Here is a 115343-nt window from a genome sequence, read left to right as displayed (position 1 = left end):
CGGGACCAGACCGGTGACAGGCCGGGATAGCCCGGCAGGTATTCGGCGTTATGGATGAACGGCAGGAGTGACGCGATAGCGTAAGCCGCCAGCAGTTGCCGAAATGCGAGGACGTTGCCGGGTCGGTCGGACGATGCCTCGGGACATCGTCCGAGCCAGCCTCCCGGGGATATCCCAGGGAGGCGTCAGGACTGGATTACAGCATGCCCTTGAGGGCCGGATGCACGATCTCGCCGCCATCGATGTTGATACCGCGCTTCAGCGCTTCGTTGTCGCGCCACTGCGGACCGGCTGCCATGCGCTGCACATACGGCAGGATCGCGGCGCAGATGGCCTGCGACGACGTCTGCGGCACGGCACCAGGCATGTTGGTCACGGCGAAATGGGTCACGCCGTCGACAACGTAGGTCGGCTCGGCCCAGGTGGTCGGACGCGCGGTCTCGAAGCAGCCGCCCTGGTCGATGGAGATGTCGACGAGCACGCTGCCGGCCTCCATCGACTTGACCATCTCATGCGTCACGACGTGCGGCGCCTTGGCGCTCGGGATCAGCACGGCACCGACGACGAGATCGGCCGTGGCGACCTCGCGCGCAACGTATTCCTGGTACGGATACAGCGCGGTCACGTTGGTGCCCAGCGCCATCATCTGCGCGAGGCGGTCCGGACGCTTGTCGAACACCACGACATTGGCGCCGCCCGCCGCGGCGAGCGCGGCAGAGTTGCCGCCGGCAGCGCCGGCGCCCAGTACCACGACCTTTCCGCGCTCGGTCGACGGCAGGCCGCCGAGCAGCTTGCCCTTGCCGCCCATGGGCTGGTGCAGCAGGTGGGTGCCGACCTGGATCGCGATGCGGCCGGCGATGATGGACATGGGAGCCAGCAGCGGCAGCGAGCCGTCGGCTTCTTCCACGGATTCGAAGGCGACGCCGGTCAGGCCGATGTCGAGCAGGCGGCGCGTCAGTTCGGGCTCCGGCGCCAGATGCAGGTAGCAGAACAGCTGATGGTGCTTGCGCAAGCGCTCCAGATCGCCCTTGATCGGCTCCTTGACCTTGACGATCAGTTCACCGCATTCGTACAGCGCGTCCGCGTCCGCGGCGATCTTCACGCCGACGCGGGTGAAGTCGGCGTCGGAGAAGCCGCTCTTGGTGCCGGCGCCGGACTGCACATAGACCTCGTGACCGCGCCTGACCAGTTCCGCACAGGCGGCCGGCACCAGCGCGACGCGCCCTTCCAGAGTCTTGGTTTCCGACGGAATACCGATACGCATTGCAATTCCTCGTGGTGTGAATAGCTCAGTTCTTGTGACGCTACGCGCGACGCCCTCCCGAGCTTCGCACCCGCTCTTGAATCGCCGACCTGTTCTCCCCATCCTTCCGGGCTCTTGCTGACCCGAACGTCGGCCGCTTCATAGCATTCACTGCGAAGCACCGGTGTGAAAGGATTGGGTCAGGGACGATCGGGATTTCGGTGAATTTCGCCGCCCCGTCGCATGAATCGACACGTTCAAGGCCGCTTTTTTGCGGCGAGGGATTATACATGAGCACCCCCAAGCACAGTCGCCTGCTGATCCTCGGTTCCGGCCCGGCCGGTTATACCGCGGCGGTATACGCGGCGCGTGCGAATCTCAAGCCGCTGCTGATCACCGGACTCCAGCAGGGTGGCCAGCTGATGACGACGACCGATGTCGACAATTGGCCGGGCGATGTGGAGGGCCTGCAGGGTCCGGCGCTGATGGAACGCATGCGCGAACACGCTGCGCGCTTCGACACCGAAATCGTATTCGACCACATCCACACGGTGGACCTGTTGCAGCGTCCGTTCCACCTCGTCGGCGACAACGGCAGCTATACCGCGGACGCCCTGATCATCACCACCGGTGCGACGGCGAAGTATCTTGGCCTGCCATCGGAAGACAAATTCAAGGGCCAGGGAGTGTCGGCCTGCGCGACCTGTGACGGCTTTTTCTTCCGCGAGCAGGAAGTCGCCGTGATCGGCGGCGGCAACACCGCCGTCGAGGAAGCATTGTACTTGGCGAACATTGCTAAAAAAGTCACAGTGGTACACCGTCGCGACAAGTTCCGCGCGGAGAAGATCCTGCAGGACAAGCTGTTCGCGAAAGAAAAGGCCGGCAAGGTCGAGATCGTGTGGAACCACGGCGTCGACGAAGTGCTTGGCGATGGCACCGGCGTGACTGGCGTGCGCCTGCGCAGCACGACCGACGATTCGACGCGGGACCTGTCGATCAGCGGCCTGTTCGTCGCGATCGGCCACACGCCAAATACGGCCCTGTTCGACGGCCAGCTCGATATGAACAATGGCTACATCCGCATCAGGAGCGGACTCGACGGCGGCGCCACCGCGACCAGCATTCCCGGCGTATTTGCCGCAGGCGACGTGGCAGACCAGGTGTACCGTCAGGCCGTGACATCGGCGGGCTTCGGCTGCATGGCCGCGCTCGACGCGGAGAAATACCTGGACAAGCTGGGACTGGCGTGAGGCCGGCAGCGGCCGCCGTCGCATGAGCGGCGACCGCCGCCGGATCGCGTTCCACGCGCAACTGGCCGAGATTCCGCCGGTCGCGTGGGACGCCCTGCGGCCCGACGACAACCCGTTCCTGTCCCATGCCTTCCTGGCCGGGCTGGAGCGGCACGGCTGCATCCGTGCCGACCTGGGCTGGCAACCACACCATCTCGCACTGTACGAGAACGAGCACCTTGCCGGCGCCGCGCCGGTCTATCTCAAGGCCAACTCGCACGGCGAGTTCGTGTTCGACTGGGCCTGGGCCGACGCGTTCGAGCGCCACGGCTTCGACTACTACCCCAAGCTGCTCTGCGCGGTGCCGTATTCGCCGGTCTGCGGACCGCGGCTGCTCGGCAGGGACTGCGCGCGCCTGCTCGGTGCGTTGCGCGGCGAATGCGAGCGGCATGGCCTTTCCTCGGTGCACCTGAACTTCACCGCACCGGGCCAGGCCATACCGGAAGACCCGGAGCACTGGCTCGAACGCAACGACTGGCAGTTCCACTGGCACAACGACGGCTATCGCGACTTCGACGATTTTCTCGCCGCGCTGCTGCCGAAGAAACGCAAGAACCTGCGGCAGGAACGCGCCCGCGTCGCGGCACAAGGCGTCGAGATTGACGCACTACGCGGCGACGAACTCGATGACGACGACTGGCGCTTCATTTACGCCTGCTACGCGGCGACGTTCGAGGAAAAGGGCAATTACCCCGCGCTGACCGAATCCTTCCTGCGTCATCTCGGCACCGCGATGCCGCATCAGGTGGTCGTGTTCCTCGCACGCCAGCACGGCGAGCGCGTCGCAATGGCGTTCTGCCTGCGCAGCGCGACCACGCTCTACGGCCGCTACTGGGGTTGCCTGCGCGAGATCCCGGGCCTGCATTTCGAGGCCTGCTACTACCAGGGCATCGCCTACTGCCTGCGCGAAGGCCTGCAGCGCTTCGAACCCGGCGCACAGGGCCAGCACAAGATCGCGCGCGGCTTCCTGCCGCAGCGCACGCGCTCGTTCCACTTTGTCGCCCATGCGGATTTCCGCGCGGCGATACGGCGCAGCCTTGCCGCCGAACACGTCCAGGTCAGCCACTGGGGCGAGTCGCTGTGGGCGCAGTCGCCGTTCACTACGCTGCCCTCGGCGGTGACGCCTACCGCATGATCCGCATTCCGATCCTGCGCGTTGGCGGCGACGAGGCATTCCCTGCCGTGGAAACCGCGCTGCGCGAACCCAACGGTCTGCTCGCTGCCGGTGGCGACCTGCGGCCGGAACGGCTGCTGCGCGCCTACGCACAGGGCATCTTCCCGTGGTTTTCGCCCGGAGAACCCGTGCTCTGGTGGTCGCCGGACCCGCGCATGGTGTTCGCGACGCAGGCCATGCACGTGCCGCGGCGCCTCGCGCGCTGGCTGCGCAGCTGCGACTGGCGGCTGGCCGCGGACCGCGATTTCGCCGCCGTCATGCGTGAGTGCGCCGCACCGCGGGACGGCCATTCCGGCACCTGGATCACACCCGCCATGCGGGGCGCCTACGAACAGCTGCATGCGCTGGGCCATGCCCATTCCGTCGAGGTCTATGCGGGAGAGACGCTGGTCGGCGGCATCTACGGCGTCGCGGTGGGTCGCATGTTCTACGGCGAATCCATGTTCAGTCGCGCGAGCAACGCCTCGAAGGTCGCCCTGCTCGCCCTGGCCTGGCGCCTGCGCGCATGGGGCTGGCCGCTGATCGACGCCCAGGTCAGCTCCGAGCATCTGCAGACGCTGGGCGCGCAGGAGCTGCCGCGGCGTGCGTTCTGCACGCGGATCGCCGGGCTCGTGGGCCAGCCGGGCCGCATCGGCCCCTGGCACGGCGAGCTCGACGCCCTGCGGCCAGCGCAGCTGGCGCAACCTGTCGCCGCCACGGGCACGCCTTAGCTTCCCGTAACCGCTCCAACATGGCATCATCCCGCGCCGCTCCGACCGGGAACTTGAAAAGGGCCAGATTCGCCCTTTCTCATACCTGTTGCGGCTGGCGCCTGCGCAGCCGGGCAGTCAGTTCGGGGATTTACCCAATGAGCGTGCCAGGAAACCCGTTTCTTTCGGGTTCTTGTCCGGTCACAGCCAAAAACGAAGGGCCAATGTCCAAAGACGATGTCATCGAGATGGAAGGCACGGTGCTTGAAACCCTGCCCAACACCATGTTCCGCGTGAAGCTGGAAAACGGCCACGTGGTCACCGCCCATATTTCGGGCCGCATGCGCAAGAACTACATCCGCATCCTGACCGGCGACAAGGTCAAGTGCGAGATGACGCCTTACGACCTGACCAAGGGTCGCATCACCTACCGCATGAAGTAAGCCGGGTCGGCGCGGCTTCGTCGCCGCACCCCTGAGGCAGGCTCCCTGTCCTGGCCCAGCCCGCGGCCGATCCCGGCAGCCCCAGCAGGTTGTTGAGAAAGTGGAACGACCGCCTTTCTCAACCGCTTGTGTGATCGATTCTCTGGCAATTCAACCTGGATCGCTCCAGCGGGTTGCTTTCGACAGCCTGCTGAATGCGCAAGGCCCGGAACCAGTCCGGGCCTTGCGCATTGTTGCCTGTCGCTCCACACCTCAGTCGACGACCACAGCCAGCTGCTCGGTGGCCTCGACACGCACGTCGAGCTCGCCGTCGTCGGTGGTCGACAGGAACACCCGGCCGCCGTCGACCAGCTTGCCGAACAGCAGTTCGTCGGCCAGTGCGCGCTTGACGTTGTCCTGGATGACGCGTGCCATCGGCCGCGCCCCCATCTGCGGATCGAAGCCATGCTCGGCCAGCCAGCGCCGCGCATCCTGGTCGACATGCAGCGACACATGCTTCTCGTGCAGTTGGGATTCCAGCTCGATCAGGAACTTGTCCACAACCCGCAGGATGTGATCGAGATCCAGCGCGCCGAACTGCACGATCGCGTCGAGGCGATTGCGGAATTCCGGCGTGAACTGGCGGCGGATCGCTTCCATCGCGTCGGTAGCATGGTTCTGCGCGACGAAACCGATCGTGCGTCGCGCGGCCTGGGTCGCGCCGGCGTTCGTCGTCATCACCACGATCACGTTCTTGAAGTTCGCCTCACGCCCGTTCGTGTCGGTCAGCGCGCCACGGTCCATGACCTGCAGCAGGATGTTGAACACGTCCGGATGCGCCTTCTCGATCTCGTCCAGCAACAACACGCAGTGCGGATGCTTGACGATCTGCTCGGTCAGCAGGCCACCCTGGTCGAAACCGACATAGCCCGGGGGCGCACCGATCAGGCGCGACACCGAATGCGCTTCCATGTATTCGGACATGTCGAAGCGGATCAGTTCGATGCCGAGGTGCATCGCGAGCTGACGCGTGACTTCGGTCTTGCCCACGCCGGTCGGACCGGCAAGCAGGAAGCAGCCGATCGGCTTGGACGAATTGCCCAGTCCCGAACGCGCCATCTTGATCGCGCCGGCCAGCGAGTCGATGGCCTGATCCTGGCCAAATACGACCATCTTGAGGTTGCGGTCGAGGTTGCGCAGCACGTCGCGGTCGGAAGCCGAAACCTGCTTGGGCGGGATCCGCGCCATGCGCGCGACGATGAATTCGATCTCGGGCACGTCGACGACGTTCTTGCGTTCGTCCTCGGGCACCAGCCGCTGCCGTGCGCCGGCCTCGTCGATCACGTCAATCGCCTTGTCCGGCAACAGGCGGTCGGCGATGTGCTTGACCGAGAGGTTGACGGCGGCCATCAGTGCGTCGTTGGTGTATTCGACGTTGTGATGTTCCTCGAAGCGCGAACGCAGACCCTTGAGGATCTCGAACGAATCCGCGATCGACGGCTCGACGATGTCGATCTTCTGGAAGCGTCGCGCGAGTGCGCGGTCCTTTTCGAAGATCGCGCGGTATTCCTGGAACGTGGTCGAACCGATGCAGCGGATCTCGCCCGAGGCAAGCATGGGCTTGATCAGGTTGGACGCGTCCATCGTGCCGCCCGATGCCGAACCCGCACCGATGATGGTGTGGATCTCGTCGATGAACAGTACCGCCTGCGGCTCCTTCTTGAGCTGGCCTATGACGGCCTTGAGGCGCTTTTCGAAATCGCCGCGGTACTTGGTGCCGGCAACCAGCGCGCCGAGATCGAGCGCGTAGATGGTCGCGTCCTTGAGGACTTCCGGCACGTCGTTCTCGACGATGCGCTTGGCCAGGCCCTCGGCGAGCGCGGTCTTGCCGACGCCGGCCTCGCCCACGTAGAGCGGATTGTTCTTGCGCCGGCGGCAGAGCACCTGGATCGTGCGCTCCACTTCCTCGGCCCGGCCGATCAGCGGATCGATCTTGCCTTGGCGCGCAAGCTCGTTGAGGTTGGACGCGAATTCGGTCAACGGGTTGCCCTTGGGCTCGCCGCCTTCCTCGGCCTCACGCTCGCCGCTGCCGACGCCGGGCTGCTGCTGCGGCTCGTGGCCGATCTTGGCGATGCCGTGGGAGATGTAGTTGACGACGTCCAGACGCGTGATTTCCTGCTGATTGAGGAAATACACGGCGTGGGAATCCTTTTCGCCGAAGATCGCGACCAGCACGTTGGCGCCGGTGACTTCCTTCCGGCCCGAGGACTGCACATGGTAGACGGCGCGCTGCAGAACGCGCTGGAAGCCCAGCGTCGGTTGCGTGTCGCGTTCGTCGCTGGGCGGAAGCACCGGCACGGTTTCCGCGATGATCGCCTTGAGTTCCTTGCCGAGCTTGGCGATATCGGCGCCGCAGGCGCGCAGTACGGCCGCGGCGGACGGGTTTTCGAGAAGAGCCAGCAGCAAGTGCTCCACGGTCATGAATTCGTGGCGCTGCTCGCGCGCATCCTTGTAGCACTGGCCAATGGTGAGTTCGAGGTCTTTGCTGAACATGCCTTACCCCTGTATCAGGATGCGCCGGAGATGGGGACCACTCAGGCTTTTTCCATGGTGCACAACAATGGATGGTGGTTGGAACGCGCAAACTCGTTGACCTGGGTGACCTTCGTCTCCGCTACCTCGCGCGTATACAGACCGCAAACCCCGCGTCCGCGCAAATGCACATTGAGCATCACTTCGTGGGCGTTCTCGTACGTGAGGCCGAAAAAGGACTGCAGGATATGGACCACAAAGTCCATCGGCGTGTAATCGTCGTTCAGCAACAGAACCTGGTACATCGGCGGTCGCGCCACTTCCGGGCGCGCTTCCTCCACCGCAATGCCATGTTCGTGATCCGGTCTGTGTTCGGTATTGCCTGACATTGGTCCGCCGCATTCCTGGCCTGGATCGAGTATAGCGCCGCTAATGGTGGTGGCTGCGCCGTTTGCAAGGTCCGCCGGAGCGTGGCAGCGGCTCGTGTAACATCCTGGGGATGACCACGGAAAAGCCAAAGCCGGAGGCCGAAGACGACCTCGTCTGGCGCCCCCGCGTGACCGTTGCGACCATCGTGCCCAAGGACGACCGCTATCTGCTCGTCGAAGAGGAGATCCGCGGCCGCCTGCTCCTGAACCAGCCGGCCGGACATCTGGAGCCGGGCGAATCCCTCACCGATGCCGCGCGCCGCGAAACGCGCGAGGAGACCCGCTGGGAGGTGGAGCTGGATTGCCTGGTCGGCATCCATCAGTGGGTGAATCCCGAGTTCGACCGGCATTTCCTGCGCTTCACCTTCGCCGCGCACCCGGTGCGCCACCACCGGCAGCAGGCTCTCGACAGCGGCATCAAGGCCGCCGTCTGGATGAGCCGCACCGAGATCGAAGCGGCGACGCCGCGTCTGCGCAGTCCGCTGATCCTGGCAAGCATCGACGCCTGGCTCGGCGGGCGGCGGCTGCCGCTGTCGCTACTGCAGCATCTCGTGCCGGGCCCCGACCGCGCATGAGCGGCTCCCTGGTCATGGTCGGCGTGTCCGGTGGCGTGGACTCGTCGGTCGCGGCCTTGCTGCTCAAGCGCCAGGGGCGCCGGGTTGCCGGGCTGTTCATGAAGAACTGGGAAGACGACGGCCGCCTCGGCGAATGCGATGCCGACCGCGATCGTCTGGACGCGCTGCGCGTCTGTGCCGCGCTCGACCTGCCGTTTCATACGCGCAATTTCTCCGGCGAATACTGGAACCAGGTGTTCACGCATTTCCTGGCCGAGTATCGCGCCGGCCGCACGCCGAATCCGGACGTGCTGTGCAATCGCGAGATCAAGTTCCGCACCTTTCTCGACCAGGCGCGCGAACTCGGTGCCGACAAGATCGCGACCGGGCATTACGCCCGCATCGACGAGGCCGATGGCCGCTACCGCCTGCTGCGCGGCCGCGACGAGAACAAGGACCAGAGCTATTTCCTCTACACGTTGGGCCAGACCCAGCTCTCAGCCACGGAGTTCCCGGTCGGCGAGCTGCACAAGCCGCGGGTCCGCGAGCTCGCGCGCGAGGCCGGCCTCATCACTCACGCCAAGAAAGACTCCACCGGCATCTGCTTCATTGGCGAACGCGATTTCCGCGAGTTCCTGGCGCAGTACATCCCGGCCCAGGCCGGCGAGATCGTCACGCCCGAAGGCGCTGTGATCGGCGAGCACCAGGGCGTCATGTACTACACGCTCGGCCAGCGTCAGGGTCTGGGCATCGGCGGACGCCGCGATGCGGACGGCCAGCCTTGGTACGTTGTCGGCAAGGACCTTGCGACGCGCCGGCTCATCGTCGCTCAGGGCAACGGCAATCGCTGGCTGGACTCGCGCCGGCTGTGCGCGGACGAAGCCAGCTGGACGGCCGGCGCAGCCCCGGCGGACGGGCTGCGCTGCACGGCCAGGACGCGCTACCGCCAAGCTGACCAAGCCTGCACCCTGGAATTTGCCGGCACCGGCCTCAACGTGCATTTCGACGAGGCACAGCGCGCGGTCACGCCGGGCCAGTCCATCGTGTTCTACAGAGGCGAGGAATGCCTCGGCGGCGCGGTGATCGCAGCCACCGACGCGCCCTACGGCGGGCTTTCAGCACAAGGATGAACGCATGAACGAAGCTCAAGTCATCGCGCTGGCCGGCGTGTTCCAGGCCGCCGCGCTCGTGCGTGCCACAGCGACCAGCGGCAGCCAGGATGCCGCGGCGCTGGAAGCGAGCATCGCGAGCATCCTGCGCGTCGACGTGGACGACGCCGCGAGCGCGTTCGGCGGCCTGGGCAATCTGCGGCTCGGCCTTGAAGCGATGGTGCAGCAGCTCGACCGCAGTCCAGGCGACGTGGCGATCAGCCAGATTGCCGTCACCGTGTTGCGCGTGGAACGCAAGCTGTCCGCGCGGCCGGAGATGTTGCAGGCCTTGCGCGACGGCATCGAGGCGATCCAGCGTCAGGTCGATCACCTCGGTGTGACCCATTCGAGCGTGCTCGCGCGCCTGTCCGAGTTGTACGCCAACACCCTGTCCAACCTGCGTCCGCGCGTCGTGGTGCAGGGCAACCCGCTGTATCTGCAGCAGCCGGCCCAGGTCGAACGCATCCGTTCGACGCTGCTAGCCGGTGTGCGCGCCGCAGTACTCTGGCGCCAGCTCGGTGGCAGCCAGTGGCAGCTACTGTTCAAACGCAGTCAGGTGGTCATGCTGGCGCGGGGTATGCTGAGTCGCGCGAAGCTCGACGGCGCCTGAGCGGCGTGGCGCCTTGCCGCGCCGGCGCGGGATCGCCGGCGATATGCCGTTACGTCACATCAGCGACCAAAGTCGCGCGCAAAAACTGCCGTCAAACACCCGTTTGAGGCATAATGTGCCGCTTTTTTTTTGAGTAGCCGCCGCGCCGGCCCGTCCGTCCCGCCGCCGCCAGCCGGCCTCTCGTCGCCTCACTCGGATCCAGCCGCTGCACGCCAGGAGAATGGAATGAAAGACTCTTTCTCGACCCGCACCTCACTCGAGGTCAACGGTCAGCGCTACACCATCGCCAGCCTCGCCAAGCTGGGCGAGCGCTATGACCTCAAGCGCCTGCCGTTCTCGATGAAGATCCTGCTCGAGAACCTCCTGCGCCACGAGGACGGCGTCAACGTGACGCAGAAAGAGATCGAAGCCGTCGCCAACTGGGAGGCGACCAAGGAACCGGATACCGAAATTTCGTTCATGCCTGCGCGCGTGGTGCTGCAGGATTTCACAGGCGTGCCCTGTGTCGTCGATCTGGCGGCGATGCGCGACGCGGTGGTCAAGCTCGGCGGCGACGCGAGCCAGATCAATCCGCAGATTCCGTCGGAACTCGTGATCGACCATTCGGTGCAGGTCGACGTGTTCGGCAAGCCCGAGGCGCTGGATCTCAACGGCAAGATCGAGTTCGGCCGCAACATCGAACGCTATTCCTTCCTGCGCTGGGGCCAGAACGCGTTCGACAACTTCAAGGTGGTGCCGCCGAACACCGGCATCGTGCATCAGGTGAACCTCGAGAATCTGGCCCGCGTCGTCATGACGCGCAGCAACGCCGGTGACACCTGGGCTTTCCCGGACACGGTGTTCGGTACCGACTCGCACACCACGATGATCAACGGCATCGGCGTGCTCGGCTGGGGCGTCGGCGGCATCGAGGCGGAAGCCGCGATGCTCGGCCAGCCCTCGTCGATGCTGATTCCACAGGTCGTCGGTTTCAGGCTCAGCGGCAAGCTGCCGGAAGGTGCGACCGCGACCGACCTGGTACTGACCGTCACCCAGACGCTGCGCAAGCATGGCGTGGTCGGCAAGTTCGTCGAGTTCTTCGGGCCGGGCCTGGACCACCTGCCGCTGGCCGACCGCGCGACGATCGCGAACATGGCGCCGGAATACGGCGCGACCTGCGGCATCTTCCCGATCGACAGTGAAGCGCTGAGCTATCTGCGCCTGTCCGGCCGTGACGAAGCGCTGATCAACCTTGTGGAAGCCTATGCCAAGGCCCAGGGTCTGTGGCGCGACCCCGGCCAGCCCGACGCGGAATACAGCTCGGTGCTGAGCCTGGACCTCGCCGACATCAAGCCGTCGATGGCCGGGCCCAAGCGCCCGCAGGACCGCGTGCTGCTTGAAAATGTCGAGGCCAACTACCGGGAAGCGCTGGCCCCGATGGCGGACGCACGCGCGACGAAGAGCAAGTCGGCGACGCCGGGCTCGGCCAAGGTCTGCAAGGACGGTAGCGAATACACCCTGAAGGACGGCGCCGTCGTGATCGCGGCGATCACTTCCTGCACCAACACCTCCAACCCGGCGGTCATGCTCGGCGCCGGCCTGCTCGCGCGCAACGCGGTCGCGAAGGGTCTCAAGGTGGCACCGTGGGTCAAGACCTCGCTCGGCCCGGGCTCGCTGGTCGTCACCGACTATCTGAAGAAGGCCGGCGTCCTCAAGCACCTGGAACAACTGGGCTTTTACGTCGTCGGCTACGGCTGCACGACCTGCATCGGCAACTCCGGCCCGTTGCCGGAAGAGGTCTCCGCCGGCGTCGCCGAAGGCGATCTGATCGTGACCTCCGTGCTCTCGGGCAACCGCAACTTCGAAGGCCGCGTGCATCCCGAAGTCAAGATGAACTACCTGGCCTCGCCGCCACTGGTCGTCGCCTACGCGATCGCCGGCACCGTCGATACGGATCTGTCCAAGGATCCGATCGGCCATGACGAAGCCGGCAAGGCGGTCTTCCTGCGCGACATCTGGCCGACGAACAAGGAAATCGGCGACGTCATCGCCGAGACAGTTGGCCCCGAGATGTTCAAGAAGAACTATGCCGATGTATTCAAGGGCGACAGCCGCTGGAACCAGATCGCCTCGGCCGAGGGCGAGATCTACGCCTGGGACAGCACCTCCACGTACATCAAGAATCCGCCCTACTTCGACGGCATGACGATGAACGTCGGCAAGATCGAGGACATTTTCGGCGCACGCGCGCTGGGCCTGTTCGGCGACTCGATCACGACCGACCACATCTCGCCCGCCGGCGACATCAAGGCCAGTTCCCCGGCCGGCGCCTTCCTTCAGGGACGCGGCGTGTCGAAGATCGATTTCAACTCGTACGGCTCGCGCCGCGGCAACGACGACGTGATGGTGCGCGGCACATTCGCCAACATCCGCATCAAGAACCTGATGCTGGGCGGCGAGGAAGGCGGCAACACCTACCACTACCCGGACGGCGCCAAGCTGTCGATCTACGACGCGGCGATGCGCTACAAGACCGAAGGCGTACCGCTCGTCGTCATCGCCGGCAAGGAATACGGCACGGGTTCCTCTCGTGACTGGGCGGCCAAGGGCACCATGCTGCTCGGCGTCAAGGCCGTGATCGCCGAGAGCTTCGAGCGCATCCATCGCTCCAACCTCGTCGGCATGGGTGTGCTGCCGCTGCAGTTCAAGGATGGCGAGAATGCGCAGACCATCGGCCTCAAGGGCGATGAAGTGTTCGAGATCGCCGGTCTCAACGACGGCGAGGCGCGTGAGATCGACGTGCTGGCCAAGGGCGCGACCGAAACCAAGCGCTTCACGGTCAAGGTGCTGCTGCTGACGCCAAAGGAAGTCGAATACTTCCGCCATGGCGGCATCCTGCCCTACGTGCTGCGCCAGCTCGCGGCGGCGCCAAAGGCGGCCTGAGGTCCATGCGATGGCGGCGCCGGTCTCCGGCGCCGCCCGCTTCGCGACCCGCCGGCAATTCGATTCGCGCGCGCTGGTGCCGCGCAGGGTTCAGCGTGTGCAGTGCTTTCCGCGTGACCCATACGCGATGGCGCAGGGACGCCCAGGGTCGCCCGCCTGTGCCAGGACTGGCCGCCTCACCGCGCTGAACGGCGCTATTTGCCGCGCTTGAGCGCCGCCCGCGTTTCGCCTTTCCACATGCGCTCGTCGTACAGGAATTCGTCGCTGCTGCGGATCTGCAGCTGACCGTACAGCGGCGAAGCGGCGCGCAGCAGCACGTTGCGTTCGCTCGACGACAGCACGCTCGGCACGCTCAGTCCCAGTGCGTCGGAATGACGCGCCCAGCGGTCACCGGCGGCGCGCGCGGCGGTCGGATCGTCGCTGCGCCAGTTGACCGGCTTGTCGCCGACCTCCTCGATGTTCTCCACCACAGCATCCGCCGGCAGTTCGATGCACAGCTTCACATGCGGGATGGTGCGGAATTCCAGCGCCAGGTGGACGAACTTCTCCAGCAGCGCGAGCGATTCGCTGGCGGCGGTATACAGGATCGCCGTACCGGCCGAATGCCAGCGGCCGGGCCATGCCTTGGCGCCTTCGACCGACAGCGGCGAGTGCATGAACTCCTTGCGGATGATGCGCCAGACGATCACGGTACGATGCCGTGGTAGACCTGTTCGAGCAGCAGGATCACGGCTTCGGTGCCGGCGGCGTTGTCGATGAGATCCAGCGGAATCCGACCGTCCAGGCCCGGTTGCGGTCGCCCCATCCAGGAGCGGACGTTGTCGTCGCTGACCAGTACGCGCTGGGCGACGCCTAGCACGCCGATGATGCGATACAGCGCGTCCGCCTCGGCGCCGGTCAGGTCGGCCTTGTCCTTGAAGCGCCGCTCCAGCGTCGACGGACTGACCCGCAGCAGCCGGGCCAGCCGTTCACGCGCGATGCCGAGATTCGACGCGGCTGCATCGGCGACCGACAGGGACAGGCCCTTGCGCAGAAGTGCATCGAACTGCAGCGCCGTTGCCGGCACGCGGAAGCGGGACGTGCCGCGGTTGGATTGCAGAAACCGCGAGACGTCCTCGGCGGTGGCACTCATTACCGTTCTCCAAATGACAGTTCAATCGCTGTCAGATGCGGAATATACGCGCGATTTCCAGCGCGCGTCACGTCGGCCCAGCGCCGCGTCAGCGGTCGAAGCGATGACTCAGCGCTGGCGCCAGCTCGCACTGATGCATTGCCAGTCACCGCCTACCTGCTTCCAGCCGGTTTCCACGTCATAGATCGCGCCGCGCTCCGGCAACAGGCCACCGGCACCGCCGCTCAGCGTAACCGTCATCGTCGCGGTCGCGCGCGGCGCCTGTATCGTGACCTCGATCGGGCCGATCAGCACGCCCACCGACTCGTTGCGCAGGAACTGCGCACGCAGCAGGTTGTGCAGGGAGGGGCGGTCGAAACCGGCCTCCTGGCCCGCGAAGTCCTCGGCCACATGCGCCATGAAGTCGCGCGGATTGCGCGTTTCGACCGCCGACTCCATCGCCGCGATCGTCTCGCGGATACGTGTTTCGTCCGGCGTGCGGCTGCACGCCGCGACTGTCAGCACAAGCAAAGCAGCGAGTATTGGCAAGGCCAATCGCATGAGCGGTTCCGGAAGCGGCGGGCATCCGATTGGCGCACAGCTCGCGTCTCGCTGCAATGCGGCTTGCTGCATTTTCCAGGCGTGTGCTCCAATCGGGCGTAATCCGCCGCCGTACAGCGGCAATGACGCCAATCCTGCCCGAGGCAATTCCCACGATGAGCACCCAACGACCCTGGCTCGCGAACTATCCTTCCGGCGTTCCGGCCGAGATCGATCTTCACGAGTATTCCTCGGTCGTCGCCGTGCTCGAATCATCTTGCGAGCGTTTCCGCGAACGTCCTGCCTTCTCCAACATGGGCAAGCAGCTTCGCTACGATGAGGTCGATCGCCTCAGCCGGCAGTTCGCCGCGTTCCTGACCGAAGACCTCGGGCTCAAGCGCGGCGACCGGGTCGCGCTGATGATGCCTAACGTGCTGCAGTATCCGATCGCGATCTTCGGCGTGTTGCGTGCCGGTCTGACCGTCGTCAACACCAATCCGATGTATACGCCGCGCGAGCTCAAGCACCAGCTCGTCGATTCGGGTGCGGCTGCGATCGTCGTGCTGGACAACTTCGCCGCGACCGTCGCCGAGGTGCTGCGCGACACGCCGGTAAAGCACGTCATCACGACAGGCCTGGGCGACCTGCTCGGCTTTCCGAAGGCGCTGCTCACCAATTTCGTCGTCAAGTACGTCAAGAAGCTCGTACCGCCATTCCAGATCGAAGGCCATATCCGATTCAATGAAGCGCTAGCGCGCGGCGGGCGCCAGACCTTCAAGCGCACCGAGCTGACTCACGACGACATCGCTTTCCTTCAGTACACCGGCGGGACGACCGGCGTGGCCAAGGGCGCCATGCTGACCCACGGCAATCTCGTCGCGAACATGCAGCAGGCGTCGACATGGATCGGCCGCAACGCCAAGCTCGGCCACGAAATCATCATCACGGCGCTGCCGCTGTATCACATCTTCGCGCTCACCGCGAATGGACTCGTCTTCATGAAGTTCGGCGGGTTGAACTACCTGATCACGAATCCGCGCGACATGGCCGGCTTCGTCAAGGAACTCGGCAACGTTCGTTTCACCGCGATCACCGGCGTGAACACCTTGTTCAACGGCCTGCTGAACACACCAGGCTTCGACCAGATCGATTTCTCCAGCCTGCACCTGACGCTAGGCGGCGGCATGGCCGTGCAGCGCGCCGTCGCCGAACGCTGGAAGAAAGTCACCGGCATCACGCTCGTGGAGGCCTACGGCCTGACCGAAACCTCGCCGGCGGCCTGCATGAATCCGCTGGACCTGCCCGAATACAACGCCTCGATCGGCCTGCCGATCTCCTCGACCGAAGTGTCCGTCCAGGACGACAACGGCAACGAACTGCCGATCGGCGAAACGGGCGAACTTTGCGTGCGCGGACCGCAGGTCATGAAGGGCTATTGGAACCGGCCCGAGGAAACCGCCAAGGTGCTCACCGACAGCGGCTGGCTGCACACCGGCGACATCGCGCGCATGGACGACAAGGGCTACGTCTACATCGTCGATCGCAAGAAGGACATGATTCTGGTGTCCGGTTTCAACGTATATCCGAACGAGGTCGAGGACGTGGTCGCGACCCATCCGGGCGTGCTCGAGGTTGCTGCGATCGGCGTGCCCGACGACAAGTCGGGCGAGGCAGTCAAGATCGTCGTCGTGCGCAAGGATCCCAAGCTCACGGCCGAGGATCTGCGCCAGCACTGCAAGCTCAACCTGACCGGCTACAAGCAGCCGCGTTTCATCGAGTTCCGTGATTCGCTGCCCAAGAGCAATGTCGGCAAGATCCTGCGCCGCGAACTGCGTGACGCGCCGAAGACGGCCGCGTAGACGCCGGGCGTCGCATAAGCAAAAAGCCCGCCTTCCGGCGGGCTTTTTGCTTGTGGAGGTGCGGCAGAGCGGTCAGTTTCGGTACGACTCGAGCGAATCCGCATAGCCGCCAAGCAGGTTCCACAGCGGCTCTTCCTTGTTTTCGGGAATGCGCGCGTAGGCGAAACCGATGCTTTCCGGCGTCACGCGGGCGACCGTCGCTTCCACGTGGATATTGAGTTCGTCGCCGATCATCATGTCGAGTACGAATCGGTCGCCGGCCTTGCCCGTGAATGCGTCGGGACGACGCACCAGCACGCCGGTTGCGGAGATGTCTTCGAGTTCGCTCGACCACGCATCGGCACCGTGCATCATCAGCACGGCCGAGCGTATTTTCATGCGAGCTGGGCGCACTCCCGCCCGCGTCTTACGATCATTCATGCTGAGCATCCTGCAACCCCCCGTGGGCCGGCCCTCTTTCTAGCGAAGCCGCGCATCGAAATCAAACTATTCAGAATCACGAACCATGCCAAAAGTCTCGCAGGGGGTAGTCTGATCGCGCAGAGATTTCCACTCACGGGTCTTTCTCCTCGCTGCGACGCGACTTGAGCACGACGCCGCGCACCAGGCTGCCCTGGCCGAAACGCCGATTGATCCGGTCGGCCAGAGTATCGCTACCCGCGGCTGGCACGAACAGCCCGCCTTGCACCTCCGCAGCGAACTGGCTCATACCGATGCCGAGCAGTCGAAGGCTCGGATTCTTCTCCGCTTCCCACCAACGCCGCAGCAACGTGCGGCCCGCGTCGATCAGTGCATCGGTCGAATCGGTAGGATGAGCAAGACTGAGCTGGCGCGTATGCGTCTCGAACGGCGGCTTTCGCAGCTTCACGGTCACTGTGCGACCGCGCAACTCGTGCGCGCGCAGGCGCTCGCCAACGCGTTCGGCCAGACGGGCCAGCCAGGACAGGGCCTGCTCCAAAGTGGTCAGGTCAGTGACAAAAGTGGTCTCCGCACTGACGGATTTTTCCGCCGCTTCCGCGTCGACGGCGCGATCGTCGAGCCCGCGCGCCAGACGTTGCCAGTGTTCGGCCTGGTTGCCACACGCCTGGCGCAGACGGCGCGGTTCGGCGAAGCGCAGTTCGCCCACGGTGCGTATGCCCAGGCGGTGCAGGCCGGCTTCAGCCACCTTGCCTACAGTCCAGAGCCGGCCGACGGGTAGCGGATCGAGCAGCGCATGGACCTGCTCAGGCCGCACGCGCAGGAACCCGTCGGGCTTGGACAGCTCGCTTGCCAGCTTCGCCAAAAGCTTGTTGTGCGCCATGCCGACCGACGCTACGAGGCCGGTACGGCTGAAGATCTCCTGCTTCAAATAGCGTCCGATGTTCTCGACCTCGCCGCCGAACAGGCGCAGGCTGCGCGTGACGTCCATGAAGGCCTCGTCGAGCGAGAGACCTTCGATCTCCGGCGTTACTTCCCCGAACACGGCGAAGACCTCGGCCGATATCTCCCTGTAGCGCGCCATCCGCACGGGCACGAACAGCGCCTGCGGGCAGAGCTTCTTCGCCGTCAGGGTCGGCATGGCCGAGTGCACCCCGAAGCGGCGTGCTTCATAGCTCGCGGTGGACACGACGCTGCGCGGACCCAGCTCTCCAACGACCAGCGGCAGGCCGCGCCACTGCGGGTGATCGAGCACTTCGATCGCCGCGTAGAACGCGTCCATGTCGACGTGGATGATGGATCGTCCGGTCTGCATGCGCACAGTCTGCCGCGCTTGACGAATTTCGTCTGCGTGCCCCAGGCTCGCCGGATGACCTTGCGCATCCAGATCCACCCAGACAACCCCCAGGCGCGCCTGATCGGCCAGGCCGTCGCCGTGCTCGACCGCGGCGGGCTGATCGCCTACCCCACCGATTCGGGATACGCATTGGGGTGGCGTCTGACCGCCCAGCCGGCGCAGGAACGCGTGGCTCGGCTGCGAAAGCTGGACAGCAGGCACAACTTCACTTTAATCTGTCGCCACTTGAGTGAGGTCGGCGCGTACGCCCGCATGCACGATGCGGCGTTCCGAATGGTCCGATCCCTGACTCCCGGCCCCTACACTTTCCTTCTCCCTGCGGCTGCCGATGTTCCACGGCACCTCAAGCAGGCCAAGAAACGTTCCGTAGGCGTCCGCATTCCGGACCATCGCGTGGCACTCGCGCTGGTCGAAGCATTGGGCGAGCCGCTCTCGAGCTCCAGCCTGATACTGCCGGACGAGGACATGGCGGGCTGGGAAGTCGACGACCTGTACGACCATGTAAGTTCCGCCGTCGACCTGTTTGTCGACAGCGGTTTCTGCGGCAACGAACCGACGACCGTGATCGACCTTCTGGACGACACGCCCCGGCTCGTACGCCAGGGCAAGGGCGAAGTGCCATTCGTCTGAACACGATGGAATAGGCCTTCAAGGCCCGCATGCCGCGGTGAGCGCGGCGAACAGCGTAGAGACCAGCATCCGCTAGATGAGCACCGAGTCTGCCGAGCAACTCGCGCCCAGCGAGGGCCAAGGCATTTTCACGTCCGTACCGCAGCAGCAGGAAATGCCGCTGGCGATCGTGAGAGGCCAGCCCGTGCTGCAGATGCCGCAGGATCTCTATATTCCGCCGGACGCGCTCGAAGTCATTCTCGAGGCTTTCGAGGGTCCGCTGGACCTGCTGCTCTACCTGATCCGCCGGCAAAATCTCGACATCCTGGACATACCGGTCGCCGAGATCACGCGCCAGTACGTCGCCTACATCGAGCTGATGCAGAACCTCAAGCTCGAGCTCGCCGCGGAATACCTGGTCATGGCCGCCATTCTGGCCGAGATCAAGTCGCGCCTGCTGCTGCCGCGGCCGCCGGAAGCGGAAGGCATCGAGGACGATCCGCGCGCGGAACTCATCCGCCGCCTGCAGGAATACGAGCGCTTCAAGAAGGCTTCGGTCGACATCGAGGCGATGCCGCGGCTCGAGCGCGACCTGTCGCTGGCCTCGGCCTTCGTGCCCGACCGCAGCGTCGTGCGTCTGCCAACGCCAGTGGACCTGAAAGAACTGCTTCTCGCGCTGAAGGACGTGCTGCGCCGCGCCGACCTGACCGGCAATCATGCGATCCAGCGCGAGGCGCTGTCCGTGCGCCAGCGCATGAGCGATGTACTGGGCCGCCTCGGCAACGGCGAATTCCACCGCTTCGAAAGCCTGTTCAATCCTGAAGAAGGACGCCGCGGCATCGTGGTGACCTTCCTCGCCATGCTCGAGCTGGCCAAGGAAACCCTGATCGAGATCGTGCAGAACGATGTACCCGGACCGATCTATATCAAGGCCATTGTCGTCGACGGCGGGCAGCCGGCCGTGACGGCCGACGGCGATGAAGCCGCCGACGTGATGGAAACCCCTTGATGGATCCGCAACTGCTCAAGCGTGCGATCGAGGCCATCCTGCTGGCGGCGGCTCAGCCGCTGTCGCTGACCCAGCTCGCCGCGCTGTTCACTGAAGAAGAAGCCGTCAGCAACGAAGATCTGATCAGCGCGCTGCAGGCTCTGGCGGAGGACTGCGCCGAGCGCGGTGTCGAGCTCAAGGAGGTAGCTTCAGGCTACCGCTACCAGATCCGCGAGGACGTGCATCACTGGGTGACTCGCCTGTGGACCGAACGCCCGACCAAGTATTCACGCGCGCTGCTCGAAACCCTGGCCCTGATCGCCTATCGTCAACCGATTACCCGCGCCGAGATCGAGCAGATCCGCGGAGTGGCGGTGTCGTCGTCCATCGTCAAGACGTTGGAAGAACGTGAGTGGATACGCGTCGTCGGTTACCGCGACGTGCCGGGACGCCCTGCCCTGTTCGGCACATCGCGCATCTTTCTCGACTATTTCAATCTGAAGTCGCTGGACGAGCTGCCTCCGCTGGCGGATATCCGCGACCTCGACGAATACGATCCGCAGATGGACCTGGCTCCCGTCATGCGTCCGTCGCTCGAGTTGCCGCCTGAGGAAGAGGATGCACAGCCGTCCGCGGCAGCAGCCGAACAGGGCGAAACGATGGCCAGCGACGGTGCAGCCACGATCACGACTGTCGCCGAACCCGACGCCAGCGCTGCAGCGACCGGTGGCCCGGTCGATGCCATCGCGATCGAGACCGCCGAGCCAGCCGTATCTGACGCCGGATCCGTCGTTCACGAATCGGCCGGAAACGCCTGGGCCGAAGGCGACGATGACGATACCGTCGTCGACGGCAGCGAATCAGCAGAACTCCCCGCCGATGATGACGTCGCGGATCGCGATCCACCCGATTCCGACTACCCCGACTCCAATCCACCCGATCCTGATTTTCCCTCGGACGACGGCAACGTCGATCCGACCGACACCACGACGTCCGACGACGTCCCGGAGCACACCGCATGACCGCTGCACCCCGCCGCACCCTCACCCTCAAGCGCAACCAGACCGATGACAACGCAACCGTTGTCGAGGAGCGCCTGCATAAGGTCCTGGCCAACGCCGGCCTCGGATCCCGCCGGTTGCTGGAGCAGCGCATCCAGAACGGCGAGATTTCGGTCAACGGCACGCCGGCGACGATCGGCCTGAGCGTCAAGAGCGGCGATCGCGTCGAACTCGACGGCAAGCTGTTCGTCGTGATCCGCGACGACGCGGAGCAGGCTCAGGTGCTGGTCTACCACAAGCCCGAGGGTGTGGTGACCACGCGCGAAGATCCCGAAGGCCGGCCCACCGTGTTCGAGCAGCTGCCGCGCCTCAAGGGCCAGCGCTGGATCGCAGTTGGCCGTCTCGACATCAACACTACTGGCCTTTTGCTGCTGACCACCGACGGCAACCTGGCCAATGCGCTGATGCATCCGTCGAGCGAAATCGAGCGCGAATACATCTGCCGCGTGCATGGCGAGGTGCCCGACGAGGCCCTGGAACGCCTCAAGGCAGGCATCGAGCTCGACGACGGTCCGGCCCATTTTGACGACATCGGCGTGATCAGCCGCAGTGGCAGCCATTCCTGGTTTCGCGTCGTCATAAAAGAAGGCCGCAATCGTGAAGTGCGCCGGCTCTGGGATGCCGCTGGTTTTCTGGTGAGCCGCCTCAAGCGCGTGCGCTACGGCACTGTCGAGCTACCGCGTCCGCTCAAGCGCGGCCATTCCCAGGAGCTCGACGCAGAAGACACCAAGGCGCTGCGCGAGGTTTGCGGCGCGACGCAGGGTGAGCCGACCCTGACCCTGCAGCCGGTTATCCATCAGCGCCGCGCCAGCCAGGCGGCGGTCACCGAATACCGTCCCTCGCCGCGGACCGGCCAGCAGGCCTGGGTCGGCGCAGACCGCGCCGAGGCACGCGAGCTGACACGCTTTGATCGCATCCGCGACGACGCGCCCGGCCGGCCGGGACGTGGCGGTCCGCGCGGTCCCAAGCGTTTCGGCGCGGGCGCGGGCGCTGGCGCACCGCGTGGCGCAGGTCCTGGCCGCGGCGGTCGCGTGGTCGACGGCAATACCGACAAGCCGCAGCGCCGTCCTCCGACGGGTCGCCGCGGCGCCGCGCCGGGCCAGGAAGTGGTCATGCAGCGCACCTGGTCGGCCGGCGACGAATTCAATCGTGGCGCCAACCGCGGCAGCGGCCGTCCCGGTGGCGGTCCTGGCGGTCCCGGCCGCGGTGCGCCGCCGCGGGGTCCGCGCGGTGATGGTGCGCCTCCGCGCGCCCCCCGCGGCGAAGGTGCCGCCCGCGACGGCGGCGGTAGCCGCAATGCGTGGGGCAATGACAACCGCGGCAACATAGGCACGCGCCCACCGGGCGGTGACGACACGCGCGGCAACCGCGGCGGCCTCCCCTACGGGCATCCGGGCAGCGCAGATCACGGCAATCGTGCGGAGCCCAACGGCAACCGTGTCGGTTACGGCGAACGCTCGGGCAATCGCGGACCCGGCGATCGTGGCTCCTCGCCGTACGGTGAACGCACGGCGCGCGGTCCGGGCGGTCCAGGCGGACGTCCCGGCGGCGGCGGCAGGCCAGGGGGTAACAACAACCGACCGGGCGGCAATCGACCCGCCGGCGGCGCCGGCGCCGGCGCACAGCCCGCGGGCGGCGCACGGCCGAGTGGCGGCGCACGGCCTGCTGGCGGTGGGCGTCCGCCGGGCGGTGGTCGTCCCGGCGGCAACCGCGGCGGCGGCCCGCGCAGCGGTAACCGCTGAGGCGCCGGCAGGTGTGCGCCCATGCTGGGCGCACCCCACAAAAAACCCCGCCAATGGCGGGGTTTTTTGTGGTCTGCCCTGTGCGTGGAATCAATCCAGCTTGAGCGACTTCTTGGTCCGCTCGCGACGGCCCGATTCCTTGGCCCGGTACTCGTCTTCGCAGCTGTTGCGCTCGACCATCACGCAATCCAGATACTCGCTGATCTCCACGAGCGCGGCGCGGATCGCCTTACCAGCAGGCGTGTTCTTTTCGGAAGCCAGATTGCCGCCGAAACCGCCGCGATAGACGCCGACCGCAACGCCGCCGCCAGACGCGCGGCCTTCGATCGTGCGCGAGAACTCGATGTCGCCGGTGCTGGTATTGACGACGCGCACGTCCACGGCCAGATAGGCGTCGCTCTTCTTGCCGCCGAGCGAGATGCCCTTGAAGCTGATGCCGCCACCCGTGGACTGGGTGTTCTCCTCATAAGCCGTCACGGTGCCCATGACCAGGTAGTCGGCGCCGGTAACTTTGCCCATCTTCGCGCCCGTACCGGATCGCACACGTCCCGAGGCGGCCAGGTTCTGCTCTTCGAGCACCTTGTCGAGCTTGGCGCGCTCGACGATCGTGAAGTTGCCGCTGGAACCGAGCTCGTTGGACAACATGCCCGACAGCTCCCAACCCACGCCGCCGCGCCACCAGCCGGCGCCGGATTCGTTCTTGAACTCGGCCACGCCAATAGCGATCTTGCCGCCAGCGGCCAGCACCGGGCTCGCCGCGAACGCGCCGGCGAAGGCCAGCGCAACACCCAGAACCCACTGTTTCATTTGCCCTGCTCCTCAGTATTGCGGATAAGTACGGCTGCCCCCTGCCGCCGTGCGGCGCCGGCCAAGCCCGGTGTCCGCCTAAGCAGGTGAATCCTGACGTTCGCTGTACGAACGGCGTCATTCTAGCGATGCCGCCATGGCCATCGCCAGCAACTCCCGTTCGTACCGCTTGCCTGAACGCGACCGGGCGGCGGATCCGAACAGGAACGCCGCCACGCCGTTTCTGGAATACGCAATACAACGGCAAAAGACGTCACGCGGGCCACGGCCGGCAGGGCCGCCGTTCAGCAAGGGGCGACGGGGCGGCCAGCGACCGCTCCGCAGCGAACGACATCATTTGCAACATATTCACAATGGAATGCGTGATCCCTGTGGATGGAACTTTGGCGGACGGCGAAGGTCGTCAGACGCATTAACCCCGGTGCAACCTCGGGTTAACGTAGCTTGCACACCGCCTGCGTATGCTATGCGCTCCGCGAACGAATCAGGGGCATTTCACATGCGCACATTGCGCACTTTGGAAACACGCGTACTTGGTTACGCGATCGAACGCATCGACGAACGCGATCACCTCGGCACCGTGCGCGCAACCTGGTATGAAGTGCTTTGTCCCGAACATGGCAACGTACTTGGCACTGGCGCCACCCGGGCCGACGCAGAACGCATCGTCATACGCCGTGAACTCGAGCAAGCGCGCCGCGCGTTGCCGCTGAACGCACCGGTCATGGCCGCCTGACAGCGCGCGGCCGCGGTCTCGCTGTCAATTCGCCGGGTTTGGTACCAGAAGGAGCGAAGAACGAGTAAGCGCTTTGGCTACTCGTTTCTCACTACCCCCCCGATTTTCCTGTTCCGGTCAGGCGCGCTCCGTTCGGTCGGCGTTCCATCCTGCTCGCTCGTCTTGCTGCGGGCGCGGCGGAACGGCACAGTGTCGCTCCCCTCCCTTCCGCGGCGCGCATGGTCGACTGCACCGTCTATTACAACCCGGCCTGCTCCAAGTGCCGTGCCCTGCTCGCGCTGCTGGACGCACGCGGCATCGCACCACGGCTGGTCGATTATCTGCAGACGCCGCCAACGGTTGAGGAACTGCGCCGCCTCGTCGATCTGTTCGGCGGCGACGCCGCGCAGTTGCTGCGCAGCGACATGCCCGCCTATACAGTGCTCGAGTTTGGCAGAAGCGAACCCGGCGCCGACGAAATAGTCGCCGCGCTGCACCGCTTCCCGGCCCTGCTGCAGCGGCCCGTGATCGTCCGCGGCAATCAGGCACTGATCGCGCGGCCGCCCGAAAGCGCCCTGGACCTGTTCCGGGACTCCCATGGATAAATTGCAGGCCATGCAGTTGTTCGTGCGCGTCGTCGACGCGGGGAGCTATACGGCTGCCGCCGACCAGATGGAGATCTCGCGCGCGCTGGCGAGCAAGCTGGTGCAATCGCTGGAAGAACTGCTCGGCGTACGCCTGCTGCACCGGACCACTCGCAAGCTCAGCCTGACTGAAGCCGGCGAACGCTACTACCAGCGGGTCAGCGAGATTCTCGGCAGTCTGAACGAAGCGGAGGCGCTCGCGTCGGAACTCCAGGCCGAACCGCGCGGCCGCCTGCGCGTGTCGGCACCGATGTCCTTCGCGATCCATCATCTCGGCAGCGCGGTCGCCGAATTCCAGCAGCGCCATCCGCGCATCGAACTGGAACTTACCCTCAACGATCGCCAGGTGGATCTGGTCGACGAGGGCTTCGACATGGCCGTGCGCATCGCGCGCCTGGCCGATTCCAGCCTCGTCGCACGGCGCATCGCCCCGTGCCGTCTGCTGTTACTCGCCAGTCCGGCTTATCTTGCCCGCGTCGGCGTACCGCAACATCCACAGGATCTGGCGCGGCACAACTACCTGAGCTACACCCTTGCCGCGCGGCGCGACGAGATCGTGCTCGTCAACGACGGCGAACGCCACACCGTCAATCTCAGCGGCAGCTTGCGCGTCAACAACGGTGATGTGATCGCCTCGGCGGCGGTGGCCGGCCTCGGCATCTGCCTGTCGCCGAGCTTTCTGATCTGGCACCGCGTGCAGCGCGGCGAGCTGGTACGCGTGCTGCCACAGTGGCAAATTCCCGACATCGGGGTGTACGCCGTATATCCAGCGGGACGCAGCCTGCCAGCCAAAACGCGCAGCTTCATCGACTTTCTCGTCGAACGGTTCGGTCCGGAGCCCTATTGGGACAAGCCGCAGAACTGACTTTCGCGCGACTCGACGGAACAATGATGCTGCAGGCGTGTTGTGGCGCTGCAGCAATCCACCGCCGTACCTACGCGCGGCTATTGCCGACGATGGGTCTTGTCCTATAGTCGGCGATGATCTTCCACCCGGGTCGCCGGGATCGCGTTGCTTCCGGAACGCCGACGGGGAAGATCGCCCGGTGCGTGCCCGGCAACCCTGCGCGCGCACCGGAATTCCCGCCGTGTCATGGACGCGGGCGCGGCGCTCACCTGCCGCACCGGGGGGGAAGTCAGTATCTATTGCTGCTATTTCTTGGGGAGTCACCATGCGCAAACCGTTGTATCTCGCCCTCGTCGCCCTGCTCGGCGGCGGCACGTCCGTGCAAGCTGCCGATACCGTCCGCGTCCGAGTTGATCATGCGGCCGGTTCCGTCATCGAGTCGCTCGACATCCGTCCGCTGAACCGAGTCACCTACGGCAGCTTCCAGGTGCTCGAAATGTCCGCCGCCGAAGCGCAGAAACTCATCGAGCGCGTGCCCAACGCCAGCATCATGAGCGACGCCGGACGTATCCGGTTCAACCAGGTCGACTTCGATCCGCTGCAGGATCCGGCGCGCATCGGCAACGGCGCATTTCCGACGACCGCCTCGGGCGAAGGCCTGCATCTGGTGCAGTTCGATGCGCCAATCAAGCAGGCCTGGCGCGACGAACTGGAAAAGCGAGGTTTGCGCGTACTGCAGTATTACCCGGGCGAGACCTATCTGGTCTGGGGCCGCATGGACACCGTCGCGGAAACCATCAGCGTGCCGCATGTGCGCTGGCAGGGCGGATTCCTCGCCGACTACAAGGTCAATCCCGACCTCCACGGCCGCAGCGGGCGCATCACCAACATCGATGTGCACTTCTACAACAATGGCGATGTCGCCGGCGTCATCGGCGCGCTCGAAAAGCTCGGTGCCACGGTGCTGACGCACGCGCCGGCGCAGCCCGACAAGGCCTTCTTCGACGCCTGGATCCAGGTCGACGCCGACAAGCTGGCCGAGATCGCGCGCCTGCCGCAGGTGCTGGCGCTGGCCTATGCCAGCCCGACCATCCGCTATGAAGACGAACTGGCCGCGCAGACCGTGGCCGGCAACTACAACGGCGCCGGCCAGCCGCAGCTCGGCTATGTGCCCTGGCTCACCGGGTTCGGGTTCAACGGTAACGGTGTGACCTGGGCAGTCGTGGATACAGGCGTAGATCTGGGCCATCCCGATCTGGCGCCGCGCATCGTCGGCGGCTTCAGCTACCCGGGCTGCGCCGGCGCCAACGGCGACGACGAAGCCAGTGGTGGCCACGGCACGCATGTGGCCGGCATCATCGCCGGCATGGCGATCGGCGATGGCAGCGGCGCCACCGTAGATGAAGACGACGCTAACGGCTTCCGCTACGGACAGGGCATCGCCTCCGGCGCTGGTATCTACGCTGTATGTACCGGTTCGGCGTGGCCACCGGCCGGCGGCTGGCAGAGCCTGTCGAAAACATCGCTGGCCGGCAATGCGATCGGCATGAACTCGAGCTGGACCACCGGTGAAGGCACTGCTCACGGCTACCAGGCGAGCGAGCGCACCTTTGACGCCATGATCCGCGATGGCGACTTCGACGCGGCCGGCAACCAGCCTTTCATCATCTCGTTCTCGGCCGGCAACAGCGGACCGGGTGCAAGCACGTTGACCGCGCCGAAGGAAGCGAAGAACCCGGTCACGACCGCATCGTCGCTCAATTTCCGCGCCGGCTCGATCGACAACCTGTCGAGCTTCTCGAGCCGCGGCCCCGGCGTCGATGGCCGCGTCCTGCCGACGATCGCCGCTCCCGGCGACACGGTCGCCTCGACCAAGCGCCGCGCCGGTGCGAGCCAGTGCGGCACCAGCATCGCCGGCACGGGCAACTACTACGCGAACTGCAGTGGCACCAGCATGGCCGCGCCACAGGTATCCGGCATGCTGTCGGTACTGGCGCAATGGTGGCGAACCAACAACAGCGGTGCGACCTTCAGCCCGGCCATGGCCAAGGCACTGCTGATCAACGGCGCCGTCGACATGGCCACGGCCGACGTGCCGAACAACAACGAAGGCTGGGGCCGCATCCACCTGCCGCGCACGACCGGCGGTGTCGTACCGCGCCACATGATCGACCAGACCATTGTGCTGGACAACGCCGGCGACACGCACATCATTTCGGCCGGCATCGCCGATCCGAGCAAGCCCACGCGCATCACACTGGCCTACACCGACGCGCCCGGCGCCGTGGGCTCCAACCCGGCGCTGGTCAACAACCTCGATATCGAAGTCGTCAACGGCGCCACTACGTACAAGGGCAACGTGCTCGCAGCCGGCGTCTCCACGACCGGCGGCACCGCCGACGCCAAGAACAACCTCGAGAACGTGTTCCTGCCGGCCGGTGCCAGCGGCTCCATCATCGTGACGGTGCGCGCGACCGCCCTTCCGGGCGACGGCATCCCGGGAGTCGGCGATGCGACCGACCAGGACTTCGCCCTGATCTGCGACAACTGCGCGCTGACGCCGAACTACTCGCTGGTCGCGACCACAGACTCGCGCGAGGTTTGCGCACCGGCCGCGGCGACCTACCCGATCAACGTCGGCTCGATCCTCGGCTATACCAACCCGGTGAACCTCGTCGCGAGCAGCGTGCCTGCAGGCGCGACCGCCAACGTGACCCCCTCCGCGGTGACGCCGCCCGGATCGGCCACGGCGACGCTGACGCCGGGATCGCTGGCGGCCGGAAGCTACACCTTCAATGTGGATGCCACCTCAGCCAGCGGCGCGCAGACGGTTCAGCTCGGGCTGGACCTGTCGACCGCCATCCCGGCGACGCCGGCGTTGACCACCCCGGCCGATAACGCGATCGGCGTCTCGGCCGCGCCGACGCTCACCTGGGCAGCCTCGGCCCAGACCAAGGACTATGTGGTCGAAGTGGCGACCGACGCGGCCTTCGGCAGCATCGTGTTCACCCAGACGGTGGCGGGCACCACCACCTCGGCCACCGTCGCGCCGGCACTGACTACGAACACGCGCTACTACTGGCGCGTGCGCAGCGGCAACATCTGCGGCACCAGCAGCAACTCGCCGGTGTTTACTTTCAAGACCGCCCCGGCACTGGGCGATTGCGACGATACGCAGAGCGCCAATGCGGTATTCAGCAGTGACGTGGAAGGCGACGTCAGTGGCTGGACGACCACCGGCAGCACCGGCGCGTCGACCTGGGCCGTTAGCACGGCTCGTCCGTTCTCGCCGACCAAGTCCTGGCTTGCGGTGGACTTGACCACAACCTCTGACCAGCGCCTGGTCTCCCCGGCCATCGTGCTTCCGGTCGGCGAGAATCCGTTGAGCCTGAGCTTCCAGAACGACATCAACATGGAAGAGCGCACGGCCGGCGGCTGCTGGGACGGCGGCCTGCTCGAGATTTCGACCAACGGCGGTTCGAGCTGGACCCAGATCACGAGCGCGCAGATGACCACGCCGTATACCGGCGCGCTCAACGACGGCCCCGGCATCGGTCTGCAGGCCTGGTGCAACACAGTGCCGTATCGCAAGACCGTGGTCGATCTCAACAGTTACGCCGGTCAGACGGTGAACTTCCGCTTCCGCGCCTCGACCGACGGCTCGGTCGGCGACACGCCGCTGGGCTGGTTCGTCGATGACATCAAGGTGCAGAGCTGCCGTGTGAGCCTGCCCGACGGAATCTTCGAAAACGACTTCGAACTCTGATCGGCCGGCATCATCGGTAAAGTCAAACAGAAAAGGCCGCCGAAAGGCGGCCTTTTTCACGTCACGCTACGCAGCGTCATCGTATCCGACACCCGAGTCGCGGCGGCTCGATGCTCAATCGCCGAGTTCGAACCGGTCCGCATCCATCCAGGCCGGAAAGCGCGTGCGATGCGCGGCCAACGCAGACGCATCCAGCGTTGCGGTCACCGTGAGTTCGCTCGCGCCGAGTTCGACCACGGGCTGGCCGAGGAAATCCAGCACCGCGCTGTCGCCGGCGTAGTTCAGACCGTTGCCGTCGGTACCGACGCGGTTCACACCGATGCAGTAGCTCAGGTTCTCGATCGCGCGCGCGCGCAGCAGCGTCTGCCAGGCGTAACGGCGCGCACTCGGCCAGTTGGCGACGAAGAGCACCAGGTCGTAGTCGAAGCGCCCGGCGACAGTCGTGTCATAGCGGTTGCGGATCCAGACCGGGAAGCGCAGGTCGTAGCAGACCAGCGGACAGATGCGCCAGCCCTTGAGTTCCACGATCAGGCGTTGCTCACCCGCCGCGTAGCGTTCGTGTTCGCGCGCCATGCGGAACAGGTGCCGCTTGTCATAGCACGCGAAGCTGCCGTCCGGTCGCATCCAGACCAGCCGGTTCACGCACTTCTCGCCGATGCGGGTGACGAGGCTGCCCGTAATGACGCAGTCGACCTCCGCGGCGAGTGCCGTGAGCCAGCGCAGGCTTTCGCCTTCCATCGGTTCGGCGTTACCCAGCGTTTCGTTGGTGAAGCCGCTGGTGAAGGTTTCCGGCAGCACGATCAGATCGCTCTGCCCGCGCAGCGCGCGCACCCGAGCGCCATAGTAGTCGCGGTTCGCCGCGGCGTCGTGCCAGCGCGTATCGCCCTGCACCAGCGAAACGCGCAGCGGCTGAGTCGGTTCGGACATGGAGGAGTTCCTTCCGGTCAGACGCGTGCGAGGCGCTCGGCCGCAGCGGCCAGCGTCGCATCGCTCTTGGCGAAACAGAAGCGCACGATGCGCGCATCCGGTGCGCTCTCGTAGAACGCCGACACCGGTATCGCGGCTACGCCCGCCTCGCGCACCAGCCATTCACTGAAGTTCAGGTCATCCTGGTCGCTGATGGCCGAATAGTCGACGAGCTGGAAATAGGCCCCACCGACCGGCAGCAGCGTGAAGCGCGTCGGGGCGAGCAATTCGCGAAAGCGATCGCGCTTGGCCTGATAGAACGCCGGCAGGTCCAGATAGTGCTGCGGATCCTTCGCCAGCGCCTCGGCGAACGCCCACTGCGCCGGACCGAACGTACAGAAGGTCAGGTACTGGTGCACCTTGCGGAACTCCGCGCTCAGCGCGCGCGGCGCGATGCAGTAGCCCACCTTCCAGCCAGTGCAGTGGTAGGTCTTGCCGAAGGAACTCACGACGAAGCTGCGCTCGGCGAGTTCCGCGTGGCGCAGCGCGCTCTGGTGCAGGGCGCCATCGAACACGATGTGCTCGTAGACCTCGTCGGAGATGACGAGGATCTCGCTGCCGCGCGTGAGTTCGGCGAGGGTATCGAGGTCAGCCGCGCTGAACACCGCACCCGAGGGATTGTGCGGACTGTTGACCATGATCACGCGGGTCTTTGCGGTGATGGCGTCCTTGACGCGCTGCCAGTCGACCGAGAAGTCCGGCAGGTTCAGCGGCACGTGCACCGCTCGCCCGCCGACCAGGTCGATCGCAGGCTCGTAGCAGTCATAGCACGGGTCCAGCACGATGACTTCGTCGCCCTGCCGGACCACCGCGGCGATCGCGGCGAAGATCGCCTCGGTTGCGCCGGACGTAACCGTGATCTCAGTGTCGGCATTCACCGTGCGGCCGTACAGGCGCTCCGTCTTCAGCGCGATCTGTTCGCGCAGCGCGGCGATGCCGGTCATCGGCGCGTATTGGTTCTTGCCGGTGTTCATTGCCTCGGTGAGCGCGTCGCGCAGCGACTGCGGGCCATCGAAGTCGGGAAAGCCCTGCCCCAGGTTCACCGCGTTGTGTTGCTGCGCGAGCTGGCTCATGACGGTGAAAATGGTCGTACCCACTTTCGGCAGCTTGGTCTGGATCTGCATCGCCTACCCGTTTGGACGTCCAAATGAACGCCGATGGTAGCACGCGGGCCGCGCCGCCTCGTGGCCTGCAACGGATGAATCGGTAGAGGGATCGCGAAGGACTGGTCGTGCAGGACGCCGCTGCGGAGCGCGGCCAATAGCACGCGCTATTGGCCAAGTAAGCAGCAAATACTGCGCGGCCAGGACGAGCGAGCTGCTATCGATTTGTCCGTTGCAGGCCACTAGCCCAGCAGGTGGGCGAACCAGTCCCAACCCTTGACGCGCTGGCAGACGATCTTCAGGGCGACCAGCAGCGGCACCGCGATGACGATGCCGACCGCGCCCCAGAGCCAGCCCAGCAGCATGAGCCAGAGCAGGATCATCAGCGGATTGATCTTCATCTGCCGCCCGAGCACCAGCGGCGTCAGGAACTGGCCTTCGATGATGACCATCGTCGCGAACAGGCCGGCCGGGGTCAGACCGGGGCCGAGCTTGCCGTAGGTCAGCATGCCGAGCAGCGCGAACAGCAGGGTCATGCACAGAGGACCAAAGTACGGGATGAAATTCAGCAGCAGCGCCATGACACCCCAGAGCAGCGGATCGGGGATGCCCGTGGCGAACGCGATCAGCGTGGCGCCAACGCCGACGAGGGTATTGATCGTCGTCGTGGTGAACAGGTAGCGCGACATCTCATGCTGCATCACGCGCACGATGTCGACCGCATTGCGGCGCGAGGCGAACGACGAGGTCAGGCTGACCGCGCGCCTCAGCAGCAACTCACCGTAGACGAGGAAGAAGTACACCAGCAGGAAAACGCTGAACACGGTAACGACGAGGCGTGGCGCCTCTGCGACCGTCTCCCAGACATCGAACAGCACCGGCGACGGCGGACCTTCCGCGCGCGTGCCCATCATGTTCCGGGTGGCGCGGCCGGCAGCCTCGATCTGCTGCGTCACCGCGCGCATGCGCGGCGTCAGCAGCCGCGCCGCCTCGGGTGCGCGCTCGACCCAGCGCTGCGCAGGTTCCGCCACGGCGATGCCGACGAACACGATGACGGCCGTGCCGGCAGTCATCACCAGCATCGCGATCAGCGCCCGCGGCAGCCAGCGCCGCGACAGGCTGGCCACGAGCGGATTGAGCGACAGCGCGAGGAACAATGCCAGCAGCACCGGCACCATCAGCGCCTTGGCGAAAAACATGATGCTGAGCGTGGCGAGCATCGACAGCCACACGAGGGTCAGGCGCAGAGAGGACAGCTGGCGCTGCTGGCGTACGCCGCCAATGCGATCTGCCTCGTCGACCGTGACGCTTTCTTCAGCGCTGGGTTCCACCCAGTGCCATTGCACCTGCCACCAGCGCGGCGAATTCATTCGTTGTCGTCCCGAGTCGCCAGCATCGGCAACAGCCGCGCCAGCACAAAATTGCCCAGGCCCAGCAAGGTGCTGCCGCGCAGGTGCCGGGGCAGGACCATGAGCAGGAAGCCGCCGGCCAGGCCGACACCGAGCAGCAGTTTGGGCGACAGCGCGCGCGCCATGCGGCGCACGTCGCGCGCTTCGCCGCTGACTTCGAGCAACGCCGCGTCGAGACGCCGCGCCGACGCGGTCACCTCACTTTGCAGTTTCCTTGTTCGCACTATCATGCTGCTCGCTCCTTTCCAGCCAGTACACGACGCGCCGGCGCGACTCGGCAAAACTGGCCGCGCGCACGGCCTGGCGCAACAGCACACCACCGCCGGCCAGCACCAGGGCGCTGATGGCGCCGAGCCACAGCAGCGCTTCGCCGATCGAGCCAGTCCAGCGATACACGAGCAGTACGGCCGCGCCCCAGATCGTGGCCAGGAAGAACACGCCGCCGAGCGACACGACGACGAGCCAGATCAGCGCCTGCGGCAGTGCGGCACGGGCCAGCCGTGCTTCGGCGCGCAGCAAGGCGACGCCCGCATCGCGCACTTCGCCGCCCAGGTCCAGCCAGCGGCCCAGCCGTGCGAACAGGCCGCGTCGCACGCGACGCCGGCGCCGATGCGCAGAGGCATCGGCGCTCGCGGCGGTCTCGTCCATGCCTCAGCGTCCGCGTCGGCGCAGCAGGCGCGCGGCGATGGCGCCGGTCACCGCGGCGATCGCGATCGAACGCATGGGGTGGCGGCGTACGAACTCCGACACGCTCAGTCCAATCGAGCGGCCCAGTTCCATCGCGTCCTCGGCAATCTCTTGGCCGAGTTCGCCCATGTCGTCGATCGCTTCCTGGAATCCTTCGCGCGTCTCACTCGCGGCTTCGCGCGTTTCGTCGCGCACGTTGCGCGCGCGCCGGCCGAGCTTGGCGCCGATATCGCTGACGCTGTCACGGGCCTCGCTCCAGGCGCGGCCCAGGGTGCCGCCGAGTTCATGGATGGCTTCAGCCGGGCTCGGCTGGGCCTGATCGTCGCCTGGAACATCGTCCACGCGGTCGGCAGCCTCGGCGGCGGCGCTGTTGGGGCGTGCGGAAGTCTTTTCAGTGGCCATGGTTTCAGCATCCGTGTGAGCGTGAAGGAGCGCAGCGGGTCAGGCCGCCGGGCCCACCCGGCCGCGACAGCAACGAGAGTATCAGGCCGGTCAGGTCGCGGCGGCGTCAAACCCCCGCGGCGTCCATGCGGCGTTTCAGTTCCCCGACTCCAACGACGGGGGTGCCAGCGGATGACGTCATCCCATGTATCGCTTAACCTGCCGCCCCATGAGGGCGGAGTGTACGGACGAAGAACTGATGCTGGCCTACGGCCGCGGCGATGCGCACGCGTTCGAAGCGCTGTACACGCGCCATCGCGGCACGCTGTACCGCTTCCTGCTGCGCCACTGCCGCGAGCGCGCCAGCGCCGACGAGCTGTTCCAGGAAACCTGGAGCCGCGTCACCGTCGCACGCGAGCGCTACCGACCCGAGGCAAAGTTCACCACCTGGCTGCTGCAGATCGCGCACAACCTTGCGATCGATCTCATGCGCCGCAATAGACCACAGGCAGGGTCCGAGGAAACCGAACTGGTCTTCCGCCAGCTCGACGCGCCGGAAACCGAACGGCCCGACCGGGTGCTCAGCGAATTCGAGCAACGGCGCCGTCTGCAGCGGGCGCTCGAAGATCTGCCGGACGAGCAGCGCAATGCCTTCGTGCTGCGCATGGAGAACGGACTCGGACTCGAAGAAATTGCCGAAGTGACGGGAGCTGGACAAGAAACGGTGAAATCGCGCCTGCGCTATGCGTTCGCGAAGATCCGCGCAAGGTTCGCCGAATGACCCACCCTAGAAACCACCACGAGCGCGAATTCGAAGCCTTCCTGGCCGGCGAGGAGTCCGAACTCGCACGCCTGTACCGGCGCCTGCCGCAGAGCGAGCCCGACGCCAGGCTCGACGCCGCCGTGCTGGCTCTCGCGCGTGCCGCGGTCGAGCCGCAGCGCGTCAACGCGCTGCGCCACGCCAACGTTCGCCACCGCCGTCCGCTGTGGCTGGTGGCTCTGAGCAGCGCCGCAGGCGTAGTGCTGGCCACCGGCATCGCCTGGCAGATGCGCAACGGGTTCAATGAAAGCGCCGCGCCGACGCTGCAGCAGTCGGCGTCCGCCCGCACCGAGCGCGACGTCATTCCGATCAGCGCGATCGTGCCGCCGGCGGAACCGGCGGCGCCGCCTGCGCCGCCGCCCGAAGCGCCGGCCATCGCATCGACGACCGCCGCGATGCCAGCTCCGCCACCGGCCAAGCCTGCCTCGCTGAAACCCAAGGCGCCCGCCCAACGGCGCGAGGTCGAACTGGCGGCCGCCATCGACGCCAAGAAGGACAACAGCCTGCGCTCCGACGATAGGGTACCCGCCGACACGTCGCCGCCGGAGCGCGTGGCAGCCGCGACGGCGCAGCCCTCGGCCGAACCACTGGCACGCGCAGGCCTGGCCGAGGCCGAAAGCACCAAGGGCAGCGGCGTCGACAAGCTCGCCGCAGACGCCGCACAGCCGCAGCCATTCCCGGGCACGGCCGGAGTTCCCGACTACAACTCGGTCGAGCGGAAGGCGGCGATAGCGAGCGGCTCGCGCCGGGACGACTACGGCGTCGATGTCGACGCAGCATCGGCCGATCCGCTGGCCAAGCAGGAACAGCGCGCCCGCGTCGCACGATCAGCGAGCAAGGAAAAGCGGACTGTCGAGGAAACCACGGCGCGCCCGCAGTCTGCGTCGGGAGCGGAAAGACAGGTCGCGCCTTCAATTGCCGCTGCGCCTCCCGTCGCGGCTTCAGCAGCAGCTCCGGCAGCCGAAGCGCCGCCGGCGAACGTATCGCAGGCCCCTGCACACTCCGACGCCGCGAGCGCCGTCGGGAACGCCGCTTCGGCGGAGCTGAAACGCAACGCTACTCTGGCACCGGACGAGTGGATCAAGCGGATCCGTGAACTGCTGCGCCAGGAGCGCCGGGCCGACGCGCTGGAAAACCTCGAACTGCTGCGGCGCAAGCACCCGACCTACGTGGTTCCGGCCGACCTGCGCGACCTGCGCGACCTGCGCTGAGCGGCGCGGGGCAGCCGCGTAGGCGGCCTGCTTCGGGTACTCATCGCTCCAACCCGACCGCCTGCGCGCACCTGCGCCGGTTTGTTTCAGCCGTGGTCGCGCGCAGGAAAGCCTGCGGACGCCGTTCCTGGCAGATAATGCGCGGATGAACACGCCGCTTTGCACGCTCGCGCAACCGGCCGCCGCGTCTCAGGAGATCAAGAAGAGCCGCTTCGTGTGCCAGGCCGCCCCGGTCGGCAATCCGGCCGCCGCGCTCGCCTTTCTCGAGGACGTCGCGGACAGCCAGGCCACGCACAATTGCTGGGCATACCGGATTGGCCAGAGTTACCGGTTTTCCGATGACGGCGAACCGGCAGGCACCGCCGGCAAGCCGATACTGCAAGCCATCGACGGCCAGGGCTGCGACCAGGTCATGCTGGTCGTCACGCGCTGGTACGGCGGCATCAAGCTTGGTGCCGGCGGCCTGATGCGCGCCTACGGCGGCGTCGCTGCGGAATGCCTGCGCATGGCCGCGCGCGTCACGCTGGTGCACAAGATCGAGGTTGCGCTGGAGCTGCCGTTCGCCAGCCTCGCGATCCTCAAGGCGCGCCTGGCCGACTTCGACGCCGACTGCGTGCACGAGCAATTCGGCGTGGCCGGCGCCACGCTGCGCCTGGCCCTGCCAGACGCGCGGGTAGACGCGCTGGGCCAACTGCTCGCCGATCTGACTCGCGGACGTAGCAAACTCGAGCGCCGCGATTGAATCGCGCCGCAGCGTCTCCATGACGAGCTGGCTGCCCGCAGCCCGCCCGCCGCGCCCCTGTCCCCCTCGACGACGACCCATGACCGAACCGACTCCGCCGCGCCGCAGCCTTGCCTCGCTTTCCCGGATCCTGCCATTGCTGCGCGGCCACGGCGGCCTGCTCGCCGGCTGGTTGGCGTTCCTCGTCGTGTCTTCGGCGGCGACCCTGTCGCTGCCCGTCGCCGTGCGCCACATGATCGACTCCGGGTTCGCCGACGCCAATCCGGCCAGTATCAATGCGAGCTTCCTCGCGCTGTTCGGCGTCGCCGTCGTACTCGCGCTGGCCACGGCGGCGCGCTACTACTGCGTGAGCCTGCTCGGCGAGCGCGTCGTCGCCGACCTGCGCCGGCGCCTCTACGATCACCTGCTGACGCTCGACCAGGCCTTCTTCGAGCGCACCCGCATCGGCGAGATCACCTCCCGCCTGTCCGCCGACAGCGAACTCGTGCAGACCGTCGTTGGCTCCAGCCTGTCGGTCGCGGTGCGCAGCGCGGCGACCTTCATTGGCGCCTCGGTTGCACTGGTCTGGACCAGCCCGCGGCTGGCCGCCTATGCCGCGCTCGTGATTCCGCTCGTGGTGCTGCCGATGGTTATCGGCGGCCGGCGCCTGCAGCGCCTGTCGCGCGACAACCAGGACCGCATCGCTGATGCCTCGGCGGTCGCCAACGAAAGCCTCAACGCGATGCACGCTGTGCAGGCGTATGCGCGCGAGGAGACCGAGAAGCGCCGCTACGCCGACGCCATCGCCCGCGCCATCGCGACAAGCCGCCGCCGCATCGGCGCGCGCGCGGCGATCACCGCGCTGGCCATCCTGCTGATCTTCGGCGCGATCGTGCTCGTGCTCTGGGTCGGCGCCAATGCCGTGCTCGCGGGCGAGCTCAAGGCCGGCATCCTGAGCCAGTTCGTGCTCTACGCGGTCATGGCCGGCGGTTCGGTCGGCGCGCTGACCGAGGTGTGGGGCGAGGTACAGCGTGCCTCGGGCGCGCTGGAGCGCATCAACGAATTGCTCGCGACCCGGCCGCAGATCCGCTCGCCCGACGCGCCGGTCGCGCTGCCGCGCCCGGCGCGCGGTGCGATCGAGTTCGACCATGTCGAGTTCCGCTACCCGTCGCGTCCGGACGCCGCCGCGCTGCGCGATTTCAGTCTGCGCGTTCAGCCCGGCGAGACGGTCGCGCTCGTCGGCCCCTCTGGCGCCGGAAAAAGTACCGTCTTCCAGTTGCTGCTGCGCTTCTACGATCCGCAGTCGGGCAGCGTGCGCATAGACGGCCAGGACCTGCGCGCGCTCGCGCTGCCCGAGCTGCGCGGCACGATCGCGCTGGTACCGCAGGACACCGTGATCTTCGGTGCGAGCGCACTGGAGAACATCCGCTTCGGGCGCGTCGACGCGCCCGAGGAAGACGCCATTGCAGCGGCGCGCGCGGCCGAGGCGCACGACTTCATCATCGCGCAGAGCGGCGGCTACGCGAGCCATCTGGGCGAGCGCGGCGTGCGCCTGTCCGGCGGCCAGCAGCAGCGCATCGCCATTGCGCGCGCGCTGCTCAAGGACGCGCCGATCCTGCTGCTGGATGAAGCCACCAGCAACCTCGACGCGCAATCCGAGGCGGCGATCCAGGATGCGCTCGAACGGCTCATGCGCGGCCGCACCACGCTGGTCATCGCGCATCGTCTCGCCACGGTGCAGCAGGCCGACCGCATCGTCGTGCTCGACGGCGGGCGCATCGTCGCCCAGGGCACGCACGAGGAGCTGCTGCAGCAGGAAGGACTTTATGCCGAACTCGCGCGCCTGCAGTTCGCTGCCTGACCGGCGCGTAGCTCACGCCACTTCGTTCCGCCCTGGCCGCGCCGCGCGCGCCGGGCATACCGTTTTCCACTATCGAGCATTGTCCATGACTATCCGATCGCGCTTTCGCGCCGTCCTGGGGCTGGGCCTGGCCGCCCTGCTGCTGGCCGGCTGCGGTTCCGACCCCCAGCCCGCCGCCGCGGCCGACACCGGGGCCAGCCTCTCGGTCAGCCTCGTCACGCCGCAGTCGCGCGCGCTGCAGCGCCGCCTGACCGCTTCCGGCGCGATTGCCGCACAGGAGGAAATGCTGCTCGGTGTCGAGCTGTCCGGTGTGCGCGTGGCTGAAGTCCTCGTCGACATCGGCGAACCGGTGCGCAAGGGCCAGGTGCTGCTGCGTCTGGACACGCGCACGCTCGCGAGCGAACAGCGCCAGTCCGACGCGGCCGTGGCCGAGGCCGATGCGGCGCTGGCCGTGGCCAGGCGCAACAACGAGCGCATGAGCGCGTTGCGCGACAAGGGCCTGATCAGTGCGCGCGACGCCGACGAGATGTGGGGGGCGGCGACGCAGGCCGGCGCGCGCCTGAACTCGGCGCGCGCACAGCGCGAAGCGGTCGCGCTGCGCCTGAGTTTCGCCGAGCTGCGCGCACCCGACGACGGCGTGATCTCGCGCCGCGACGTGCAGCCCGGCCAGGTCGTCTCCGCCGGCGGCGAACTGCTGCGCCTGATCCGCCAGGGCCGCCTGGAATGGCGCGGCAACCTGCCCGAAGCCGAACTTGCCCGCGTGCAGGAAGGCATGCAGGTGCTGGTCAGCGGTCCCGATGGAAGTCGCGCCGAGGCGAGCGTGCGCCGCATCGCCGCAAGTCTCGATGCCGCGAGCCGCACCGGCGTGGTCTACGCCAGCCTCGCCGATCCCGGACCGCTTCGCGCCGGCATGTTCGCCCAAGGCGACTTGCTGCTTGGCGAGAACCCCGCGCTGCTGCTGCCGCTGTCGGCCGTGGTGCAGCGCGACGGTCACAGCTATGTGTTCCGCGTCGGTGAGGGACAGCGCGTGACGCGCCAGCGCATCGAGATCGGCCGGGTCGACGGCGAACAGATCGAGGTCGTCTCCGGCCTCGCCGCGACCGACGCCGTCGTCGCACGCGGTGCCGGGTTCCTCAGCGAAGGCGACCGTGTGCGCGTAGTCACAGGGACCGCGGCGCCATGAATATTTCCGCCTGGGCGATACGCCGGCCTCTGCCGTCGATCCTGCTGTTCATCCTGCTCTGCGTCGCCGGTATCGCCGGTTTCCGCAGCCTGCCGGTGTCGCGCTTCCCCGACATCTCGCTACCGATGGTCATGATCACGGTGACCCTGCCCGGTGCCGCGCCGAGCCAGATGGAAACCGAGATCACCCGCAAGGTCGAGGACGCCGTCGCGAGCCTTGCCGACATCGACAAGCTCGTGTCCACGGTCAACGAAGGCGTCTCCAACACGCGCATCGAGTTCGAACTCGGCCGCGATCTGGACGAGGCGCTCGACGAAGTCCGCGACGCCATCACGCGGATCCGCATCGATCTGCCGCAGGACATCCAGGAACCGGTCGTCGCGAAGGTCAACATCGTCGGCGGCACCATGCTGAGCTTCACCGTCGCCTCCGACACGCTCGCGCCCGACGAACTGAGCTGGTTCGTCGACGACACCGTGACGAAGTCGCTGTTCAGCGTGCCCGGCGTGGGCCAGGTCAAGCGCACCGGCGGCGTCGAGCGCGAAGTGCGCATCGACCTCAAGCCTGGCGCGCTGGAAGCGCACGGCATCACCGCTGGCGCCGTGTCGCAGCAGCTCGCGCGAATCCAGGTGGAAATGCCCGGCGGCAAGGCGAACTGGGGCGGCAACGAACAGATCGTGCGCACGGTCGGCACGGTCGATGCGGTCGCGCAGCTGCGCGACATGCCGATCAGCCTGCCCGACGGGCGCCAGATCAAGCTCTCGGCCCTGGCCGAGATCCGCGACGCGGCGGCCGAAGCGCGCCAGGTCGCCCTGCTCGACGGGAAGCCGGCGGTCGGCTTCGCGATCACGCGCACACGCGGCTCCAGCGAAGTCGGCACCGGCCGCGCCGTACGCGCAAAAGTGGAAGAACTCGGCCGCGCCTATCCCAACCTGCGCTTCGCCGAAGTCAGTTCCACGGTGGAAGAGGCAGAAGGCTCCTACGAGTCTTCTATGACGATGCTCTGGGAAGGTTCCTTGCTGGCCGTGCTCGTGGTCTGGCTGTTCCTGCGCGACTGGCGCGCGACGTGGATCTCGGCGCTCGCGCTGCCACTGTCGATCATTCCCACCTTCGCCGTGATGCACTGGTTCGGCTTCAGTCTCAACATGATCACGCTGCTCGCGCTCGCGGTCGTCGTCGGCATCCTGGTTGACGACGCGATCGTCGAGGTCGAGAACATCGTGCGTCATCTGGGCATGGGCAAGTCGCCGCAGGAAGCTGCGACCGATGCAGCCGACGAGATCGGCCTGGCAGTGATCGCGACCTCGCTGACCCTCGCCGCCGTGTTCGTCCCAGTCGCGTTCATGCCCGGCATCCCGGGCAAGTTCTTCCGTGAATTCGGCTGGACCGCAGCCACGGCGGTGCTGTTCTCGCTGCTGGTCGCGCGCCTGCTGACGCCGATGATGGCGGCTTATCTGCTGAAACCCGGGCCGCACGAGGAGAAGGAAGGCCCGCTGATGCGCTGGTATCTGCGCCTCGTCGAAAGCGCGCTCGCGCATCGTACCCGCACCTTGTGGCTCGCGTTCGGGCTGTTCATCGCCTCGCTAGCGATCGTGCCGCTGATTCCGGCCACCTTCATTCCGCCGGCCGACCTCGGCCGCAGCAACCTGAGCCTGGAACTGCCGCCCGGCGCGAGCCTGCGGGAGACCACCGACGTCGCCGAGCAGGCACGCCGCGCGCTGGCCGACCTGCCGGAACTCAAGCGCGTCTACACCGCGATCGGCGGCGTGCTGGATCTGGGCGACCCGAACCAGTCCCTGGTCGGCGACGTGCGCAAGGCGACGCTGACGCTGGACTGGGGCAAGCCGGACACGCGCGAGCGCCACCAGAAAGTCCTCGAACGCGAAGTGCGCGCGCGCCTCAGGGATCTGGCCGGCGTGCGCGTCAGCTTCGTCAGCAGCGAACCCGGCGAACTGCTGCAGCTCGTGCTGGCCGGCGACAATCCTCGTTTGCTGCTCGAGGCGAGCCAGGCGCTGGAGCGCGACCTGCGCGGACTGACCGGGCTTGGCAGCGTGACCTCGACCGCGTCCCTGCTGCGTCCCGAAGTCGTGATCACGCCGGATCCGCTGCGCGCCGCCGATCTCGGCGTCGCGACCGCCGACATCGCCGAAGCCGCGCGCATCGCCACAGCCGGCGATTTCCGCCAGCGCCTGGCCAAGCTCAACCTGCCCGAGCGGCAGATACCGATCCGCGTGCGCATCGCCGAGCAGGACCTCGACCAGCCCTCGGCGATCGCGCTGCTGCGCGTGCCCGGCCGCGACGGTCCGGTACCGCTGACGTCAGTCGCGAGCATCCGGCTCGACAGCGGCCCGGCCCAGCTCGACCGCTACGGCCGGCAGCGCAATGTCACGTTCAACATGGAGCTCAACGGCCGGCCGCTCGGCGAGGTCATGACCGAGATCCAGAAACTGCCGTCGCTGCAAAAGCTGCCGCCCGGCGTAACGATGCTCAATACCGGCGACGCGGAGATCTTTGTCGAGCTGTTCGTCGGCTTCCTGGTCGCGATGGGCACCGGCATCTTCTGCGTCTACGCCGTATTGCTGCTGCTGTTCAACAACGCGCTGCAGCCGCTGACCATCCTGATCGCCGTGCCGCTGTGCGCTGGCGGCGCGTTCGGCATGCTGCTGCTGACCAACAATTACCTGTCATTGCCGGCGCTGATCGGACTGCTGATGCTGATCGGCATCGCGACCAAGAACTCGATCCTGCTGGTCGACTACGCCGTCATCGCCGAGCAGGACCACGGCCTTAGCCAGCACGACGCCCTCGTCGACGCCTGCCGCAAGCGCGCGCGCCCCGTCATCATGACCACGCTCGCAATGGGTGCGGGCATGCTGCCGATCGCGCTGGGCTTCGGCGCCGATGCGAGCTTCCGCGCACCCATGGCGATCGCCGTGATCGGCGGCCTGATCACCTCGACACTGCTGAGCCTCGTGGTGATCCCGGCGGCGTATACCGTGCTCGATGACCTGCGTGAACGCGTCCACCAGCGCGCAACACGCAAGAAAGCGCGGCTCGCCACGGCTTCACCGCCCCACTGATCGCGCACTGCGCGCCGTGGCGGGAACTGCTGCCGCAGCCCGCCACGGCAGCGCTTGAACACGGCAGCTGCGGCATGACGCGCGCCTCACGCCCAGACCGCGCACGGCGGATCGCCGCCGCCGCATCCGCCGACTGACAGAATCCGGCGATCTCTCAGACGACGTAGCGGATCCATTCGCGCAGCAGCGCCTGCAACGCCGACGCTTTTGCCCTCAGCTCGGCGGTATCGCGGAATTCGACGGTCGCGCGATCCTTGGCCAGCCACCGCAGCAAACCGGCCGGATCGGGAATATCCACGCCGGTCGCTGAAATCGCGTTCTTCTTCGCGCCGAAATGCAGGATCAGGCCCGTGCCCTGCTTCGCGCGCAGGTTCGTCGTCGCGAAGTACTCCGTCGTACGGAAACTCGGCGCGTTCCACTTGATGCCGTCGAGGATGCGGACATCAGCGTCGAGCACGACCCGGCGCAGCTCGACGACGAGTGCCTTGGCCGGATGGTCGAGCGTGGCAAGGAATGCGTCGACGCTCCTGTCTTCCTCAGTTTTCTTGCTGGTCGGTGTGGCCATCTGACGCTCCGCTCAACGTGGGCCGCGAGCATAGCAACGCGCGGCATCGACGCTCGATATGGCGGCATCGCGCAGCGGGGTGCGAAATCCGCCACGCGGCGCTGCCGGCACCGGCACTGCGGCACGAAGCTGGCACCATGGGCCACCGTTTCCGCCAGGACCCTGCCGTGCACGCATCCGAACGCATCGAGACTTTCTATCGCGCCTTCCAGCAACGCGACGGCGCCGCCATGGCCGCCTGCTATACGCCCGACGCGATCTTTCGCGATCCAGCCTTCGACCTGCAGGGCGAACGGGGCGGGGCGATGTGGCGCATGCTCTGCGAACGCGGCAAGGATCTGCGCGTGGAATTCGGTAATGTGCGCGCCGAGGGCGAACGCGGCAGCGCCGACTGGCAGGCCTGGTACACCTTCAGCAAGACCGGCCGCGCCGTGCACAACGTCATCCACGCGGAGTTCCGCTTCCGCGACGGACTTATCTGTGAACATGTGGACACGTTCAATTTCTGGCGCTGGTCACGCCAGGCGCTGGGACCTGCAGGACTACTGCTGGGCTGGACGCCGGCGCTGCGGAACAAGGTGCGCGCGGAAGCCGCGCGCGCGCTGGCCGCCTACCGCTGAACGGCACTACGCCGGCTGGCACGCCTGCAATTCCGCGCGCCGCCCGGACAGGAAATCGATCAGCGTGCGCAGCACAGGCGACAGACGCCGCTCGGTGTAGACCAGGCTTAGCGGCACCGCCTCGCCGATCCACTGCGGCAGCACGCGCTGCAGGCGTCCGGCAGCGACGTCCTCGGCCACGTCGGCCCAGATGCGATAGGCGATGCCGCGCCCGCGCAACGCCCAGCGGCGCACCATTTCCGCGTCGTTGAAGGTCCAGCGCGGCGTGACCGTCACCTCAGACGCGTCCTCGCCACGCTGGAAGGCCCAGCGGTCGGCGGCGCGGTGCTGGCGCATGTAGCACAACGTCTCATGCGCGATGAGTTCCCGCGGATGCTCCGGCGCGCCCCGGCGCGCGACATACGCCGGCGCGGCGCAGGTGACGCGAACGAGCCGCGCGAGCGGCAGCGCGATCAGGCTCGAATCGGTCAGCACCCCGTAGCGCAGGGCGAGATCCACCGGTGCGGCGAAGAAGTCCGCGACGGCGTCGTCGAGGGTGACCTGGAATTGCACCTGCGGATGCTGCTGCGCGAAGTCGTCGAGCCAGCCGGCCAGCCGGTTGCGGCCGAAGTCCGCCGGGGCGGTGATGCGCACCAGCCCCTGTAGCACGCCATCGTCGCGACTGAGCGCCAGCCGGCCGGCCGACAACGCGTCCAGCGCCGCGCGCGCATGTGGCAGATAGCGCTCGCCTTCGGCGCTCAGGCGCAGGCTGCGCGTGGTGCGCAGGATCAGTCGTGTGCCGAGCTGCGCCTCGAGCCGCTTCAGTGCCGCACTCGCGACGGCCAGCGTGATACCCAGCGAACGCGCGGCGTTGCTGAGTTGGCCGCTGTCGGCGCAGGCCACGAACACGGCAATGTCGGATACGGATTCGCTCATGGTTTTGCACCGCAGCATTCGTACGACGGTGCCGCCCTCGGGCCGCGCACCAGATCTCCACAACCCTGGCCAATGCTTCGCATTGGCCGTCCGGCCCGTTGGGCGTTCAGAGCGATGAGAACCTGCGGTTCTGAGCGATCACTCTTCGTCCCGGCCCGTTGGGCGTTCAGAGCGATCAGAACCTGCGGTTCTGAGCGATCACTCTTCACCCCCTTGCTCAAGGGGGCTCCAAAAGCACGGGAACTTTCGAAGTATTTGATGTATTCGGGGTTTCTATCGCGAACACGGTGATGCCCGATACGGGCTCGCTCATTCTCAATCGTCCGTTGATACTGAATCGGCCGGCGCGCCGCTGTTGCGACGATAGCGCCGTCGCTACGCTGCCGATAGCACTGCCCGACATCGAGATCATGAAGCCAGCCGCAGCGATACCCGCTTCCCAATGGACCCGCGCCGCGATCATCGCAATCGCCTGCGGCGCGCTGATCGTCACGCTGAGCATGGGCGTGCGCCAGAGCTTCGGCATGTTCATGCAGCCGATCGGCCGCGAGTTCGGCATCGGCCGCGAATATTTCGGATTTGCGATCGCGGTGCAGAATTTGCTGTTCGGCCTTGCCCAGCCGTTCGTCGGCGCGATCGCGGACCGGTACGGCGTGCGCCGCGTGCTCGTCGCCGGCACGCTGGTCTATGCGGGCGGCCTGCTGCTCGCGGCGTTCGTGCTCGCACCCAGCGGCATCATGGCGAGCCTCGGCGTGCTTGTCGGTCTGGGCCTGAGCGGCACGACGTTCGTCGTCGTGCTGACCGGCGTTGCCCGCCTCGTGCGACCGGAACAGCGCAGCATGGCTTTCGGTCTCGTCACGGCCGGCGGCTCCTTCGGCCAGTTCGCGGTCGTGCCGATCGCACAGGCGCTGATCGCCAGCTGGGGCTGGCGCGAAGCGCTGCTCGGCCTGACCGGCCTGATTCTGATCACGATCATCGCGGCGGCCGGCATACGCCGCCCGCCGATCACGGCCGCATCCATCGCGGCCGATGCCGACGACGGAGGCCTGCGTCGCGCGCTTGCCCAGGCCGCAGCGCATCCGCACTACTGGCTGCTCAATGCCGGCTTCTTTGTCTGCGGTTTCCACATTGCGTTCATAGCGACGCATTTCCCAGCCTATCTCGTCGACCAGGGCATTGCCGCGAGCGTCGGCGCGACTGCGCTGGCCCTGGTCGGCCTGTTCAACATCGCCGGTTCCTATCTGTTCGGCCTCTGGGGCGGGCGCTACTCGCGGCCGCGCCTGCTCGCGGCGCTCTACGCAGCGCGCGCGCTCGCGATCGCGATCTTCCTGCTCGTGCCGCTGAGCGCGTTCTCCGCGCTCGCCTTCGCCGCGGTGTTCGGTTTTCTGTGGCTCGGCACCGTGCCGCTGACCAACGGCGCCGTGGCCAGTCTGTTCGGCGTTCGCTACTTGTCCACCTTGTACGGCATCGTGTTCCTGAGCCATCAGATCGGCAGTTTCCTTGGCGCCTGGGTCGCGGGCCGACTCTACGACACCACGGGCAGCTATGGTCCGGTATGGATCGCCAGCATCGCGCTCGGTTTTCTCGCCGCCGGCGTGAGCTACTTCACGCGCGATGAACCCGCGGCATCGACACCATCGCTGCGGCCCGCGGCATCGACGCCGTGATGCACGCGCTGTCCTGGCGCCGCGTTGCGCTGTCGTCCGTCGCGCTGTTGGCGGCGCTGCTGCTCGCGACGCTCTGGCTGCGATGGGGCGAAACCATCTTTGCGCGACAACTTGGAGCGATGCTGTGCTGAAACCCGTCACGCCAGTCGATCCGCGCGCCCTTGCCGCGAGCCTGCAGGAACTGTGGTCGCCGCGCGTCATCGGCGAACTCGACGACAGCTACATCAAGGTCGCCAAGATCCACGGCGAGCTGGTCTGGCACAGCCATGATGCGCAGGACGAACTGTTCTTCGTGTTGCAGGGACGGCTGCGCCTGCGCCTGCCGGACCGGGACGTGGAACTCGGCCCCGGCGAACTGTTCGTCGTGCCCAGGGGCGTGCAGCACCTGCCCGTCGCGGAGCAGGAATGCCTGGTGCTGCTGATCGAGCACAAGGCGACCGCGCATACGGGCGACACGCAGACCGCGCAGACGCGCAGCCTCGCCGACCAGTTGCGCGCCATCGGGTAGCGCGCCACGCCTGCGCTATTCTGCCCATTCCCCCTATGCTCGGACCCGTTTGCCGTGGCCCTGATGATCCTGCTGCTGATCCTGTTCGCGGCGGTGGCCGTGTTCCTGATCCTCGTCATCGGCTTCATGCTGCTGCTCGCGGTCGGGACCGACATCGCCCTCGGCGTGGCCGTGCTGATGTTCATCGGGCTCAGCGCGCTGGGCGGGCTGGCCCTGAGCGCGATCTCACGCCAGATGACCACACCGCGCTGGAGCTGGCCCGTCGCTAGCGGTCTGTTCGCGCTGGTGACGGCGGTCGAATTCGGCATTTCGTTGCTGATCTCGAGCCGCTAGCCAGCGGCTCGAGATCAGCGCAGATCGCGGCCCGCGCGCGCCGCTGGTTTTGCCGCTGTCGTCCGGTCGGCCGGTGCTACAGGGTCATGCCGTGTCGTGCGGCGGCCGCAATGGCTATGCTTGGGCGCTCATCCGCTGCCGGTGCCGCCCATGCTCCGTAACGCCGTCCTGTTCGCTGCCCTGCTGTCCGCCGCGGGCGCGGCCTCCGCCGCCGTCGACAATCTGCGTACCGTCGCCGAACAATCCGGCTTCAAGCGCACGGGCCGCTACGACGAAGTCATCGATCTCTGCGCGCGCTTTGCCAAGGCCTGGCCCGACGCGGTGCGCTGTGACGAATTCGGCCGCACACCCGAAGGGCGTCCCCTGCTCGCGTTGGTCGCGACCACGAGCGGCGCACGCACGCCCGAGGCGGCGCGCGAGCAAGGCATTCCGGTCAGCCTGTTCCAGGGCGGCATCCACGCCGGCGAGATCGATGGCAAGGACGCAGGTTTCCTGCTCCTGCGCGAGATCCTCCAGGGCAAGGCCGGCAAGGGCCTGCTCGACAAGCAGGTCATGGTGTTCGTGCCGGTATTCAACGTCGACGGGCACGAGCGCTTCGGCGCCTGGAACCGGCCCAACCAGCGCGGCCCCGAGCAGATGGGCTGGCGCACGACGGCGCAGAACTACAATCTGAACCGCGACTACCTGAAAGCCGATGCGCCCGAGATGCAGGCCATGCTCGCGCTCATGGGGCGCTGGGATCCGACCATCTATGTCGACCTGCACGTCACCGACGGCGCCAAGTTCGAGCACGACGTCGCCATCCAGGTCGAGCCGCTGTATTCCGGCGACGAGGAACTGCGCAAGCTCGGCCGCGACCTGCGCGACCAGACGCTGGCGCGCCTGAGCAAGCAGGGTTCGCTGCCGCTGGGTTTCTATCCCTCATTCGTCAACACCGACGACCCGACCTCGGGCTTCGCCGACGGTGTCGCGCCGCCGCGCTTCTCGACCGGCTACGTGCCGCTGCGCAACCGCTTCGCCATGCTCGTCGAGACGCATTCGTGGAAGCCGTATCCAGTGCGCGTGAAAGTGACGCGCAACACCATGCTCGACGTGCTGCAGCTCGTCAGCGAACGCGGTAGGGACTGGCGCACCGAGCAGCTGACCGCCGACGAGCGCGCCGCGACGCTCGGCGGTACGCGCGTCGCGCTGGACTACAAGGCCAGCGACACCGCGCGCGAAATCGAATTTCGCGGCTATGCGTATACGCGTACGCCGTCGGAAATATCCGGTGCACTGATGACGCGCTATGACGAGCGCAAGCCGCAGATCTGGAAAGTGCCGCTGCGCGACGACGTGCAGCCGGGCACCCAGGTGGAAGTACCGAAGGCCGGCTACCTCGTACCGGCGGCGTGGGCGACGCTCGTCGCCGCCAAGCTCGACGCCCATGGCGTGGCCTATCGGCGAGTGACCGACCCGCTGTCACGAATGGCCCTGCAGACGTTCCGCGCCAGCGCCGCGCGCTTTGCGGCACAGTCGAGCGAGAATCATCAACGCGCGACGCTGCAAGGCGAATGGCAGGGCGAAACGCGGGACCTCGCCGCCGGCGCGCTCTATGTGCCGCTGGCCCAGGCGCGCTCGCGCATCGCCGTCGCCCTGCTCGAACCGCAGGCGCCCGACTCGCTGGCCGCCTGGGGCGCGTTCAACGGCGCGTTCGAGCAGAAGGAATACATGGAGGAATACGTCGCCGAGGACGTCGCGCGCGAACAGCTCAAGCGCGATCCGAAACTCGCCGAGGAATTCCAGCGCAAGCTCGCGAACGAGCCCGAGTTCGTCAAGGACAGCAACGCCCGCCTGCAGTTCTTCGCGCGCCGGCATGCATCCTGGGACGAGCAGTTCAATCTCTATCCGGTGTTTCGCGTCGATCGCGCGCCGGAGTGAGGACCTGTCGCATCGGCTCGAGACCGGCGAAAACGGGCACGGTGGGCGCCGACGCGCGGAGCGCGGGTTCCCAAGGCGTCTGCGCGACGCTCAGGCCAGCAGATCGCCGTGTTCGGGATGCCGTTCGAACCAGACCCGCGCGTACGAGCACAGCGGCGCGATCGTCCAGCCCTCCGAGCGCGCGGCCGCGACGGCCGCTTCGGTCAGCGATGCGGCGACGCCGCGTCCGCCGACTTCGCTGGGCACGCCGGTGTGGACGATGCTCATGCGATCGCCGCTGAGTTCGTAGTCGAGCACGCAGCGGTAGCCATCGACCTCAGCCCGGAAGCGCCGTGCGGCGCGGTCGTGGTGTACGGAAACATCCATGAGCAGCACTCTGGCGACGGTCCGCGCGAACGCTACACCGGCGACCTGGGCCAGGACAATGCTCAAGAGCCCGGTCTCGGGTTTCCGCGCGCCGCCACGCCCGCGCCGGCCTCGGCCGCGTCGAGCACATCCGCTGCACACCCGCGCCCGCTACACTGAAACGCATGTCCGAGCCCTCCTGCCTGCCACACGCCGGTCCCGCCTCACCCTGGCGCCGCATGGCTGAACAAGCCTTCAGCCGGGCCGCCGGTGCGCCGCTGATCGGAGGCAACCAGGTCGATCTGCTGATCGACGCCGCCGCGCATTTCGCGGCCTGGGAGCGCGATATCGCCGCCGCGCGGCGTTCAATATTTCTGGAAAACTACATCATTCGCAACGACGAGGTCGGGCGGCGCATACGTGACGCGCTCGCCGCCAGCGCCACCGCCGGCGTCGCGGTCTGCGTCGTGCGCGACTGGCTGGGTTGTCTGGGGCTGGACGGTAAACGCTTCTGGCAGCCGTTGCTGGATGCCGGCGGCGAAGTGCGTTCGTACAACCCGGCGCGTTTTTCCAGCCCGTTAGGCTGGATCAGCCGTGATCATCGCAAGCTGCTCGTCATCGACAACGAGCTGGCCTGCATCACCGGGGTCTGTGTGTCGCAGAAATGGCTGGGCGATCCGGCCCGGAAGATCCCGCCCTGGCGCGATACCGGCGTCAGTCTGCGCGGCCCCGCCGTTGCCGAGCTCGTGCACGTATTCGCCGAGCTCTGGGCGCAGTTGGGTGAGCCGCTGCCCGGCGAACTGCTGCAGACCTCGGCGGTGATCGTCGGCGACACCGACGTGCGCGTGATCGCGACCCAGCCCAGCACGGCCGGGCTGTTCCGCCTCGACCAGCTCATCGCGGCGATGGCGCGCGAACGGCTGTGGCTGTCGGATGCGTATTTCGTGGGCCTGGCGCCCTACGTGCAAGCCCTGGCCTCCGCCGCGCGCGACGGCGTCGATGTGCGCCTGCTCGTACCCGGCACCAGCGACATTCCCGCGGTCGCACGCATGTCGCAGGCTGGCTACCGGCCGCTGCTCGAAGCCGGCATCCGCGTATTCGAGTGGAAGGGCTCGATGATGCATGCGAAGACCGCCGTGGCCGATTCGCGCTGGGCGCGGGTCGGCTCGAGCAATCTCAATATTTCGAGCTGGCTCGGTAACTGCGAGATCGACCTCGCGGTCGAGGACCGCGACTTCGCCGCACAGATGGAACGCCAGTACCTCATCGATCTCGACAACGCGACCGAGATCGTGCTGAAGAAGCGCAAAGTCCACAAATCCGCAAAAAGCGGCATACGGCCGCAGGGCGGCAGCTCCAGCCGCGCCGCCGCGGGGGTCATGCGTCTGGCTCACAGCGTCGGCACGGCGCTTGGCAATCAGCGCGTGCTCGGTCGCGCCGAGGCGGGCTCGCTGCCATGGGTCGCGCTGAGCCTGCTCGCGCTGACCTTGGTCGGCCTGCGCTGGCCCTGGGTGCTGGCCTGGCCGATGAGTATAGTGATCGGGCTGCTGGGCCTGAGTCTGCTGACGCGCTACGTGCAGACGTGGCGGCGCGGCCGCGCCGCCGCGCGCAAGGAAGAACGCAGGAAAACCGGCAAGGTGCCTCGTGAGTCCGGGTCAGAGCACCGCGCCGGCGAAATCGAAGTCGAAGTCGCCCAGCCAGTCGCACACCACGACGCCGTTGGCGTAGTGGGCGCCGCCCCGCAGCAGCTCCCCGATGTCGTTCATGTCGTTGACGCCAGTCGCGATGACGATCTTGCCGAGGCCGCGCACGCTGGCGAAGCGCTGCGCCATCGTCGCCCAGGGTGAGCCGTTTGCGACCGGCACCACCGGGCGCTCGAAGCGCACGACATTGAACGCCGCATGCTGCAGCCAGCGCTGTGCGCGCTCCGAATCGTCATTGGCACGCAGGCAGAAGCGCGCGCCGACCCGCTGCAGCGTCTCGATCGAGCCGTCGTTGGGCTGCTGCTCGATCAGGTCGGCGATATCGAATTCGAGCGCGATCGCCGAAGCCGGCACGGCCTGCGCGCGCAACTCCGTCGCGAGCCACGGCGCGAACGCCGCGTCGAGCAGCGATTCGGCACTGATCGGCAGGAACAGGCGCAGCTCGCCGATATCGCTGCCACGCGCATGCACCTGGCGCAGCGCGAGGCGGATCAGGCGCCTGTCGGCCAGCGTCGCCAGACCCAGGCCGCGCGCCAGCGGCAGGTATTCTTCCGGCTCGATCAGGATGCTCTGCGAACTGCGCGGCGGCTTTAGCTGCATGCGCGCGAGGTATTGCCCGCTGAGGTTGCCGGCCAGCGGCGCGAACGGCTGATAGGACAGCAGTGAATTGCTGGAATCCGCGGTCGTGCGCAGGATCGCGCGGACCAGACGCACACGTGGATCCTCGGTCGCCGCATTCGGATCGCGCAGGTCCAGGGCCACGTCGCCGCCGCCGGACGATTGCAGCGTCAGCGCCAGTTGGCGCACGCGCCGGATCAGGCTTTCGGCGCGGTCGGCCGGGCCGGTCACACGCAGCGCCGACAGGGTGAAGTTCAGCCGCAGTGGATCTTCCGACGACAGCCAGGCGCGCGCGGCCAGGCGCGTGCGCGCCTGCTCCAGCGCCTGGCGCAGCGACAGCTCGTCCTCGCGCTGGGCCAGCGCGAGGAACACGTATTCGCCATACGCGCACAGGGGCCGCGCAAACGGCAGCTCCCCGGCGATCGCCGAGGCGAGCTGCTGCCCCAGCGTGCCGGCGGTGACGAAGCCGACGCGCTCGCGTACCGCGTCGACGTCATCGACCGCGACATAGACAAGCGCCGCACACGCCTCGACTCCGGTCTCGGCCAGGTGCTGCAATTCCTGCAGGAACGCATCGCGGCCCGACAGCGTGCCGCGGCGCTCGCCACGGGCCGAGCCCGCGCTCGCGCTGAGCGTACGTGCGCGGCGTACGCGGCTTTCCACGGTCAGCAGCAGATGACGCGGCTTCACCGGTTTGGTCAGGAAATCGTCGCCGCCCATGGAAATGGCGTCGAAACGCCGGTCGAGATCCTGCTCGCCGGACAGGAACACCACAGGCAGGAACGCGCAGCCGGGCTCGGCGCGGATCATCTGTGCGACCTCGATGCCATTGCCGTCAGGCAGGTAGAAATCCAGCAGCACGAGGTCGGGGTGGAAGTCCTGCAGGGTTTCGATGACTCCGCCAGCGGTCGCGCAGACACGCGTGGTGATGCCCCGGTGGTGCAGCACGGATTCGCAGAACTTGGCCTGCGCCGGGTCATCCTCGACCACGAGCACGCGATAGCCGAGGCTGCGGCGCTGTTCGAGCATTTCCTCGATGCGCGCGAAAATCGCGACCGGATCGCGGCTGGACACCACCGCATCGGCGCCAGCGCGCTGCGCGTACAGCACGCGGGCCAGATCGGCGGCCTCGGACAGCACCAGACAGACCGGCGTATCGCGCTGCGCGTCGCGCGCACGCGCTGCGATTTCGAGCAGGCCGTGCAACTGCGGCACAAAGGCATCGTCGACCAGCAGCACGTCTGGCGGGCTCTCCGCCATCGCCCGGCTCAGGGCATCGATCTGCTCGAACGGACGCACGAGAAAACGCTGCGCGCCCAGGGTCGGCGCGAGCGTGTCGATCATGCGCTCGGGGGCGGCGAGGTAGTGCACCTGACCGCGGACGTGGCTGGCCACGGCACGCTTGGCAGCGCGCGGCGCGCTGCGCGGCGGCGCGGACGACTGGCCCAGGTTGTCGACGAGGCCGGCCAGCGCCTGGCGCTGCAGCGCACTCGGCACGGCGCCGGTCTCGACAAAGGAACACAGGAATACGATGAGTTCGAGCGTCGGCGTGGCGATGTCGCCGAAGGCCTGTGCCTCGGCGTCCGCATTGATCTTCTCGAGTTCCTCGTGCAGCACGCTGGCCTTGGTGCCGTCCCAGCGCTCGCCGAGACTCGTGCGCCATTCGCCGACGAACGCGTCGAGGCGCTGGCGCAGAGCACGCTCGCCGGGGTTTGCGCGCGGCGCAGCCTCGGCTTCGATCGTGGAATCAGCCATTGTCGTTTTCATCACCCCTGATGTGACGCCGTACTATAGCGATTGAAAGGGCCTGGCTGCGTGGCGTCCTGGGCCCGAATCGAAAATGAATGTAGCGCGATGGTATGAAGCGCGTTGCCGCCTCCGATCCGCGCGCCTACACTGCCCGCCCGTCCGGTTTCCTGCCGGCACCGTCACTGTTCACCGATGTCCGAAGACCGCATCGCCTACGCCAGCGGCCGCGCCGTGCTGACGCCGTCGCAACTGACCCGGCGCGCGCGCGATCTGCTCGAGGATACCTTCGGCCTGGTCTGGCTCGAAGGGGAAATCTCCAATTTTTCACGCCCGGCCTCGGGGCATCTGTATTTCAGCCTCAAGGACGGCGGCGCCCAGGTGCGCTGCGCGATGTTCAAGCCCAAGAGCACCTACCTGCGTTTCCGTCCCGCCGACGGCATGCAGGTCCTGGCGCGAGCCCGGGTCAGCCTGTACGAGGCCCGCGGCGAGTTCCAGCTCATCGTCGAACACCTCGAGGAAGCCGGCGAAGGCGCGCTGCAGCGCGAGTTCGAGCGGCTCAAGGCGCTGCTCGCCGCCGAGGGCCTGTTCGCGACGGAGCGCAAGCGCACGCTGCCGCGGTTTCCGCGCCGCCTGGCGGTCATCACCTCGGCGACCGGCGCGGCCGTGCGCGACGTGCTCAGCGTGCTCGCGCGGCGCTATCCGCTGCTGGCCGTGGATATCGTGCCGGTGCCGGTGCAGGGCAAGGAGGCGCCCGCCGCCATCGTGACCGCGCTGCGCCGGGTCGGTGCCGCCGCCCGTCACGACGCGATCCTGCTCGCCCGCGGCGGCGGCTCTATCGAAGACCTGTGGGCGTTCAACGACGAAAGCGTGGCGCGCGCGATCCACGCCAGTGCCCTGCCCGTGGTCAGCGCGATCGGCCACGAGACCGATTTCACCATCGCCGATTTCGTCGCCGACCTGCGCGCCCCCACGCCGTCGGCCGCGGCCGAGCTGCTCGTGCCCGACATGATCGAGCTGTCGCGCCAGTTGCAGCAGCGACAGCAGCGCCTGCATCTGCTGCTGCAACGCCGCCTGCAGCGGCGCCAGCAGGAAGTCGACCGTCTGCACGCGCAATTGCAGGCACGCAGCCCGACGCAGCGACTGCAACTGGGCGAAAGCAGGCTCGGCGCCTTGCGCCTGCGCCTGCAGCATGCGCAGCAACGCACGCAGCAACGCGCCCGCGAACGGGCCGCCAACCTGCAGACGCGCCTGCTGCGCCAGGCGCCGGAGCAGCGCCTGCAGCGCGCACGCCTCGCCCTCGCGCACCAGCGCCAGCTGCTGCAGCACCGCCTGCGCGGCGGTCTGGACACGCGCCGCGCGCATCTCGCCGAACTCGCCCGCGCGCTGCATGCGGTCAGCCCGCTGGCCGTGCTCGCGCGCGGCTATGCCCTGCTGCAGGACGAGAGCGACGGCCGCGTGATCCGCAGCAACCTCGATACCCGCCGTGGCGCCCGCCTGCGCGCGCGACTGGCCGAGGGCGAACTGCACCTGCGCGTGGAATAGCCTCGCAGGCGCGACATCGGGCGCGCCGGTGCGATTGACCGCGCCGGAAGCGGCGCACAGAATCGGCGGACGCAACGCAGGAGCGCGTCATGAAAGCGTCGGACCTGTTCGTGAAAGCGCTGGAAGCCGAAGGCGTGGAATACGTATTTGGCATCCCCGGGGAAGAAAACCTCGATCTGCTCGAATCGCTGCGTACCTCCTCGATCAAGCTGATCCTCACGCGGCATGAACAGGTCGCCGGCTTCATGGCCGCGACCTACGGCCGCCTGACCGGCCGCGCCGGCGTCTGCCTGGCCACGCTCGGTCCCGGTGCGACGAATCTCGTGACGCCCGCTGCCTACGCCAATCTCGGCGGCATGCCGATGCTGATGATCACCGGCCAGAAGCCGGTCAAACTGTCCAAACAAGGACATTTCCAGATTGTCGACGTGATCGACATGATGAAGCCGCTGACGAAGTACACGCGGCAGATCGTCTCGGCCGACAACATCCCGGCCCGCGTGCGCGAGAGCTTCCGCCGTGCCGAGGAGGAACGCCCCGGCGCGACGCACCTGGAACTGCCCGAGGACATCGCCCGCGACGACACTGACGCGATGGTGCTCCCGACCAGCTACCACCGCCGCCCGATCGCCGACGACAAGGCCGTCGCCCATGCGGCCAACGCGATCCGCCAGGCCACGCGGCCGCTGCTGATGATCGGCGCCGGCGCGAACCGCAAGACCTGTTCCAAGATGCTGCGCGAGTTCGTCGACCACACCGGCATCCCGTTTTTCACCACGCAGATGGGCAAGGGCGTCATCGACGAGCATCATCCGCTGTGGCTCGGCAACGCGGCGCTGAGCGACGGCGACTTCGTGCACCGCGCGATCGAGCAGGCCGACTGCATCGTCAACTGCGGCCACGACGTGATCGAGAAGCCGCCGTTCTTCATGCGCCGCGGCCTGCGCACCGTCATCCACGTCAATTTCTCCAGTGCCGAGGTCGACACGGTCTATTTTCCGCAGATCGAAGTGGTCGGCGACGTTGCCAATTCGATCTGGCAGCTGCAGCAGGCGCTGCAGCCGCAGGCGCACTGGGACTTTTCCTGGTTCGACACGGTGCGCACGCATCTGGAGTCGCACCTGTGCAAGGGCCACGACGACGCGCGCTTCCCGATGCATCCGGTGCGCCTCGTCGCCGACGTCCGCTCTGTCATGCCCGACGACGGCATCCTGTGCCTCGACAACGGCATGTACAAGCTGTGGTTCGCGCGCTACTACCGCTCGCGCCAGCCCAACACGGTGCTGCTCGACAACGCGCTCGCGACGATGGGCGCGGGCCTGCCCTCGGCGATGGCAGCCCGGATCGTGCACCCGCGGCGCAAGGTCGTCGCGGTCGCCGGCGACGGCGGCTTCATGATGAACTCGCAGGATCTGGAAACCTGCGTGCGCCTGGGCCTGGACCTGACCGTACTGCTGCTGCGCGACGACGCCTACGGCATGATCAAGTGGAAACAGGCACATATGGACTTTCCGAACTTCGGCATGGACATGGGCAACCCGGACTTCGTCCGCTATGCGCAGTCCTACGGCGCGCACGGCCACCGGCCCGCGTCCAGCGCCGAATTCGCGCCGCTGCTGCAGCAGTGCCTCGACACGCCGGGCGTTCATCTGATCGACGTTCCGATCGACTATTCCGACAACGACCGCGTGCTCAACCGCGAGATCCGCGAATTGAGCCGCGCAATCTGAACAACGAGCCCTGCGCCTGAAGGGGGTGAAGGACGATGGCTTGAAGCCGACGGCTCTTATCGTCCTGAATGCCCAACGGGCCGGAGGGCCTTCCAGGCTCCTGACCATCGGCCGCTACAAGGAGCGACACCGTGCTCGCCGAAAGCTATCCGTACTACCTCGCCAACAAGCCCGTCGCCGCCAATACCGATCTGGAGGTCACCGACAAGTTCAGCGGCAAGGTCGCCACGCGCGTCGCGCTGGCCGATGCGAAGGCGATCGACGCGGCCATCGCCGCGGCGGTCGCCGCGCAGGAACCGCTGCGCGCGTTCGCGCCGTACCAGCGGCAGGCCGTGCTCGAGCACTGCATCGCGCGGTTTCGTGAGCGCGCCGAGGAAATGGCCGTCGCGCTATGCATCGAGGCCGGCAAGCCGATCAAGGACGCGCGCGGTGAAGTCTCGCGCCTGATCGATACCTTCAAGGTGGCCGCCGAGGAAGCGGTGCGCATTGACGGCGACGTGCTGAATCTCGAGATCTCGGCGCGCGCGCGCGGCTACCGTGGCTTCTCCAAACGCGTGCCGATCGGGCCGTGCTCCTTCATCTCGCCGTTCAATTTCCCGCTGAATCTGGCTGCGCACAAGGTCGCGCCGGCGATCGCCGCGGGCTGTCCGTTCGTTCTCAAGCCCGCGAGCCGCACGCCGATCGGCGCGCTGATCATCGGCGAGGTGCTGGCCGAAACCGACCTGCCAGTGGGCGCGTTCTCGATCCTGCCGGCCCATCGCGACGGCGCCGACCTGTTCACCACCGACGAGCGCTTCAAGCTGCTGTCGTTCACCGGTTCGCCGGGTGTGGGCTGGGATCTGAAGGCGCGTGCCGGCAAGAAGAAGGTCGTGCTCGAACTCGGCGGCAATGCAGCCTGCATCGTCGACGCGGACCAGCGCGAGCGGCTGGACTTTGTGATCGAGCGCCTGGTCTTCGGCGCGTTCTACCAGTCCGGACAGAGCTGCATCAGCGTGCAGCGCATCCTGGCTCACGACGCGATCTACGAGGAGGTACGCGAGCGCCTGGTCGCCAAGGTCAGGACACTCAAGTGCGGCAATCCGCGCGACGAGGACACCTTCATCGGACCGATGATCGACGTCAAGGAAGCCCAGCGTCTCGAAGGCTGGATACAGCAGGCGGTGCAGGCCGGCGCGACCCTGCTGTGCGGCGGGCAGCGCGACGGCGCGATGCTGCAGCCGGCCGTGCTCGAAGGCGTCGATGCGAAGCAGGCGGTGTCCTGCCAGGAAGCGTTCGGCCCGGTCGTTCTGCTGCAGCGCTGGAGCGATTTCGACGCCGCCCTGGCGCAGGTCAACGACAGCGATTTCGGCCTGCAGGCCGGACTTTTCAGCTTCGACCTGCGCAAGACCACGCGCGCCTGGGACCTGCTCGAGGTCGGCGGCGTCATCGTCGGCGACGTGCCGAGCTTCCGCGTCGACAACATGCCATACGGCGGGGTCAAGGACTCGGGCCTCGGACGCGAAGGTATCCGCTACGCGATCGAGGACATGACCGAACTTCGGCTGCTCGTGATTCGCGACGCGTAAGCACCCGCAGCGGCAGGCGCAGGCAACGGCGTGACGGAATTGGCCGAACCGCGGGCGCGGTCGTGCTGCAATGCGCTGCGCTCGCCGGACGCGAAGCGCGCCGCTCCTGTCCATCGCCCGCGAGACCTGCCATGCGCTACCTGTCCATTGTTTTCCTGATTGCCGCCGCACAAGGCGCGCTTGCGCAAACGCCCGCTTTTCCCTTTCCGCACCATGTGAATCACGCGTTCGGCAGTATCCGGCCGGACCACCGCAGCCAGGCCCAGCTCGACCAGGACATCCGCGAGGCCTACGCGCGCTGGAAGACCGCATATCTGCGCAGCGCCGGCACCGACGGCGGCGGCAATCCGGTCTATCGCGTGCTGTGCAATACCGACGGCAACGGCAACACGGTTTCCGAAGGCCAGGGTTACGGGCTGATCATCATGAGCGTGATGGCCGGCCACGAACCCGATGCGGCGGTGATCGCGGCGGGGCTCTGGCGTTATGTCGACCGGCACCGCAGCGGCATCGACAGCCGGCTCATGAGCTGGAACATCACTGCCGCCGGCCAGCCGCAGCAAGGCAACGACAGTGCCTTCGACGGCGACAACGACATCGCACTGGGACTGCTGATGGCCGCAGCGCAATGGCCGGCGGGCGTGCCCGTGGATTTCCGCGCCAAGGCGCTGGACATGCTCGCTGGCCAGGCCGCGTCGGTGATGGGTCCGGATTCGAAACTGCCGCTGCTCGGCGACTGGGTGACACCCAACGGCGCGAGCTACAACCAGTACAGCGTGCGCCCGTCCGATTTCATGCCGGCGCATTTCCTGAATTTCTCGGCCGCAAGTGGCGCACCCGTCTGGAAAGCCGCGATCGTCGCCACGCGCACCGCGGTCGAACATCTGCAGACCACGTATGCAGCCGGAACAGGCCTCGTGCCGGACTTCACCGTGCGCGAAGCCGCGGCCTCGAGCCTGCTGAAACCCGCAACCGCCGGGTTTCTCGAAGGTCCGCACGACGGCCATTACAACTACAACGCCGGACGCGCACCCTGGCGCCTGGCCACGCACGCGCTGTTGCACGCAGATGCCGACAGTGCGCGCCAGGCGCGGCGCATCGCGCAATGGTCGGCGACCGCGGCCGGCGGCATCGCGACGAATATCCGTCCGGGCTACCTACTCGACGGCACGCCAATCACGACGACGTATTTCACGAGCTTCTTCGCCGCACCGATCGGCGTCGCTGCGATGACCTCGCCGACCCAGCAAAGCTGGCTCAATGCAATCTACGACAGCGTGCGCACGCGCCAGGAAGGCTATTACGAGGACAGCGTGGCACTGCTGTCGCTGATGGTCATGAGCGGTACGTACTGGGACCCGGTCGCGATCGACCGCATCTTTGCCGACGGCGTGCAACGCATCGCGCCGTAGTCGCGGCGATACCGCATAGGTTTGCTCAGACTTCGTCGAGGCGCTTGTTCGACGCGTGCACCACGACCGTATCGAGTGCGGCCGCCGCGGCGCGATCGGCCGCATCGGGCACGACCACGATGGTCGGCAAGGTCACCGTGCTTTCGGTGCGCGGCGCGCGGGCCGGCGCGACGGACGAAGTGCCGGAGAACAGGCTGATAACGGCGAAACCCATTGCGGCGGCGCAGGCGATGGCGAACTTCGGCGGCAGGGTGGAAGAAGACAGGACGGTATAGGTAGACATGACGTGTGCTCCAGGGATTGCTGCATTTGCCCTGACTTGGATGACCACACATGTCTTTTGGTTGCGTCGCTTCGACCCAACTGATGGCAGGGTTCACTCGCTTCGGCGCAGACCGATGCCGTTGCGCCATGCGCGCATGACTTCCGGCCTGGTAACCCTGCGCAGCGTCGTCGCTTCAGGCGCTGCGCGGATGCCGTACCTGCCCTTCCCCGCGCACCACGTAGCGCTCGATCGTCAGCGACTCCGCACCCATCGGCCCGTACGCATGAAGTCGCGTGGTCGAGATGCCGATCTCGGCGCCGAGACCGAGTTCACCGCCGTCGCTGAAGCGCGACGAGGCATTGACCATGATCACGGCCGAGCGCAGCGACCGGATGAAGCGCTGCGCCTGCGCCGCGTCGCGCGTGGCGATCACTTCGGTGTGGTCGGACCCGAATTCGCGGATGTGCGCGATGGCCTCGTCGAGATCGTCGACCACGCGCACGGCAAGAATCAGATCGAGGAATTCCGCCGCGTAGTCGTCGCGCGTCGCCAATCCCATACCGTCGACGCATTCGCGTGCCCGCGCGCAGCCACGCAGTTCCACGCCGCGCTCGCGCAGCGCGGCGGCGGCGCGCGGCAGCCAGCGCGGCGCTACGTCCGCGTGCACGAGCAGCGTTTCGAGTGCGTTGCAGACCGCCGGGCGCGTGGTCTTGCCGTCGATGACGAGATCCAGCGCGAGGTCTTCGTCCGCATCCGCATCGACGTACAGATGGCATACGCCCTTGTAGTGCTTGATCACCGGCACGCGCGCGTGCTCGGCGACGAAGCGGATCAGGCCTTCGCCGCCGCGCGGTATCGCGAGATCGACGATGTCGCTGAGCTGCAGCAGTTCGATCATGCTGTCGCGGCGCAGATCCTCAAGCACGCTGACCGCGGCGGGATCGACGCCGCAGGACTGCAACGCGGCACCCAGCGCCGCGGCGATCGCGCGATTGGACTGCTGCGCTTCGGAACCGCCGCGCAGGATGACGCCATTGCCGGCCTTCAGGCACAGCGCCGCGGCATCGGCAGTCACGTTCGGCCGCGCCTCGTAGATCATCGCGATGACGCCCAGCGGCACACGCACGCGCTCGATCACGAGCCCGTTCGGGCGCTGCTCGCGCCGCGTGACCTCGCCGACCGGGTCGGACAGACCGGCGACGTGCCTCACGCCGGCGACCATCGCGGCGACGCGCACCGGATCGAGTGCCAGCCGGTCGAGCAGTGCCGGCGCCACGCCGCGCGCGGCCGCGGTGGCGACGTCCTGCGCATTCGCATCGAGGATAGGGGCCTCGGCGCGCGCGAGCGCGTCGGCCATCGCCTCGAGCACGCGCGTCCGCGCAGCGGCATCGAGTTCGGCCACCTGTTGCGCGGCGGCGCGGCAGGCCAGCGCTTGATCGCGTACCGTCGCCGTCATGGGTTCGCTCCGCTCATGGCGACGAGATCGTCGCGGTGGACTACGGTCTCGCCGTAGCTGTAGCCGAGCAGGTTCTCGATCTCGGCCGATTTGCGTCCGGCGATGCGGCGCACTTCACCGGCGGCGTACTGGCTGATGCCGCGCGCGACGATCTGAGTGCCCCATTCCTGCGCGGTTTCGATTTCCACCATGTCGCCGCGCGCAAAATCGCCGTGCACCGCGGTGATGCCGCCCGGGAGCAGCGACGCGCCCGCACCAAGGACCGCGCGCGCCGCGCCGGCGTCGATACGCAGGCGCCCCCCGGCCAGCGGCGCATGGCGCAGCCAGTACTTGCGCGCGTGCAGCCGCGTGTCGCCGGCGCGGAACAGCGTGCCGCGCAGGCGGTCGGTCGCGAGCAGCCGCAGGCTGTCCGCATCCGTGCCGTTGAACAGCACCGTGGCGATGCCGGCAGCCGCGGCCTTGGTCGCGGCCTCGAGCTTGGTATACATACCGCCGGTGCCCATGCTGCTGCCGCTGCCACCAGCCATGGCGAGGATGGCCGGCGTCACTGCCGCGACGTCTGCGATCGGTTCGGCGTTCGCATCGCTGCGCGGATTGGACGAATAGAGTCCATCGATATCGCTCGCGATCAGCAGCAGATCCGCATCGACCAACGCCGCGACGATCGCGGCGAGGTTGTCGTTGTCGCCGAGCTTGAGTTCGTCCACGGCAACGGTGTCGTTTTCGTTGACGACCGGCAGCGCGCCCAGGGCCAGCAGTTCGCGCAGAGTCGCGCGCGCGTTCAGATAGCGCCGCCGGTTGCGCAGGTCGTCGTGGGTCAGCAGCACCTGCGCGACGGGTCGGTCGAAAAAGCGCTGCCACAACGCGACCACGGTGGTCTGGCCGATCGCGGCCAATGCCTGGCGCGCCGCGAGTCCATGCGCGGCCTCGGGCTGATGGCGCACCAGCGCGCGACCCGCGGCGACCGCGCCGGAAGACACCAGCACGACTTCGCGGCCGGCACGATGGCTCGCGGCGATGAACTCGGCCAGCCCCAGCACGTGGCGCGTGCTCAGGCCGCCGCCGTTCGCCGCGAGCAGGCTGCTGCCGACCTTGAGTACGGCGCGGCGCCAGCGTGGCAGATCCTGTTCGGCGTGGCGCCGCAGGCTCATGCCGACCCGGCCAGCGCGGCCCAGCGCGCTTCGAGCTCATCCAGACGCAGATCGGCCGCGCCGCCCGGCGAGACGCGCGCGGCGAGACTCGCCTCGGGGCTGCGCCCGTCGCCCGCGCTCGCCGCGGTTTCGGCGGCACGGCGGTAGGCTTCGCGGAACGGCACGCCGGAGACGGCCTGCTCGATCGCGACGTCGGTCGCGTACATCGCCGGCTCGATCGCCGCGGCCAGTTTCGGCGCGTTCCATTCCAGCGCCCGCAGCAGGTCCGGCAGCAGTGCGAGCGCGGCAAGGCCGCGGCCGAAGCCATGAATCATCGAGCCCTTGCTGAACTGCAGATCGCGCTGATAGCCCGAGGGCAGCGAAAGCAACTGTTCCACTTCGCAACGCGCCGCAGCGACCGCGGCATAGCTCGCACGCATCAGCTCAACCACGTCCGGATTGCGCTTGTTCGGCATGATCGACGAACCCGTGGTATACGCCGCCGGCAACTGCACGAAGCCGTATTCGCTGGTCGTGAACAGGCTCAGGTCCCAGGCCAGGCGGCGCAGGTCGAGCAGGGCCGAGGCCAGCGCGTCCAACCCGGCCAGCTCGAACTTGCCGCGCGACAGCTGCGCGTAGATCGGCGAAATCTGCAGGCGCGCGAAGCCCAGTCGTTGCGTCGTGAAATCGCGATCCAGCGGCAGGTTCACGCCGTAGCCGGCCGCCGTGCCCAGCGGGTTCGCATCGATCAGCGCGAGCGTGTCCTGCGCGCGGCGCGCATCGTCGATGAAGGCTTCGGCAAAGCCTGCAAACCACATCGCCGTGGACGAGACCACGGCACGCTGCAGGTGCGTATAGCCCGGCATCGGCAGACTCTCGCCGCCGGCCCGGTCCAGGCAGACGCGTGCCGCGGCCGTGCAGTGCGCGATCAGTTCGGCCAGCTGCGCCTTGAGCCACAGACGCGAGGCGACGAGCACCTGGTCGTTGCGGCTGCGCCCGGTGTGCACCTTGCGGCCGGTGTCGCCGAGACGCTCGGTCAGGCGCGCCTCGATCGCCGAATGACCGTCCTCGAAGCGCTCGTCGAGCACGAAGCGGCCCGCGGCAAAGTCCTGCGCGAGCAGATCGAGTTCGCGCAGCAGATCGTCGCAGCTCGCCTGGTCGAGCAGACCGATGCGGGCCAGTCCTTCGACATGCGCCTTGCTCGCCTGCACGTCGTGCGCGAACAGCTCACGGTCGAGCAGCACGTCGTCGCCAGCCAGGAAACGCATGATGCGCGGATCGACCTCGACGCCTTCCTTCTGCCAGAGCAGGCCACTCATGCGCGTTCTCCGTCGGTCAGCGGGATGCCAGCGAGTTCGTCGAACCCCAGCGCCGTGTTGAGGTTCTGCAGCGCCTGCGTCGCGGCGCCCTTGAGCAGGTTGTCCAGCGTCGCGACGACAACGACGCGCTTGCCGCCCGGCGCGAGCGCGAAGGCACCGATCTCGCAATGATGGCGGCCGGCGATGCAGCTGACCCAGGGTGGGTCGTCGACGAGGCGGATCAGCGCTTCGCCGGTGTAGCCGCGCGCATAGCGCTCACGGATCGCGTCGCGTGTCGTCGGCTGCCGCAGCCACAGATTCGCCGTCAGCGTGATGCCGCGGAAATGCGGCGCTACATGCGGCATGAATTCGACCGGCAGGCCGAGTTGCTCACTGACTTCGCGCTCGTGCACATGGCCGGTCAACGCGTAAGGCATGAGATTGTCGCGCAGCTTGTCGAGGTCGTTCTTGTCCGACGGCGTCGTACCGGCGCCCGAATAGCCCGACACGCCGAAGCAGGCGGGCGGCGCCGCGAGATCGTCGACCAGCGGCGCGAGCGCCAGCTGCATCGCAGTCGCGTAGCAGCCCGGATTGCTGATGCGCTTGTGTCCCGAATAGCGCGTACGCGTCAGTTCGGGAAGGCCGTAGTACCACTGCCGGTCGAAGCGATAGTCTGCTGACAGATCGACAACGATGCGTGACGGCGCCGCTGCGTCGATCGCCGCCACGTAGGGCGCGGCCTTGCCGTTGGGCAGCGCCAGCACGACCGCATCGACGTCCTGTTGCGCGGTCACCGCGGCGTCGAGATTGACGTAGCGCAGGTCGCTGGCGTGACCCGGAACGCTGTCGGCCACGCGCTGGCCCTCGAGTTCACGCGAGGACACGAACGCCAGCTCCAGTCCCGGATGCGCCGCGATCAGACGGATGAGTTCGGCGCCCGTATGCCCGCGCGCGCCGATGATGCCTACGCTCTTCATGCCGTTCTCCTCAGCCGAGCAAGGTCGCGGGCCGGCTGCGGCAATGTTCCACGCAGCGCTCGATCGTGGCGAAATCCGCCACGCCGTACCAGAACACTTTCCATTTTTCCTGTTTGTAGCAGCCGTCGGATTCGGCGTAGTAGAACGGATTGACGAGGTTGCCGTGGCGCGAGCGCCAGAACAGCCGCGGATTCTCCTCGCGCATGACCTGCCAGACGGCACGGCCAAGCCCTTCGCCCTGGGCTTCGTCGAGCACGGCGAACTTGTCAAGGTAGGTCAGTCCTGCGGCGACGGTCAGTATCACCGCGGCGCGGTAGTTCTCGCTGACGTAGATGCGGAACGGCGTCGTGCGCTCGAAATAGTCGTCGACCAGGGTACGGCCGAAGCTCGATTCGATCAGGCCGCGCATTCGCGTCAGGTCGATGCCGTCCCACGACGTGAGGCGCAGCACTTTCTCGCCGCGCCGGATCAGGGTGCCCGAACCCTTGTGCGTGAACAGCTCCTTGGCCAGCTCCGCCGGCCGCGTGATCGACACCGACGAAGCCAGCGGCAGATTGTCGAGCAGATCGCGGATCTGTTCGATCTTCAGCCGCATGCCGCCGTTGATCCAGGGCTGCGTCATCAGGTGATCGTATTCGGTCGACAGGTTGATCGAGTCGATGACCTTGCCGTCACCGTCGAGCAGGCCGCCGGTGCCGGTCAGGAAGATGATCTTGTAGGGCTGCAGCACCTGCACCAGTTCGTTTGCGGCGAAGTCGGCATTGATGTTGAGGATCTGCCCGCCCGCGGTTTCGCCGAGGCTCGCGATGACGGGGATCGAGCCCGCGTTCAGGCTGGCCTCGATGGGTGCGAGATTGACGCCCTGCACTTCGCCAACAAGACCCAGGCGTTCCTGGTCGAGAAAGCGCGCATCGAACACGCCGCCAACGACGGAAGTCGCCCGCACGTCGAGCGTCTGCAGTGATTCAACGAGGCGCAGATTCTCGGTCTGCATCACACGGCGCACGATGGCCAGCGCCTCGGGCGAGGTCACGCGCAAGCCGTCGACCGTCTGCTTGACGATGCCGGCGGTGGCCAGCTGTTCGTCGAGCTGTGGACCTGCACCGTGCACGACGATCGGCGTCAGGCCGACCTGCTGCAGGAACGCCAGCGACGACGTCAGTGCGTCGAGGTCATCGCGCAGCACCGCACCGCCGACCTTGACGACCGCAAAGCGCTTCGCGTCGATCTGCGAGAAACGCTTGAGGTATTGATGGATTTCCTTCGCACTGGCCATGCTCGACAGCAGTCGCACGATGGTCTGGCGGACATCCTTAGTGGCGGCCATGGTCGATGATCCGTACGTAGCTTTCGGCTACCTGTTGCAGTTGATCCAGGGCGACCCATTCGTCGGCGCTGTGCGCCTGCGCGATGTCGCCGGGGCCGTACACCAAGCTCGTGAAACCCGCCGCCGAAAACAATGCAGCCTCGGTCCAGAAATCGACCGCGTTGCCGATCGGCAGATCCAGTTCCTCGGCCACGTCGCGCGCAGCCAGGCGGCGTGTCTCCGCCGCAGCGGTATCGCCGGCCGGCAGCGAGGCACCGAAGAAGGTCTGCTCCAGTTCCGCCGGCAGCGTCGGGCCCAGCATGCGAAAGGTTTCGATGAGCTCGTCCGTCGACATGGTCGGCAACGGACGGAAGCCGAAGCGCACCTCGCACGAGGGCGCAATCACGTTGGCCTTGATACCGCCCTCGACGCGGCCGATGTTGAAGCGCAGGCCGGTCAATCCGCCGAAGCGATGATGGGCCAGCGATTCGACATGGTTCAGCGCGCGCTCGCCCCAGCGCAGCGCCTGATGCACGGCACTGTCCGTGGCTGCACTGGCTCCCGAGGCATGACCGGCCCGGCCGGCAAAACGCATCCGGACCGAGCTGATGCCGCGATGCGCGAGCACCGCTTGGGCCTTGGTCGGTTCGGCCACGAGCACGGCATCGAATTCGCGCGGTTCCGCAAGGAATCCCGCGATGCAGCGGGCGTCGTTGGCTTCCTCGTCGGAGGAAAAAAGGAACGCGCAGTCGCCGTCGCTGGCGCGCGCAGCAGCGACCATCGCCGCCGCCGCGCCCTTGATGTCGCAGGCCCCCATGCCGATGGCGCGATCGTCGGTGACCAGAAGCTCGAACGGATCACGCGTCCAGGTCGGCGTCGCAGGCACGGTATCCAGATGCACATTGATCAGAAAGCGCGGCTTTCCGCGAACCGAGTACAGGCTCACAGCGCCGGCGCCGAAATCGGTGACCCGATGACGAAATCCAGGCAGTTGCGACTGCAGATAGTCGAAGATGCCGCCGGTGCCGATCGCGCGCGGCGGATTCTGCGTGTCGTAAGAGACCAACTCGCGGAGATGGATCAGGCAATAGTCGAGCAGAGCGTTACCGGTGCTCACTGTCGGTTGACCTCGGCCCAGAGGGTGGAACTCATCCCATAGAGACGGATGAATCCCTCGGCCTCGGCGACACCCCAGTCGGCCGATTGCGCATACGTCGCGCCCTTGGCGCTGAGGATATGCGGCGATGCGATCGCCACCGCATGCACCGTGCCGCCGTGGGTTTCCAGCGTCACCTCGCCGTTGACGCAGCGCTGGCTGGAGGCCAGAAAGGCCTCGAGGTCGGTCTTGAGCGGGTCGTGATAGAAGCCTTCGTAGACGAGTTCCACCCAGCGCCGCGCGACCTCGGGCTTGAAGCGGTTCTGATGCCGCGACAACACCGCTTCTTCCAGCGCACGGTGCGCGCCGAGCAGCGCGGTCAGGCCGGGCGCTTCGAAGATGATGCGGCCCTTGAGGCCGATCGTGGTGTCGCCGGTATAGATGCCGCGTCCGACGCCGTAAGGCGCGAGCGCCGCATTGAGCCGGGCCAGGATGAGGTGTCCCGCCATTCGCTCACCGTTGAGCGCCACCGCTTCGCCGTGCTCGAAGGAAACCGTGATGCGCAACGCCTGCGCCGGCCACTCGGCGCGCGGCGCGCACCAGCCGCGCGCGCCCTCACCGGGCGCCTCCCACCGGTCTATCTCGCCGCCCGACATGGTCAGTCCTAGCAGGTTCTCGTTGATCGTGTAGCTCTTCTGCTTGGCCTTCACCTCGAAGCCACGCTGTTCGAGATAGCGCTGCTCGTAGGCTCGGACTTCCTTGTGCTCGCGCTGGATCTCGCGGATCGGCGCGAGGATTTCGTAGTCGCCCAGCGCCTTGACCGCGAGATCGAAGCGCACCTGGTCGTGACCCATGCCGGTGCAGCCGTGGGCGACGAGGCGCGTACCCAGTTCCTCGCAGCGGCGTAGCGCGGCCTCGACGATGAGATAGCGGTCGGATACGAGCAGGGGATACTGGCCCTGATAGCCTTCGCCGGCCCAGATGAACGGCTTGACGAAACCAGACCAGATCGCCGGACCGCCGTCGACGGTCACATGGCTCGCGGCGCCAAGTTCGGCTGCGCGCGCCTCGATGTAGGCGCGCTCCTGCGCGTCCACACCGCCAGTGTCGGCGAACACGGTATGCACGGCATAGCCGCGCTCCTGCAGATAGGGAATGCAGAAACTGGTATCGAGTCCGCCGGAAAATGCGAGGACGACGTCCTTGGCGGTTGCTCTGTTCGAATCGGTCATGAGTGTGTTCCAGGATAGGACGAAGGACAACGTGATCGGTCAGCGTGCCTGGCTCAGCAAGGCAGTCATGACGGCTTTCTGTACATGCAGGCGGTTTTCCGCTTCCTCGATCGCGATGCAGGCAGGCGAATCCATCACCGCGTCGGTGGCCTTGACGTTGCGCCGCAGCGGCAGGCAATGACTGAACACGCCGTTGTGGGTCAGCGCCATCTTGGCTTCGTCGACGATGAAGTGACGATGCGCCTCGCGCACCGGCTTTTCCTGCTCCCAATTGCCAAAGAACGGCAGCGCGCCCCAGCTCTTGGCGTACACCGCATCGGCACCGCGATAGCTCGCCTCCACGTCGTGACTGATCTGCAGTGAACCGCCGTTTTCCATCGCGTTCTGGCGAGCAAGATCCATGTAGCGTGCATCGAGTACGTAGTCCGGCGTCGGACACAGCAAGGTAACGTCCATCCCGAACCGCGTCGCGATCAGCAGCGCCGAGTTGGCGACCGCGGTATTCAGCGGCTTGGGGTGATAGGTCCAGGTCAGCACGTATTTCTTGCGATCCAGGTTGCCGAAGTGCTGCTGCAACGCGAGGATATGGGCCAGTTCCTGGCACGGATGCGTGATGGTCTCGAGATTGATCACCGGCACGGTCGAGTACTGCGCGAACGCGTTCAGCACCAGATCCTGGCGGTCGACTTCCCACTGCTGAAACTTCGGAAAAGCACGTACGCCGATCAGGTCGACGTAGCGCGAGAGCACTCGTGCGACTTCGGCGATGTGCTCCTCGGTATCGCCCTCCATGACGGCGCGCGGCGCGAACTCGATCGGCCACGCGGCCTTGCCCGGTTCCAGCACGACGGCATGACCGCCGAGCTGGAACGCGCCGAGTTCGAAGCTCGTGCGCGTACGCATGGACGGGTTGAAGAACAGCAGCGCGATGGATTTGCCGGCCATCTGCTGGCCGAGCCGGCTCTGCTTGAAGTGCGCCGCCTGCGCGAGCAGCTCCTCAAGTTCGGCCCGTGACCAGTCGTTGGTGTTCAGGAAATGGCGCAGAGTCATCGAAGTCCTCGGAAGTGACAGGATTGCCTGGCCGCCGGGTTCGATGGTCGAACATGAAAAAACCCGGCGCAGGGGCCGGGTTTTCGTCGAAACACATTAAAGCTGTGCGACAACCTACCCGGCAGATATGTACGGGAACGGTCGGCGCGCACGCGAAGTCATGCCGGCGGCCATGCGGGCGCTGGTCAGGATATCGGCGTCGGAATAGGCGTGGCTCATGGGTCCGGCGATCATGGCATGGAAGATTTGTGTGGCGCAACAATACGAAAGCATAAGAGCCGGCGGTTACCGGCGCTGTGAAGATCGGCGACCGTCTGCCTCAGTCGGCCGGGCTGACGCTGACGCGGACGCGCATGCGTTCACCGGGATCGTAGTTGAGGCGCGACATGTAGGTTTCGCCGCGATAGCGGTACTCGACGTCGTAACCGTTGATGCGGCGTTCTTCGTAACCGCCGTCGACCTCGCGGCAATGACGTTCACTGGCGACGTAGGTTTCGTCATCGCGCCGGGCCGCGTTGTTGGCGATGGCACCGCCGGCAACGGCACCGGCAATCGTCGCCGCCTTGCGTCCGTCGCCCTTGCCGACCTGATTGCCGAGCGCACCGCCGATGATCGCACCGAGCACGGTCGCGCCGGTGTTGTTACCGCGTCGGTCCTCCCGGCGCGTCACGTCGCTGTCATAGCATTCGCGCTCGGGCCGGCTCACGCGTTCGTAGGTATAGATGGGATCGACGCGAACCACGTCGGCCCATGCAAAATGAACGCCTTCGTCGCCAGAATCGCGACGCTCACCCTGAGCGTGGGCGACTGGAAGCAGGAAAAACGACAAGGCTGCACACGACACGAAAAACCGACCAGACATTACGCATCTCCGAAAAGCTGGCTAAGCGCGCGAATCGAAGGGATCGACCACACTTGCGCCGTCGCGGATATCGACCCGACTGCGCGCTTCTCCATAGGCTTGATGAGAATTTAACCTTATCTGGCTGAATCGGCGATAAGGCAAGCACTGTCGGCGATGTACTCGCTACGCAACTGAACGGACAGGCTCTCGGCTTCGGATACCGCAAGGCACGATGCGTCGGTCGATTCCGATTCGCGAGGGGCAACCAGCCCGGCACTTCGCGAGTCCAAGGCACAGTTGCTCGTGCCTGCCTCGCCCTGTCCCGTGCCGGAGGAATCGCCTGCTACACTTTGTCGTTCATCAAGGCGCCATTGTATGAATCTTCGTCTCCACAACAGCTTGACCCGCCGCACCGAGGACTTCGTTCCGCAGGACCCGAACCGGGTGACCTTGTATGTCTGCGGACCGACCGTCTACAACTATGTGCACATCGGCAATGCGCGGCCACCCGTCGTCTTCGCGCTGCTCGCACGGCTGCTGCGCCGGCATTTTTCCGGCGTGGTCTACGCCCGGAACATCACCGACGTCGACGACAAGATCAATGAAGCGGCGCGCCAGAGCGGCCTGCCGATCAGCGGGATCACCGAGCGGTTTGCCGCCGCCTACCGCGACGACATGAGCAAGCTCGGCGTGGATCCGCCCGACGTCGAGCCGCACGCGACGACCCACATCCCGCAGATCATCGCGATGTGCGAGCGCCTGATCGCGAGCGGCCACGCCTATGTTGCCGAACATCATGTGCTGTTCGACGTGACGAGCTATGCGGACTACGGACACCTCTCGGGGCGGTCGGTCGACGACATGGTCGCCGGCGCCCGCGTCGAGGTCGCCCCCTACAAGAAGAATCCAGCCGATTTCGTGCTGTGGAAGCCGTCGAGCAGCGATCTGCCGGGCTGGGACAGTCCCTGGGGACGCGGTCGTCCGGGCTGGCATATCGAGTGCTCGGCCATGAGCGAAACCCACCTGGGCGAAACCATCGACATCCATGCGGGCGGTGTCGACCTGCTGTTTCCGCATCATGAAAACGAGGTTGCACAAAGTACCTGCGCCCATGGCGGCAAGCCGTTCGCACGCTACTGGCTGCATAACGGCATGCTGACGCTGGAAGGCCGCAAGATGTCCAAGTCGGTCGGCAACACGCAGGTGCTGCATGAACTGCTGGAGATCTACCCGCCCGAAGTGCTGCGTTTCGTATTGTTGAAAGCGCACTACCGGCAGCCGCTGGACTGGTCCGATGCGGCCCTGCGCCAGGCGCGCGCGACACTCGACGGATGGTATGGCGTGTTGCGCGACCTCACCGACGTAGAGGTGGCGGACGCCGACGTACCAACGGAATTCGAGGCTGCGCTGCTGGACGATCTCAACACGCCGGACGCGTTCGCGATCCTGGCCGGTCTGGCCGACGCGGCCCGCCGCAGCGCGGGCACGGCCGACGCGACAGACGCCAAGAGCCGCCTGCTCGCCGCCGCGGCGCTGGTCGGACTGTTGCAGCAGGATTGCGAGTCCTGGTTCAAGCAGGTGCCGGCGGGCGCGGAAGTCGACGCTGCGCGTGTCGATGCCCTGATCGCCGAGCGCAATGCGGCGCGTGCCGCGCGCGACTACGCCCGTGCTGATCAGATCCGCGCCGAACTTGCATCCATGAACGTCACGATCGAAGACGGTGCCCAGGGTACGCGCTGGCGTGTAGGTGCATGAACGACGAAACCGGCACAACGGCCGCCGAGGCGGCGCAGGATGCGATCATCGACGAGTTCGCGTTCTTTGGCGACTGGACCGAGCGCTATCAGTATCTGATCGATCTCGGGCGCAAGCTCGCGCCGTTCCCGGACGATTGGAAGACCGAGGCCAACAAGGTCCATGGCTGCCAGTCGCAGGTATGGCTCGTAGCCTCGGGCAATGCAGCTTGCCTGCAGTTCGCCGCGAGCAGCGACTCGTCGATCGTGACCGGATTGATTGCACTGCTGCTGCGCGTGTACTCGGGACGGTCAGCCGAGGCCATCCTTGCGACCGAACCGCGCTTCGTCGATTCGATAGGCCTGGCCAAGCACCTGTCTCCGACGCGTTCGAATGGACTGGCGGCGATGCTGCAGAAGATCAAGCAATACGCACACGCGACGTCCGCGGGCTGAGCCGCCCGCGCAGGACTTCCGGCACCGCATGAACAAGCCCCGCGAAGCGGGGCGTTGTCATTGCACCGTTGCTCCTCAGTCGCCCATCTGGCGCTGACGGTGTTCCCAGCGCTCCTGAGCGTCGAGACAAAGCGTCGCGATGGGACGCGCCTCCAGACGCTCCAGGCCGATGTCCTCGTCGGTCTCTTCGCAGTAGCCGTACCGGCCTTCTTCAATGCGCTTGAGCGCCTTGTCGATCTTCGCGATGAGCTTGCGATAGCGATCACGGGTACGCAACTCCAGCGAATTCTCCGTCTCGCGGGTTGCGCGTTCGGCTTCGTCGCCGATGTCGCGGACTTCTTCGCGCAGGTTGTCGATAGTCTGCTTGGACTCCTCGACAAGCTGATCGCGCCAGTCGCGCAGCTTGTTGCGGAAGAAGGCCAAGTGCATCGGACTCATGTATTCCTCGTCCGAGGACGGGCGATAGCCTGCAGGCAGATCGATAGTCGTCGTAGCCGCCAGTGCATAGCGGCCGCCTTCCATCGTGATGCCGGCTTCGGATGCGTTCGGCGTGATGACGCCTTTGCGCGAATTCTTTTTGTTTTCTTCTGTGATCACTTGCTTCGTCGGTTTGCTTATGGGGGCTGGTGTCGCGACCGGCGCGGCTGCAGGCATCGTCGGCGGCACGGCCTTGGCGGCCGGTGCAGACTTCGCCGTTGCAGGAGCGGCGGATGGAATCATATTTGACGCGTGTTTCACCTTCACGCTGGCCGGTGCCGCAGCTGGTTTTGCCTTACTCATCGGCGGTGGTGCCGGCCTGCTCTTCACCGAGGCCTCGGCGGCCGCCTTGGGCTTGCCGACGGCTTTCGCAGCAGGTTTGGCCGCCTTGGGGACGGGTTTTGCCGCCTTCGCTGGCTTGGCCGCAGGCTTCGTCGCCTTCTTCACCGGCGGACCCGCTTTCGCGACCACCTTCTTGGTCGTGCTCGACGTCTTCTTCACCGCCTTGGCGCTCGCGGTGGCCTTCCCTTTGGCTACGACTTTCTTTGCCGTACTAAGCGTGCTTTTCGCCATTTCCGTTCACCGTTGTGGCTAGGCGGCGGCGTGTTATAGCCTAAGTCCCCAGCACCGGCAACCGCCGGAAAACTGCGCTCGCGCGCATCGCCAAGTCCTGCGGCTCTCGCCTCCGTGTCCCGGCTAATACTCTATTTGCTTGGCCTGTACAAGCGTTTGCTGAGCCCCATGTTCGGCTCACGCTGTCGCTATCATCCCAGTTGCTCGCACTATGCGCGCATTGCTGTCGCGCGCCATGGCGCCCTGCGCGGCAGTCTTCTGGCGTCCTGGCGTCTGCTGCGCTGCAATCCACTCAGCCCCGGCGGCTTCGACTACGTGCCGATTCAGTTCACCTTCCGGCGCCAGACGTCGGACAAATCCGAAGGAAATGGACCATGAAGAACTGGTTGATCCGTAATGCCGAGCTGGTCAACGAAGGGACCCGCCGCATGGCCGACGTGCGCCTCCGCAACGGTCGGATCGAGACGATTGCCGACGGCCTCCTTGCGCGCACCGACGAATCGGTAGTCGACGCGACTGGCCTGTGGTTGCTGCCCGGTATGATCGACGACCAGGTCCATTTCCGCGAACCGGGACTGGAACACAAAGCTGATTTCGCAACAGAGTCGCGCGCGGCCGTCGCCGGCGGCATCACCAGCTACATGGAGATGCCGAATTCCAAGCCGACCACGACGACGCTGGATGCACTTGAGGACAAGTACGCGCGCGCCGCGGCGAAGTCCCTGGCCAATCATGCCTTTTATCTCGGCGCGACCAACGACAACCTCGACGTGATCCGCTCGCTGGATCCGCGTTCCGCCTGCGGCATCAAGATCTTCATGGGCGCCTCGACCGGCAACATGCTGGTAGACAACCCCGACACGCTGGATGCGATCTTCCGCGAAGCGCCGACCATCGTTGTGACCCACTGCGAGGACACGCCTACGATCGACGCGAATCTCGCGCGCGAGCGCGAGCGCTACGGCAATGCGATACCCATCGAACGGCACCCGTACATCCGTTCCCGCGAGGCCTGCCTGAAGTCCTCGCGCCTCGCAGTGGAGCTGGCTCGCCGCCATGGCACGCGCTTGCACATCCTGCACATCACGACAGCCGATGAACTCGCGCTGTTCAGCCCGGGGCCGCTGCGCGGCAAGCGCATCACCGCCGAAACCTGCGTACATTTCCTGCAGTTTGCGGAAAGCGACTACGTGACGCTCGGCAACCAGATCAAATGCAACCCGGCGATCAAGAGCGAGAGCGATCGCCAGGCCATCGTGGCCGCGCTGCGCGATGGCCGCATCGACGTGCTGGCCACCGACCATGCACCGCACACCATTGAGGAAAAGGCCCTGCCCTACGAACAGGCGCCGTCGGGGCTGCCGCTGGTGCAGTTCGCGCTGCAATGCGCGCTCGAACAGGTCTTCGACGGCGCGATTCCGCTGGAGCGCATCGTCGAGAGCGTGACCCACGCGCCGGCCGAGCTGTTCCAGGTAAAAGGTCGCGGCTACCTGCGCGAAGGCTATTTCGCCGACCTGGTATTGGTCGACCCGCGCAAGCCGCACACGGTCAGACGCGAAGAAGTGCTGTCGCGCTGCGGCTGGTCGCCGTTCGAAGGCCATACCTTCCGCTCCAGCATCATTTCGACCTGGGTCAACGGCGAACAGGCGTGGGACGGAGAACGCGTCAACGAGCAGGTGCGCGGCATGCGTCTGGAATTCGATCGATGAGCGAGCGCAGCACCTGTACATGCGCCACCGCCCTGCTCTGCCTGTTGCTGATCGGCGGTACATCAGCCGCCGCCGCATCCACACCGCTGCCCCACGATGCTCAGCAGGGCCAGCTGATCGCCGCGACGACCGCACCCGGCAGCATCGTCCATCTCGGTGAACGCGAAGTGCGCGTTGGTGCCGACGGCCATTTCGTATTCGGCATCGAACGCGACGCCCCGCCAGAGTTGACGATCACTATCCGGCGCACGAACGGCAAGACCGAGCAGCATCGCATCGCCGTCGTCCAACGTGACTACAGGATCGAGCGCGTCGACGGCCTGCCCCAGCATACGGTCACGCCGGACCCCGAACTCGCCAAGCGCATCGCCGAGGAACAGGCCCGTGTGGCCGCCGCGCGCAAGCGCGACGACGACCGCAACGACTACCTCTCAGGCTTCGTGCGCCCGGCCCAGGGTCGCATCAGCGGCGTCTACGGTAGTCAGCGCATCGACAACGGCGTGCCGAAATCACCGCACTACGGTCTCGATATTGCGGTGCCGACCGGCACGCCGGTCAAGGCGCCTGCCAACGGCGTCGTATCGTTCGTCGCGACCAACCTCGTACTGACCGGCGGCACCGTGCTGATCGACCACGGTCGCGGTCTGACCAGTTCTTTCCTGCACCTGAGCCGCGTCGACGTGAATGTCGGTGACCGCGTGAAACAGGGCGAGGTCTTCGCCGCGGCCGGCGCCACCGGACGTGCCAGCGGGCCGCATGTGCACTGGGGCTTCAACTGGTTCGACGTGCGGCTCGACCCGGCACTGTTGCCGGGGCGCTAGCCATTCCAACCCGGGCTCGGCCCGACAACGCGGGCTGGAATCGGGTCGCCAACGATACTCACCTGTCCACGACGGCACGCCCACCAACACGCCCAAAGAGAAGGCCCCGCATCGCTGCGGGGCCTCCGGTTGCACACCAGCCGAGTCCCGATCAGAACGTCTGGTGGTAGCGAACGTAGTAGAACCGGCCGATATCGAAGCCACCGTAATACGGGGCGCTCGACGAGCTGGGGTTCGAATAGTTCAGTCCGGCCTGATGATCAAACACATTGTTCGCACCAAGCGCGATCGTCGCCTTCCACGGCGCCTTCCAGCGCACCTGGAGGTCGTGGAAGGTGTTCGCGCCGACCCGGTTGATTGCGCGGCTGTTTGCCGGGTTGGCCGCGATGTAGCCCGGATTGCTGCATTCTTCCGGGAACGTCACCGAGCTCAGACAGGTTTCCTTCGAGCTGGAGAAATATCGCGTGTTCCAGCTTGCGCCAAAATCGCCCAGATCCCAGCCCACTGAAAGGTTGGAACGCAGGCGGAAGTTGATGCCGGCCGTGCCAGCGAACGAGTTGGTGAGGTTCGGCTTCGCGGCTGGATCGTTAGTCGACTTGAACTCGAGGTTGCTGACGTACGTGTTCTGCCAGTTCGCGGTGAAATTGCCCCAGTCCGTCGCCAGGCGATAAGACAGGTCGAAGTCGAATCCTTCGGTTTCCACGTAGCCCGCGTTTCGAGTGCCGAAAGCGAGCGTGTTGACATAGCCGAGAGTCGGGTCACGCGTGAAGCCGACGCAGCGCGACGCATTGCCGTCGACGTAACAATCATTGAGCTTCTGTGTGGGGCTATCCGCAACGATGGTTTCGTCGACGCGGATCTTCCACCAGTCCAGGCTCATGTTGAGACCTTCGGAGAATGGCGGGCTCCACACCACGCCCAAGGTGCTGGATCGCGACTCTTCTGGCAGCAGCAGCGGGTTGGCACCCGAGGTGAAGGCGACCGGCGTCTGTGCGTTCGCTGTCGTCGTGGGCACGAAACCCTGCTGCAGCTGGCGGAAGGTGTCGGCGTTTGCGATATCCGCCGCACAACGGGCACGCACGGTCGGATTGTTGCGCGAGGCGCCGTACAACGTGTCGCAGGGATCGGTATAGAAGCTGAAGGTCTGCGAACCGCCGCCGTACAGGTCGGCAATGGTCGGTGCGCGGAAGCCGTCTGCGCGCGTGCCACGGAACAGCAGTTGGTCGATGGGTTTCCAGGTGAAGCCGAACTTGTTGTTGGTCGTGCTGCCGAAGGTGTCGTAGTCGGAACGGCGCGAAGCGACGCTGAGGCTCAGATCCTTTGCGAACGCGACGTCGCGCAGGATCGGCACGAAGATTTCGGCGTAGAGCTCGTCAACCTTGTAGCCGCCGTTGGTCGGACCGCCGGCAAGATTGGTCGAGGCAGCCGTCTGCGACAGCGGGTCGGGCACGAACTCGCCAGACTCGGCACGGTGTTCCGCGCCTACGGCGAACGACAGGTCGCCGGCCGGCAACGTGACGATCGGGCCGGTCAGGTTGGCCGAGTAGACCTTGGTTTCGGTCATGCCGGTCGCGTGCTCTTCCTGGAACAGGTAGTTGGTCAGTTCCTGATTGTTGGTCAGTCCGCCGTCGCCCACGCGCCCGAACGGCAGGAACGGGTTCCACGGAACGCAATTCGCGAACGGGATCGGTGCGGCAGCAGTACCGCACTGCACGCGACCCTGGGCATTGAGGAAGGACGGGCCGACCGACTGGGCGACGCGTATGGTGTTGAGGTTGCCGTAGGTCGACTGCAGCAGCTTGTTCTGGGTGTACAGATAGCTCACGTCCCAGTCGAAAGTGCGATCAGCCAGATCGAATGAACCCTCGAGGCCCAGCGTAGAGCGGAAGGTCTGCAGGCTGCTCTCAGTGACACGCGGGATTTCCCAGGTACGGCGCTGGTAGCTGACGGCTACCGGCGTTGCGGCGCCGTGGAAACTGCCCAACGGGTTGTAGTAGCTATCGCGCGACATCGTCGTCCCGGCGAACGACGCGCTCTGGAACGGATAGCCGGCAACCTGGCGCACGGCGTCGCGATCGCTGTACAGCACATTGCCGCGGAAACGCAGCGTATCGGTGAACTGGTATGTGCCGTCGACGAAAATGTTCTTCGTCGTAAGCGGCGTACGCAGGTCAGTCTGCAGGTTGGTATTGCTCACGTCTCCGTTCGGCGCGGAAGCGTTGGTCGGATGATAGTTCGTGATGTCGTACGGGTTGCCGCCCCGATCCAGGGTCAGGTTGCCGCCGTTGGCGGCGGTACGCACCAGCACACCCCACTGGCTGACCGTAGTCCAGCCCAGGAACGGATGGTACTGGCCGCGCGGATAGGCCGAGAACTCGCGGTCGGCGCCGTTGACCACCTTCTCGTCGCTGTATTCGGCGGTGACGACCACCGATCCTTTGTCGCCCTTGTAGCCCAGCGTCGCGTCGTAGCGCACGATGTCGCCGTCACCTTCGCCAAACTGACCCCAATAGGCGTTGGCTTCCATGCCTTCGTAATTGGTGCGCGTGATGAAATTGACGACACCGCCGATCGCATCGGAGCCGTAGATCGACGAGGCACCGTCCTTCAGCACTTCGATCGACTGGATGATCGCCGTCGGGATCGTGGTCACGTCCTGCAGGCCGTTGGTGTTGATGCCCAGGCGCTTGCCGTTGACGAGAATCAGAGTGCGCGCCGCACCGAGGTTGCGCAGGCTGATGAACGAACCGCCCGGCGATTCACCCGCCGAGAGTGGCTGCGCGCGGCTGATCGCCGGCGAGCCGGTCGCGGAAACGTTCTGCAGGATGTCGGAAACCGACTGGAAACCCTGGCGTTCGATCTCGGCACGGTCGATGACGAGAACGGGCTGGGCGGTTTCGAGGTCGACCTTGCGGATGCGCGAACCGGTGACTTCGATGCGTTCGAGCTGGGCGGCTTCCTCGCCCGCTGCCGGCGCCTGGGCGAATGCCAGCACGGGAGCAAGACCGACGATTCCGGCACCGCCGGCGATCAGGGCGTGACGAACCGCCCAGGACAATACATTGTGGCGACGTGACATTTATATACTCCTACTCGAGAGGTGTGCTCTACGGCGGATCAAATCCAACCGGTCCCCAATTCACCCAACAGCACGGCGCCGGGATGCGCCGTTCCAGACGAGTGGTACGGATCGTGGCGTAGCTAGAAAACAAAAATCCCCCGTCCAACGAGTATCCGCAAATCGGAATTGTACGAAGGCCGACGTAGTTTGCGCGAGATGCGTTTTGGCCGCAACAGCACGCACAAGCACCACCACTGCAACGACGCTGATGCGCTGCAGCAAAATGGACTTTCGATAGTACCGTCGGTATTTCCCCAATTCCGTCACAGTCCCCTTGTGACGTTGTCCGCGCGGCATGTTGCAAAAGCCAAACGCAGACGTCTCGCTTTCTACTCGACGTTCACAGGTTTTGCAATGCGGCTTTGCAGCAAGCATGCGGGGAAAGCGTGTTTTACCGGTAAGTGACGCTGTGCAGCGTTGCTTGGCCTGCAGGCAGACTTCGCGCGACACACAGAGAACGGATCGCGCACTGTCGGCAACGCAAACGCGCAGCGCCGGCAACTTTGCCGGCGCTGTGCTTGTTTCTGCCAGGTTTTGCGCAGCCCACGCCGCGCGCGATCAGCGTCGGAGCGGCGCGAACGGATCCATTCCGCCGCAGTAGCCGCCGGTAACGCCCTTCGTCGCGACGGCGACGGCGTTGTGCGGGTGCAGGCTTTCGTAGTGCGAGGCGCGCACCCAGAAGTCGACGATGCGTTCGTCCGCGGCCAGCGCATGCTGCACCCGGCGCGCGGCGTCCTCGCAGAACATCAGGTTCTCGCCGTTGAGCCGTGCGAAGGCCTGCTCGTCCACGCGCTTGACCGCCGTCTGCACCGGCGTCTGCAGCGCATTCTCGACGCGGTCGATCAGTTCGATGATGGGCAGCTCGAAGCCCTGCACGAGCTTGACGCGGATTTCGGCCGAGCTGCGCTGGCTGTGCGGCGTGGCGCAGATACCTTGCTCGCTGCCCAGCCAGGCCATCACCTGGTCGTAGTCCAGCGGGCGTCCACGTGCGAAATCCTCGCCGAAACGTTCCTGGATGAGCTGACGCGCGAGCGCGGCGGAACACGGGCAAGTGCTCGAATAGATCACCTCATACGCCAGCTCGAGGCTGAATTGTCCGCGCTCCATCAACGCCGTGAGCACGATCGGGTACGACTTCCAGCCGCTGTTGTCGCTGACCAGGGCCGGACGGCGCACCAGATGATCGAACGCAATGCGGATCAGCGCACGATCGGAAAGCTCTGCATGCGAGTCGAGGAAATCCTTGAGGAGGCGACGCAGGGAGCACGGCGTCAGGGGCTCATTCGACAGCGACTTGTCGACATGCAGGTAAAGCCTCGACATATGTATTCCGCGCGCATCAGGCTGGGCCAGATTCACAAACGCGGTCACACGCGCTCCGGACTGCACGGTGCGGCCATCGGCATTGCTGATACTGACGGGCACCTGGATCTCCCCCATGCCGACCCAATCCAGCGCGCCGGCCACATGGGGCTGGGCTTCCTTGGCGATATCGGGCAGGGAACGGACGGTATTCTCAGTGGTACGCATCGGAAATCCTTTGACACTCGCAGCCAGCGAGGCAAGCGCTGGGCAAACAGATCGCGCCGCCGGGGAATAGCTGGGGCGTAAGCGGCTCACGTGGGGTCGAACCATCGGCGCTCAATAGCTTAGCAGGCACGAATCAGTCGCCGCGGCGCAGCTCGCGCCAGGCCAGCCAGGCCGTGTTCCAGGGTGCCCGATCCAGTCGCGACCACAGCACGGAAAACGGGTCCCCCGGCGGTGGCGGCCGCACACGCCAGTGTTCACAACGCCAGCGCAGGCGTGCGAGCCAGCCAGCGCTGGCGCGCAGTGATTCGCCGAGCGCAGCAAGCGCGGTGCCGATCGCGGCCAATTGTTCACGTACGACGGCGTCGCGATCGGAGCCAGGCAGGGTCAGCGCCGCGCGATCCATCTGATGACGCGCCAGCAGTTGCATGGGGATGGCGGACGTATCGTCATTGCCAGCGAGCGGAAGACGCGCCAGCTGGCGCAGCAGATAGGTCAGCGCGCCAAGGCTAGCCTGGGGCGAAATCGCCGCCGATGGCGAACCGAGCAGGCTCGCCCGCAGGCGCTCCACGCCGAGGAACGCCGGTTCGCAGGCGGCCAGCTGGGCCGCAAGATCTGTCGGCGGCGGCGCGTCGTGGCGCCGTACCGCCAACGCCAGCAGCGGCGCTAGCGCGTCGGCGTTCACCGCGGCCGCTGGTCCAGTGCCGAGATGACGCGTCAGCGGATGGCGCGCTTCGCCGGCACCGTAACGCTGCAGCTCCTCGCTCCACCAGTGCAGCTTGCCTACAGCCGCCGTGGCATCGGGCAGATGCAGCGCGGCCTGCAGCAGTTCGTGCGCGATGGCTTCGAACGCGAGCAGTGCCGGGGCCTGCCGTGCGAGCAGCGGACCTGCGACGCGCAGTTCCGGATAGGCCTGCTCGAGCTTGGCGATGAAGCTCGCAACATCTGCGGGCAGCCCGCTCATGCGGCCTGCAGGGCGAGCACGCGCTGCAGCGAGCGCGCCGAGCCGGCGACCCAGTCGGCCGCCCAGGCCTCAGGATCCTCGCCGTCGAGATAACCCCAGGCCGCCGCCACCGTATACAGGCCCGCCGCACGACCGGCTTCGATGTCGCGCAAGTCGTCGCCGACATACGCGCACCGCGCGGGCGCGACGCCGGCGAGTTCACAGGCGCGCAGCACCGGCGCCGGATCGGGCTTCCTGACGCTGAGGCAGTCGCCGCTGACCAGGGCAGCGCAGCGTCGCGACCAGCCGAGGCGCTCCATGAGCGGGCGCGCCAGCCAGCCTGGCTTGTTCGTCACGACGCCCCAACGCGCGCCGCGCGCTTCAATCGCGGCGATCAGATCATCCACGCCGTCGAACGGTCGCGACAAGGCGGCAATGTCGGTCGCGTAGATATCGAGAAATCGCGGCAGCAACTCGTCGTAACGCTGTTCGTCCAGATCCGGCAGCCCGCGCCGCAGCATGGCGCGCCCGCCCTTGGACACGACCGACCGCACAGCCACCGCGTCAGGTGCGGCCTGATCCAGCTCTCGGCACAGGCGCTGCATCGCGGCGACCAGATCCGGCGCCGAATCGACGAGGGTACCGTCCAGGTCGAACAGCACCGCATCGAGATCGCGGTCGAGCAGCCTCATGCGGGCTTGGCCGCACAGACCAGATAGTTGACCGCGACCGAGGACACCAGACGCGCGCGGCGCGTCAGCGGGTTGTATTCGAGGCCGCGCAGGTCTTCGAGCGTGAGGTCCGCCGCGCGCAGCGCGGCCGCCATTTCGCTCGGCTTGATGAACTGCCGGTAGTGATGCGTGCCACGCGGCAGCAGGCGCAGCAGATACTCGGCGCCGACGATGCCGAGTGCAAAAGCCTGCGGTGTGCGGTTCAGGGTGGACGCGAACCAACGCCCCCCCGGCTTGAGCAGGCGCGAGCAAGCCTCGATCACGCTACCCGGATCGGGTACATGTTCGAGCATTTCCATGCAGGTGATCGCATCGAAACTGCCAGGCTGCTGGGCGGCCAGCGCTTCGGCACTGATCTCGCGGTAGTCCACCCTGAGATTCGACTCATATAGATGGAGCCTTGCCACGTCGAGCACGCCGGGGGCGAGATCGATCGCAGTGACCTCAGCGCCTGCGGCGGCCAGCGCTTCGCTGAGCAGGCCACCACCGCAGCCCACATCGAGCACCCGGGCGCCACGCAGACCGACACGGCTGGCCACATAGGCCAGGCGCACAGGGTTGAGATCGTGCAGCGGACGGGATTCGCCGTCGGGGTCCCACCACCGGTTGGCAAGCCGGTCGAATTTGGCGGTTTCGCTGCGATCGACGTTTTCAGTACTTGTATTCATTGGAATTTCTCGCAAATCCGGTAGAGCACCACTCAACCGGCGAGGCGCTGCCGCCATTCGCGCGCCTTGGCCCGCAGGGCCGCCACGTCCAGGTCGACGAGCGTACCGCCGATCAGCTTCGGCGCGCCGGCGATCCAGACATCGCTGACCTGGTGACGGCCGCAGGCGTAGATCAGCTGCGAGACGACATTGAACACCGGCTGCGTTTCCAGCGCATCGAGGCGCACCGCAGCAAGGTCGGCTGCCTTGCCCGGCTCGATCGACCCGACGCGGTCGCCCCAGCCCAGCGCCCGGGCCGAATTCAGCGTCGCCGCGCGCAGCGCAAAAGGCGCGTCGAACGCGCTGGCATCGCCTGAAACGCCCTTGGCGAGCAACGCCGCGGTGCGCATTTCGCCGAACATGTCCAGATCATTATTGCTGGCGCAGCCGTCGGTGCCGAGCGCGATATTGACTCCGGCGCGGCGCAGCGCCTCGGTCGGGCAGAAGCCGCTGGCCAGCTTGAGGTTGGACTCCGGACAGTGAACGACCGAAACGCCCGCGTCCGCGCACAGGCGGATTTCGGCCTCGTCGAGCTGGGTCATGTGCACGGCAATCAGGTGGTCGTTGACGATGCCCAGCCCCTGCAGTCGCGCCAGCGGCCGCACACCGTGATCGCGCCGCGAGTCATCGACCTCCTGCGCCGTCTCGTGGACATGTACATGCACGGGAATGTCGAGCTGGTCCGACAGCATGCGGACGCGCTCGAAGCTCTCATTGCTGACCGTATACGGCGCATGCGGCGCGAACGCAGTGCCGATCAGGTCGTCGCCGCGGAATTCGTCGTGCACGGCCAAGGCCTTGTCGAAATACTCGTCGCGCGTACGCGCCCAGGCGCTCGGAAACTCGATCACCGGCAGACCGACCAGCGCGCGAAAACCATAACGCCGGTAAGTCGCTGCCTGCGCGTCAGGTAAGAAATAGTTCTCGTTGCAGCAGGTCGTACCGCCACGCAACATTTCGGCGATGGCCAGCTCGACGCCATCGTGCACGAACTCCGCGCTCATCGCTCGTGCCTCGGCCGGCCAGATGTGCTCGGTGAGCCAGGTCATCAGCGGCAGGTCGTCCGCGATGCCGCGCATCAGGGTCATCGGGTTATGGGTGTGGGCGTTGATCAGGCCGGGGATCAGCACATGCTCGTCGAGAACCCGCGTCTCGCGCGCGCTGTACTTTCGGCGCGCCTCGGGGATGGGCAGCAGTTCGCGAATTCGGCCGGCATCGACCACCACCGCATGGTCATCCAGCACGATCCCGTGCGGTTCCACCGGAACCACCCAGCGCGCTTCAATCAGAAGGTCGACCCTGGTCTGCTCGATCGTACTCACGCCTTGCTCCTGCCTCTGGGCATCGGCCCATGATGGGGGCGGATACGAGGAGGGAAACCCGACAGGCCGGGTTTCCCTGCAGCGGATTTCCCTGGGTTTCGCGACCGCTGTGGGGCGACCGGTCTACTTCACGCGAGAGACGTATTCGCCGGTGCGCGTATCGACGCGGATCTTCTCGCCCTGGGCAACGAACAGCGGCACACGCACGACGGCGCCGGTTTCGAGCTTGGCCGGCTTGCCGCCGCCGCCCGAGGTATCGCCACGCACGCCCGGATCGGTCTCGGTGATTTCCAGTTCGACGAAATTGGGCGCCGAGACGATCAGCGGCGCACCGTTCCACAGGGTGACCACGCAGACTTCGTTGCCCTTGAGCCATTTCGAGGCGTCAGCCATGGCACCAGCTTCGGCACCGACCTGCTCATGGGTTTCCGGATGCATGAAATGCCAGAACTCGCCGTCGGAGTAGAGGTATTCCATGTCCGTGTCCATGACGTCGGCCGGTTCCAGCGCATCGGTCGCCTTCATCGTCAGTTCCACCACCCGGCCCGACTTGATGAACCGGTAGCGCACTCGGGTGAAGGCCTGGCCCTTGCCCGGCTTGACGTACTCGGTGTCGGTAATGACGCACGGCTCGTTGTTGACGATGATCTTCATGCCGTTCTTGACGTCATTCATGCCATAGCTGGCCATGGGTCGCTCCTAAACAGGGGGGAATCGCCGCCGATCTGCGGCTACAATGGGCGTTTGGCCGTTAAGCCGGAAATTAGCCCGCGATGATAACCGCTAACCGCCAACGTGCGCAGCCTTCCACGCGCAGCTGGCAGCAACTGTGGCGCGACGCCGTTACCGACCCGCTGGAGCTGCTACGCCTGGTCGGCCTGCGCGACCAGGCAGAACGTTTGCTTCCTGACACGGATACCGGTTTTGCCCTGCGGGTGCCGCATGGCTTCGTCGCCCGCATGCGCCCCGGCGACGCGAGGGACCCTCTTTTGCTGCAGGTGCTGCCCCAGGCGGCCGAACTCCTGTCTCAGCCCGGTTATGCGATGGATGCGGTCGGCGACCTCGCAGCGCGCTCGGCCCACGGAGTGCTGCAGAAATACGCAGGACGCGCCCTTCTGATCGCAACTGGCTCCTGTGCCGTCAATTGCCGCTATTGTTTCCGCCGCCATTTTCCCTATGCAGAGCAAACCGCCGCGGCGAATCACTGGCGCGAGGCGCTCGGTGCCATTGCCGCCGATGCCAGCCTGGGCGAAGTCATCCTGTCAGGTGGCGACCCGCTGTCCCTGTCCAACGCCAAGCTGGATGAGCTCGGCATGGCGCTGCGCGACATCCCGCATGTGAAACGTCTGCGCATCCACACTCGGCTGCCAGTCGTGCTGCCGGAGCGGGTCGACGACGGACTCGCTGCATGGTTGTCGGCTCTGCCGTTGCAAAAGGTCGTCGTGCTGCACGCCAACCACGCCAACGAATTCGATTCGTCCGTCGACGCCGCCTGCGCCGCGTTGGCGCGTAGCGGCTGCACCCTGCTGAATCAGGCGGTTCTGCTGCGCGGTGTCAACGACGACACCGCGGTGCTGGCGGAACTGTCGGAACGACTGTTCGCAGCCGGTGTGCTGCCCTACTACCTGCATCAGCTCGACCGCGTCGTCGGTGCGGCCCACTTCGAGGTCGACGACGCCCACGCGCTGGCCCTGATCGATGAGCTGCGCCAGCGTCTGCCGGGATACCTGGTACCGCGACTGGTGCGGGAGATCGCCGGCGAGAAATCCAAGTCGCCGCTGTGACGGACAGCGCAAGGCGTCGGAATCAGTGTGGAAATAATCGGACGAATCCGGTAAAAACAATGACAAGCGGTTGCTCGCACCTTCTTGCTTGAACACTATCAGGATTGAACCCGCCAGTTGCGGACTGGACCCGGGTGCCGTTGCGGCCGGCCCGTTCCGCACTCGCCCGCCTTTCGAGTGGACATGAGTAAACAGGACAGCGTCATCAAGTTGCTGCTGATTGAAGATTCGGTCGAAGACGCCGAGCAACAGATCAGCGTATTGCGCAATGGCGGCATCGCCGTCCGCCCGACCCGCGCCACCAACGAAGCGGAACTCGAAGACAGTATCGTCCAGCACACGCCGGACCTGATTCTCGTGAATCTCGCCGCCAAATCGCTGCGACTGGATCAGGTGACCGACGCGGCCAACCGCGGCGGCAAGGACATCGCCATCGTCGGCAGCGCCCAGAGCCCTGGCGAGGACCTGATCGTCAGCGCCTTCCGCACCGGCGCTCGCGCCATCGCCCTGCGCGGGCGACCGGACCACACGCAGATGGTGGTCAAGCGCGAATTCGAGAGCCTGCTCATGCGTCGCAGCGTGCGTCGCCTGGAGTCGGCCTTGCGCGAAATCGAGCGACGCTGCGACTCCCTGCTGGACTCCTCGCGCGATCCCATCGCCTACGTACACGAAGGCATGCACGTCCGCGCAAACAAGGCCTATCTGGAAACCTTCGGCTTCGACGAATTCGAGGACATCGAGAGCATGTCGATCCTCGACATGATCGCGCCCGAGGACGCCGACGACTTCAAGTCGCTGCTGAAGAAGCTGTCGAAAGGCGAGAAACCGCCGCAGAAGCTGAATCTCAAGGCGCAGCGCGCCGACGGCTCGAGCTTCGATTCCGTCATGGAGTTCGCAGAGGCTACCTACGAGGGCGAGCCCTGCCAGCAGATCATCTTCCGCCAGCAGACCAATAATCCAGAGCTGGAGAAGGAACTCGACGCGCTGCGCTCGAAAGACCTCGTCACCGACCTGTTCAACCGCCAGCATCTGCTGGTCGAGCTCGATCGCACCATCGCCGCGGCGGCGACCGGCAAGAACGACCGCTGCCTGCTGCTGCTGGAGCCGGACAACTTCAAGAAGGTGCTCGACACCATCGGCATCGGCAATGCGGACTTGCTGCTCGGTGATCTGGCCAACCTCATGCGCCGGCACCTGGCGGACGCCGACGTGGCCGCTCGCTTCGCCGACCATACGTTCGCGGTGCTGCTGGTCGGACGCGATCAGGAGAATTCCAAGAAGGTGACCGACATTCTGCTCAAGGCGTTCAACGAGCGGATCTTCGAAGTCGGCAAGCAATCGATCAACGTGACCATGAGTATCGGTGGCTGCCTCATCGGCGAAAAGAACGCCAATGCCCAGGCCATCCTCGGCAACGCCAATGCGACGCTGCGCACAGCACAGACCGATGGCGGCAATCGCGTCAACGTGTTCGATCCGGCGGCGCAAGACAAGGCCGTCGAGGAAAAGCAGCGTCACTGGCTGAAGCTTGTGCAGGACGCGCTGACCAACAACGGCTTCGTGCTGTTCAATCAGCCCATTATCAGTCTGCATGGCGCCGACGGCGATTTCTTCGAGATCCTGCTACGCATGCAGGGACCGAAGGGCGAGATCACGCCGAACTTCTTCCTGCCCATCGCCGAGCAGCACGGCATGATGCCGCAGATCGACCGCTGGGTCATCGCGCACGCGATCAAGGCGCTGGTCGAACGCGAGAAGACCGGCATCAAGACGACCTACTTCATCAAGCTCACGCCGCAGTCGCTGGAAGACCAGACGCTGCTGCCATGGATCGCGCAGCAGCTCAAGAACGCGCGCTTGCGCGGTGACGCGCTCGTGTTCGAGATGCCGGAAAGCAAGGTCGTCACGAACCTCAAGCCTGCACGCACCTTCGTCGCGGGGCTCAAGCAGATCCACTGCGGTTTTGCGCTGGAACAGTTCGGCTCCGGGCTGAATTCGATGCAGTTGCTCAAGCACATCGACGCGGACTACCTCAAGCTCGATCGCAGCTTCATGGCCGAGCTGCCCAAGCACAAGGAAAACCAGGACAAGCTCCGCGAGCTGTGCGACCAGGCCCACCACGCGGGCAAGCTCACGGTCGCCGAGTTCGTCGAGGACGCCGCCAGCATGTCGATCCTGTTCAGCTGCGGTGTCAACTTCGTGCAGGGTAATTTCCTGCAGGAACCCGAAAAGGTGATGGCATACGACCTGCCGTGAGAAGTCGGGAGTGGGGAGGAGCGAGAAACGAGTAAGTGCCGCTTTCCGCGCTTCGAGTGGATTCGCAGGTGCTTCCATCGCTCCACCGAAAAGCGGCCCGATCGGGCCGCTCTTGGTTTCTGAGGCGGCGCGACGCTGAGCATCGCCCGCACTCGTTTCTCACTTCTCTCAGCTCGTCTCTTGCTTCTCAGCCAGCCTGCAGCGCAGCAATGCGCTCCTCGATGGGCGGATGGCTCGCAAACAGCTTGCCGAACGGACCTGCGATGCCGAAAGCGGCGACCTCCTTGGGCAACGACGTTTCCCCGTGCCCAGCGGAGAGGCGCTGCAGCGCCGAGATCATCGCGCCCTTGCCTTCCAGGCCCGCCGCCCCCGCATCGGCGCGGAATTCGCGCCAGCGCGAGAACCACATGACGATCAACGACGCGAATACGCCGAGCACGAGCTGCGCGACCATCACGGTCACGAAATAACCGACGCCGCCACCCGCGCCACCTTCACGTCCGCCACGCAGGAACGAGTCGACGAGCGAACCGACAATGCGGGCCAGGAAGATCACGAAGGTGTTCAGCACGCCCTGGATCAGACCCATCGTGACCATGTCGCCATTGGCGACATGGCTGATTTCATGCGCCAGCACGGCTTCGACCTGGCGCCGCTCCATGTTCTGCAGCAAGCCCATGCTGACCGCGACCAACGCCTTGTCGCGGCTCATGCCAGTCGCGAACGCGTTCATCTCGGGGCCGTTGTAGATAGCGACTTCCGGCATGCCGATACCGGCCGCCTCGGCCTGACGCTTGACCGTGCTATACAGCCATTGCTCCACTTCGGTCTGCGGCTGGACGATGACCTGTGCGCCGGTCGCGCGCTTGGCCATCCATTTGGACAACGCCAGCGAGATGAACGAGCCGCCCATGCCGATGACCGCGGCCATGATCAGCAGCGACGTCAGGCTGCGCGAACTGGCGGCGTCGAGGCCAAACAGCTTGATGACGATGGTCAGCAGAAACAGGATGGCCAGGTTGGTGGCCAGGAAAAGCACGATGCGCATGGCGACAAATTCCAGTGGCGGACGGAAAAATCCGGCTGCAGTTCTAGCTAGGTCCGAATCGAGCGAGTTCAAGCATGCGGCCTGGGTGGCAGGCAACGGCAGCCCTCCACCGGATCGCACAAGGGGACGCTAGCGCTGCGCGCGTCGCGAACTCATGAATTCAGTTACCACCCTTCCCTATCGCGGCCGCTTCGCACCATCGCCCACCGGCGCGCTGCATTTCGGTTCCCTCGTTGCGGCGCTCGGCAGCTGGCTGCGCGCGCGCAGCCAGAACGGCTGTTGGATCGTACGTATCGAAGACCTTGATCCCCCGCGCGAGATCGCCGGTGCGGCGCGGCAGCAGATCGAGACGCTGGCGGCCTTCGGTCTGACGTCGGACGAGGCCATCCTCTGGCAACACACGCGCCACGACGCCTACGCCGCCGCGTTGGAACGGCTTCTCGCCGCCGGGCAGGCCTTTGCCTGCTGGTGCAGCCGCGCCGATCTGCAGCGCAGCAATGGACTGCACCGCAGTCCCTGCGTCGCCGCCCCGGATCCCCAGCGGGCACCAGCCTGGCGCCTGCGCGTACCGGATCGTATCGTCGGGTTCGACGATCGGGTACTTGGCCGCTACGAACAGTCCCTGATGGACTGCGTCGGAGACTTCGTGGTCCGCCGCGTCGAAGGCTATTTCGCCTATCAGCTGGCCGTGGTCGTCGATGATGCAGCGCAAGGCATCAGCGAGGTCGTGCGCGGTGCGGACCTGCTCGATTCCACGCCGCGCCAGATTCTGCTGCAACAATGGCTCGGCCTGCCGACGCCAGCCTATCTGCACCTGCCGCTGGCCCTGGATGCCAATGGTCGCAAGCTCAGCAAACAAGACAGCGCCCTGCCCGTCGACGCAAGCGACCCGCGGCCAGCACTGCGCGCCGGGCTCGCGTTTCTCGGCGTGGCACGTGAGCGTCTGGCCGGCCTGCGTAGCGTCGACGCGCTGCTGATCGGCGCACTGCACGCTTTCGAGGTCGAAGCGATTCCGCGCACATCATCGATTGTGCGGATGCATCATGGCTTGTCGTGACCCTTGTGTAGAATCCTGCGAAGTCCGCGTCACGCGGCACGTTCGCGTTGCGACGGATCACAACGACAAACTGGGAGTGGAGCATGACCTCACGCGTAGCTTTGGTGACAGGTGGAACGGGCGGTATCGGCACAGCGATCGTGCGCAAGCTGGCGGCGATGGGACACAAGGTCGCGACAAACTATCGCGACAAGGAACGCGCCATCGCATGGCAGGAATCGATGAAGCGCAGCGGCGTCGATGTCGCCCTGGCGGCCGGCGACGTTGCCGATCCCGCCACGGCCGAGTCGATGATCCGCGAAGTCGTCGATCAGCTCGGGCCGGTCGACATCCTTGTCAACAATGCCGGCATCACGCGCGACAGCACCTTCCACAAGATGACCGCCCTGCAATGGCAGGAGGTCATCAATACCAACCTCAATTCCTGCTTCAACGTCACGCGGCCGGTCATCGACGGCATGCGTGATCGCAGATGGGGCCGCATCATCCAGATCAGCTCCATCAACGGACAGAAGGGCCAGTACGGTCAGGCGAACTACGCCGCGTCCAAGGCCGGCATGCACGGTTTCACGATTTCGCTGGCGCAGGAAAATGCGAAGTTCGGCATCACCGTGAATACGGTGTCGCCGGGCTATGTCGCAACCGAAATGGTCATGGCCGTACCCGAGGAAGTGCGCGCGAAGATCGCCGCGCAGATTCCGGTCGGCCGCCTCGGCAATCCGGACGAAATTGCCTACGCGGTCGGCTTCTTCATCCCCGACGAGGCCGCCTGGGTGACGGGCGCGAACCTGTCGATCAACGGCGGCCACTACATGGGCTGGTGAGGATCCGCCGGCGCGGTGTTCCGGCACCGCGCCGGCAGCCGTTTCGAGGCTGCGCCGGGCGCATAGGTCAAAGGTAATGCTGCGCAGCAAACCGGCTGGTGCATCGCCGCAGGCCGTGCTAGCTTCGCTGCATGGCACAAGTCCGAATCATCAAGAAGTACCCGAATCGCCGGCTCTACGACACCGAGATTTCGAGCTATATCACGCTGGAGGAAGTTCGCCAGCTCGTGGTCGACGGCGAGGAATTCGAGGTGCGCGACGCCAAGTCCGGCGAAGAGCTGACCCGCTCCGTGCTGCTGCAGATCATCGCCGAGCACGAAGAACGTGGGCAGCCGATGTTCACGACGCAGCTTCTGTCGCAGGTGATCCGCTTCTACGGCGATTCGCTTCAGGGCTTCATGGGCGGCTACCTGGAGCGCAGTCTGCAGGTGTTTCTCGACCAGCAGCAGCAATTCCGCAGCCAGCTCAACACCATGATGGGGCAGACGCCCTGGTCCATGCTCAACGATCTCACCGAGCGCAACATGGACATGTGGAAATCGATGCAGCAGGGTTTCATCAATGCCGCGTCGAGCACCCTGAAGACCGGCACTGGCCCTGCGAGCGGTGGCAGCAACAAGGACAAGGACAAGTCCTGACCTGCCCGTGCGGCAATCTGCCGCGCCGGCCTGGACGATAAGCGCTGACGCCGCCTGCTGCGGCGCAATAGCAGCGCGCATGCAGCAATCCTGGGGGAAACGCATGAATCGGCGTATCGCATTCGTGAGCGGCGGCATTGGCGGGCTCGGTACCGAGATCTGCCGCCATCTCGCCCTGTCCGGCCACCACGTCATCGCCGCCGATCTCGGCGCGCGCACCGAGCGCATCGCCGCCTTTCGCGAGGAAGTCGACGACCTCGCCGACCATATCCGCTTCGAAGCACTCGACATCAGCGACTTCGATGCCTGTTCGGTCCTGATACGCCGTATCGAAGCGGAACTCGGCAGCCTGGACGTGCTGGTCAACGCAGCAGGTATCACGCGCGATACCACGCTACGCAAGATGAGTCAGGACCAATGGCACAGCGTGCTCACGGTCAACCTGGACGGCGTGTTCAATCTCTGCCGCAACGCGATCGAAGGCATGTGCGCGCGCGGCTACGGCCGCATCGTGAACATTTCCTCGGTCAACGGCCAGACCGGCCAGTTCGGCCAGACCAACTACGCGGCAGCCAAAGCCGGCATGCACGGCTTCACGATGGCGCTGGCGCGCGAAGTCGCGCGCAAGGGCGTAACCGTCAACAGTGTTTCCCCAGGCTACTGCGAGACGGCCATGGTGATGCAGATCGCGTCGGAAGTCCGCGAGCAGATCATCGCCGACGTGCCCGTGGGCCGGCTCGGCAAACCCTCGGAAATCGCCCGCGTGGTCGCTTTCCTCGCGGCCGCCGACTCAGGCTTCATCACCGGCGCCAATATCCCGGTCAATGGCGGCTATTTCATGGACTTCTGAGCACGGCGAGCCGGCTTGGCGATGCCGCGAACTACCAGATCAGGTCCGCCGGCACGTCGTCCTCGACCGGCGCGTTCGGATCCACGAGCAGCACCAGGGCCTCGGCCGACGCGGCCTTCACCTGCTGCGCGATGTCAGCGAGAACCAGCAGGTAGCGGCCATTCTGCTGCACCACCGCAATCTCCCCGCGATTGACGGCGACCAACTGCTCCTGCGTGCAGTAGACGCGACGGATCTTGCCGCCGTGTTCGAAATGGCGCGCGTGTTCCGCATCAGCCACGTTCAATGCCTTGCCGTTGAGCAGGCGTGCGACCTGTTCCTTGCGCTCGCGCTTTTCGCGAGCCTTCTGCTCGGCCTCGCGCTGGACGCGTTCACGTTCTTCGCGCTCGCTGCGTGCGCGCAGGGCGTAGGCCTGCGCGAGATCCGGCTCTCCGCCGGAGGACGGCCTGGACGTGTTCGCCGGGCTGCCGCGCGCTGCGGGTGGCTTGCCGTGCGTAGGCTTGCCGCCCCCGGGACGCGCCGCCGCCGGCTTTTCGCCTGGGCGGTTCGCGGGCTTGCCGGACGAGGTACGAACCGGCTCCGGTCTGGTTTCGGCCTTTAACTTCTGAACCAGTCCACTTTTCAATAACTGGTCGCGCAGGGAATCTGCCATGGTCGATCTTCGCGTGCGATTTCGGGAACGGAACGGGATTCAGTAATGCGGCGGCGGCGGCTCGCTCGCCGGATCGTGGTTCAGACTCGAACGCACGACGCCGAGCTCATTGCGCAGGCGGCGGAACTCGTCGCGCATGTCGCCGATGACACGGTCATGCGTGGCGACGGTGGTATTGAGCACGGCAACCGTGTCCTCAAGGAAGGCGAAGCGCACTTCCAGCTCGGTCAGGCGTTCTTCCAGCGTAGCGGCAACGGGCATGTCAGCTCAACTTCTCGATCAGGTGACGGCCATGGCGCGATCCTACCAGCCCCTGGGTCTCGCGTTCGGCCAGACGCCGGTCAGCTTCGGCCATTTCGGCGACGAGCGCAGCAAAATCGGTGAGCGGCTGCCACCCCAGTTCACGCCGGGCCAATGAAGCGTCACCGACCAGCGTATCGACTTCGGCCGGCCGGAAATAGCGCGGATGGATGCGTACGATGGTGTCGCCGACACGCAGTCGGCTGCCGGCCAGATCAGAGCGAACGACGCGCGCGGTCTCCTTCACGCCGCTGCCCTCGAACTCCAGCTCCAGCTGCATCGCGCGCGCAGCCAGCTCGACAAACTCGCGCACGGTGTGCTGCTGGCCGGTCGCGATAACGTAGTCGCGCGGCTGCGCCTGCTGCAACATCAGCCACTGCGCCTGTACGTAGTCGCGCGCATGTCCCCAGTCGCGGCGGGCATCCATATTGCCGAGATAGACACACTGCTGCAGGCCGTAGGCGCAGCGCGCCAAGCCTCGCGTGATCTTGCGCGTGACAAAGGTTTCGCCGCGCAACGGTGATTCGTGATTGAACAGAATGCCGCTGCAGGCGAAAAGCCCATGGGCCTCGCGGTAGTTCTGCGTGATCCAGTGCGCGTAGAGCTTTGCCACACCATAGGGCGAGCGCGGGTGAAATGGCGTGGATTCTGTCTGCGGCGACGCCTGCACCTGACCGAACAGCTCCGAGGTCGATGCCTGATAGAAGCGCGTACGCGCCGTCAACCCAAGTATGCGCACGGCCTCGAGCAGGCGCAAAGTGCCCAGCGCATCGGCGTTCGCGGTGAATTCGGGCTCCTCGAACGACACAGCCACGTGGCTTTGCGCACCGAGGTTGTAGATCTCGTCGGGCTGAACCAGCTGCATCACACGCAACAGGCTGAGCGAATCGGTCAGATCGCCATAGTGCAGATGCACCTTTGGTACCGCTTCGTCGAGCTCGTGATAAAGATGATCGATACGCTCGGAGTTGAACGACGACGTGCGGCGCTTGATGCCGTGCACTTCGTAGCCTTTGCCAAGCAGCAGCTCGGCGAGGTACGCGCCGTCCTGTCCGGTGATACCCGTGATCAACGCTCGTTTGGACACGCCCCGCCCTCCGTGGTCCGCTGCTGGGTGCTCAGATCTTCGCGACACTGCGCCCGCGCCCTATGCCGTAGTAGGCCAGGCCGGCGGCTTCGACTGCCGCGGGATCGTAGATATTGCGCCCGTCGAAGACCGCCGCATGCTTCAGCCGCGTCGCAAGCATGCGGAAGTCAGGGCTGCGGAACGCCTTCCATTCGGTCACCACGGCCAGCGCATCGGCACCGTCGAGCGCCTGCAACGCCTGATCGCAGAGCACCAGGTCGGCGCGTTCGCCGAACAGGCGCCGGGCTTCGTCACGCGCCTCGGGGTCATGCGCACGTACCTGCGCACCCGCCTGCCAGAGCTGCTCGAGAAGGCGACGGCTGGGCGCCTCACGCATGTCGTCGGTATTGGGTTTGAATGCGAGCCCCCAAACCGCGATCGTGCGGCCGCGCAAGTCGCCATCGAAGTAGGCGTGGATAAGTTCGAACAACCGGTTCTTCTGCGCGTCGTTGACGGCTTCGACTGACTGCAGCAGCCGCGCATCGTAGCCATGCGCACGCGCAATGCGCTCCAGCGCCTGCACATCCTTCGGAAAACAGGAGCCACCGTACCCCATGCCGGGATAGATAAAGTGATAGCCAATGCGTGGGTCCGAGCCAATGCCGTGGCGCACGAGTTCGATGTCGGCGCCGACTCGCTCAGCGATATTGGCCATCTCGTTCATGAAGCTGATCTTGGTCGCGAGCATCGCGTTCGCCGCGTACTTGGTCAGCTCAGCCGAGCGTACGTCCATCAGGACGATTCGGTCATGGTTGCGATTGAACGGCGCATACAGACGACGCAGCAGCGCAATCGCCGCGGTACTGTCGCTGCCGATGACGATGCGATCGGGACGCATGCAGTCGTTGACCGCATCGCCTTCCTTGAGGAATTCGGGGTTGGAAACCACATCGAAGCCGATCGAGACGCCACGCTCGCCCAACACTTCGTCGATACAGTCGCGCACCCGGTCGGCCGTTCCAACCGGCACCGTTGATTTGTTGACGATGACGCTGCCGGCGCCGAGGTGCGTGCCGATTGTGCGTGCGACCGCAAGCACATGGCTCAGATCAGCGCTGCCATCTTCTCCGGGTGGCGTACCGACCGCGATGAAGATCACTTCGCCATGCGCGATCGCCGGCGCGGAATCAGTGGTGAACGCGAGCCGGCCCGCCGCGAAATTCGACAGCACGAGTTCTTCGAGGCCAGGTTCGTAAATCGGAATCTGACCTTGCTTGAGGCGTTCTATCTTGGCCACATCGACATCGACGCAGACCACGCTGTTGCCCATCTCCGCCAGGCAGGTGCCCGTGACCAGGCCGACGTAACCGGTACCGAAAACGGTGACGTTCATGCGCAGCGAAATCCTCGGGAAAGGGGCGGAATTCTAGCAGCCCGGGCCTACCGGGCCTGCAACAAAAAAGGGCGCGGCGATCGACTCGCCGCGCCCTGGTCACGCACGCGCTGTAGCGCTGTTTACTTCTTGGCCGGTTCGGCCGGCTGCGCGGCTTCCGCCGGCTTGGCGGCTTCCGGCGGCACGATCTTGATGAGCTCGACATCGAAGGTCAGCATTGCGTTCGGGCCGATCGGACCCGGGCCGTTTTCACCGTAGGCCAGGCTGGACGGGATGAAGAACTTGTACTTCGAGCCGACCGGCATCAGCTGCAGACCTTCGGTCCAACCCGGGATCACGCCCTTGAGCGGGAACGTGGCCGGCTCGCCGCGGTCGACCGAGCTGTCGAACTTGGTGCCGTCGAGCAGCGTGCCGGTGTAATGGACCTGCACGGTGTCGGTATCCTTGGGCTTAGGACCCGTGCCGGCCTTGACGACTTCGTACTGCAGGCCCGACGCGGTCGTGGTGACGCCTTTCTTGCTCTTGTTCTTGGCGAGGAATTCGTCGCCGGCCTTCTTGTTGGTTTCAGCCTTGACCTTCTCTTCGGCAGCGCGCTTGGCCTGGAGCTTGGTCATGAAATCCTGACGAACCTTGAGGGCATCTTCCTGGCTGAGCGCGGTCTTCTCGCCCTTGACCGAAGCCTGCAGAGCCTGGATCACCACGGCCATGTCGATTTCGTCCTTGATAGAGGCCAGGCCCTTGCCCACGTCCATACCGACCATGTAGCTGACCTTGTCCTTTTCCGTCTTCAGCTCCTGGGCAAACGCGCCACCGGCGGTGCCGAGCGCCGCGACGATGGCGGCAGCCGTCAGGCTCTTCTGCAGAAACTTGCTCATCTATTGCTCCTGGAATGGTTTGGTATGGCGGCCCGACGGCCGCTTAGGCGCTACGGGGCTGCGTATTGTGGAGACGCGGCGGGTTGAAGGCAAACGTCCGGCGGGGTGCGACCGCGGCCCTGGAGCCAAGTTCCCGAGCATTCGCCGGTGACGCGTAAAAAGCCGAATCGACCTTTGTTCAAGTGGCGCCAAAAATCCCAGGGACAAGTGCGACTGCTAGACTATCCGGATGCTCAGATTCGATTCCGTCGCGCTGCGGCGCGGCAGCAAACTGCTTTTCTCCGATGCAACGGTTCAGCTCCATGCCGGCTGGCGGGTGGGCGTAACCGGGCGAAATGGCGCCGGAAAGACCAGCCTCTTCGCCCTCGTGGCCGGCGAACTGCAGCCGGATTCCGGCGACTTCTCGCGACCGCGCGACTGGGTGCTGGCGCATGTGCGCCAGGAAACGCCAGCGCTGGCGCAGAGCGGCATCGACTATGTACTCGACGGCGACCGCGAGTACCGCGAGACCGAGCGGGCGCTGGCGCGGGCGGAAGCCGACCACGACGCGCTCGCGCAGGCCCAGTTGCACGAACGCCTGCACGTCATCGGCGGCTACGCCGCCCCGGCGCGCGCCGCGGCATTGATGCACGGCCTGGGTTTCAAGCCGGGCGAAGAGGGCCGCAGCGTCGCCGAATTCTCCGGCGGCTGGCGCATGCGCCTGAACCTGGCCCAGGCGCTGATGTGCCGTTCGGACCTGCTGTTGCTGGACGAACCCACCAACCATCTCGACCTGGACGCCGTGTTCTGGCTGGAAGACTGGTTGCGGCGCTACGAAGGCACGCTGCTGCTGATCTCGCACGACCGCGAGTTCATCGACAATGTGGTCAGTCATGTGCTCGAGATCGCCGACGAAAAAGTCGAATTGTTCGCCGGAACCCTGTCCGGCTTCGAGCGCAAGCGCGCCGAGCGTCTCGTCCAGCAGCAATTGCAGTACGAACGCCAGCAGCGCGAGCGGGCACACCTGCAGAGCTTTGTCGATCGCTTCAAGGCCAAGGCGAGCAAGGCGCGCCAGGCGCAAAGCCGGGTCAAGGCGCTTGAGCGCATGGTCGAGATCGCGCCGATCCGCGCGGCCTCGTCGATCCGTTTCGAATTCCGCAAACCCGAAGCCCTGCCTTACCCGCTGGCGCGCCTGGACAATGCCTCGGCCGGCTACGCCGATCGCAATGTGCTCGAGAACGTCAAGTTCGGGCTCGTGCCGGGTGACCGCATTGCCCTGCTCGGCGCCAATGGTGCAGGCAAATCGACGCTGATCAAACTCCTCTCGGGCGCCATTGAGAATCGCAGCGGCGAACGCTTCGAAGCCAAGGGCCTGCGCATCGGCTACTTCGCCCAGCACCAGTTGGAAACGCTGGACCCCGCGGCGAGCGCGATCGAACATCTCAAGCGCCTCGACGACAAGCTAGGCGAACAGGCCGCGCGCGACTTTCTCGGCGGCTTTGGTTTCGTCGGTGATCGCGCTCTGGAACCCGTGGCGCCGTTCTCCGGCGGGGAGAAGGCGCGCCTGTGTCTGGCGCTCGTCGTCTGGCAGCGTCCGAACCTGCTGCTGCTCGACGAACCCACCAATCATCTGGACCTCGACATGCGCGAGGCGCTCACCGAAGCGCTCAACGATTTCGACGGCGCGGTCGTGCTGGTCGCGCACGATCGCGCGTTGATACGCACATGCTGCGAAACCCTGCTTCTCGTTGGCGCAGGGCGTGTGCAGCCTTACGAGGGCGACCTTGAGGACTACGCCCGCATCGTGCTGCGCCAGACCGCCGCCGCGGCACCGGTTGCGGTCGCCGCGGAGGCACCCGCGCGAAAGCTGGACCGGCGCGAACGCGCCGATCAGCGCTTGCGCCAGGCGCCGCTGCGCAAGGAAATACAGAAATTGGAAAAGCGCATGACCGAACTCAGCGAACGCAAGCGCACGCTGGAAGCGGACCTGCTCGATCCGACACTCTACGAAACACCGTCCAAGGCGACCCAGCTCACGCGCGAGATCAGTGAAGTCGCCAGCGAACTGGGCCGGATCGAGGACAGCTGGATTCAGGCGCAGGAAACGCTGGAACAGGCTGGCGTCGATTGATGGGCGCAACTTGTACTTGTACCGAACCGACCGTCCTGCGGTGATATTGCACGCACGACTCAAAACAACCTAGGAATCCCATTCATGAGCCAACTCATCGCCGCGCACGGCGGCAACCTCGTCGACCTGCTCGTTGCGCCAGCCGAGCGCGACGCCCTCAAGCACGAAGCAGCCGCCCTGCCTGGCTGGGATCTGAACCCGCGCCAGCTCTGCGACCTGGAACTGCTGATGACAGGCGCGTTCTCGCCACTCAGAGGGTTTCTTGGCCGCGCCGACTACGACGGCGTCTGTCGCGACATGCGCCTGGCCGACGGCACGTTGTGGCCCGTGCCCGTCACGCTCGACGTGAGCCGCGAGTTCGTCGACAGGCTCGGCACGGCCCGCCGCATCGCCCTTCGCGATCCCGAAGGCGTAGCGCTGGCGGTGCTCGATATCGACGACGTCTGGGAAGCCGACCGCGAAGCGGAGGCAAGTGCCGTATTCGGCACGACCGATCCACTGCACGCAGGCACCGCCTGGCTGCTGAATCGTGCAGGACCGCTCTATCTCGGCGGCCGCGTGCGCGGCATTGAGCTACCCCAACACTACGATTTCCGCCACTTGCGCCTGACCCCGCGCGAGGTACGCGCCCGGTTCGACAAGCTGGGCTGGCGCCGCATCGTAGCGTTCCAGACGCGCAACCCCATGCACCGCGCGCACCTTGAGCTGACGTTCCGCGCCGCGCAGATCGCCGAAGCGAACCTGCTGATCCATCCCAGCGTCGGCATGACCAAGCCCGGCGACATCGACCACTACACGCGCGTGCGCTGCTACGAAAAACTGATCGGACACTACCCCGAGCAGACCAGCATGCTGTCACTGCTTCACCTGGCCATGCGCATGGGCGGGCCTCGCGAAGCGCTCTGGCACGCCATCATTCGCAAGAACCACGGCTGCTCGCATTTCATCGTCGGCCGCGATCACGCCGGCCCCGGCAATGGCAGCGACGGCAAGCCGTTCTACGGCCCCTACGATGCGCAGGAACTCGTCGCGAAGCACCAGGCGGAGCTTGGCATCCAGATGGTGCCGTTCCAGGAAATGCTGTATGTGCAGGAACGCGCGCAGTACGCGCCTGCCGACGAGATACAGCCCGGTGAAACCGTGCTGAACATCTCCGGCACCGAGCTGCGCCGGCGCCTGCATGAAGGTCTCGACATCCCGGAGTGGTTCACCTATCCGGAAGTCGTTGCCGAGCTGCGCCGCACGCATCCGGCGCGGCACAAGCAGGGCTTCACGGTGTTCTTCACCGGCCTTTCTGGCGCCGGCAAATCGACGTTGGCCAATGCGCTGATGGTTCGCCTGCTCGAACTCGGCACACGCCCGGTCACGCTGCTGGACGGCGACATCGTACGCAAGCATCTGTCGTCCGAACTCGGCTTTTCGCGCGAGCACCGCAACCTCAACGTTCAGCGCATCGGTTTCGTCGCCAGCGAGATCACCAAGAACGGCGGCATTGCGATCTGCGCGCCGATCGCGCCCTATGCGGCCGCGCGCAAGGAAGTGCGCGAGATGATTTCGCAATACGGCCTGTTCGTCGAAACTCACATCGCCACGCCGTTGGACATCTGCGAACAGCGCGACCGCAAAGGACTGTATGCGCTGGCGCGCGCCGGCAAACTCAAGGAGTTCACCGGCATCAGCGATCCGTACGAAGCGCCGGAGACGCCGGAACTGCGCATCGATACCAGCGAGATGAATCCGGACGAAGCGGTTCAGCGCATCGTGCTGAAACTCGAAAACCTCGGCCTCATCCGGCCTCGCGGCTGACACCAACATACGGAAGCGGTCCCGGCGAACCATGCCGGGACCGCAAGGTGCTCACTTCACCGGTTCTGCGGCGATGGCCTTCTCGATCGCGGCGACAAGCTCCGCGTCATCGGGCTTGACCTTGCTGGAGAAGTCCCCGAGGACCTTGCCGTCCCGACCGACCAGATACTTGTAGAAATTCCAGCTCGGGTAGCGTTCGCCGCTCGCCGCCGCGAGGCGCTGATACAGCGGCGTCGCTTGGTCCTTGGTCACATGGACTTTTTCGAACATGGGAAATTTCACGCCGTACGTCAGCGTGCAGAATTCCTGGATTTCCTTCTCGCTGCCCGGCTCCTGCTGCATGAAATCGTTGGACGGGAAGCCAAGCACGGCAAAGCCCTTGTCGGCGTATTTCGCATGCAGTTTTTCCAGACCCTCATACTGAGGTGTAAAGCCGCACTTGCTCGCGGTATTCACGACCAGCAGCACCTTGCCGTCGTACTGCTTGCACAACGAAACCTTGTCCTTGCCTGCCAGCGGGCGGTATTCGGCGTTGAGCAGCTCGCTACAAGCCAAAGCCGGGCCGCTGACGACTAGCGACAACAGAAAGACAGTCAGGATTCGACGCATGGGACCTCTCCTAAGTGGTAGGAAACCGGCCGAGCATACTCTGCAACGACCGCTAAGCTACGGTTTTTCTGCAACTTTCCTGGCGGCCCTCGATTTTTCTTGACAGTCCCGGAAAAAGTTCTTGACGGCTTTCGATATGGTGTTATAGTTCACTACAACACCACCCAAGCAAAGCACTTCGAAGGAACCGCCATGAAAGTCAGCGCCATCGTCACCGTACTGATCGCTTCCTTTACCTTCGTGGCCGGCGCCGCCATCGAGCGCGCCACCCATGAAGCCGCCACTCCGGCGAGGTCCACCGCCCGCGCTACCGCACCGAAAGTTGCGCCGGAGCGCATCACCACCTTGGTCACTCTGCCGGAAGTCACTGTGCGTCCTAGCGCCGAGGACATCGCGCTGGCCTTTGCCCAGCCGGTTGCCGACGCTGAAACCGACGCCAGCGCCGTGCCCGATTCCCCCGTGCGGCGCAGCACCGGCGCCGGCAGAGGCAGTTTCGACATGCCCTACTATTCGTTCGGCAAGGTGCTCCCGCAGGTGAGCCAGGACTGAAACTCATGACCATTACGTGGAATGACAACACCCCGATCTACCGCCAACTGCGCGACCGCGTCGTGGCGATGATCCTGGACGGTGTGCTGAACGAAGGGGACGCCCTGCCCTCGGTTCGCCAGGTCGCTGCGGATTTCCAGCTCAATCCGATCACGGTGTCCAAGGCGTACCAAGAGCTGGTCGAAGAACAACTGGTCGAAAAACGACGGGGATTGGGTATGTACGTCAACGAAGGTGCGCGCGATGCCTTGCTCAAGAACGAACGCGAGCGGTTTCTGCGCGAAGAGTGGCCCAGCCTGTATGCGCGCCTGAAGCGCCTGGGCCTGGACGTGGAAAGGCTGGTTCAGGACAGCCGGGACATGGAAGGAGCCTCGTCATGAGTGCGGTAATCCAGGCCAACCGCCTGAGCAAGCGTTTCGGTACGACACCGGCACTCGACGACGTCAGCTTCTCTGTCGAAGCCGGCCGCATCGTGGGTCTGATCGGCCCGAACGGCGCCGGCAAGACCACCGCACTGAAAGCCATTCTCGGCCTGACCGATTTCCAGGGCGACCTCTCCGTGCTCGGCCTCGATCCGCGCAAGCAGCGCCACGAACTGATGCAGCACGTCTGCTTCATCGCCGACGTCGCGGTGCTGCCGCGCTGGATCCGTGTCAGCGAAGCTGTCGAGTTCGTCGCCGGAGTACATCCGCGCTTCTCGCGCGCCAAGTGCGAACAATTCCTCGCCCGCACCAAGCTGAAGCCGCGCATGCGGGTGCGCGAAATGTCCAAGGGCATGATCGTGCAGCTGCATCTGGCCCTGGTCATGGCCATCGACGCGCGCCTGCTGGTGCTCGACGAACCGACGCTGGGCCTGGACATCCTCTACCGCAAGGAGTTCTACCAGAGTCTGCTCAACGACTACTTCGACGAGCAAAAGACCATCATCATCACGACCCACCAGGTCGAAGAGGTCGAGCACATCCTGACCGATCTCATGTTCATACGCGACGGCAAGATCGTGCTCGACGCGAGCATGGATGCGATCGCCGAGCGCTTCACCGAAGTCATGGTCAACCCGGACAGGGCCGCCGCCGCACGCGCGCTGCAGCCGCTGGGCGAGCGCCAGATCTTCGGCAAGTCGATTTTCCTGTTCGACGGCACAGACAAGCCGCGCCTGGCCGAGCTCGGCGAAATCCGCCAGCCCAACATCGCCGACCTGTTCGTGGCCACCATGAAAGGAACCTACGCATGAACACCTTTGCCTGGCTGCTCAAGCGCGAGTACTGGGAACACCGCGGCGGCTTCCAGTGGGCACCGCTGATTGCTGCGGGCATCATCCTGCTGGTCGTCACCATCGCCGTCATCACCGGATTGTCCAATGCTCCTCTCGACGGTCACGCGCTGATCAACGGCGTGCGCATCAGCGACATCGCAGCGGCGCTGACGCCGGAACAGCGGTTGAAGATCGGCGCGGGACTGGACGTCGGCCTGTTCTTCTCGGCCGCGCCCATCGCGATCACGCTTGCCATAGTCACGTTTTTCTATCTGCTTGGCTCGCTCTACGACGACCGCCGCGACCGCAGCATCCTGTTCTGGAAATCGTTGCCGATTTCGGACATGGAAACCGTGCTGTCGAAACTGGTCGCCGCAACCGTGATAGCTCCGCTGTTCGCGCTGGCGGCGGCATTGATCCTGATGCTCGGGCTGCTGATTCTCTTCAGCATCGTCGTCGCGATCTACGGCATGAACCCGTTCACTGTGGTCTGGGCCAACGCCTCGCCGCTGAGCGTGGTCGGCAAGGTGGCGATGCTGATCCCGCTGAATGCGGTCTGGGCGCTGCCCACCATCGGCTGGCTGATGCTGTGCTCGGCCTTCGCCAAGCGCGTGCCCTTCCTCTGGGCAACCTTGCTGCCCATCGCGATCGGCACCTGCGTTTCGATCTTCGATGCAGTGACGAACCTGCGCCTCCCGAACGACTGGTTCTGGCAGCACATCGTCTCGCGCGTGCTGTTCAGCATCCTGCCAGGTAGCTGGATGGACTTCGAGCACTTGGACAACAAGATGGACGGCGCCGATGGCCCCGAAGTGCTGCTCAATGCGATCGATCTGAACACTATCCTCGCGCCGCTGGCCGGGGCGAATCTGTGGATCGGTGCCGCAGCCGGCGCCGGCATGATCGCTCTCGCGATCTGGCTGCGTCGCTGGCGCGACGACAGCTGAGCTGCATGGCACCTCCAATAGAAAAAGGCCGCCCCAAGAGGGCGGCCTTTTTTATGCTCGCGGAAACGCAGGGAGCGCTTCGTCGGTCGGACGACTTGACTATTCGATGTTGTCGCTGAGCACTTTGAACTTGCCGGTAGCGCCCTTTTCCTTCTGCAGACCGACCTGATTCGTGTTCAGCGCTCCTTCGAGCCAGTAGCGCGCAAGCTGACCACCGTCGCGACGCACGACCATCGCTGATGTCTTGCCGAGATAGACCATGTCGCCCTGGGTCAACTGGTCAATGCGCAGGCTGCGACCAACCGGCCGGCCTTCCGCATAGGACTTCTCCATGTCGGCGCGTTCCGCGTCGCCGTCCGCCGGCACCGTAGCGGTGAATAGCTGCGCCTCGCCTGCGGTACCTCGCAGCGATACGTTGCTGCTGCTCGTGATCTTGTAGACGACTTCATAGCGGTTCTCGGCCAGCGGCTTGAGTTCCGCGCGCAGCAGATTGAGCTCGCCGGTCAGCCAGAACAGCGTGGTACCGAGACTGTCGCGGCGCACCACAGCACGAACATCGCCGTCGATATAGATGATGTCCCCCTTCTGCAACAGGGTCTGATCGAGTTCGCCCTTGGCTGGCTTGCCGCCGTGCAGGTTCTGTTCGAAGCGCTGCTTGATGGCGACGGACGGATCAGCCGCGGGTTTGGCCACCGGGGCTGGAGCCGGAGGCGGCGTCTGTACCGGAGCGGGAGCCAGAGGCGGCGTTTCCACGGGCGCCGGAGCCGGGGGCGGCGCTTGCACGGGTGCCGGAGCCGGAGCCGGCGGCGGTGCCGGAGCCGGCGCGACGGGCTTCGGCGCTTCGACCGGCTTGGGTGCCGGCTTCGGCGCTTCGACCGGCTTGGGCGGCGCGGCCGATGGTGCGGGCTTGGGCGCTTCGGCGGGTTTCGGCGCCTCGACCGGCTTCGGTGGCTCGACCTTTGCCCTGTCAGCCACGCGTACGACGACGTTTTCGAAGAAGCTGTCGTTCAACTTCACGTCGGCGGCGCCGCCAGCCTTGACCTTGGCGGCAACCTTGCCATGCCACTCCTTGGGCGCATTGATCACGACTTCCTTACCGGTCGCTGCGGCCTCGCGGCCGAGCGCGGCCAGCTTGGCGTCTGCGGCACCGGTTTCGATGTCCTTGGCCGTAATCGAGATTTCCTGTTGCGCCCAAGCGCTGCTTGCTAGCAGCGCGGTGGCGAGGGCCAGACGTTTCAGCATTTCATTCTCCAGACAAGACGACTACTGCAAGTGCTAATGAGCGGCGCCATTGTGACGCCCGATTCCGTACCGGCATGTGCTGTTCGCCATGACGGGCATGACTTTCGTATGGTCGGCTCAGCCGCCACCTCCGCTACCGGCCCCAATACCGCCACGGGTCAGCGCCACGGGGTCGAGCAGACGCTTGAGTTCCGCGTCGGACAATCCGCTGCGCTCACGCGCGACGTCGAGGATGGCCCGGCCTTCCTTGTAAGCCTGCTTGGCCATCGCCGCCGCCGCCTCGTAGCCGACGACGGGGTTCAGCGCCGTGACCAGGATGGGGTTGCGTGCCAGCGCAGCTTCCACCCGGTCTTCCCGCACGCGCAGGCCGGCGATCGCCGCGTCCGCGAGCTGTCGCGACACACTGCCCAGCAGCGATATGGACTGCAGCAGATTGTGCGCGATGAGCGGCAGCATCACGTTGAGCTGGAAGCTGCCGCTCTGCCCGGCGATCGTGACCGTCACATGGTTGCCCATGACCTGGGCGCACACCATCGCGACGGCCTCGGGAATTACCGGGTTGACCTTGCCCGGCATGATCGACGAACCCGGCTGCAGCGCGGGCAACTCGATCTCGCCGAGCCCCGCGAGAGGGCCCGAATTCATCCAGCGCAGGTCGTTAGCGATCTTCATGAGTGCGCAGGCCAGCGCGTTCAGCTGGCCCGACAGCTCGACCGCCGCGTCCTGCGATGCGATGCCTTCGAACAGGTTGGGCGCCGATTCAAGTTTCGCGCCAGCAAGCTCGGCGAGGCGCTTGGTCGCGCGCTTGGCCTGGCGCGGATCGGCATTGATGCCTGTGCCTATCGCCGTGCCGCCGAGCGGCAGACGACGCACGCGCTTGAGCGAATCCTCGATTCGCTCGATCGAGGAATCAAGTTGCGCGGCCCAGGTGCCGAACTCCTGACCAAAGGTCAGCGGCATCGCATCCATGAGGTGAGTGCGGCCGGTCTTGGTCACCTTCGCCAGTGACCTGGCCTGGCGCTGTATCGTGCCACGCAGATGGACCAGTGCCGGGAGCAGGTCTTCGCGCACCTGCAGCACGGCCGCGAGCTGGATTGCGCTCGGGATAACGTCGTTGGAGCTTTGCCCCATGTTGACGTGATCGTTGGCGTGCACACCGAGCTTGCGCTCCCGGTTAGCCAGGCTTGCAATCACCTCGTTGGCGTTCATGTTGCTAGACGTGCCGGAACCGGTCTGGAAGACGTCGATCGGAAATTCGGCATCGAATTCGCCAGCGGCGACGCGTTCGGCAGCCTTGCGGATCGCTTTGGCAAGATTCGGCTTGAGGTGGCCGAGGTCAGCGTTGACGTCGGCCATGGCGGCCTTGATCAGCCCCAGTGCGCGGATGAAAGCGCGTGGCAGGCGCAGGCCGGAAATCGGGAAATTCTGCACGGCACGCTGGGTCTGCGCGCCATAGAGGGCGGCGGCCGGCACACGCAGTTCGCCCATGCTGTCTTTTTCGATGCGGTAGTCGCCCATGAGATTTCCTGCGCGGATAGGCGGAATAGGGACCGGCCAGTATAGCCACCGGTGTATGATTCCGCGTCTTTGGCTCCGCCTCGCCCCCTTCCGATGACCCTCAACACCCTCACCGCCCTGTCGCCGCTGGACGGCCGCTACGCCGCCAAAGTCGATCCGCTGCGCCCGATCTTCAGCGAATTCGGCCTGATGCAGCGCCGCGTACTCGTCGAAGTCCGCTGGCTGCTGGCTCTGGGCGAACATCCCGCCATCGCCGAGGTGCCAGCCTTCAGTGCCGCGGCGCGTCAGTTCCTGACGACGCTTGCCGAGGGCTTTTCGTTGCACGACGCCGAACGCGTCAAGACGATCGAGCGCGAAACCAACCACGACGTCAAGGCGATCGAGTACCTGCTCAAGCAGCGCAGCGCGGGCTTCACCGAAGTCGAGGCAGTCAAGGAATTCATCCATTTCGCCTGCACCAGCGAAGACATCAACAACCTGTCCTACTCGCTGATGCTGCGCGACGCGCGCGACCAGGTCATGCTGCCCGCGATCGACAAGCTGCTTGCCACACTGCGGAAGTTGGCCCACGACCTGGCCGCGCAACCCATGCTGTCACGCACGCACGGCCAGACCGCGTCGCCGACCACGCTGGGCAAGGAGATCGCCAACGTAGCCGCTCGCGTGGCACGGCAGCGCGCGCAGATCGCGAACGTGGAACTGCTCGGCAAGATCAACGGTGCGGTCGGCAACTACAACGCACATGTCGTGGCCTATCCGGAAGTCGACTGGCCCGCGTTCGCGCAGCGCTTCGTCGAGGGGCTGGGGTTGACCTTCAATCCCTATACGACACAGATAGAGCCGCACGACTGCATCGCCGAAATCGGAGACGCGCTGCGCCGCCTCAACACCATCCTCATCGATTTCTCGCGCGACCTCTGGGGCTACATCTCGTTGGGCTACTTCCGCCAGGCACTCAAGCCCGGCGAGGTCGGTTCTTCGACCATGCCGCACAAGGTCAACCCGATCGACTTCGAGAATGCGGAAGGCAACTTCGGCATCGCCAACGGCCTGTTTGAACACTTCAGCGCGAAGTTGCCGATCAGCCGCTGGCAGCGGGACCTGACCGACTCCACTGTGCTGCGCGCACTCGGCACGGCCTTCGGCCACAGCCTTATCGCGCTGGATTCGCTGGGCCGCGGCCTGGGCAAGCTCAAGACGGATCCGGAACGTCTGGCCGCCGATCTGGACGCGAGCCAGGAAGTGCTCGCCGAAGCCGTGCAGACCGTCATGCGTCGTTACGGCCTGCCCAATCCCTACGAACAGCTCAAGGCGCTGACGCGCGGCCACGGCATCTCGAAGGACGCGCTGCGCGAGTTCATCGAATCGCTGGAGCTTCCGGCGGACGCCAAGCAGCGCCTGCGCGAATTGACCCCGGCGACGTATGTCGGCCTGGCCGAATCGCTGGCCAGGAACGTCTGAGCGGTACGGGTACGCGCATGTCGACTCCGATCGAGGTCCAGGCCGGTCCGGGCCAGCCACTGGGCATGAGCACGCAGGATTTCCTGCGCGACTACTGGCAGAAGCGCCCGCTGCTGATCCGCTGCGCACTGGCGGATTTCGCGCCGCCGCTGACGCCGGAGGATCTCGCCGGCCTCGCCTGTGAGGAAGCGGCGCTGTCTCGCCTTATCGTGCGCGATCCCGCGGGCGACAGCTGGAGCGTGCGCTCCGGCCCGTTCGACGACGCCGATTTCGCGCAGCTTCCCGAGAGTCACTGGACGTTGCTCGTGCAAGATGTGGACAAATGGGACATGGACGTGTCTGCGCTGCTTGAGCGCTTCCGCTTCCTGCCGCGCTGGCGCGTCGACGACGTGATGATCTCCTACGCCGTCGACGGCGGCGGGGTCGGCGCACACGTCGACCAGTACGATGTCTTTCTCGTGCAGGGACTCGGCCGGCGCCGCTGGCGCATCAGCGACGATGCCCGCGCGCCGAAGACATTCAGGCCCGAGCTGGAACTGAAGATCCTCGCCGAATTCACGCCGACACACGACTGGGTGCTCGAACCCGGAGACATGCTGTACCTCCCGCCGGGGTTCGCGCATGACGGCGTTGCCGTCGGCGACTGCATGACGTTTTCCGTCGGTATGCGTGCACCGGCGCTGGCCGAGATGCTCGGCGACCTCGTCGACACGCTGGTGGAGCCGCTCAGTGAAGACGACCGCTACACCGATGCCGACCTAGCTCCCGCCGCGGATCCCTACGAAATCGACGCCGCCTCGCTGAGCCGCGTCGAGCATGCCGTCGCGGCACTTCGCGAGATGGACAACGCGCGCCTGCACGACTGGTTCGGGCGCTACATCACGTCCTATCGCTGCGCCCAGACCGCGCTCGCGCCGCCGCGCATCGTGACGGCGACCGAGCTCGACGCAGCCCTGGCCAGGGGCGCCGGTATCGTGCGCTTTCCGTGGGCACGCACGGCCTGGCTCGACGCGACGCCCACCGGACGTGCGGACTGCGCCGGCTCAGGCGACGCAACCTTGTATGTGGCCGGCAGCAGCCATATCTGCTCTGGCGCGTTCGCCCGCCTGATCTGCGAGCAGCGCGAAATCGCCGCCACGGAACTCCAGACGCTGGGCGGCGCCGACAAGACCGTGCTGCTGGCCCTGGTCAATCAGGGTCAGCTCGTGTTGACCCGACCGCAGCGCCGGAGCCGCCGATGATCGAAGACCGCTTTCGTGTGGAACCGGCCGACTGGAACGTCGACCAGGCCGACCTGAAATTCGTCCGCACCGAAGTCTTCGTCCTTGGCCAGAACATTCCCGAAGCCGAGGAATGGGACGAATTGGACGCGCGCTCGATCCATGTCATCGCTCGCGACAACGAAAATCGTCCGATCGGCACCGGCCGGCTCACTCCGGACGACAAGATCGGGCGCATGGCCGTGCTCGACAACTGGCGCGGCCAGCATGTCGGCGACGCCATCATGCGTGCGCTGATCGAGCGCGCCCGCGCGCAGCATCGCGGCGCGCTGGAGATGCACGCGCAGAGCTATGCGATCCCGTTCTACCAGCGCTTCGGTTTCGAGCCCTACGGCGACGAATTCGTCGAATGCGACATTCCGCATCGCATGATGCGGCTCGAACTCGCGCCGACCGACAGCGGCTATCGGCCAGGCAGCCATCTCGATGAGACGCCGGAGCCACGCACGATCGCGGTGGAGAGCCGCGAACAGGCCGTCGCCGCCATGCTGGAACTGCTGCGTGCCGCGAAACGCGAAATCTGCCTCTACACGCGCGACCTCGACCTCGCCCTGTTCGACCAGGAAGCCGTGCTCGACGAACTCAAGCGTATCGGCACGGCCGGGCGCGGCGCACTCGTGCGCATCATCGTGCAGGCCCCCGCGGCGGCGATCGCCGACGGCCACCGCCTGATCCTCCTGGCACATCGCCTGCCCAGCGTGTTCCAGTTCCGCACGCCCGACACCGAGTCAGACCAGCAATACCCATCGGCCTTCCTGATCACCGACCGGCGCGGCTATTACTTCCGCGTCCTCGGCAGCCGTTTCGAAGGTGAGGTCAGGACCTACGCGCCGGGCCGCCATGCCCAGCTGCGCGACTACTTCAACCAGGTGTGGGAACGCTCCCTGCCACCGCAGGGGCTGCGTGAACTGCATATGTAACCGCGCCGGTTTCCGGACAAAAATCGACCGGAATCTGCGTAGTTATGACCATTGTCGCCTTGCCGCGCCGCAACACGATGAGCGTATAATCCGCGGGTTTCGATCAAGCCCGATCGAGCCTTTCCGACGTGCAGCCAGCACCACACTCCGGTGATTCCCGACGTGAGCGCGAACCTGATCCAGTTGTTCCGTGATACCTCCCAGCTCTCCGGCGGCAACGCCGCGTTTATCGAAGAACTCTACGAATCCTGGCTGCGCGACGCGAACACGGTTTCGCCCGAGTGGCAGCGCTATTTCGACGGCTTCAAGGGCCGCGACGACAAATCTCATTCCGACGCGATCGCGCGCATCAGCGCGGCGCAGAAGCTCGGCGGCCGCGGTGCCGCCGCGCCCGTGGCGACCGCAGCGGTCGACGATGCGCAGGCACAGAAGCAGGCCGCCGTGCTCAAGCTGGTCACAGCCTATCGCTCCCGCGGCCACCTCGCCGCGACGCTCGACCCGCTGGGCCTGACCGAGAAACTGCCCGCGCCCGACCTGGAACTGGGCTTCCACGGCCTGGACAGCGGAGACCTCGACACCGAATTCAACACCGGCTCGCTGGCCGGTCCGTCGCGCCTCAAGCTCAAGGATCTGGTCAGCCTGCTCAAGGCGACCTACGCCAGCAGCATCGGCGCGGAATTCATGCACATCAGCGACTCGGTGCAGCGGCGCTGGCTGCACGAGCAGCTCGAGCGCGCTGGCGGCAACTTCGGCCTCTCGCTCGACGACAAGCATCGGCTGCTCGAACGCCTGACCGCGGCCGAAGGCCTGGAGCGCTACCTGCACACGAAGTACGTGGGCCAGAAGCGTTTCTCGCTCGAAGGCGGCGACAGCCTGATTCCGCTCGTCGACGAACTCGTGCGGCGCAGCGGCGCCGACGGCGTCAAGGACATGGTCATCGGCATGGCCCACCGCGGCCGTCTCAACGTACTCGTCAACACGCTGGGCAAGGCCCCGCAGAAACTGTTCGCCGAGTTCGAAGGAAAGTTCGACCATCCCGACGATCCGGCCCATTCCGGCGACGTGAAGTACCACATGGGCTTCTCCGCCGACATCAAGACCACCGGCCACACGGTGCATCTGGCGCTGGCGTTCAATCCGTCGCATCTGGAAATCGTCGATCCGGTCGTCGCCGGCTCCGTGCGCGCGCGCCAGACGCGCCGCGGCGATACCGAGCGCGGCCAGGTCATGCCCGTGCTGATCCACGGCGACGCCGCGTTTGCCGGCCAGGGCGTGGTGATGGAACTGTTCAACATGTCTCAGGCGCGCGGCTTCGCGGTCGGCGGCACGGTCCACATCGTCATCAACAACCAGGTCGGCTTCACGACGTCCAATCCGCAGGACGCACGCTCGACCTACTACTGCACCGACGTCGCCAAGATGGTCAACGCGCCGGTGTTCCATGTGAACGGCGATGACCCGGAAGCGGTGCTTTTCGTCGCCCGCCTCGCCTTCGACTATCGCCAGGTGTTCAAGCGCGACGTCGTCATCGACCTGGTCTGCTACCGCCGCCACGGTCACAACGAAGCGGACGAACCGGCAGCGACTCAGCCGGTCATGTACCAGGTCATCCGCGCGCGCCAGACCACGCGTGATCTCTACGCGCAGAAGCTCGCCGCAGCCGGCACGATCAAGGACGGCGATGCGCAGGCGCTCGTCGACGGCTACCGCAAGAAGCTCGAATCCGGCCTCTCGGTCGCGGACCTGGATCCCGACTTCAAGGATCCTTACGCGCTGGACTGGTCGAAGTTCATCGATGGCCGCATCGATGCGCCGCACAAGACCGCCGTGGCCAAGGAAAAGCTGATCGCGCTGAGCCAGAGCATCCTGAACCTGCCAGCCGAACTCGTGCTTCATCCGCGCGTCGCCAAGATCTACGAGGACCGCGCCAGGATGGCCGCGGGCCAGCAGGCGATGGACTGGGGCTTTGCCGAGAATCTCGCCTACGCGACGCTCGTGGCCGAAGGCCATGACCTGCGCGTGGTCGGCCAGGACGTCGGCCGCGGCACGTTCTTCCATCGCCACGCGGTGCTGCACGACCAGAAGACCGACGGCACCTACGTGCCGCTTGGCCATGTACGCGCCGGCGCGAACGTCGAAGTCATCGACTCGGTGCTCAGCGAAGAAGCCGTCATGGCGTTCGAATACGGCTTCACCACGTCGGAACCGAACACGCTGGTGGTCTGGGAAGCCCAGTTCGGCGACTTCGCCAACGGCGCCCAGGTCGTCATCGACCAGTTCATCAGCTCCGGCGAAGCCAAGTGGGGCCGCCTGTCCAGTCTCGCGCTGTTCCTGCCGCACGGCTATGAAGGCCAGGGTCCCGAGCACTCCTCCGCGCGCCTCGAACGCTTCCTGCAAATGTGCGCATTGAACAATATGCAGGTTTGTGTACCGACGACGCCGGCGCAGGCCTTCCACATGATCCGCCGCCAGATGGTGCGCGACTGCCGCAAGCCGCTCGTCGTCATGACGCCGAAATCGCTGCTGCGCCACAAGCTCGCCGTGTCCTCGCTCGACGATCTGGCCAACGGCGGCTTCCAGCTCGTCATCGGCGACACCACGTCCAAACCGGGACAGAAGGTGCGCCGCGTCGTGCTGTGTTCGGGCAAGGTCTATTTCGACCTCGTCGACGAGTGCGAGAAGCGCGGCGTCAGCGACGTCGCGGTCGTGCGCGTGGAGCAGTTGTATCCGTTCCCGCGTACCGAAGTGAAGGCGCAGTTGGCGAAGTATCCGGCCGCGAAGGAAATCGTCTGGTGCCAGGAAGAGCCGATGAACCAGGGCGCCTGGTATCAGATCCAGCACCACCTGCGCGCGTGTCTGAGCGCAGAGCAGAGCCTCAGCTATGCCGGCCGTGCACGCTCGCCGGCACCGGCCTGCGGCCACCACACCACTCACGTCGCCGAACAGGCGGCCCTGGTCGAGCAGGCGCTGGTCGCGCCGATCGGCACTGATCACGCCTCGGAGTAAGAAGTATGACCATCGAAGTCAAAGTCCCGGTTCTGCCCGAATCCGTTTCCGACGCGACCATCGCGACCTGGCACAAGAAGGCCGGCGAGGCGGTCAAGCGTGACGAGAACCTGGTCGATCTGGAAACCGACAAGGTCGTCCTCGAAGTGCCGGCTCCGGCCGACGGCGTGCTGAAGGAAATCCGACGTCAGACCGGCGAGACGGTGAATTCGCAGGAAATCATTGCCGTGATCGAGGAAGGCGTCGCCGCGGCAGCGCCCGCCCCGGTCGCCGCCGCACCCGCGGCCGAAGCGCCAAAGGCTGCCGCACCGGCTGCCGCCGCCGCGCCGTCGGCCAAGGTCGAGGAGCTGTCTCCCGCCGGCCGCCGCGTCGCGAGCGAGAACGCGATCGATCCGGCCGGCGTCGCCGGCACCGGCCGCGACAGCCGCGTGACCAAGGAAGACCTCGTCAACTTCATGCGCTCGGGCGGCCAGCCCGCTCCGGCGGCGACGCCCGCCGCGGCTCCGGCTGCAGCCCCCACGGCGCCGGCCAAGCCGACGCCGGGCTCGCGTCCGGAAGAGCGCGTGACGATGACGCGCATGCGCGCCAAGATCGCCGAACGCCTGATGCAGTCGAAGAACTCCATCGCCATGCTGACCTCGTTCAACGAGATCAATCTCGGCAAGGTCATGGCCATGCGCAAGGAACTGGTCGAACAGTTCGAGAAGACGCACGGCATCAAGCTCGGCTTCATGAGCTTTTTCGTCAAGGCCGCCTGCGAGGCGCTCAAGCGCCATCCCGTCGTCAACGCCTCGGTCGACGGCAGCGACGTGATCTATCACGGCTACCAGGACATCTCGGTTGCCGTCTCCACCGACAAGGGACTGGTCACGCCGGTGCTGCGCGATGCGCAGAACATGAGCTTCGCCGACGTCGAGAAGCAGATCGCGAGCTACGCCAAGAAGGCGCGCGAAGGCGGCCTGACACTGGACGATCTGGCCGGCGGCACCTTCACCATCACCAACGGCGGCACCTTCGGTTCGCTGTTCTCCACGC

At 65.9% G+C, this 115343-nt stretch carries 101 protein-coding genes and 1 pseudogene; 56 read left to right on the top strand and 46 right to left on the bottom strand.

Going from position 1 to position 115343, the window contains the following annotated elements:
- Nucleotides 1-196: 196 nt before the first annotated feature.
- Nucleotides 197-1264: an alanine dehydrogenase gene (ald, locus tag RUU78_RS21535; RefSeq protein WP_313919759.1), complete on the bottom strand. Its 1068-nt coding sequence runs from the start codon at nucleotides 1262-1264 to the stop codon at nucleotides 197-199.
- 269 nt (nucleotides 1265-1533) lie between these two features.
- On the opposite strand from ald, the gene trxB reads away from it, so the two are divergent.
- The 4 genes from trxB to infA all read left to right on the top strand — a co-directional run bounded on the left by trxB (nucleotide 1534) and on the right by infA (nucleotide 4838).
- Entirely contained in the window at nucleotides 1534-2493 is a 960-nt protein-coding gene (trxB, locus tag RUU78_RS21530; protein WP_313919758.1) for a thioredoxin-disulfide reductase, read from the top strand.
- Nucleotides 2494-2515: 22 nt separating this feature from the next.
- Nucleotides 2516-3667, top strand: coding sequence for a GNAT family N-acetyltransferase (locus tag RUU78_RS21525; protein WP_313919756.1), 1152 nt, complete (start codon nucleotides 2516-2518; stop codon nucleotides 3665-3667).
- Nucleotides 3664-4416, top strand: a complete 753-nt coding sequence (gene aat / locus RUU78_RS21520; protein WP_313919755.1) for a leucyl/phenylalanyl-tRNA--protein transferase — start codon at nucleotides 3664-3666, stop codon at nucleotides 4414-4416. Before RUU78_RS21525 ends, aat begins: the two co-directional genes overlap by 4 nt.
- A gap of 203 nt (nucleotides 4417-4619) precedes the next feature.
- Complete coding sequence (infA, locus tag RUU78_RS21515) at nucleotides 4620-4838, top strand: translation initiation factor IF-1 (protein ID WP_133820089.1); 219 nt, start codon at nucleotides 4620-4622, stop codon at nucleotides 4836-4838.
- A gap of 252 nt (nucleotides 4839-5090) precedes the next feature.
- Here infA and clpA read toward each other — a convergent pair whose 3' ends face one another.
- Nucleotides 5091-7370 (bottom strand): ATP-dependent Clp protease ATP-binding subunit ClpA, encoded by a 2280-nt coding sequence (gene clpA / locus RUU78_RS21510; protein ID WP_313919750.1) that lies wholly within the window; start codon nucleotides 7368-7370, stop codon nucleotides 5091-5093.
- A 41-nt stretch (nucleotides 7371-7411) separates the two neighbouring features.
- The gene (clpS, locus tag RUU78_RS21505) at nucleotides 7412-7738 is read right to left on the bottom strand and encodes an ATP-dependent Clp protease adapter ClpS (RefSeq protein WP_313919748.1); all 327 of its coding nucleotides are present in this window, start codon (nucleotides 7736-7738) and stop codon (nucleotides 7412-7414) included.
- Nucleotides 7739-7848: 110 nt separating this feature from the next.
- Here clpS and RUU78_RS21500 point away from each other — a divergent pair, with 110 nt between their 5' ends.
- The 4 genes from RUU78_RS21500 (at nucleotide 7849) to acnA (ending at nucleotide 13011) form a co-directional block, all read left to right on the top strand.
- On the top strand, nucleotides 7849-8352 hold the full coding sequence (locus RUU78_RS21500; protein ID WP_313919746.1) for an NUDIX hydrolase: 504 nt from the start codon (nucleotides 7849-7851) through the stop codon (nucleotides 8350-8352).
- The gene (mnmA, locus tag RUU78_RS21495; RefSeq protein ID WP_313919745.1) at nucleotides 8349-9461 is read left to right on the top strand and encodes a tRNA 2-thiouridine(34) synthase MnmA; all 1113 of its coding nucleotides are present in this window, start codon (nucleotides 8349-8351) and stop codon (nucleotides 9459-9461) included. Before RUU78_RS21500 ends, mnmA begins: the two co-directional genes overlap by 4 nt.
- A gap of 4 nt (nucleotides 9462-9465) precedes the next feature.
- Nucleotides 9466-10089, top strand: coding sequence for a high frequency lysogenization protein HflD (gene hflD / locus RUU78_RS21490; protein WP_313919743.1), 624 nt, complete (start codon nucleotides 9466-9468; stop codon nucleotides 10087-10089).
- A gap of 225 nt (nucleotides 10090-10314) precedes the next feature.
- Nucleotides 10315-13011 (top strand): aconitate hydratase AcnA, encoded by a 2697-nt coding sequence (gene acnA, locus RUU78_RS21485; RefSeq protein WP_313919741.1) that lies wholly within the window; start codon nucleotides 10315-10317, stop codon nucleotides 13009-13011.
- Nucleotides 13012-13205: 194 nt separating this feature from the next.
- Here acnA and RUU78_RS21480 read toward each other — a convergent pair whose 3' ends face one another.
- The 3 genes from RUU78_RS21480 to RUU78_RS21470 all read right to left on the bottom strand — a co-directional run bounded on the left by RUU78_RS21480 (nucleotide 13206) and on the right by RUU78_RS21470 (nucleotide 14683).
- Nucleotides 13206-13700 (bottom strand): RES family NAD+ phosphorylase, encoded by a 495-nt coding sequence (locus RUU78_RS21480; RefSeq protein WP_313919739.1) that lies wholly within the window; start codon nucleotides 13698-13700, stop codon nucleotides 13206-13208.
- Nucleotides 13697-14143, bottom strand: a complete 447-nt coding sequence (locus RUU78_RS21475; RefSeq protein ID WP_313919737.1) for an antitoxin Xre/MbcA/ParS toxin-binding domain-containing protein — start codon at nucleotides 14141-14143, stop codon at nucleotides 13697-13699. Before RUU78_RS21475 ends, RUU78_RS21480 begins: the two co-directional genes overlap by 4 nt.
- A gap of 108 nt (nucleotides 14144-14251) precedes the next feature.
- Nucleotides 14252-14683, bottom strand: a complete 432-nt coding sequence (locus RUU78_RS21470) for a hypothetical protein (RefSeq protein ID WP_313919735.1) — start codon at nucleotides 14681-14683, stop codon at nucleotides 14252-14254.
- Nucleotides 14684-14838: 155 nt separating this feature from the next.
- Between RUU78_RS21470 and RUU78_RS21465 the strand changes: the two genes are divergently transcribed.
- The gene (locus RUU78_RS21465) at nucleotides 14839-16521 is read left to right on the top strand and encodes a long-chain-fatty-acid--CoA ligase (RefSeq protein ID WP_313919734.1); all 1683 of its coding nucleotides are present in this window, start codon (nucleotides 14839-14841) and stop codon (nucleotides 16519-16521) included.
- A gap of 72 nt (nucleotides 16522-16593) precedes the next feature.
- On the opposite strand, the gene RUU78_RS21460 is transcribed toward RUU78_RS21465, so the two are convergent.
- Together RUU78_RS21460 and dinB are read right to left on the bottom strand one after the other, a co-directional pair.
- On the bottom strand, nucleotides 16594-16899 hold the full coding sequence (locus RUU78_RS21460; protein WP_313919732.1) for a PilZ domain-containing protein: 306 nt from the start codon (nucleotides 16897-16899) through the stop codon (nucleotides 16594-16596).
- A gap of 175 nt (nucleotides 16900-17074) precedes the next feature.
- Complete coding sequence (dinB, locus tag RUU78_RS21455; RefSeq protein ID WP_313919731.1) at nucleotides 17075-18253, bottom strand: DNA polymerase IV; 1179 nt, start codon at nucleotides 18251-18253, stop codon at nucleotides 17075-17077.
- Nucleotides 18254-18307: 54 nt separating this feature from the next.
- Between dinB and RUU78_RS21450 the strand changes: the two genes are divergently transcribed.
- The 4 genes from RUU78_RS21450 to rluB all read left to right on the top strand — a co-directional run bounded on the left by RUU78_RS21450 (nucleotide 18308) and on the right by rluB (nucleotide 22695).
- Nucleotides 18308-18925, top strand: coding sequence for an L-threonylcarbamoyladenylate synthase (locus RUU78_RS21450; protein ID WP_313919730.1), 618 nt, complete (start codon nucleotides 18308-18310; stop codon nucleotides 18923-18925).
- 76 nt (nucleotides 18926-19001) lie between these two features.
- Entirely contained in the window at nucleotides 19002-19913 is a 912-nt protein-coding gene (locus tag RUU78_RS21445; RefSeq protein ID WP_313919728.1) for a ScpA family protein, read from the top strand.
- Nucleotides 19913-20914: an SMC-Scp complex subunit ScpB gene (gene scpB, locus RUU78_RS21440; protein ID WP_313919726.1), complete on the top strand. Its 1002-nt coding sequence runs from the start codon at nucleotides 19913-19915 to the stop codon at nucleotides 20912-20914. Before RUU78_RS21445 ends, scpB begins: the two co-directional genes overlap by 1 nt.
- Nucleotides 20911-22695, top strand: coding sequence for a 23S rRNA pseudouridine(2605) synthase RluB (rluB, locus tag RUU78_RS21435; RefSeq protein WP_313919725.1), 1785 nt, complete (start codon nucleotides 20911-20913; stop codon nucleotides 22693-22695). The genes scpB and rluB overlap by 4 nt, the downstream gene beginning before the upstream one ends.
- A gap of 90 nt (nucleotides 22696-22785) precedes the next feature.
- Here rluB and RUU78_RS21430 read toward each other — a convergent pair whose 3' ends face one another.
- Nucleotides 22786-23502, bottom strand: coding sequence for a CsgG/HfaB family protein (locus tag RUU78_RS21430; RefSeq protein WP_313919724.1), 717 nt, complete (start codon nucleotides 23500-23502; stop codon nucleotides 22786-22788).
- Nucleotides 23503-24001: 499 nt separating this feature from the next.
- Between RUU78_RS21430 and RUU78_RS21425 the strand changes: the two genes are divergently transcribed.
- From RUU78_RS21425 to RUU78_RS21410, 4 genes are all read left to right on the top strand, one after another.
- Nucleotides 24002-24238 carry a hypothetical protein gene (locus RUU78_RS21425; protein ID WP_313919723.1) on the top strand — a complete coding sequence of 79 codons (237 nt, stop codon included), beginning with the start codon at nucleotides 24002-24004 and terminating at the stop codon, nucleotides 24236-24238.
- A 218-nt stretch (nucleotides 24239-24456) separates the two neighbouring features.
- Complete coding sequence (locus RUU78_RS21420; RefSeq protein WP_313919721.1) at nucleotides 24457-24822, top strand: ArsC/Spx/MgsR family protein; 366 nt, start codon at nucleotides 24457-24459, stop codon at nucleotides 24820-24822.
- The gene (locus tag RUU78_RS21415; RefSeq protein ID WP_313919719.1) at nucleotides 24815-25726 is read left to right on the top strand and encodes a LysR family transcriptional regulator; all 912 of its coding nucleotides are present in this window, start codon (nucleotides 24815-24817) and stop codon (nucleotides 25724-25726) included. The genes RUU78_RS21420 and RUU78_RS21415 overlap by 8 nt, the downstream gene beginning before the upstream one ends.
- A gap of 307 nt (nucleotides 25727-26033) precedes the next feature.
- On the top strand, nucleotides 26034-29474 hold the full coding sequence (locus RUU78_RS21410; RefSeq protein WP_313919717.1) for a S8 family serine peptidase: 3441 nt from the start codon (nucleotides 26034-26036) through the stop codon (nucleotides 29472-29474).
- Nucleotides 29475-29588: 114 nt separating this feature from the next.
- Here the strand turns inward: RUU78_RS21410 and RUU78_RS21405 are convergent, their stop codons facing one another.
- From RUU78_RS21405 to RUU78_RS21380, 6 genes are all read right to left on the bottom strand, one after another.
- Entirely contained in the window at nucleotides 29589-30401 is an 813-nt protein-coding gene (locus tag RUU78_RS21405; protein WP_313919715.1) for an amidohydrolase, read from the bottom strand.
- Between the two features lie 17 nt (nucleotides 30402-30418).
- Nucleotides 30419-31564: a pyridoxal phosphate-dependent aminotransferase gene (locus RUU78_RS21400; protein ID WP_313919713.1), complete on the bottom strand. Its 1146-nt coding sequence runs from the start codon at nucleotides 31562-31564 to the stop codon at nucleotides 30419-30421.
- Between the two features lie 221 nt (nucleotides 31565-31785).
- Nucleotides 31786-32913, bottom strand: coding sequence for an AI-2E family transporter (locus RUU78_RS21395; RefSeq protein WP_313919711.1), 1128 nt, complete (start codon nucleotides 32911-32913; stop codon nucleotides 31786-31788).
- Nucleotides 32910-33182, bottom strand: coding sequence for a hypothetical protein (locus tag RUU78_RS21390; RefSeq protein ID WP_313919710.1), 273 nt, complete (start codon nucleotides 33180-33182; stop codon nucleotides 32910-32912). The genes RUU78_RS21395 and RUU78_RS21390 overlap by 4 nt, the downstream gene beginning before the upstream one ends.
- Entirely contained in the window at nucleotides 33151-33600 is a 450-nt protein-coding gene (locus RUU78_RS21385) for a hypothetical protein (RefSeq protein WP_313919709.1), read from the bottom strand. Before RUU78_RS21385 ends, RUU78_RS21390 begins: the two co-directional genes overlap by 32 nt.
- Nucleotides 33601-33603: 3 nt before the next feature.
- Nucleotides 33604-34041 (bottom strand): hypothetical protein, encoded by a 438-nt coding sequence (locus RUU78_RS21380; protein WP_313919708.1) that lies wholly within the window; start codon nucleotides 34039-34041, stop codon nucleotides 33604-33606.
- Between the two features lie 238 nt (nucleotides 34042-34279).
- Between RUU78_RS21380 and RUU78_RS21375 the strand changes: the two genes are divergently transcribed.
- From RUU78_RS21375 to RUU78_RS21350, 6 genes are all read left to right on the top strand, one after another.
- A complete protein-coding gene (locus RUU78_RS21375; protein ID WP_313919707.1) occupies nucleotides 34280-34801 on the top strand; it encodes an RNA polymerase sigma factor in 522 nt (173 codons plus the stop codon).
- Nucleotides 34798-36051, top strand: a complete 1254-nt coding sequence (locus RUU78_RS21370) for a hypothetical protein (RefSeq protein WP_313919706.1) — start codon at nucleotides 34798-34800, stop codon at nucleotides 36049-36051. Before RUU78_RS21375 ends, RUU78_RS21370 begins: the two co-directional genes overlap by 4 nt.
- Before the next feature lie 145 nt (nucleotides 36052-36196).
- Nucleotides 36197-36793 (top strand): YigZ family protein, encoded by a 597-nt coding sequence (locus RUU78_RS21365; protein WP_313919705.1) that lies wholly within the window; start codon nucleotides 36197-36199, stop codon nucleotides 36791-36793.
- 79 nt (nucleotides 36794-36872) lie between these two features.
- Nucleotides 36873-38633, top strand: coding sequence for an ABC transporter transmembrane domain-containing protein (locus RUU78_RS21360; protein ID WP_313919704.1), 1761 nt, complete (start codon nucleotides 36873-36875; stop codon nucleotides 38631-38633).
- Between the two features lie 85 nt (nucleotides 38634-38718).
- Complete coding sequence (locus RUU78_RS21355) at nucleotides 38719-39816, top strand: efflux RND transporter periplasmic adaptor subunit (RefSeq protein ID WP_313919703.1); 1098 nt, start codon at nucleotides 38719-38721, stop codon at nucleotides 39814-39816.
- On the top strand, nucleotides 39813-42896 hold the full coding sequence (locus tag RUU78_RS21350; protein ID WP_313919702.1) for an efflux RND transporter permease subunit: 3084 nt from the start codon (nucleotides 39813-39815) through the stop codon (nucleotides 42894-42896). Before RUU78_RS21355 ends, RUU78_RS21350 begins: the two co-directional genes overlap by 4 nt.
- A gap of 154 nt (nucleotides 42897-43050) precedes the next feature.
- On the opposite strand, the gene RUU78_RS21345 is transcribed toward RUU78_RS21350, so the two are convergent.
- Nucleotides 43051-43461 (bottom strand): DUF1801 domain-containing protein, encoded by a 411-nt coding sequence (locus RUU78_RS21345; RefSeq protein WP_313919701.1) that lies wholly within the window; start codon nucleotides 43459-43461, stop codon nucleotides 43051-43053.
- 167 nt (nucleotides 43462-43628) lie between these two features.
- Here RUU78_RS21345 and RUU78_RS21340 point away from each other — a divergent pair, with 167 nt between their 5' ends.
- Nucleotides 43629-44081: a nuclear transport factor 2 family protein gene (locus RUU78_RS21340; protein WP_313919700.1), complete on the top strand. Its 453-nt coding sequence runs from the start codon at nucleotides 43629-43631 to the stop codon at nucleotides 44079-44081.
- 6 nt (nucleotides 44082-44087) lie between these two features.
- Here RUU78_RS21340 and RUU78_RS21335 read toward each other — a convergent pair whose 3' ends face one another.
- On the bottom strand, nucleotides 44088-44996 hold the full coding sequence (locus RUU78_RS21335) for a LysR family transcriptional regulator (protein ID WP_313919699.1): 909 nt from the start codon (nucleotides 44994-44996) through the stop codon (nucleotides 44088-44090).
- Nucleotides 44997-45406: 410 nt separating this feature from the next.
- Between RUU78_RS21335 and RUU78_RS21330 the strand changes: the two genes are divergently transcribed.
- The 5 genes from RUU78_RS21330 (at nucleotide 45407) to RUU78_RS21310 (ending at nucleotide 49424) form a co-directional block, all read left to right on the top strand.
- On the top strand, nucleotides 45407-46663 hold the full coding sequence (locus RUU78_RS21330; RefSeq protein ID WP_313919698.1) for an MFS transporter: 1257 nt from the start codon (nucleotides 45407-45409) through the stop codon (nucleotides 46661-46663).
- The gene (locus RUU78_RS21325; RefSeq protein WP_313919697.1) at nucleotides 46663-46794 is read left to right on the top strand and encodes a hypothetical protein; all 132 of its coding nucleotides are present in this window, start codon (nucleotides 46663-46665) and stop codon (nucleotides 46792-46794) included. The genes RUU78_RS21330 and RUU78_RS21325 overlap by 1 nt, the downstream gene beginning before the upstream one ends.
- The gene (locus RUU78_RS21320; protein ID WP_313919696.1) at nucleotides 46788-47171 is read left to right on the top strand and encodes a cupin domain-containing protein; all 384 of its coding nucleotides are present in this window, start codon (nucleotides 46788-46790) and stop codon (nucleotides 47169-47171) included. The genes RUU78_RS21325 and RUU78_RS21320 overlap by 7 nt, the downstream gene beginning before the upstream one ends.
- Nucleotides 47172-47225: 54 nt before the next feature.
- Nucleotides 47226-47504: a hypothetical protein gene (locus RUU78_RS21315; RefSeq protein WP_313919695.1), complete on the top strand. Its 279-nt coding sequence runs from the start codon at nucleotides 47226-47228 to the stop codon at nucleotides 47502-47504.
- A 150-nt stretch (nucleotides 47505-47654) separates the two neighbouring features.
- Nucleotides 47655-49424, top strand: a complete 1770-nt coding sequence (locus RUU78_RS21310) for a M14 family metallopeptidase (RefSeq protein WP_313919693.1) — start codon at nucleotides 47655-47657, stop codon at nucleotides 49422-49424.
- Between the two features lie 90 nt (nucleotides 49425-49514).
- Here RUU78_RS21310 and RUU78_RS21305 read toward each other — a convergent pair whose 3' ends face one another.
- On the bottom strand, nucleotides 49515-49856 hold the full coding sequence (locus RUU78_RS21305; RefSeq protein WP_313919692.1) for a GNAT family N-acetyltransferase: 342 nt from the start codon (nucleotides 49854-49856) through the stop codon (nucleotides 49515-49517).
- Between the two features lie 152 nt (nucleotides 49857-50008).
- Here RUU78_RS21305 and RUU78_RS21300 point away from each other — a divergent pair, with 152 nt between their 5' ends.
- Nucleotides 50009-51616 carry a phospholipase D-like domain-containing protein gene (locus RUU78_RS21300; protein ID WP_313919691.1) on the top strand — a complete coding sequence of 536 codons (1608 nt, stop codon included), beginning with the start codon at nucleotides 50009-50011 and terminating at the stop codon, nucleotides 51614-51616.
- On the opposite strand, the pseudogene RUU78_RS21295 reads toward RUU78_RS21300, so the two are convergent.
- A pseudogene (locus RUU78_RS21295) lies at nucleotides 51542-53119 on the bottom strand (response regulator); the annotation flags it as partial. The gene RUU78_RS21300 and the pseudogene RUU78_RS21295 overlap by 75 nt on opposite strands.
- Nucleotides 53120-54031: 912 nt before the next feature.
- Between RUU78_RS21295 and xseA the strand changes: the two are divergent.
- From xseA to RUU78_RS21275, 4 genes are all read left to right on the top strand, one after another.
- Nucleotides 54032-55381, top strand: coding sequence for an exodeoxyribonuclease VII large subunit (gene xseA, locus RUU78_RS21290; RefSeq protein ID WP_313919690.1), 1350 nt, complete (start codon nucleotides 54032-54034; stop codon nucleotides 55379-55381).
- Between the two features lie 89 nt (nucleotides 55382-55470).
- A complete protein-coding gene (locus RUU78_RS21285; protein WP_313919689.1) occupies nucleotides 55471-57111 on the top strand; it encodes an acetolactate synthase large subunit in 1641 nt (546 codons plus the stop codon).
- 131 nt (nucleotides 57112-57242) lie between these two features.
- Entirely contained in the window at nucleotides 57243-58676 is a 1434-nt protein-coding gene (locus RUU78_RS21280; protein ID WP_313919688.1) for an aldehyde dehydrogenase family protein, read from the top strand.
- 131 nt (nucleotides 58677-58807) lie between these two features.
- On the top strand, nucleotides 58808-60088 hold the full coding sequence (locus RUU78_RS21275) for a glycosyl hydrolase family 8 (RefSeq protein WP_313919687.1): 1281 nt from the start codon (nucleotides 58808-58810) through the stop codon (nucleotides 60086-60088).
- Between the two features lie 25 nt (nucleotides 60089-60113).
- On the opposite strand, the gene RUU78_RS21270 is transcribed toward RUU78_RS21275, so the two are convergent.
- The 10 genes from RUU78_RS21270 to RUU78_RS21225 form a co-directional block, all read right to left on the bottom strand.
- Entirely contained in the window at nucleotides 60114-60371 is a 258-nt protein-coding gene (locus tag RUU78_RS21270) for a hypothetical protein (protein ID WP_313919686.1), read from the bottom strand.
- Between the two features lie 175 nt (nucleotides 60372-60546).
- Nucleotides 60547-61809, bottom strand: a complete 1263-nt coding sequence (locus tag RUU78_RS21265) for a glutamate-5-semialdehyde dehydrogenase (RefSeq protein WP_313919685.1) — start codon at nucleotides 61807-61809, stop codon at nucleotides 60547-60549.
- A complete protein-coding gene (proB, locus tag RUU78_RS21260) occupies nucleotides 61806-62960 on the bottom strand; it encodes a glutamate 5-kinase (RefSeq protein ID WP_313919684.1) in 1155 nt (384 codons plus the stop codon). Before proB ends, RUU78_RS21265 begins: the two co-directional genes overlap by 4 nt.
- Nucleotides 62957-64258: an argininosuccinate lyase gene (locus RUU78_RS21255; RefSeq protein WP_313919683.1), complete on the bottom strand. Its 1302-nt coding sequence runs from the start codon at nucleotides 64256-64258 to the stop codon at nucleotides 62957-62959. Before RUU78_RS21255 ends, proB begins: the two co-directional genes overlap by 4 nt.
- Entirely contained in the window at nucleotides 64255-65214 is a 960-nt protein-coding gene (gene argC / locus RUU78_RS21250; protein WP_313919682.1) for an N-acetyl-gamma-glutamyl-phosphate reductase, read from the bottom strand. Before argC ends, RUU78_RS21255 begins: the two co-directional genes overlap by 4 nt.
- Nucleotides 65215-65224: 10 nt before the next feature.
- Nucleotides 65225-66541: an acetylglutamate kinase gene (locus tag RUU78_RS21245; RefSeq protein WP_313919681.1), complete on the bottom strand. Its 1317-nt coding sequence runs from the start codon at nucleotides 66539-66541 to the stop codon at nucleotides 65225-65227.
- Nucleotides 66528-67619 (bottom strand): acetylornithine deacetylase, encoded by a 1092-nt coding sequence (locus RUU78_RS21240; protein ID WP_313919830.1) that lies wholly within the window; start codon nucleotides 67617-67619, stop codon nucleotides 66528-66530. Before RUU78_RS21240 ends, RUU78_RS21245 begins: the two co-directional genes overlap by 14 nt.
- A gap of 14 nt (nucleotides 67620-67633) precedes the next feature.
- Nucleotides 67634-68848: an argininosuccinate synthase gene (locus tag RUU78_RS21235; RefSeq protein WP_313919680.1), complete on the bottom strand. Its 1215-nt coding sequence runs from the start codon at nucleotides 68846-68848 to the stop codon at nucleotides 67634-67636.
- Between the two features lie 39 nt (nucleotides 68849-68887).
- Nucleotides 68888-69898, bottom strand: coding sequence for an N-acetylornithine carbamoyltransferase (locus RUU78_RS21230; protein WP_313919679.1), 1011 nt, complete (start codon nucleotides 69896-69898; stop codon nucleotides 68888-68890).
- Between the two features lie 319 nt (nucleotides 69899-70217).
- Nucleotides 70218-70760 (bottom strand): glycine zipper 2TM domain-containing protein, encoded by a 543-nt coding sequence (locus RUU78_RS21225; protein ID WP_313919678.1) that lies wholly within the window; start codon nucleotides 70758-70760, stop codon nucleotides 70218-70220.
- A 357-nt stretch (nucleotides 70761-71117) separates the two neighbouring features.
- On the opposite strand from RUU78_RS21225, the gene cysS reads away from it, so the two are divergent.
- Together cysS and RUU78_RS21215 are read left to right on the top strand one after the other, a co-directional pair.
- On the top strand, nucleotides 71118-72497 hold the full coding sequence (gene cysS / locus RUU78_RS21220; protein WP_313919677.1) for a cysteine--tRNA ligase: 1380 nt from the start codon (nucleotides 71118-71120) through the stop codon (nucleotides 72495-72497).
- Nucleotides 72494-72931 carry a SufE family protein gene (locus RUU78_RS21215; protein ID WP_313919676.1) on the top strand — a complete coding sequence of 146 codons (438 nt, stop codon included), beginning with the start codon at nucleotides 72494-72496 and terminating at the stop codon, nucleotides 72929-72931. The genes cysS and RUU78_RS21215 overlap by 4 nt, the downstream gene beginning before the upstream one ends.
- Before the next feature lie 75 nt (nucleotides 72932-73006).
- On the opposite strand, the gene dksA is transcribed toward RUU78_RS21215, so the two are convergent.
- On the bottom strand, nucleotides 73007-73981 hold the full coding sequence (gene dksA / locus RUU78_RS21210; protein ID WP_313919675.1) for an RNA polymerase-binding protein DksA: 975 nt from the start codon (nucleotides 73979-73981) through the stop codon (nucleotides 73007-73009).
- 114 nt (nucleotides 73982-74095) lie between these two features.
- Here dksA and yidD point away from each other — a divergent pair, with 114 nt between their 5' ends.
- The 3 genes from yidD to RUU78_RS21195 are packed head-to-tail and all read left to right on the top strand — an operon-like array spanning nucleotide 74096 to nucleotide 76511.
- Nucleotides 74096-74359, top strand: coding sequence for a membrane protein insertion efficiency factor YidD (gene yidD, locus RUU78_RS21205; RefSeq protein ID WP_313919674.1), 264 nt, complete (start codon nucleotides 74096-74098; stop codon nucleotides 74357-74359).
- Nucleotides 74356-75690, top strand: a complete 1335-nt coding sequence (locus RUU78_RS21200; protein ID WP_313919673.1) for a dihydroorotase — start codon at nucleotides 74356-74358, stop codon at nucleotides 75688-75690. The genes yidD and RUU78_RS21200 overlap by 4 nt, the downstream gene beginning before the upstream one ends.
- Entirely contained in the window at nucleotides 75687-76511 is an 825-nt protein-coding gene (locus RUU78_RS21195) for a M23 family metallopeptidase (RefSeq protein WP_313919672.1), read from the top strand. The genes RUU78_RS21200 and RUU78_RS21195 overlap by 4 nt, the downstream gene beginning before the upstream one ends.
- 151 nt (nucleotides 76512-76662) lie before the next feature.
- Here the strand turns inward: RUU78_RS21195 and RUU78_RS21190 are convergent, their stop codons facing one another.
- The 7 genes from RUU78_RS21190 to efp all read right to left on the bottom strand — a co-directional run bounded on the left by RUU78_RS21190 (nucleotide 76663) and on the right by efp (nucleotide 85552).
- Nucleotides 76663-79590: a TonB-dependent receptor gene (locus tag RUU78_RS21190; RefSeq protein WP_313919671.1), complete on the bottom strand. Its 2928-nt coding sequence runs from the start codon at nucleotides 79588-79590 to the stop codon at nucleotides 76663-76665.
- Nucleotides 79591-80190: 600 nt separating this feature from the next.
- Complete coding sequence (gene folE2 / locus RUU78_RS21185) at nucleotides 80191-81162, bottom strand: GTP cyclohydrolase FolE2 (protein ID WP_313919670.1); 972 nt, start codon at nucleotides 81160-81162, stop codon at nucleotides 80191-80193.
- Nucleotides 81163-81295: 133 nt separating this feature from the next.
- Nucleotides 81296-82123 carry a hypothetical protein gene (locus RUU78_RS21180; protein ID WP_313919669.1) on the bottom strand — a complete coding sequence of 276 codons (828 nt, stop codon included), beginning with the start codon at nucleotides 82121-82123 and terminating at the stop codon, nucleotides 81296-81298.
- Complete coding sequence (gph, locus tag RUU78_RS21175) at nucleotides 82120-82794, bottom strand: phosphoglycolate phosphatase (RefSeq protein ID WP_313919668.1); 675 nt, start codon at nucleotides 82792-82794, stop codon at nucleotides 82120-82122. The genes RUU78_RS21180 and gph overlap by 4 nt, the downstream gene beginning before the upstream one ends.
- Complete coding sequence (gene ubiG, locus RUU78_RS21170) at nucleotides 82791-83516, bottom strand: bifunctional 2-polyprenyl-6-hydroxyphenol methylase/3-demethylubiquinol 3-O-methyltransferase UbiG (RefSeq protein WP_313919667.1); 726 nt, start codon at nucleotides 83514-83516, stop codon at nucleotides 82791-82793. Before ubiG ends, gph begins: the two co-directional genes overlap by 4 nt.
- Before the next feature lie 17 nt (nucleotides 83517-83533).
- Nucleotides 83534-84862 (bottom strand): TRZ/ATZ family hydrolase, encoded by a 1329-nt coding sequence (locus RUU78_RS21165; protein ID WP_313919666.1) that lies wholly within the window; start codon nucleotides 84860-84862, stop codon nucleotides 83534-83536.
- 123 nt (nucleotides 84863-84985) lie between these two features.
- Entirely contained in the window at nucleotides 84986-85552 is a 567-nt protein-coding gene (efp, locus tag RUU78_RS21160) for an elongation factor P (protein ID WP_313919665.1), read from the bottom strand.
- Between the two features lie 83 nt (nucleotides 85553-85635).
- On the opposite strand from efp, the gene epmB reads away from it, so the two are divergent.
- Together epmB and RUU78_RS21150 are read left to right on the top strand one after the other, a co-directional pair.
- On the top strand, nucleotides 85636-86646 hold the full coding sequence (epmB, locus tag RUU78_RS21155) for an EF-P beta-lysylation protein EpmB (protein ID WP_313919664.1): 1011 nt from the start codon (nucleotides 85636-85638) through the stop codon (nucleotides 86644-86646).
- Nucleotides 86647-86829: 183 nt separating this feature from the next.
- A complete protein-coding gene (locus RUU78_RS21150) occupies nucleotides 86830-88902 on the top strand; it encodes an EAL domain-containing protein (RefSeq protein ID WP_313919663.1) in 2073 nt (690 codons plus the stop codon).
- 187 nt (nucleotides 88903-89089) lie between these two features.
- On the opposite strand, the gene htpX is transcribed toward RUU78_RS21150, so the two are convergent.
- Nucleotides 89090-89950 (bottom strand): protease HtpX, encoded by an 861-nt coding sequence (gene htpX, locus RUU78_RS21145; RefSeq protein WP_313919662.1) that lies wholly within the window; start codon nucleotides 89948-89950, stop codon nucleotides 89090-89092.
- 154 nt (nucleotides 89951-90104) lie between these two features.
- On the opposite strand from htpX, the gene gluQRS reads away from it, so the two are divergent.
- From gluQRS to phbB (RUU78_RS21125), 4 genes are all read left to right on the top strand, one after another.
- Nucleotides 90105-91007, top strand: coding sequence for a tRNA glutamyl-Q(34) synthetase GluQRS (gene gluQRS / locus RUU78_RS21140; RefSeq protein ID WP_313919661.1), 903 nt, complete (start codon nucleotides 90105-90107; stop codon nucleotides 91005-91007).
- Between the two features lie 83 nt (nucleotides 91008-91090).
- A complete protein-coding gene (phbB, locus tag RUU78_RS21135) occupies nucleotides 91091-91831 on the top strand; it encodes an acetoacetyl-CoA reductase (RefSeq protein WP_313919660.1) in 741 nt (246 codons plus the stop codon).
- A 131-nt stretch (nucleotides 91832-91962) separates the two neighbouring features.
- Nucleotides 91963-92469, top strand: a complete 507-nt coding sequence (gene phaR / locus RUU78_RS21130; RefSeq protein ID WP_313919659.1) for a polyhydroxyalkanoate synthesis repressor PhaR — start codon at nucleotides 91963-91965, stop codon at nucleotides 92467-92469.
- Between the two features lie 103 nt (nucleotides 92470-92572).
- A complete protein-coding gene (gene phbB, locus RUU78_RS21125; RefSeq protein WP_313919658.1) occupies nucleotides 92573-93319 on the top strand; it encodes an acetoacetyl-CoA reductase in 747 nt (248 codons plus the stop codon).
- Nucleotides 93320-93350: 31 nt separating this feature from the next.
- Here phbB (RUU78_RS21125) and RUU78_RS21120 read toward each other — a convergent pair whose 3' ends face one another.
- From RUU78_RS21120 to RUU78_RS21100, 5 genes are all read right to left on the bottom strand, one after another.
- Nucleotides 93351-93971 (bottom strand): DUF2058 family protein, encoded by a 621-nt coding sequence (locus tag RUU78_RS21120; RefSeq protein ID WP_313919657.1) that lies wholly within the window; start codon nucleotides 93969-93971, stop codon nucleotides 93351-93353.
- 39 nt (nucleotides 93972-94010) lie between these two features.
- On the bottom strand, nucleotides 94011-94232 hold the full coding sequence (locus RUU78_RS21115) for a SlyX family protein (protein ID WP_313919656.1): 222 nt from the start codon (nucleotides 94230-94232) through the stop codon (nucleotides 94011-94013).
- 1 nt (nucleotide 94233) lies between these two features.
- The gene (gene gmd, locus RUU78_RS21110; protein ID WP_313919655.1) at nucleotides 94234-95358 is read right to left on the bottom strand and encodes a GDP-mannose 4,6-dehydratase; all 1125 of its coding nucleotides are present in this window, start codon (nucleotides 95356-95358) and stop codon (nucleotides 94234-94236) included.
- A gap of 31 nt (nucleotides 95359-95389) precedes the next feature.
- Nucleotides 95390-96730, bottom strand: a complete 1341-nt coding sequence (locus tag RUU78_RS21105) for a UDP-glucose/GDP-mannose dehydrogenase family protein (protein WP_313919654.1) — start codon at nucleotides 96728-96730, stop codon at nucleotides 95390-95392.
- Nucleotides 96731-96852: 122 nt separating this feature from the next.
- Entirely contained in the window at nucleotides 96853-97605 is a 753-nt protein-coding gene (locus tag RUU78_RS21100) for an FKBP-type peptidyl-prolyl cis-trans isomerase (RefSeq protein ID WP_313919653.1), read from the bottom strand.
- A gap of 229 nt (nucleotides 97606-97834) precedes the next feature.
- On the opposite strand from RUU78_RS21100, the gene RUU78_RS21095 reads away from it, so the two are divergent.
- Nucleotides 97835-99715, top strand: a complete 1881-nt coding sequence (locus tag RUU78_RS21095; protein ID WP_313919652.1) for an ATP-binding cassette domain-containing protein — start codon at nucleotides 97835-97837, stop codon at nucleotides 99713-99715.
- 84 nt (nucleotides 99716-99799) lie between these two features.
- Nucleotides 99800-101521: a bifunctional sulfate adenylyltransferase/adenylylsulfate kinase gene (locus tag RUU78_RS21090; RefSeq protein ID WP_313919651.1), complete on the top strand. Its 1722-nt coding sequence runs from the start codon at nucleotides 99800-99802 to the stop codon at nucleotides 101519-101521.
- A 51-nt stretch (nucleotides 101522-101572) separates the two neighbouring features.
- On the opposite strand, the gene RUU78_RS21085 is transcribed toward RUU78_RS21090, so the two are convergent.
- Nucleotides 101573-102130 (bottom strand): glutathione peroxidase, encoded by a 558-nt coding sequence (locus tag RUU78_RS21085; protein ID WP_313919650.1) that lies wholly within the window; start codon nucleotides 102128-102130, stop codon nucleotides 101573-101575.
- 192 nt (nucleotides 102131-102322) lie between these two features.
- Here RUU78_RS21085 and RUU78_RS21080 point away from each other — a divergent pair, with 192 nt between their 5' ends.
- The 4 genes from RUU78_RS21080 to RUU78_RS21065 are packed head-to-tail and all read left to right on the top strand — an operon-like array spanning nucleotide 102323 to nucleotide 104881.
- Nucleotides 102323-102679, top strand: a complete 357-nt coding sequence (locus RUU78_RS21080) for a hypothetical protein (protein WP_313919649.1) — start codon at nucleotides 102323-102325, stop codon at nucleotides 102677-102679.
- Nucleotides 102680-102684: 5 nt separating this feature from the next.
- Nucleotides 102685-103059: a GntR family transcriptional regulator gene (locus tag RUU78_RS21075; protein WP_313919648.1), complete on the top strand. Its 375-nt coding sequence runs from the start codon at nucleotides 102685-102687 to the stop codon at nucleotides 103057-103059.
- Nucleotides 103056-103913, top strand: coding sequence for an ABC transporter ATP-binding protein (locus RUU78_RS21070; protein ID WP_313919647.1), 858 nt, complete (start codon nucleotides 103056-103058; stop codon nucleotides 103911-103913). Before RUU78_RS21075 ends, RUU78_RS21070 begins: the two co-directional genes overlap by 4 nt.
- Nucleotides 103910-104881 carry a hypothetical protein gene (locus RUU78_RS21065; RefSeq protein ID WP_313919646.1) on the top strand — a complete coding sequence of 324 codons (972 nt, stop codon included), beginning with the start codon at nucleotides 103910-103912 and terminating at the stop codon, nucleotides 104879-104881. Before RUU78_RS21070 ends, RUU78_RS21065 begins: the two co-directional genes overlap by 4 nt.
- Before the next feature lie 99 nt (nucleotides 104882-104980).
- On the opposite strand, the gene RUU78_RS21060 is transcribed toward RUU78_RS21065, so the two are convergent.
- Together RUU78_RS21060 and RUU78_RS21055 are read right to left on the bottom strand one after the other, a co-directional pair.
- Nucleotides 104981-106123, bottom strand: a complete 1143-nt coding sequence (locus tag RUU78_RS21060) for a hypothetical protein (protein WP_313919645.1) — start codon at nucleotides 106121-106123, stop codon at nucleotides 104981-104983.
- Nucleotides 106124-106240: 117 nt separating this feature from the next.
- Complete coding sequence (locus RUU78_RS21055) at nucleotides 106241-107641, bottom strand: class II fumarate hydratase (protein ID WP_313919644.1); 1401 nt, start codon at nucleotides 107639-107641, stop codon at nucleotides 106241-106243.
- Between the two features lie 93 nt (nucleotides 107642-107734).
- On the opposite strand from RUU78_RS21055, the gene purB reads away from it, so the two are divergent.
- The 5 genes from purB to sucB all read left to right on the top strand — a co-directional run.
- Nucleotides 107735-109102: an adenylosuccinate lyase gene (purB, locus tag RUU78_RS21050; protein ID WP_313919643.1), complete on the top strand. Its 1368-nt coding sequence runs from the start codon at nucleotides 107735-107737 to the stop codon at nucleotides 109100-109102.
- A 17-nt stretch (nucleotides 109103-109119) separates the two neighbouring features.
- Nucleotides 109120-110343, top strand: coding sequence for a cupin domain-containing protein (locus RUU78_RS21045; RefSeq protein ID WP_313919642.1), 1224 nt, complete (start codon nucleotides 109120-109122; stop codon nucleotides 110341-110343).
- Complete coding sequence (locus RUU78_RS21040; protein WP_313919641.1) at nucleotides 110340-111302, top strand: GNAT family N-acetyltransferase; 963 nt, start codon at nucleotides 110340-110342, stop codon at nucleotides 111300-111302. The genes RUU78_RS21045 and RUU78_RS21040 overlap by 4 nt, the downstream gene beginning before the upstream one ends.
- A 162-nt stretch (nucleotides 111303-111464) precedes the next feature.
- A complete protein-coding gene (locus tag RUU78_RS21035; RefSeq protein WP_313919640.1) occupies nucleotides 111465-114308 on the top strand; it encodes a 2-oxoglutarate dehydrogenase E1 component in 2844 nt (947 codons plus the stop codon).
- Between the two features lie 5 nt (nucleotides 114309-114313).
- Nucleotides 114314-115343: dihydrolipoyllysine-residue succinyltransferase (gene sucB / locus RUU78_RS21030; protein ID WP_313919639.1), on the top strand; the 1030-nt coding region annotated here is incomplete at its 3' end.

Origin of the sequence: Tahibacter sp., from assembly GCF_032229445.1 — a bacterium.
Lineage (GTDB): Bacteria > Pseudomonadota > Gammaproteobacteria > Xanthomonadales > Rhodanobacteraceae > Tahibacter.
The sequence above is the reverse complement of the archived record's forward strand: the minus strand, read 5'-3'. Positions and strand labels throughout refer to the sequence as shown.

Coding starts and splice junctions, on each gene's coding strand:
- ald (WP_313919759.1), bottom strand. CDS start 1,264: ATGCGTATCGGTATTCCGTCGGAAACCAAGACTCTGGAAGGGCGCGTC.
- trxB (WP_313919758.1), top strand. CDS start 1,534: ATGAGCACCCCCAAGCACAGTCGCCTGCTGATCCTCGGTTCCGGCCCG.
- RUU78_RS21525 (WP_313919756.1), top strand. CDS start 2,516: ATGAGCGGCGACCGCCGCCGGATCGCGTTCCACGCGCAACTGGCCGAG.
- aat (WP_313919755.1), top strand. CDS start 3,664: ATGATCCGCATTCCGATCCTGCGCGTTGGCGGCGACGAGGCATTCCCT.
- infA (WP_133820089.1), top strand. CDS start 4,620: ATGTCCAAAGACGATGTCATCGAGATGGAAGGCACGGTGCTTGAAACC.
- clpA (WP_313919750.1), bottom strand. CDS start 7,370: ATGTTCAGCAAAGACCTCGAACTCACCATTGGCCAGTGCTACAAGGAT.
- clpS (WP_313919748.1), bottom strand. CDS start 7,738: ATGTCAGGCAATACCGAACACAGACCGGATCACGAACATGGCATTGCG.
- RUU78_RS21500 (WP_313919746.1), top strand. CDS start 7,849: ATGACCACGGAAAAGCCAAAGCCGGAGGCCGAAGACGACCTCGTCTGG.
- mnmA (WP_313919745.1), top strand. CDS start 8,349: ATGAGCGGCTCCCTGGTCATGGTCGGCGTGTCCGGTGGCGTGGACTCG.
- hflD (WP_313919743.1), top strand. CDS start 9,466: ATGAACGAAGCTCAAGTCATCGCGCTGGCCGGCGTGTTCCAGGCCGCC.
- acnA (WP_313919741.1), top strand. CDS start 10,315: ATGAAAGACTCTTTCTCGACCCGCACCTCACTCGAGGTCAACGGTCAG.
- RUU78_RS21475 (WP_313919737.1), bottom strand. CDS start 14,143: ATGAGTGCCACCGCCGAGGACGTCTCGCGGTTTCTGCAATCCAACCGC.
- RUU78_RS21470 (WP_313919735.1), bottom strand. CDS start 14,683: ATGCGATTGGCCTTGCCAATACTCGCTGCTTTGCTTGTGCTGACAGTC.
- RUU78_RS21465 (WP_313919734.1), top strand. CDS start 14,839: ATGAGCACCCAACGACCCTGGCTCGCGAACTATCCTTCCGGCGTTCCG.
- RUU78_RS21460 (WP_313919732.1), bottom strand. CDS start 16,899: ATGAAAATACGCTCGGCCGTGCTGATGATGCACGGTGCCGATGCGTGG.
- dinB (WP_313919731.1), bottom strand. CDS start 18,253: ATGCAGACCGGACGATCCATCATCCACGTCGACATGGACGCGTTCTAC.
- RUU78_RS21450 (WP_313919730.1), top strand. CDS start 18,308: ATGACCTTGCGCATCCAGATCCACCCAGACAACCCCCAGGCGCGCCTG.
- RUU78_RS21445 (WP_313919728.1), top strand. CDS start 19,002: ATGAGCACCGAGTCTGCCGAGCAACTCGCGCCCAGCGAGGGCCAAGGC.
- scpB (WP_313919726.1), top strand. CDS start 19,913: ATGGATCCGCAACTGCTCAAGCGTGCGATCGAGGCCATCCTGCTGGCG.
- rluB (WP_313919725.1), top strand. CDS start 20,911: ATGACCGCTGCACCCCGCCGCACCCTCACCCTCAAGCGCAACCAGACC.
- RUU78_RS21430 (WP_313919724.1), bottom strand. CDS start 23,502: ATGAAACAGTGGGTTCTGGGTGTTGCGCTGGCCTTCGCCGGCGCGTTC.
- RUU78_RS21425 (WP_313919723.1), top strand. CDS start 24,002: ATGCGCACATTGCGCACTTTGGAAACACGCGTACTTGGTTACGCGATC.
- RUU78_RS21420 (WP_313919721.1), top strand. CDS start 24,457: ATGGTCGACTGCACCGTCTATTACAACCCGGCCTGCTCCAAGTGCCGT.
- RUU78_RS21415 (WP_313919719.1), top strand. CDS start 24,815: ATGGATAAATTGCAGGCCATGCAGTTGTTCGTGCGCGTCGTCGACGCG.
- RUU78_RS21410 (WP_313919717.1), top strand. CDS start 26,034: ATGCGCAAACCGTTGTATCTCGCCCTCGTCGCCCTGCTCGGCGGCGGC.
- RUU78_RS21405 (WP_313919715.1), bottom strand. CDS start 30,401: ATGTCCGAACCGACTCAGCCGCTGCGCGTTTCGCTGGTGCAGGGCGAT.
- RUU78_RS21400 (WP_313919713.1), bottom strand. CDS start 31,564: ATGCAGATCCAGACCAAGCTGCCGAAAGTGGGTACGACCATTTTCACC.
- RUU78_RS21395 (WP_313919711.1), bottom strand. CDS start 32,913: ATGAATTCGCCGCGCTGGTGGCAGGTGCAATGGCACTGGGTGGAACCC.
- RUU78_RS21390 (WP_313919710.1), bottom strand. CDS start 33,182: ATGATAGTGCGAACAAGGAAACTGCAAAGTGAGGTGACCGCGTCGGCG.
- RUU78_RS21385 (WP_313919709.1), bottom strand. CDS start 33,600: ATGGACGAGACCGCCGCGAGCGCCGATGCCTCTGCGCATCGGCGCCGG.
- RUU78_RS21380 (WP_313919708.1), bottom strand. CDS start 34,041: ATGGCCACTGAAAAGACTTCCGCACGCCCCAACAGCGCCGCCGCCGAG.
- RUU78_RS21375 (WP_313919707.1), top strand. CDS start 34,280: ATGCTGGCCTACGGCCGCGGCGATGCGCACGCGTTCGAAGCGCTGTAC.
- RUU78_RS21370 (WP_313919706.1), top strand. CDS start 34,798: ATGACCCACCCTAGAAACCACCACGAGCGCGAATTCGAAGCCTTCCTG.
- RUU78_RS21365 (WP_313919705.1), top strand. CDS start 36,197: ATGAACACGCCGCTTTGCACGCTCGCGCAACCGGCCGCCGCGTCTCAG.
- RUU78_RS21360 (WP_313919704.1), top strand. CDS start 36,873: ATGACCGAACCGACTCCGCCGCGCCGCAGCCTTGCCTCGCTTTCCCGG.
- RUU78_RS21355 (WP_313919703.1), top strand. CDS start 38,719: ATGACTATCCGATCGCGCTTTCGCGCCGTCCTGGGGCTGGGCCTGGCC.
- RUU78_RS21350 (WP_313919702.1), top strand. CDS start 39,813: ATGAATATTTCCGCCTGGGCGATACGCCGGCCTCTGCCGTCGATCCTG.
- RUU78_RS21345 (WP_313919701.1), bottom strand. CDS start 43,461: ATGGCCACACCGACCAGCAAGAAAACTGAGGAAGACAGGAGCGTCGAC.
- RUU78_RS21335 (WP_313919699.1), bottom strand. CDS start 44,996: ATGAGCGAATCCGTATCCGACATTGCCGTGTTCGTGGCCTGCGCCGAC.
- RUU78_RS21330 (WP_313919698.1), top strand. CDS start 45,407: ATGAAGCCAGCCGCAGCGATACCCGCTTCCCAATGGACCCGCGCCGCG.
- RUU78_RS21325 (WP_313919697.1), top strand. CDS start 46,663: ATGCACGCGCTGTCCTGGCGCCGCGTTGCGCTGTCGTCCGTCGCGCTG.
- RUU78_RS21310 (WP_313919693.1), top strand. CDS start 47,655: ATGCTCCGTAACGCCGTCCTGTTCGCTGCCCTGCTGTCCGCCGCGGGC.
- RUU78_RS21300 (WP_313919691.1), top strand. CDS start 50,009: ATGGCTGAACAAGCCTTCAGCCGGGCCGCCGGTGCGCCGCTGATCGGA.
- xseA (WP_313919690.1), top strand. CDS start 54,032: ATGTCCGAAGACCGCATCGCCTACGCCAGCGGCCGCGCCGTGCTGACG.
- RUU78_RS21285 (WP_313919689.1), top strand. CDS start 55,471: ATGAAAGCGTCGGACCTGTTCGTGAAAGCGCTGGAAGCCGAAGGCGTG.
- RUU78_RS21275 (WP_313919687.1), top strand. CDS start 58,808: ATGCGCTACCTGTCCATTGTTTTCCTGATTGCCGCCGCACAAGGCGCG.
- RUU78_RS21270 (WP_313919686.1), bottom strand. CDS start 60,371: ATGTCTACCTATACCGTCCTGTCTTCTTCCACCCTGCCGCCGAAGTTC.
- RUU78_RS21265 (WP_313919685.1), bottom strand. CDS start 61,809: ATGACGGCGACGGTACGCGATCAAGCGCTGGCCTGCCGCGCCGCCGCG.
- proB (WP_313919684.1), bottom strand. CDS start 62,960: ATGAGCCTGCGGCGCCACGCCGAACAGGATCTGCCACGCTGGCGCCGC.
- RUU78_RS21255 (WP_313919683.1), bottom strand. CDS start 64,258: ATGAGTGGCCTGCTCTGGCAGAAGGAAGGCGTCGAGGTCGATCCGCGC.
- argC (WP_313919682.1), bottom strand. CDS start 65,214: ATGAAGAGCGTAGGCATCATCGGCGCGCGCGGGCATACGGGCGCCGAA.
- RUU78_RS21245 (WP_313919681.1), bottom strand. CDS start 66,541: ATGGCCGCCACTAAGGATGTCCGCCAGACCATCGTGCGACTGCTGTCG.
- RUU78_RS21235 (WP_313919680.1), bottom strand. CDS start 68,848: ATGACCGATTCGAACAGAGCAACCGCCAAGGACGTCGTCCTCGCATTT.
- RUU78_RS21230 (WP_313919679.1), bottom strand. CDS start 69,898: ATGACTCTGCGCCATTTCCTGAACACCAACGACTGGTCACGGGCCGAA.
- RUU78_RS21225 (WP_313919678.1), bottom strand. CDS start 70,760: ATGTCTGGTCGGTTTTTCGTGTCGTGTGCAGCCTTGTCGTTTTTCCTG.
- cysS (WP_313919677.1), top strand. CDS start 71,118: ATGAATCTTCGTCTCCACAACAGCTTGACCCGCCGCACCGAGGACTTC.
- RUU78_RS21215 (WP_313919676.1), top strand. CDS start 72,494: ATGAACGACGAAACCGGCACAACGGCCGCCGAGGCGGCGCAGGATGCG.
- dksA (WP_313919675.1), bottom strand. CDS start 73,981: ATGGCGAAAAGCACGCTTAGTACGGCAAAGAAAGTCGTAGCCAAAGGG.
- RUU78_RS21200 (WP_313919673.1), top strand. CDS start 74,356: ATGAAGAACTGGTTGATCCGTAATGCCGAGCTGGTCAACGAAGGGACC.
- RUU78_RS21195 (WP_313919672.1), top strand. CDS start 75,687: ATGAGCGAGCGCAGCACCTGTACATGCGCCACCGCCCTGCTCTGCCTG.
- RUU78_RS21190 (WP_313919671.1), bottom strand. CDS start 79,590: ATGTCACGTCGCCACAATGTATTGTCCTGGGCGGTTCGTCACGCCCTG.
- folE2 (WP_313919670.1), bottom strand. CDS start 81,162: ATGCGTACCACTGAGAATACCGTCCGTTCCCTGCCCGATATCGCCAAG.
- RUU78_RS21180 (WP_313919669.1), bottom strand. CDS start 82,123: ATGAGCGGGCTGCCCGCAGATGTTGCGAGCTTCATCGCCAAGCTCGAG.
- gph (WP_313919668.1), bottom strand. CDS start 82,794: ATGAGGCTGCTCGACCGCGATCTCGATGCGGTGCTGTTCGACCTGGAC.
- efp (WP_313919665.1), bottom strand. CDS start 85,552: ATGGCCAGCTATGGCATGAATGACGTCAAGAACGGCATGAAGATCATC.
- epmB (WP_313919664.1), top strand. CDS start 85,636: ATGATAACCGCTAACCGCCAACGTGCGCAGCCTTCCACGCGCAGCTGG.
- RUU78_RS21150 (WP_313919663.1), top strand. CDS start 86,830: ATGAGTAAACAGGACAGCGTCATCAAGTTGCTGCTGATTGAAGATTCG.
- htpX (WP_313919662.1), bottom strand. CDS start 89,950: ATGCGCATCGTGCTTTTCCTGGCCACCAACCTGGCCATCCTGTTTCTG.
- gluQRS (WP_313919661.1), top strand. CDS start 90,105: ATGAATTCAGTTACCACCCTTCCCTATCGCGGCCGCTTCGCACCATCG.
- phbB (WP_313919660.1), top strand. CDS start 91,091: ATGACCTCACGCGTAGCTTTGGTGACAGGTGGAACGGGCGGTATCGGC.
- phaR (WP_313919659.1), top strand. CDS start 91,963: ATGGCACAAGTCCGAATCATCAAGAAGTACCCGAATCGCCGGCTCTAC.
- phbB (WP_313919658.1), top strand. CDS start 92,573: ATGAATCGGCGTATCGCATTCGTGAGCGGCGGCATTGGCGGGCTCGGT.
- RUU78_RS21120 (WP_313919657.1), bottom strand. CDS start 93,971: ATGGCAGATTCCCTGCGCGACCAGTTATTGAAAAGTGGACTGGTTCAG.
- RUU78_RS21115 (WP_313919656.1), bottom strand. CDS start 94,232: ATGCCCGTTGCCGCTACGCTGGAAGAACGCCTGACCGAGCTGGAAGTG.
- RUU78_RS21105 (WP_313919654.1), bottom strand. CDS start 96,730: ATGAACGTCACCGTTTTCGGTACCGGTTACGTCGGCCTGGTCACGGGC.
- RUU78_RS21100 (WP_313919653.1), bottom strand. CDS start 97,605: ATGAGCAAGTTTCTGCAGAAGAGCCTGACGGCTGCCGCCATCGTCGCG.
- RUU78_RS21095 (WP_313919652.1), top strand. CDS start 97,835: ATGCTCAGATTCGATTCCGTCGCGCTGCGGCGCGGCAGCAAACTGCTT.
- RUU78_RS21090 (WP_313919651.1), top strand. CDS start 99,800: ATGAGCCAACTCATCGCCGCGCACGGCGGCAACCTCGTCGACCTGCTC.
- RUU78_RS21085 (WP_313919650.1), bottom strand. CDS start 102,130: ATGCGTCGAATCCTGACTGTCTTTCTGTTGTCGCTAGTCGTCAGCGGC.
- RUU78_RS21080 (WP_313919649.1), top strand. CDS start 102,323: ATGAAAGTCAGCGCCATCGTCACCGTACTGATCGCTTCCTTTACCTTC.
- RUU78_RS21075 (WP_313919648.1), top strand. CDS start 102,685: ATGACCATTACGTGGAATGACAACACCCCGATCTACCGCCAACTGCGC.
- RUU78_RS21070 (WP_313919647.1), top strand. CDS start 103,056: ATGAGTGCGGTAATCCAGGCCAACCGCCTGAGCAAGCGTTTCGGTACG.
- RUU78_RS21065 (WP_313919646.1), top strand. CDS start 103,910: ATGAACACCTTTGCCTGGCTGCTCAAGCGCGAGTACTGGGAACACCGC.
- RUU78_RS21060 (WP_313919645.1), bottom strand. CDS start 106,123: ATGCTGAAACGTCTGGCCCTCGCCACCGCGCTGCTAGCAAGCAGCGCT.
- RUU78_RS21055 (WP_313919644.1), bottom strand. CDS start 107,641: ATGGGCGACTACCGCATCGAAAAAGACAGCATGGGCGAACTGCGTGTG.
- purB (WP_313919643.1), top strand. CDS start 107,735: ATGACCCTCAACACCCTCACCGCCCTGTCGCCGCTGGACGGCCGCTAC.
- RUU78_RS21045 (WP_313919642.1), top strand. CDS start 109,120: ATGTCGACTCCGATCGAGGTCCAGGCCGGTCCGGGCCAGCCACTGGGC.
- RUU78_RS21040 (WP_313919641.1), top strand. CDS start 110,340: ATGATCGAAGACCGCTTTCGTGTGGAACCGGCCGACTGGAACGTCGAC.